Raw genomic sequence first — 115,343 nt, forward strand, 5'->3', positions numbered from 1 at the left:
ATGGATCCACAATCACTCAGGGCGTCAACCGTCCACGACCGTCGTGACCCCACTCGCGCCTCGCCACGGTCGGAGATGGCGTTCTTTCTGCCCCCCAGAACTGCGGGACTCGGATCGCCTACGGCATCCTCATCTGCCGCGATCCGCTCGGCGGCATGCCCGTCACGGTGTGAAGTGGGCCTGGTGTTGCTGTTTGTACAGCTGTCATCGGGCAGGCGTTGGCCGATCTCGGCTTCGCTTGGTCAGCTCGGCGATCAGTGTTGTCGCAACTGTGCGATGGCGGCTCGAAGGAAGTCGTCACGCCGACGTGCGGCGTGGGGGCCGTAGGACTCGGTGGGCGTGTTGAGAGCAGCCACGGCGTCCCAGTAGGGGAGGTTGTCGGCCCGCGTGCCGCTGGCCCGTTCCCAGCCCTGCAACACGTGCCTGGGGGCGGCATCGTCGTAGAAGATCGCGACTTGTTTGCGGAGCTCGCCGAGATCCACGCCAGGGTTGCCGACGCCGGCGGTCTTCCAGTCGATCAAGGCGCGGACCCGGCCGTCGGCAACCACCGTGTTGCCGGGCCACACATCGCCGTGCACGAAGACGCCCGGCAGGTCCGGAGCCTTGATCGCCTGAATTTGTTCGTCGGCCAGCTGGAGTAGTGCGGTGGTTGGCATCCGGCCGACTCGGCGGTCGTGGGCGAAGTCGTCAACCGCGATAGGGCGGGGCCGGAGTGGGAGCTGCGGTTGCGGGTCGAGGATGACGGTGTGGACCTGGGCGATTGCGGCGCCTGCCGCCAGAAGCAACTCGGTGGAAGGCGCAGCGGGCCATGTGCTCGTCCCGGGCACGACGGTCTCCAAACTTGCTGATGTCTCAGCCACGCGACCGTCGAGATCGGCCGCGAACAGGCGGGGAGCTGACAAGCCGTGCTTCTCGGCGACAGTGAGCGCCGCGGCGTTCGTCGCAATTTGATCCGGCGAGATACGGCTGCTCGGGAAGCGAAGGACCGCTGAGAATGTCGACCCGTCGGGCGCCATGAGATCGATCCACCACGGGCTTTCCCCGTCGTGCAGAGAACGAACGGCACCGACAACGATCCGACTGCTCAGCTGTGACTCAAGCCAAGCGAGCAGCGGCTCCGAAAGACCAGGACTGCGCTGGTTACCCTTCCCGCACTGGACGACTCTCATACAGGTAGGGCCACCTGTCAAGAGCCCCACCAAGCTGCAGATTCGCGCGCGGTACCGCCCATGAGAAGGCGTGACCTGGTGCGGGATCGGTTCACTCTCAAGTAGCCGCGATTCGCTCGCTGCCCGCCGCTGCACCCGGGACCATCGGCTGGATCCCGGCCATGCCGATGACAAACGCTGCGGAGGGCAGCCATGCCCATCCGCTGCTGGGCGCGCGGCGATGCGAGGATCACGACATGAGTGACCCGTTCATCAACGTGATCCGGCCACCCGAAGGCGGCCCGTATGCCTGCCCTTGCTGCGGGTTGTCACCCTGAGCCAGCGTGGCTACTACGAGATCTGCCCGGTGTGCTACTGGGAGGACGACGGACAGGACGATCATGACGCTGATCAGGTTCGCGGTGGCCCGAACCGCTCAATGAGCCTCTCTCAAGCGCGGCGGAACTTCGTGAGCTATGGCGCCTCAGAGGAACGACGCCTGGCCCACGTTGGTGCGCCACTGGACACAGAAAAGGCGGGAAGCGGGCAGCAGTAGCGGCAGACGCGGGCCATCGGCACCACCCGGCGCACCTGACCGCCGACGGGGCCCACAGCGTGTAGCTACCCCGTGGTGGAGAGGCGACGCAGCGCCGGCGGCGCGACGATCCGCAGGGCCGCGTTCTGGTCGGCGCACACGGCGAGCGCATCCCCCAGGGCTTCCCGGGTGGCCACGACCGCGTCGTCGTCGGCGATCGTTGCGGCCTCGTCGAATGCCAGGGTCAGGGTGGTGAGCGGTTTGTCGCGCAACTGGAACGCGCCGTTCACCAGCGGTAGCAGCCGGCGCATGTCTTCGGCCGACAGCGTTCCGACGATGTGGATGGTGTCCTGGTCGTCGGCAAACATTCTGCTCATCACAAGATCGTAGACGGCACGCGCACCGACGGCCCCTATGCGATGGCCTAGGCAGGCTCGAGAGAACCCTCTTACCAATGAGCCTTTTCCAAGCTGATCTTGCAGCTCAGGGCGGGGGCGGCGGGCCCGGTGATCGATGGAGGCGAGGCTCCAGGTAGGACAGCAAATCGACCAAACCCGATGCCCCGACCGGGAGCCTCGCCATCATGGCGTGCCAGGCTGGAACTGCTTAGGCCAGACCAGTCTGGCCTTAAGAGTTTCGGAGACGGTGCGGTCGTCCTCGTTTACCTTGGTCCTTTCCTGGCCGGTGCGGAACGCTGGTCCTGCTGGATCGCGCGGCCGCGGCGCGGCCGGTGGTCGAGGAGGCCATCGCCCTGCTGCGCCGCCCCGGCGAGACCGGCCGCTGCGCTCATCAGTCCGATTTGGCCAAAGCGCTGCTCAACCTCAGCACCGTCCTGGGCCGGCTCGGCCGGCATGCCGAGGCGGTGGCGTCGGCTCGGGAAGCCGTCGAGATCCAGCACGAGCCGGCCATGGACGATCCCGACCGGTACCTCCTGGATTACACCCACGCGACCACCAACTTCGCCCTGGTGCTGTCCCGGGCCGGCTGCCACGACGAGGCGACCACGGTGGCCCAGGAGGCCGTCATGCGGTATCGGCGGATGCTCGACTACGGGCCGGACGATGTCCAGCCGTGGTTGCCCGTTGCGCTGACCAACCTCGGCGTGGTGCTGACCGAGCAGAATCGCCACGAGGAGGCCGTGCCGTTCATGACCGAGGCAGTCGAGCGCTATCGAGACCTCGTCGGCACCGACGAGAGCTACCGGGCGAAGTTCGGCGAGTCGCTGTACAACCTCAGTATCGGCCTCGCCGCGATCGGCGACCGCGACTCGGCGCTCAAGGTCAACGAGGCGGCGATCCTCGAGTTCCGTCAGGCTGCGCATACGGATCCGGGTTATCTGCACATGGTTGCCACGGCGCTGGAAACTCGCAGCCTGCTGCTTTCGGAGATGGGCCGCCCGGACGATGCGGCCGGGTACGAAGCCGACGCCGCCGAACTGCGCGGGACGCTGCGTCTGCTGCTGTCCGAGGCGGACAACCCGGACGAGGTGGTTCCGCCCCGGACGTCCGGCTCCGGCTAGGCCCGTATTCCGCAGGTCGGCGATCGTCAGCACCATTCCAGCGGATTGACGTCGAGCAGGTCGAGGATTTCGAGTTGCAGGGGTGTGGGTTGAGGGATGGTGTGTGGGTTGCCGCTGGTCGCGGGGATCAGTCGTATGCCGGCGAGGGCTTGGAAGATGAGCCGGGTGGTCGGGATCGCGGGCCGGCCGGCGTAGAGGCCGGCGACGGTCGTGCGGTCCTGCGCGCGTAGGGCGGCTCTGGTCTGGCGTTCGATCAGGCTGAAGATGAGCAGGGCGAGGCAGACCACGGTGATCATGGCGGTGATCCGGCGGTTGTCCTTCAGGTAGATCGCGGCGACGGCCAGGGGGCCCTTGAACGTCGAGTAGCGGCGTTCGACGGCTTCCTGGCCCTTGTAGTGCAGCAGGACCTGCGCGGCGTCGGCGTCAGCCGGGTCCAGGTTGGTCAGCAGCGCGTACCAGCCGTCGGTGGATGTTTCGGCGTCGATCGTAGCCTGGTCGAAGTGCCAGGTCAGGGTGGGTTTGCTGGTCTCGGCGTCGGTGCCGGTCGTGGTGCGTAGGTAGCCGCCGACGCGGCGGGTCTTGCCGATCACCGTTAGGCGGGCCTCGACCGCGGCCGGGTCCGGGTAGTGCCGCGAGCCCAGGCCTCGGGTCAGCCGGTCCAGATCGCCGCGGGCCCGGTCGAGTTTCTGGGCCCGGGCGGCTGCTGCGGCACCGGCGCGGGCGCTGGAGTGCACGAAGACCCGGCGCAGACTCAGCACCGGGTCCTTCTTCCGCGGCCCGGCCAAGGACATCGTGTCCTCGACCACGTGCCACGCTCCCCGCTTGGCAGCGTCTTTTCCCTGGTCACGGGCAGCGACGTAGTCGACCCGGGTGGCCCGGTCCAGCTCCAGGCCAGCCAACTGTTCGGCTTTGACGTACACCTTCGACGCGGGAGCCACGAACGTCACCTCGTCGGCGTGCATCTTCGTCAGGTTGTCGTACGACACCAGTTTCGAGTCCCCGACGATCAACAACCGGCGCGTCGTGGCGATCTGCTGCAACGCCTTCATCATCGGCACGACCTGGGCGACCTCACCCGCGCCGCCGTCGTACGCCCGATGAAACACCGGCACCCCACCATCGGCGGTCACCGCGATCCCCGCCTGGACCTGTTTCAGATCCGGCCGCCGGTCCTTGGGATGCCCGAACTTCGGCGCCGCGTAGTCCTCATCGGCCTGCTCATACTCGCCATGCAGCGAGATCGACGTCATGTCCCAATGCATCCGGGACACGTCGATACCGAACACCTTGATCGCGGCTGCGCCGACCGACCCGGCGATCGAGTCCACCTGCGGCGCGATCGCGTCCAACGCCCGGCCGACCCGGTCATCGTTGAGCTGTTCCGGCCGGAGCCCGAAGACTTCCTCGACCGCGTATCCGGCCGCCCAGTCCCGCACCCGCACGAGGGGTTCTGGTGAGGTCAACCGGTTCGCGACCAGGGCTTCGATGACCTGCCCGTGGGTCAACTCCGACCGGTCGTCGACCGGGCACAACCCATCGATGACATCGCGAATCCGCAGCCGACCGGCGAACGCCGCGACCACCGGCAACGACCCCAACGCCTTCTCCACCGACGGCACCGCACCGTATCGCGCACGCTCTCTCACAACCCCGCCACGCTGCCACCGAACCTGCCCCCGGCCAACCCGCCGCGCCGAAACCCGCCCACGATCACCGACGTGCGGAATGCGGGGCTAGGCGCGCTCGACGATGCTCGCCAAGACCTCATGGGTACTCCTGCCGGTGCTTGACGGGTGGGGTCGGCGCCCGATCGCCGGACGGCGACCTCAGCGCCTCCGATATTGCCTTGATAACGCGGCGCCGATGCGGATACACAGGGCCGCATGTCCACCGTGCTTATCATCGCCGGGCCACCCGGAGCCGGGAAGTCGATTGTCAGCTCCATCGCTTCTTCGCGTCTCTCGCCTAGCGTCCTGATCCGCGGAGACGCCTTCTTCCGATTTCTGGACCAGGGTGCGCAGACGCCGTGGCTGCCAGGGGCGAAGGATCAGAACCAGACGGTCATCCGCGCCTCGGGTGCGGCAGCTGGGCAGTTCGCGCGGGGAGGATACGAGTCCGTCTTCGACGGAGTCATGGGGCCATGGTTCCTGCCGACCTTCTTCGAAGCTACAGGACTGAACGAGTTGCACTACGCCGTTCTGCTGCCCTCGGTAGAACGCTGCGTGCAGAACGTCACCACCCGTGAGGGCAACCGTGACGACGAGCCCGGTACGCGGCATATGCACAAACAGTTCGAGCAAGCCCGCATCGACGCCCGACACCTGGTCATCGACCCAAGAGGGACTCCGGAGGAAATGGCTACAAGCATCTTGTGTCGCTACCGTCAGGGCGCCTTTGCCTATAGTGCTCGAGACGTCACATAGCCCGGGCGACCCATCGTATTGGCGCTGCGCCTAATGCTCGGTCTACCGCGACCCGCGGGGGCGATGGTCTCGTTGTCTCAACTCCGACCCCGCAATTTCCTTGACTCAATACACCGGATATTCAGCAGTGACAGCCGCGCGAATGACTTGATGATCGCGGCCGATGCACTGATCTACCGCAGATATTGCGCGATACCCGCGCACCGCGGGCCCGCCTCCAAGCGGGGACGCCCGCCGGTGACGTCGGGCTCGGCGGAGTGAATCTTCAGCGGGGGAAACAGCCGGACTTCCACGGGAGCGCCTGGACGGTCAATCGCCTGCTGGACAACGGATACGTCAAACGCGGTTGAGTTGCCGATTGCCGCTACGGGCCAGGCCGTGGCGGCTGGTGTCCTCACTGCGGTGGTTGCTCCGGCCGTCGGTAGAGATCGAGTGGATGGCGGGCCGTCGACATGTCCCGCAATAGCCCGCGAGCCTGGCGCTGACTGCTACGCTTCTGCTCCCAACTCTCGCGCGCTCGCGTTCGTCTGCGACGCAGCCGCCGAACATACGCCAGAACTCCAGTTCACACCCGGTGAGCCTGTACAAGGTGTCGTCTCTTCCTGTATCCGATCCTTTATGACCCCCAAACAACTGGTCGCCACGCTAGTTCTCGTCGTTACGGCAATCGCCACCCTCGCAGGCGCCGCGTGACCCCATATGCGCTCGCCGCCGCCAGCGAGCTCATGCACCTTGATTGGAAGACCCTCGCCGATATAGGACAGACCTACGGTGGTGCCTCCGCCCTGATCTCCGCCGTAGCTCTCTCCGGTGTTGCAGCGTCCATCGCTTACCAGGTGCGAGCCGTCCGTCAGCAACGCCACCAGGCCGTCCGCGACCAGCAACGGGAACTACTCCTATTACTGGCTAGCGACCCGGAGACGTACGCTCACGCCTTCACGCGGGAACGCGCGGCGATGCACCCGTCGGAATTGCGGCGCGACGTTTATGCGCAGATGTGGCTGCAGTTTTTCTCTTTTGCCTACGAAACTGGACATTTCACCGAGTCGGATATTCGATCCCCGGAAGGCGAGAGCCTCTTCAGCACTGAAGCCTTGAGAAGCCACTGGGCCGGCCACCGAGACGGGTGGATGTCGAGTCCCAATTCAAAGGCTCGACGATTTGCTCATATTCTCGACGATGTGTATCACGAGGTACTTGCTGCTGACCCTCCACCGGATCCCGAGCCCTACTCGTCGAAAGGAAACGCCTCCGACCGCAGGCACGATGTTGGGCGTCTGGCTCGCCGGCCTGAGCCGAGGCCGCCGGACGCCGAGCCCTCGCGAAGGATGCTCCGTGGGGGCTCGGCGTGCGTGCGGGCGCGCAGGGGCCGGGCGTTCGCGTCGGCTGAGGGCGGGTTGCCGAGGCGGGCGAGCCGGCTGAGCACGGCGGGGAAGGCCGCGGCCGCACACAAAGATTAGGTGCGGTCGGCGCTCACCGGGGAGGCCGGTGACGGTGAGCGTCTCGGGACCGGTCAGCGCGGCCGTGGCGCCGCCGGCGGTGAGGGCGGCCATCGCTTCGGCCGTCCGCGTGGTGCGCAGCACGACCCGGTCGCCGGGCGCCCGGGCGAGCAGGCCGGCGATGCTGATGTCGGCGACGAGCCGGCCCCGGGCCACGACGATGAGGTGGTCGGCGGTGTCCTCCAGTTCGCTCATCAGGTGGCTGGAGACGAACACCGCCCGTCCCTGTCCGGCGAGCCCGCGCAGCAGCCCGCGGATCCAGTGGATGCCCTCGGGATCGAGACCGTTGACCGGCTCGTCGAACAGCAGCACCGGCGCGTCACCGAGCAACGCAGCCGCGATGCCCAGCCGTTGCTTCATGTCGAGGGAGAAGCCACCGGCCCGGCGCACGGCGGCACGCTGACCCTGTCCAGCCCGCCCGGCGGACCGACCGTCCTGCGACTCGAACTGCCATGCGCGTAGTCCTCGCCGACGACGCGGTCCTCCTGCGCGAGGGCCTCGTCGCGCTCCTCGTCCGGTTCCACCGCCAAGTCGTCGCCGTCGGTGACGCCGCCGCCCTCGCCGCCGCCGTCGACGCCGAACGCCCCGACGTGGTCGTCACCGATGTCCGCATGCCGCCCTCGTACACCGATGAAGGACTGCACGCGGCCGTCGTCCTGCGCGTGCGATACCCGGGCCTGCCAGTGCTCGTCCTCAGCCAGTACGTCGTCACCGCGTACGCCGCCAAACTCCTCGAATCCACCGACGCCGGCGGGGTCGGCTAACTGCTCAAGGACCGCATCCTCGACGTGGCCGAGTTCGTCGACGGCGTCCACCGGGTCGCTGCCGGCGGCTGCGTCATCGACCCCGAAGTGGTCCGGCAACTGCTCACACGCCGCCATGACCCGCTCCGCCGGCTCACCCCACGCGAACGCGAAGTCCTTGCCCTGATGGCCGAAAGCCGCTCCAACGCCGCCATCACTACGGCGCTGACCATCAGCGAGAAGGTCGTCGGCAAACACATCAACGCCATCTTCACCAAGCTCGACCTGCCCGCCGACAGCTCCGACGACCACCGCCGGGTCGCGCCGTCCTGACCTGTCTCCAGCGGAAGGAACCCTGAGCCTAGTCGTGGACGGCGCCGGCGCCTTCGTCGCGCGCTGGTCGCAGCATCTGGCGGCGCACGTGCGCCGGCCGGGTCCCGACCAGGAACGTCTCGGGCTCAGTGGGCCGGTTCCTGCCGTGCGCCGCCGGTAGAAACCGGGGGTGTCGACGAACTCGACCGCCGATGGCCCGTCCGGGTCGATCTCCACCACGAGCCCCTTGTCGAGCAGCCTGATGCTCGACGGCGTTACCGGCAGGGGGCCGGGCGTAGATCAGGTTCGTGACACCCTCACGGCCGTGCGGTCAGCCGCTTGGCTCTGCTCGTGAGTAACGGGTTCTGCCCCGTGAAGAGTGATCGATACTCGTCGTGATCGATCGTTGGGTGGATGGTGTGATGAGGTCATCGGCAGGCTGCTGCCGTATCCGCCAGAGACTAGAGGTCTTTTGAGCTGGGAGGGCGCCGCACTGGTGCTAGCTCTAGCATGGGAGTGGTGCTGGCAGGATCGATCCGCGCCGTCGGTGACGCATAGCGTCACGGATATGCCGAAAGTCAAGGGGATCGCGTCCGGGGTGGACACGCATCGGGTCAGGAGCCGATCGAGAGTTCGTGGCTTGCCGAGGTTGTTCGTGGGTCCGAAGCTGTTGTCGGCCCTGACCGCCGTCGGGTTGGTGCTGATCGCGTCGGGCGTGGTCGCGGCGCCGGCAGGGGCCGGTCCGCTGGCCCCACCTCCGCTCGCCGTGAAGGTCCTGGCCGCGCCGCAGCCGTTGCCCGCCACCGATTGGCGTGCGCATCTGGTGTACGAGATTCTGCTGCGCAACGAAACGGACCACGCGGTCCGGCTCGACCGGGTGGAGGTCCGTGCCGTCACCATCCTGGCTGTGCTGGATGGTGACGCGATCGAGCGGCGGCTGTTTCGCTTCACCGACGACGCATTCAGCCGGACGCTCCCGCCGGGTGGATCCGGCATGCTGCTGCTCGACGTCACGCTGGCACCAGGCGCGCGGGTACCGACCCGTCTGGATCACCGTTTCGGTGTGGCCACCGGCGACGGCGACGGCGTGACCACCTTCACCGGCGCCCGAACCACGGTCGAGCGGCGGGAGCCGCTTCGGGTGAGTGCGCCGCTGCGCGGTGGCAGCATCGCCGTGTTCGGCTGCTGCGGCCCGCCGTTCGGGCACCGGCGGGCACGAGTCGAACTCGACGGCCGCATCTACCTCGCGCAGCGTTACGCGGTCGACCTCGTCCGGATGGACGCCGCGCTGAACACGAATGCCGGTGATCCGACGCGTAATGAGAGCTACTACATCTTCGGCGCCGCGGTCATGGCCGCCGCGCCCGGCCGTGTGCTCGCGGTCCGTGACGGCGTGCCGGAGAACACCCCGCCGGCCTTTCCGCCCGATCTCGGGGACAACGACGTGCTCGGCAACTTCGTGCTTCAGGACCTCGGCGGTGGCCGCACCGCCGTGTACGCTCACCTGAGCACGGGCAGCGTGCGGGTCCGGCCCGGCGATCGGCTTGACCGCGGCCAGGTCCTCGGCCAGGTGGGTAACAACGGCAACTCGTTCCAGCCGCACCTGCACTTCCAGGTCACCGACGCCCCCGGTCTTCCCTTCGGCCTGACCGCCAACGGTGTGCCCTTCGTCTTCGACCGGTTCCGGCTCGACAGCCGCGTCGCCGGATTCGACACCTTCCCGCCGGCACCGGTCAGAATCCCCGTGCCGCCGCCGCACCGGCGCGCAGGAATGTACTCGCTGACCGGTGACATCGTCACGTTCGAACCATCCAGCGATCGGCGGTGAGCAACCGCACGGACGTCCCGGCCCTGCAATTGGATCCGCGTCGTTCAGGACGCCGCCACCGTGCCCATGCCCGCCACCACGCCTGCCGGGCGGCTGGCCAAGGCGCCCTGGCGAATGCTGTCGTGCAGGCCGATTCCAGGGGTAGCGTCGGACAGGCAGTTCGGATCCCCGACAGCGCGTTGGCCCGCCCCGCGAGCCGACGACGACCCGGTCGAGCAGGTAGAGGTGCTGGTCTACGGCGCCGAGCTCGCGATGGTGCTGCACGATCCAAAGACCGCAGCCGAGATGCTGGCCCGCGTCCAGTCCGCCGTGCTCACCGAAGGGGAAACTGGTCGAGCGGCATCCGCGTTCGACAACGCCGCCGAACTCGCAGCGGCCCTGCGGTGATTCACCATCGAACGCCTCCCTCATCTCGGCAGATCCGCGCTCGCAGCCGTATAGGCTCGCGATTGATTGCACAGTGGGTGCAGGCTCCGGATCTACCGATTGGCGCTACCGAAGTCAAGATCCACAAGTGGCGCTCTCGATGTTGACGAGCCTCACCGGATCCCGATGTGAGCGCCGGATCCGGTGATCGATGGGCAGAGCCGGGGGTGCGTTCCGGCAAGCGCCTACGGTCAGCCCTGGTTGCGGCCCTGCGGCCGCAACGCCGAGCTGGGATCGTCCTGCTGGGTGAGGACGAACAGGACCATGGGCAGCGTGATCAGATCGCTGTCCTCGATCAGATCCCACACCTCGTCACTCCCTCGACACCCAACGTAAGCGGCCATCCAGGGCACGCCCATGCCGTCCGTCCAATGGTGATGAAAATGTCAGTGCATGCGCAGTCTTGGCAACGAGATTCCTCAGATTGGGCCAGGCCCAGTCGGGATGAATTCCGCTCGATCCGTCATGAAGTAGAATTCGCCCTTCTCCGGTTGTATGATCGACAACCAATGTATTAATCCCAGTATCTGAGGCGAATGGCACCCAGTGGCGGTCCCACAAAGGGTCGGGGAACCGCGACCGGGAGAACATTTCTTCCGACGTCTCGAATAGGTAGTCGGTCCAGATATCGAGCCCATTTGAGTTCTGAGATCCGTCATGCCAGCTGAGGAGTGTCCGGAGGTCTGGGTTCAAGGGGAATCTGTAACGTAATTCGAGGTTCTGAAGTTGAGCCTCACTGAGGCCAGGCCGCAAAGTGGCTTGGCTGACGGGGTGCATAGCGCGCAAGCCATGCCTCGATGGCGGTCAGGCTCTCGGCCATGTCGGGCGTTGTCGGCATGGCCGAATGGTAGACATTGGCCGGTGCCCTCATCGCGGAAATCTCGATAAGGGCACCGGCGTCCGGTGGTCAGGCGACGGTCTTGAGCCCACCATCGGCGACGAAGAGGCGGGTGTTATCCGATGCGAAGCCGGCGACATTGCCGAAATTCGGCGTGAGCGTGACGCCAGCGCCGTTCGACTTGGCGACCCTGATCGTCTTCGTGTAATTGCTGGTACCGGAGGTGCGAACGTCAACGTACAGGTAACTGCCCGCCGATATGGCCGCAGTCGGCGCATATCCGTTGGTTGGTACCTGGCTGGAGATGGTGGTGGCTTGGCCGTTGGCCGGGTTGATCTTCAGCAGGGTGGTGCCGGTGATGATCCAGACGTTGGCGTCGTCCGCGGCAACCGCACCGGTGACGCTCGAGTTGATCACCGTGGCGGGGCCGGAGCCGAGGTCGATTTTGGCCAGGCCGCCATTGACGTTGTTGACCGCGTACAGGTAGCGGCCGGCGATTGCCACCGATGCCGTCGCCGGGGCGAACTGGCCGCCCGGCAGCAGCGATGTGACCGCGCCGGTGTTGGGGTCGATGCGGCGGATGCCGCAGTCGTCGGTGGCGTAGACGAACCGGCCGTCAGAGCCGACCACCCGCAACTTTGCGGCAGCAGTCTTGAACCTCGCTTCCGCACCGGCGATCGCGCTTTGACACGACGACACCGTGACAGTGCTTCCGGCCAGCAGAGACACCACGGTGCGTCGCCAACCGCACCATGCCCCGGCTGAACATTCCTCACCAGCGCACCGAGAACCCAGCCCCGATCAGCCAACACCGCCGGATCGGGCTCATCCGCCGCGCCATCACCGACGACGCCATCCCGCTGCGAGCCAGGGTCGTGACCCTGCTCATGCTGCTCTACGCCCAACCGATCAGCCGCATCATGCGCCTGACCACCGACGACGTCATCCGCGACGGCAACCAGGTGTAGCTGCGTCTCGGATCCCCGCCCTCGCCGGTTCCTGAGCCGTTCGTCGCCCTGCTGCTCAAGCACCTGACCAGCCGGGGGAACACCACCACCGCGACCAACCCGAACGGCACCTGGCTGTTCCCCGGCCGCCGCGCCGGCCAGCCCTTACACCCCGCCACCCTCGGCAAACTGCTCAGCGTCCTCGGGATCACCACCTTGCACGCTCGCACCGCCACGATCCGCCAGCTCGTCCTGCAGGCACCGCCATCGGTCGTCGCCGGGATGCTCGGCTACCACGTGGTGCACACCGAAGCCGTCGCCGCCCAAGCCGGAGGAACCTGGAAGAAATACGCCCCCCGGAGACCGCACCCGACCACAACCCAAGATCCCGGGACAGAGAACACCGACTACCTGATCACCAGTTTCTGCCAGCGCCGCACCCCCTCGCCTCGCACAGACCGCCCGCCATCGGTTTCCGGTTAGGGTCCTCGATCATGGAGCAGTCACTGGAGGACGCCGACCGGTTGGCCCGATACGTCACCGTCGGGACCACCCTGGCGCTACTCAGCGACCGGCGGCTCGGGGAACTGGTGGACAGTGCGGCGCCGATCGGTTCCGGAATCGGCGGCACGGCGGTGCTACTGCAGGTCGAGGGCACGCCGGTCTTCGCCAAGCGTGTCCCGCTCACCGACACGGAGCGCCAACCGGAGAACGTGATGTCCACTGCGAACCACTTTCGGCTCCCTCCCGGCTGCCAGTACGGCATCGGCGGGCCCGGCTTCGGCGCGTGGCGGGAGTTGGCCGCGAACGCCATGACCACCGGCTGGGTGCTGGAAGGGCGGTTCGGCAGTTTCCCGCTGATGTATCACTGGAGGGTGCTGCCCGGCGCGGTCGCGCCGCCCGAGGAACACGCGGACCTGGAACGTACGGTCGGGTACTGGGACGGCTCACCGGCGGTGCGCGCCCGGATCGAGGCGGTCGCCCAATCGTCGGCCGAGGTGGTCCTCTTCCTGGAATACGTCCCGCAGAACCTGCACGAGTGGTTGACCGCGCAGGTGGCCCTCGGCGACGGCGCCGTCGAGTTGGCGGCCGCCACGGTGGAGCGCGACCTCCGGACCGCCGTTGCGTTCATGAACGCCAACGGCCTGCTGCACTTCGACGCGCACTTCCGCAACGTCCTCACCGACGGCCGGCGGCTCTATCTCGCCGACCTCGGCCTGGCGACGTCGCCGCGCTTCGAACTCTCCGCCGCCGAGACGGAGTTCCTGCGCCGCAACGCTGGCCACGACGGGTGCTACGTGACTACCGAACTGGTCAACTGGCTGGTGGCCGCGCTCAGTGGCGCTGCCGACCCGGTCGCCTTCCATCGAAAGCATGGCGTCGAGGCGATCCGCCGGTACGCCGGGGGCGAGCAGCCGGCCAACGTCCCGCCGGCCGTCGCGTCGATCATCCGGCGGCATGCGCCGGTCGCCGCCGTGCTCAACGATTCTACCGCACGTTGTACGACGAAAGCCGGACCGCACCCTACCCGTTGAGTGAGATTGCCCGGGTAGGCGCCACGACCGGCCAGCCCTGATCGCGCGACCGCAGGCACGGCGGGAAGCCTGACTGGCGCCGCACCGACGGGGACTGACTAGTGACTTCAAGTTCAGAGACAAGCCCAACAACCGAAGACCACGCAGCGTAGGCGCATTCGAATCTTGGTCGGAGAATAGCGACTACTTGAATACCGGTCTCTGCCAGTATCGCACCCCACTACGCCGGTTCCGGCAACTCTCCGTGATGTAGCCGGAGCGCGTCGAGCCGCGAACGCACGCTCATGGCCGCCGATAGGACGCGAGATCTCGTCATGACGGCGACTTTCGGCGCAGGCAGTGACAGCCGGCCCGCAGGCGTGTGAGCTGTTGGTGCCCGGCGGCGTGGGCTTCGCCGTTACGGAAGGCTTTTGATGGGGAGCCGGATGGTGAAGGTGGTGCCGGGGCCCTGGTGAGGGGTGACGTGGATGGTGCCGTGGTGCCGTTCGATGATGGCGCGCGTGATCACCAGCCCGAGGCCGGTACCGGGGATACGCCGGTCCAGTGCGGTGGAGGCCCGGTAGAAGCGGCGGAACAGGCGGGGACGTTCGGTTTCGGGGATGCCGATGCCGGTGTCGGACACGGTCCACATGATGTGCTCATCCGTGTCGTTGGTGGCGGTGATGGTGATGGTGCCGCGGGCGGGGGTGTACTTGATGGCGTTGCCGAGCAGGTTGTCGGCGACCTGGCGTAGCCGGTGCGGGTCGGCGTGCAGGTGCAGCCCGCGCGGGGTGTGCACGGTGACGGTCAGGTCTTTGGCCGCAGCTGTGGTGTGAAAGGCCTGCACGCAGTGCTCGATGACGGCGCACAAGTCGGTGGGCTCCGGCTGCACGGCCAGGTGCCCGGACTCCAAGCGGGCGAGGTCGAGCAGGTCCTCGGCCATGACCGCCAGCCGTTGCGCGTTACGGCCGATGACCTGCAGGTAACGCCGTTGATCGTCCACAGTGAGGGCGTCGAGTTCCTCCTCGGCCAGCGCCGCGGTGCTGGTGATGACCGCGAGCGGGTTGCGCAGTTCGTGGGTGACCATGGCGACGAACTCGTCCTTGGTGCGGGCCAGCTCGACGGCGAGTTCTTCCGCGCGGCGGCGTTCCAGGTACTGCCCGACCTGCGCGGCGACGCCGGCCAGCAGCGCGATGAGGGTGTCTTCGGGATCTTCGGCCCGGTCGCCGTAGACGCACAACGCGCCGAGGGTGTGTCCGCCAGTGCAGATCGGCACCCCGACGGCAACGTGCAACCCGATACGGGCCGCGGCGCGGCTGCGCAGGAACGTGGCGTCCGCTGCCAGATCAGCGACCCACTGCGGCCGGGCCTGCTGGAAGACCCGGCCGGGCAGTCCGACGCCGGGATCAAGTTCATCCAGGGCGAACCGGCCGAGGCGCTGGCCGGGTGCGGCGTGCCGGGCGGCGCAACACAGCACCTGCCGGTCGTCGTCGCTGAGCCACAGCTCGACCACCGGCCAGTCCATCGTGACGCCGAGTGCCTCAGCTACCCGGGTGGCCGCGACAGTGCTGGACTGCGCTTCGGCCAACCCCCGCGCCACCGCGGCTTCCACCGCGGTGAACCGCCCGGCCCGGCGCACGACGGTGACGTCGTGCGCGAAGGCATGAAACACCCGGCCGGTCTGTTCCTGCGTGGCGGCCAGGACCAGCTCGATCGCGAACTCATGGCCATCACGGTGCAGCGCGCACAGCTGCAGCCGCTGACCCAGAACCCGCGCCGGTTCACCGGCGGCGAGGCGAGCCAGCCCCGCGTGGTGCGCCGCGCGGAACCGCTGCGGGAGGATCAGATCCTCGATCCGCCGGCCGCAGGCATCCTCCAGCGGATACCCGAACGTCGCCTCGGCGGCGGGATTCCAGCCGACAACGCGCCCTTCGGCATCGATCGCGATGTACGCCTCAGGGGAAGCGGCCAGCACCGACTGCGGCTCGTGGACCACCCCCTCGCCGCCGGTGACCTTCTGCTGCTCTGACTGAGTCATGGCTCCCCCCTGTCGCCGAACGACATCCGACGGCGACCAGGCCCTGGGGGATGGGCACGACGCTGCTAAGCGAGAGCGTAGCCGCATGTCCGTTCGACCAACCCTCAACGGACGCAACGGCTCTGCCGTCCGGGCGGTCCCGCCGGCCTGTTCAGACTGCGGCGCGGGCGGTGTTGACGCATTCGTCGACATCGAGCACCAGCAGCAGCCGATCCTCGGTCTTGTATGACCCGACGATCATCGCCCGGGTCGGCCCGGTCAGGGTGTCCGGTGGCAGCTCGAACGCCGCATCGTCCAGTTCGGCGACCGGTCCGATCCGGTCCACCAGCAGGCTCATCGGTTCACCGCCGGCCAGCACGACCACGTTGGTGATCGCACCCGACATTGACCTGGGTGGCAGCCCGAACCGGACCTGCATGTCCACCGTCCCGATGACCTCGCCGCGCAGGTTGAACAGTCCGCCGCACGCGTCCGGGGCGAGCGGCATCGGCGTGTACTTCTCGTTGAGCAGGACTTCCTGCACGATTTCTATGGGGACCCCGAAGAACTGGTTCGCTACGTCGAACGTCACGAACTGACGTCTGGGCATGGATGATCTCCAGGGGTCTGCTGGCCGCCAGGCTTCGCCGGGGCGTACCCGTTGCTGTATTCGGTTCGCCACCCTTCAACTCAAGGCAATCCCGGATCGGGGCACACCTTTTGTTCACATCGAGGCCGTAGCCCGGGGGAAACGCACCCGAAGACGCGATCGCCTCGACGGTGCCCTCCACGAGTACGAACATGCCGCCTGGCCTGCACGGATGAGGTTTCCGGCAGGCGCAGACCCAGTGGTGGCCAGAACGATCCAAGGTCTGTATTCAACGCCGCATCGAACGCCGGGCACGCACGCCCCATGCGGCCACCGACGGCGTGATCGTCAAGCTGAGTCGCGCTCGGATCGTGGTATGAGAGGGCGCCGCCACGCAACCAGGGGCTACCGTTTACTACTGCCACCGACCTGGCAAAGCGCGAGGTCACCTGGCGCGCGGACTACTCATATCTTGTCCGGCCAACTCCTCACGGCATCGCGAAGCCTCGTCACCGCTCCCTTCGGGGATGCGGCGGAACTCCGCCGTTCCCGCCCGCGCAGGCGCTTGTTTCGGAAGAATCGTCGGAGTGGCGGCACTACATACCACCCGGAAGCAGTCGCGGTGGCAGATAACCGGACTGGCGTTGCTCGGCGTTACCGGTTTAACTTGCCTCGGCATCGGTGCTTGGAAGGTATTTTTCGCCGACGGTGGACCCGGTCTCACCGCGCTGCTCATCGTCGGCGCAGCATTGTTTGTTCTCGCGTTTACTCCGCCACGCCTTGCGGCTATCGCGCTGACGCCAGACGGACTCGAATTTCGGCTCTCCCAGGAGATGGCCGACAAGGGCGCTGAGGCCACCGCTCGGATGGGGAACCGGTATGCGGAGATCCCGGCCGACCAACTGTTGGCAAGCTTTACAGTGCTGGCACCGGGCGGGTGCGGGCCGTGGTGACTAACCCGGGCCGGGCTCAGGCGGAGTTGGCGGCGATCGTGCGGTCGTCGCACGACGCGATCATGGGTAAGGCCCTCGACGGGCGTATCACCAGCTGGAATCCCGGTGCTGAACGGCTCTACGGCTACACCGCCGCGGAGATGGTGGGTCAACCCGCCGCCGTCTTGTTCCCGCCGGAGCAGCAAGGCGACGAAGCAGCAATTCTGCAGCGCATCAGCGCCGGGGAACGCGTCGAGCAGTACCAGACCCAACGCGTACGGAAAGACGGCAGCCGGGTCACCGTGTCACTGACCGTCTCCCCGATCACCGACGAACACGGCACCATCGTCGGCGCCGCCTCCGTCTCCCGGGGGATGGACCCTCAGCAGCAGGCCGAAGCCAGGTTCCGGGGCCTGCTCGACGCCGCCCCCGACAGCATCATCTGTGTCGACGTCTCCGGAGCGATCGTGCTGGTCAACGCACAGGCCGAACGCCTTCTCGGCTACCGCCGTAAGGAGTTGCTGGGCCAGCCGGTGGAGGTGATCATCACCGGAGGCGTGTCCAGCGAAGGGCTCCGGCCTGCCATGCAAGCCGGCAACGAACCGGCGGTGGTGTCGTTGCATCCCAGTGTCCGCCGTAAGGACGGCACCGAGTTCCCTGCGGACATCAGCCTCAGCGCCTTCGAGACCAGCGGCGGGATGGTGCTCTCGGTCGCGATCCGGGACGCGACGGAACGTTTACAGGTCCAGGCCGAACGCGAACGGCTTATGGCGCTGGCCGAACGGGAACGGCTGCAGCGGCAACTACAGCAGGCTCAGCGGCTGGAGAGTCTCGGGCAACTGGCCGGCGGGATCGCGCACGACTTCAACAACATGCTCGGCATCATCCTCAACTACATCGGCTTCATCCAGGAAGAGGTCACCGCCGCCGCTCACGGCGAGGATCAGCAGGACTGGGCGACGGTGCGCGCAGACACCGAACAGGTCAAACGGGCCGCCGAACGCGCCGCCGCGTTGACCCATCAACTGCTGTCCTTCGCCCGTCGCGAGGTCGTGCGTCCGCAGGTGCTCGACCTCAACACCGTTGTCGCCGACATCGAACAGATGCTGCACCGCACCCTCGGTGAAACATCCGGCTGGTCACCGGCCGGGCGGACGGGTTGTGGCCGATCCTGATCGATGAAGGCCAGATCGAGCAGGCGCTGGTGAACCTGGCGGTCAATGCCCGTGATGCGATGCCCGGCGGCGGCACGCTGACCGTCACGACAAGCAACCAGAACCTCGACGACCTCGCCGGCTACGATCCACCCGTGCCGCCCGGACGCTACGTATGCCTGCAGGTCGCCGACACCGGGACCGGCATACCGAAGGAGGTGCTCGAGCGCGTCTTCGAGCCGTTCTTCACTACCAAACCCAGCGGTGAAGGCACCGGCCTCGGCCTGGCCACGGTATACGGGGCCATCAGCCAGGCCGACGGGCACGTGCGCATCGCCAGTGAGGACAACGTCGGCACCGTGGTGACCGCGCTGCTGCCGGCCACCGACCAAACCCCGCAGCCCGCCGCAGCGGTACTGCCCTGCGACCGGACCAGCCAGCAAGGCACCATCCTGGTCGTGGAGGACGAAGACGGCATCCTTGAAGTCGCCCGACGGCTGCTGACCCGCAACGGATACCAGGTCATCACCGCCGCGACTGGCACCGAAGCACTGGAAAAGGCCCGCTGGCACGACGGACCCATCGACCTGCTCCTCGCCGACGTCGTCATGCCCCACATGCTGGGCACCGAAGTCGCCGCAACGGTACGCGCCCTGCGCCCCGACATCCACGTGCTGTACATGTCCGGCTACGCCCAGCCCGTCCTGTCCTCCCACGGCACCCTCGAGCCCGGCATACGCCTCATCGAAAAACCCTTCACCGAGCCCGACCTGCTCAACCCCATCCGAGAAATATTCGCTCCTGAACAGTCCGCTGGTGGCTTCCCTGACAGGCCCACCTAAATCCGCTTCAGTTCAGCCGTTGCAGCTACGCCCGGAACACGCGCAGCGCCTGCTCGACGACCCAATTGGCCACGAGCCGAGGCGTTCAGCCAGCGATGGGGCGTCGAATCCCATGAGGGCGGCAAACGCGTCTGGGTCATCCTGCGGCCCTATCCCGGCGCCGACAGCGATTGACCCCTGATCGACCACGACCGGGCGCTGTCGACAGCGCGGCTCCAGGGGCCGCGGACAATCCTCAGCCGGATTTCGGAGCCGGGGCGTTCCAGTGGTAGCAGTCATGTGCGGGGCGGAGCGGCCGATGGTACGAGAAAACCGTTCCATCGCTCGGCCGGGCGTGTGGTCGCCGGTACTACGACGCGGGTGGGCCGCGCGCTGCTGGCCGCGCGCTGCTGGCCGCGCGCTGCTGGCCGCGCGCTGCTGGCCGCGCGCTGCTGGCCGCGCGCTGCTGGCCGCGCGCTGCTGGCGTGCCAGCCGTCGCGGTGTTGCTGTTCCTGCCGGCCGACCACGAGTCGCGTTTCCGAACGTGCTTCGTGTTCTCGTCCTAGGCTGAGGCGAAATGTTCCGATGGCCGTGCGCTCTGCGGCGGGACCGGGGGCATCATGGCCGTTCTGGCCGTCACCGCGCTCTACATGATGATCTTCCTGTGGGTGTCGTGGTGCTATCTGCGCCGGCGTGATCCGCTGCTGCGTGACGTGATGTTGGTCTTCGCGGCGGTGGCGGTGCTGTTCGTTCTCGGCGTCGTGCGGGTGCTAATCGGCCCGCCGCCGCAGGTGGTGGCGGCGTCGGCGTCTGCGTTGTTGTTGGCGCAGCCGGTGCTGACGTTGCGGCTGGTCGGCCGGCTGCGGTCGGTGCCGCAGTGGTTGCAGGTGGCCGCCGTGGCCGGCTGGGTGTTAACCACGCTGCCGGTGGTGGTGTTACCGGCGCCGTTGCCACCGCCGGTGGTGTGGCCGGCGGTGGGCGTGTTCTGCGCCGTGGAGGCGGTCGCCGCGGGGCTGTTGGCCGCCGAGGCGCGCCGCCGTGCGGGTGCCGCCCGGGCCCGGCTGCAGTACGCCGCGGCAGGGACCGCACTGTTCGGCGTGACGTTGCTGATCGCCGGCGGCGGATCGGGGGTGGCCGTGTGGACACGCTCGTTGGCCGTTGTCTCCGGGCTGCTGTACGTCCTGGCGTTCGTGCCGCCACGCCGGCTGCGGCAGAGCTGGTCGCGGGAGGCCGCGAACACGGTGCTGCGTTACTTGCTCGCCATCCCTGCCGACGAACCAGCCGCGCGTACGTGGCAGCAGTACTGCCAAGGAGCCCGGCAGATGTTCGGCGCCGATGCGGTCGCGGTGGTGCTGCCCACCGCGGCCGGCACCGTGCGCGCGGTGACCTCATGTGGGCTGTCCCTGCCCGAGTACGAGTACGAGCAGCGTGACGTCGATGAGGTGTTGGTTGCCACGACCACGGTCGACGCCCTGGCTGGCGCATCTGGGTCGCCCCGGCTGGCGGTCGCCCTCGCTCAGGCCGGTCACTGCCGTTTCGTGACTGCGGCGCCGGTGCCGACCGCGGACGGTCGTGGCGCGGTGGTGCTGCTCAGCCGCTACCGCCGGCTGTTCGCCGATGACGACGTCTCGCTGCTGACCGAGCTCGGGGAGCAGGCCGCCGCCCTCGCGCAGCGCGCCACCGTCCTGGCGCAGCGGGCCACCGCCCTTGCCGAACAGCAGAGCTTGGCGAAGATCGTGGAGTCATCGCACGACGCGATCATCTCCAAAACCCTCGACGGGCTGATCACCAGCTGGAACGCCGGTGCTGAACGGCTTTACGGCTACGCCCGTGATGAGGTCCTCGGCCAGCCCTCTGCCATGCTGTTTCCTCCGGGTCACGAGCTGGCAGAAGCGCAGCTGATGCAAGACGTGGCCCGCGGCGAACGCATCGAGCAGCACGAGGTCCAGCGCCGCCGTAAAGACGGCACCGTACTCACGGTGGCGTTGACCCTGTCACCGATCACCGGCCCGGACGGCCACATCACCGGCGTGGCGGCGATCTCCCGCGACATCAGCGAACGGCATCGTGCCGAGGCGATGTTCCGCGGCCTGCTGGAAGCGGCCCCCGACGCGATCATCGGGGTCACCCGGGGCGGCACCATTACCCTGATCAACGCCCAGACCGAACGCATGTTCGGCTACCAGCGCGACGACCTGATCGGCCAGTCGATCGACGTCCTGGTCCCCGAGCGGGTACGCCCCCGCCACCCCCAGCTGCGCGACGCCTATTTCGCCGACCCCCGAGCGGGGCAGCTGGGGGTCGGCAAGGACCTGACCGCGGTGCGCAAAGACGGCAGCGAGTTCCCGGTCGAGATCAGCCTGTCCGCGCTGGAAACCGACCAAGGTGTGATCGTGTCGGCCGCTGTCCGCGACGTCACCGAACGGCTGCACGCCCAGAACGAACGCGAACGCCTCATCGCCCAGGCCGAACGTGACGCAGGCGAACGGCGCCTGCAACACGCTCGCCGGCTGGAAAGCCTCGGCCAGCTCGCCGGGGGTGTGGCACACGACTTCAACAACATCCTCGCCGTGATCACCAACTACAGCGAACTACTGCTCGACACCCTGGACACCACTGCCGTCAACGCCGATGATCTGGCCGGCGCCCGCAACGACATCGGGCAGATCAGCCGGGCCGCCGAACGCGCCACCCAGCTGACCAAACAACTCCTCGCCTTCGGCCGGCGTGACATCACCCAAGCCGAAGTCCTCAACCTCAACCACGTCATCGGTGACGTCGAGCAGATGCTGCGCCGCACCCTCGGTGAACACATCCACCTGATCACCCAACTCGACCGGCAGCTGCAACCCGTCTACGCCGATGCCAGCCAGATCGAGCAGATCCTGGTCAACCTCGCCGTCAACGCCCGCGACGCGATGCCCGACGGCGGCACCCTGTCCATCGACACCACCAACGCCGACCTCGACGACGAAGATGTCGCCTCCGGCCCCCTGGAACCGGGCCGGTACGTGCGCCTACGGGTCAGCGACACCGGCAGCGGCATGCCCCCCGACGTGATCGAACGTGCGTTCGAACCGTTCTACACCACCAAGCCCCACGGCTCGGGCACCGGCCTCGGGCTAGCCACCGTCTACGGCATCGCGACCGCCGCCGGCGGTGACGTGCGGCTCTACTCCGAGAACGGCATCGGCACCACCATCACCATCCTGCTACCCGCCGTCGACACCCCCGCCGCCCTCACCCCCGCCGATGCCGCCGCCGGACCCGAGGTGCAGGCAGCCGGACCGCGCCCGCACGAGACCATCCTGATGGTCGAAGACGAAGACGCCCTACGCCAGGTCACCGGACGGATCCTGACCCGAGCCGGCTACCACGTCCTGGCCGCCAACTGCGGCGCCCAGGCCATCCACCTCGCCCACACCCATGCGGCGCCGATCGACCTGCTGCTCACCGACGTGATCATGCCGAAAATGCTGGGCAACGAAGTCGCCGCCCGCATCCAAGCCATCCGCCCCGGCATCCCGGTGCTCTACATGTCCGGCTACGCCCAACCCGTCCTCACCGAAAACGGCACCCTCCCCGACGGCGTCACCATCGTCGAAAAACCATTCACCAGCCGCGAACTGCTCCACCACATCCACACCGACCTGCACCCACCCGGCACACATCAACCAGCCACAGCCGCCTCCGCCTCCGCGCGACCCAACGCCACACCCGAACCGATCGACATCGGGCCTGCTTAACCAGGCATGGAACCCGGGCCGCCCACGGCCGATGGGCAACCGCCGCCGGCCGGGCCCGATCAGTCCTGCTCCTCGCGATCACTCTGGTCCGGGTCCCGCAGCGGCCGCCAGGCGCCGCCGAGGTCAGGCAGCCGAAACGAATAGTGACCGTGAACGTTGATGTGCCGACGCGCATACGCCGACAGCCGAGCCACGTCAGCGTCGAGGACCGGGTAGCCCTGTGATCGCAGCTCGCCCAGCGCCCGGTCCAAATAGGCGGTATTCCAGAGCGTGACACAGTTCAGCATGCCACCCCGGCGTCCAAGTCGACGTCTGCCCACCGCAGCCCCGCGGCTTCACCACGGCGCAGGCCGCGCAGCGCGATCAGCCACCACATCACCACCAAGCGGTCCTGCGCAACGAAGGACAGGAAGGTCGCGGTTTGCTCGACCGTCCATACGGCTACTGACGGCCGTTGACCGGTCTGTTGCCGCGCCTCGACTCGCTGCGCGGTTCAGACCAGCGCGTGTGGTCGCCGCGGAGAGGGCACCAATTGAATGCGCAGCAGCGGCATGAGCGCACCTCCGCCCCCGGCCGTCGCCGAGCCCGACCTTGACCCGCCCGCAGCCGCCCGCCGCCGGCGCATCCGGTTCGCGGTGGTGCTCGCGCTGACCCTCGGCCGTCCCGCCGGCCCAACCGGCATGCACGGGCGGCACCGCGGCAACGGCCAGCGTTCCCGTGATCGCGTCGTGCGATCTCCACGTGGGTACCACGTACCGGAGCGGCAATCAGATCCGCGGCGACGGCTGGCGCAGCGGCAACTGCGGCGTTGGTACCAGCTACGTCGAGGTGCAGCGGAGCCGGTGGTACGGCTGGGAGACGATGCAGACGGCGAACGTCAATGCCAATGACGTGGACTACGGCGTCGGCTACGACTGTGGGGGCACCGGCCAGTACGAGTACCGGGTGATCCACGAGGGATACACGGCCGGCGGCGACTACCTGTTCGCCGAGTCGAACCACATCACCGCAGGCTGTTGACCGTCCGGTCGCCAGCAACCGAGCACCGGGGTGAGTGCCTTTCCACAAGGCACTCACCCCCGGTGTGTCAGCCCACGCGCATTTGCCGGTGACCTGCCACTCGCGGATGAACGGCATGATCTTCTTCTTGGCGGCGCCCCGGGCCGTCGCAACGGCGGGCTTCCCGCGCTGCGATGGTCTTTGCCGCTGCCTGAGTTGCCGGCACGGGACGACGGCGAGCCGACCGTTGGCCAGCTGAGGGCCGCCCTACCCCGCCCGGATGGGAGTCGCTCGACCACACACCCGTGCGGCGAGGAACCACAACACCCACCCAACCTGGGGAAGCGCGAGTGTTCACAGCACTAGCGGTAGTTGTCACCTTATGGTGGTAGGGGCCGGGTGGCGGCTTGCTGCTCCAAGCAGTCCAGTAGCGGTGGAGCAGCAGCCATGGGGTGAGCCAGGCACGGACAGCGCGTAGCGCTTTTGGCCAGCTGGGGTGTTCGGCCGGCGGCGGGGTTTGAGTGCCCCCTCTCTCCGGAGTTGTCGCTGAACGGCTCCGGAACAGTCGCGGCGGTGTCGTTCGTGGACGGCGGGTCGAACCAGATGTTCCAGCAGAACGAGAACGCGCAGTTCACCAGGGTTTGGTGGCGGCGGATCGCGGTGGCGGAGCGGACTTGGAAGTCGGCCCAGCCGAGTTCGTCTTTGACTTGTTTGTAGCTTTGCTCGATCCAGTGCCGGATCCCGTAGAGCCGGACGACTTCGGTCAGGTCTGCCGGTTCGTGGGCGGCATCGGGGGTGTCGTGTGGGCCGCCGGGGCGTGCCAGGTTGGTGGCCAGGTACCAGGTGGCCTTGTCGGGCAGGGTGGCCGGGTCGGTGGTGGCGATGACGAGGCGGGTGTGTCCGTCGGGCCCCCACCAGACGAGCTGGGCGTCGGTGGCCCACCAGGTTTCGGTGTGCCCGTCGCAGAACCGGCGTTGGACCGGGTGCCAGCCGCCGGGAGCCTCCGGGTCACCCCACGGCACGGCCCGGGCGGCGTCCTTCGGGGTGTGGGCCTGGGATCCGTACTGCCAGGTGCCGCGGGAGGGTTTGAGGGCCATGACGAACCCCAGTCCGCTTTGACTGAGCTGTCCGCGTAGCGGGTCGTGGTCGCCGTAGAAGCTGTCCGCCACGACCGCCCGGCAGACCACGCCGGCGGCGAGCGCTTTGTCGATCAGGTCGTCGGCGATCTGCAGTTTGGTCCGGAACTCGGGGTCGGCCTGCTTGCGGGGGAAGTGGGAGGCCGGGGTGTAGGCCTCGGCGTGCAGCGGATAGTAGACACGTTCGTCGGCCCAGACCGTGGTCACGGTGACGATGCCGTTGTCGGTCTTGCTGTAACGGCCCAGCCCCTGCCGTCCGACATGCGCCGTCGCGGTGCCGTCTTTGCGGTCGCCGGAGTCGTCGATGGCGATCACCCCACGCGTGTGCGGCGCGGTCGCCGGAGCGTTGACCAGCAGCTCCAGGCGCCGCCGGTTGACCTCATCAGCGTCCCAGGTGGACTGCGACAGGAAGTACTGCAACCGTTGCACCGCAGCATGTTGCGCTCCCTTGACCGGCTCGGACCCAGCAAGGGCGGTCAACGTCTTATTCCGATCCCGCGGCGCCAGCAGGCCGGTCAGATACTCACGGAAACCCCGCCGCTGCGCCAACCGGGAGAACAACTCATCGAAACACACCGCGTAGTCCTCCAACGGACCCGCGGCCGGCGGACACACCGCACGAACCACCAGCACTCCAAGCACTCGACCCGACACCAGCCGGTGCAACGCAGCAGAACGCAAGAAGGTCCGGCAACCGCGCAGTTCTGCAGGAGGTCGTACGGGTCGTTGTAATACACACGTGAGTCTGCGGCGAGAGCGGCCTTCGCGACGCGGGACCACTCGTCGGCAAGCACTTCCCAGTCGCCAGCCTCGAGCCGTCCAGTCCCGCCTTCACGATCACCGCGGGATCAGTCTTCGGAACGGCGGTCAGCGTGGTCCGGCTGGGGATCGCCCGCCGTCCGGCCAGGTCGATGCCCTCAACCACCTCACCGGCGGACGAATGAAAACCAACCGGAGTCTCGGTCAAGGTGTTGCCGCTGCTCGCGACCACCGAACCAGCGTATCGCGTCAATGGGGTCGGCGACGATCTCGCCATTGGCCCCAGGCCCAGCAGTGCCTTGAGCGTCCGTTGGCCTCGCGGTTTCACAATACTTTCATATCGCTGTCGCGACATCTACGTCTCTTGATGTGGCCGTATTGCCCGCCTACTCTGACCAAAGGAGCGCCGAACTCTCATCCGAGAATTCAATCCCTTACCGCGGGCTCTCTCTCCACTCACCTGCTCCTGAATTCCACCGCGGCGTAAAGGCAGGACTCGAACGCATCGGGGTGGCCTTCTGCACCGATGCTTCTCTACGGAGGTCACGTTGGACACGCAACGGCAAGCCTTTCTGGCCACTCTCGAAGCTGAACTGGTCGATCTTTCGCCGAGCCGGACAGCGGCGGATTCGATTTTTGATCGCCCGAGCCGGGGCGCAGGAATTGCGGTGAAGCGGGGTGTCTTCTGCACGCTTCTCGCAGGTGCTTCAATGTTGGCGTTGGGAGCCGCCCCGGCGGAGGCGGCCAGCGCCCCGTCCGCGGCTACGTCAGGTCCTGTCATCCAGAGCGATTGCTTCACGCCTGACTTTGTACGAAGGGACCACACGAAAACATGCGGCAACCCCCAGGCATTCGTGAATTACTACTTCGTCGATGAGGATTGGATAACCTCTTACTACGTCTGCTACATCTTCGAAGGCTCTTGGTACGGCTGCGGCGGATCGACGCCACTGCCCGATTCGTCGGCCTGCGGTCGCCCGTAGATCGTCAGTGTACGGAGGCCGGCCAATCGACGGGCGAGGGGTGACTACTGTGCACGACCGGAAAGACCTGACCCTGCCGACGACATGGATAACCGGCTCGCCGACCCGGTTGGCATCCGTGAAGGTTGCCGAGGACGAGCAGTCGAGCCCGGTGAGCATCGTCATTCTCGCCAAGGACGAGGAACGCTGCATCGCCCGCTGTCTGGACAGCGTAATCGGTCAAGATTTCGACGACATTATTGTCCTCGACACGGGATCCACGGACAATACCGCGTATATTGTCGGAGATTACATCGCCCATGGCGTCCGGTTGCTCCGGACGCCATGGGCTAATTCATTCGCACACGCAAGAAATCGGGGAATCGACGCCGTCGGGAGGGGATGGATAGTCTTCCTCGATGCCGACGAGTGGTTGACCGAGGAAGCGGCACGACGGCTGCGACCCTGCCTTATGTCCCTGTCTCGGCTGGAGAACGTGTCTCGTCTGACGTTCGCGCCCGAGATAGTTCACGTGGACCGCGGCGAATACACACACGACCTGCCGCGCATCTTCAAGGCAGACAGCGCGATTCGCTTCCGCGGCCAGGTGCACGAGTACCCGGTGATTGCTCAGGGCTCGCCCACACCAGTAGAAGTCATCACCATCGACATCCAGATGAACCACGACGGCTACAGCCCGGCGGTTGTCATGGACAAGAACAAAAGGAAACGAAACCTCGACCTGCTGGCGGCGGCCCGACTGGACGACCCCGACAACCCTCGATGGTGGTACTTCACCGTCCGCGACGGACTGGCAGTGCACGACCATTCAGAACTGCTGAGTCTGTGCGAGAGGCTCAAAGAACTGGCGGGCAGGCCGACCGACACTGGCGACCGCCGTAGCGCCCGTGACTATTACCGCCTCGCGCTCGGCTCGGCGTGTCAGCGCCTTTCCGCCGTGGGCGACTGGCTGACTGTCTACCGAAACTGCGAGGACCTGCCCGAGGCCGACGCCTTCTATTTCCGGACGATTCGCGAGCTACTCGGCGGCATGGTGACCGGGGCCGGACTCATCGAGGCTATAAGACGACGCAGCGACGAGGAGTTGACAACGGAAAGCGTCGTCGACCCGTCCGGGCGACATCTCGACGCAGTCATCGTCGCGTTGCTCGAGCAACTGAATCAAGGCACGAAATCCAAAAAATATCGTGAGCTCTGCGCGCCCTGGACCGACTCATTCTTTGAGGAATCCCGTCTGCGACCGCACTACCGGCAACGTTCGCTTTGATTGTCGGAGAACCAGATCGTGGTGTCCGTGATGAACCGCAGGATGTCGTTCGCCTCGCGGGTGAAACCGTTGACCAGCGCCATGCCCGGTGAGTTGTGGCCGGGCCGCACGGGCCGAACTGTTCGAGGGGCACGCCCGGTCCGGTGACGTCCGCGCGTAACAAGTACGCGGGCGCGCCGCTGCCCGGGCGGGTCACCTCGCGATATCGGCGCGACAGCGAGACGACAGCGGCAGGCTCTAGAGTTCGCGGCCGAATGGGACTGCGTGGTCCTGATCCAACTGTGCAACCGAGTGTGGGGAATGTGATGCGGACAGGACGTCGAACCGCCTTCGGAATCAGCGTGTTGGGGTTGTTGGTGCTTTCCACTGGGGTCGCCGCCGCCCAGACCGTGAGCGGCTCCGCCGGGTCGGGACCGGCACAGATCGTGCAGGCCGCCCCTGCACCGTTGCCGAGGATCGCGGCGCCGCGCACCAAGGGACGGGGCACCCTGGTCGAGAGCTCCACCGGCAAGGCATTTCGTCCTCGCGGTTTCAATTACGCACGGCTCGCCGAATCCTCCTCGGGGTGGTTCCACTCCACCTTTGAGCCCGGTCTGTACGACGCGGCTCGGGCGGAACGGACTCTGGGACAGCTCCAGCACGACGGCTACACCCTGGTCCGGGTCTTCATCGATTCCGGCAGCATCCCGGACGCGAAGGCCGGACATGCGCACGGGCTCGGCCGCGGCGTGGGCGATCGGAGCGTCGGTTACGGCCCCTACCTGGACAACGTCGCCGACTTCATGCGCCGAGCGGCGATCCATCGCGTCTACGTGTTGCCAGTGCTCGGTATCTTCCCGCAGAACGAGTACTACTACGGTCTGGTCGGCAGTGTTGACAGTGCTCAACTCAATATCGAATCCGTCAACCTGATGTACATGCACGAAGGCCATGTCAAGGCCAAAGAAACGTATGTCCGGGAGTTCGTCACGGCGATCCGTGATCGCCTGGGGAGCGGGCTCATGAGCACCCTGCTCGGGCTGCAGTTCGATAACGAGGCTACGTGGCGGACCGACCTCCGCCCGTTCTCCCGGCACACCGGCACGGTCAGGCCGGCGAACGGGATCGTTTACGACATGTCCAAGCCCGCCGATCGCCAGCAGGCAGCCGATGCCAGTATCGTCGAGTACGCCAACCGGATGACCGCCGCGGCCCGCGCCGTGGATCCCCAGCTGCTGACGACCATCGGCATGTTCACTCATCGGGCCGTCGATCGCGATGGGCCGGACGGAATGCAGCACTCCTGCTCGGCCGACTGCGGCCACCCTGACCTGTGGCGATACCCGGTGCGCCCGGCTGTGCTGACGGCCTATTCACGGCTGGACTTCCTCGATCTGCACGTGTATCCGCGGTTGCCGTACGGCAAGACGTACTCGCTTCTGGATGATCTGGCATCCAGCGAGTGGGACGACGTGCAAGGCATCGTGCTGATGGGTGAGACGGGCGCCTATCGCGATTCGTTCGACGGCAGCGTGACACAGGCCGCGAACGCGATGCGGGAACATCAGGTGGACAGTTGCCGGCAAGGCTTCTCCGGTTGGTTGTTCTGGACCTGGGACACCAGCGAGAACGATGACCAGCGCCGCTTCTTCTCCGCGAGTGAGTCCGGCGGTGCCATCAACGGCCAGTTGGCGCCCATTGTCCGTCCCGATCCCTGCCGTCAATAGCCTTACCTGGCAATGACGTCGGTGTCGCCGGCAGCCTTTCATGCTACGGGTGGTCCACCCATTGTGCGTACGTATGTGAATCGATGTGCTCGCAGTCCCGGGCTTGCCAGAACCCGAGTGATGTCTGCCTGGGCGATTCTTTCTTCGCGCTGTCGCGCTGCTTGCGCGCACGTCGATTGGGCGTTGCGGGGCTTGAGGACCGTCAGCGCGTAGGAAATGCTCGGATATCGATCATTCTCCGTAGGTAGGCCAAACCGGAAGTCGGGTCGTATGTCCACGGTGTTCGGCGGGAGTCCCTTCCCTTCCGGGCCGGGCGGTCTACACCTCCGCCTGCTGGGTCCGGTCGGCGCCCGCCGTGCCGGCCGTGACCTCGACCTCGGCGGCCTCAAACCTCGCACGCTGCTCGCCGAGCTTCTGCTGGCGCAGGGCGAGGCGGTCTCCATCGATCGGCTCGTAGACACGCTGTGGGGCGACAAGGCACCCGCGCGGGCCACCTCACTGCTGCACACGTACGTGTCGACCCTGCGGACGGCGCTGCGTGACCGGCACGGTCCTGTCATCACCCGCCGGTTGCCCGGATACGCCTGGGAGGTGCGCTCCGGCCGGCTCGATCTGACCGAGTTCGAACGGTTGCGCGACCGCGGCCGGCGGGCGGTGGCCGCCGGTGACCACGCTACGGGCGCGGCCATGCTGTCCCGGGCGCTGTCGTTCTGGCGCGGCACACCCTTGGAGGGTCTGCGCGGCGTCGCCGTCGAGCGGCACGCGGAGCGTTTGGCCGAGCTGCATCGGGCGTGCGCGGTCGAGCGCATGTCGGCTGCGCTGACGACTGGGTCCAGCGGTGATCTGATCGCCGAGTTGGTCGCCCTGGTCGCACGATACCCGCTTGACGAACGGCTTCGGGGCCAGCTCGTCACCGCCCTGCATCGCGCCGGTCGCATCGCCGACGCGCTGGCCGCTTACGAGACCGGTTGTGAGGTCCTGGCCACCCAGGTGGGCGCGCCGCCCGGCGACCACCTGCACCGGGCCTATGCGGAGATCCATGGGGGAGGCGCGCACGTCGAGCCCGGCTCAGGTTCGGCCATTCTGTCGCCTGCCGCGCGCCAGACGGTGTCCGCGCTGACGTCGTTGAGCCTGACCGACGTCGCGGGCTGGCTGGTAGACGCGCTCGTGCCGCGCCCGGCGGCGGATCACACGCCGTCGGCGAGCCGGCAGCTCGTCACCGCCGGCCTGCTGGTGCCCACGAGTCGGGATCCAGCCGGGCAGACACGCTACAGCGTGGTCGCCGGGGCTCCGGCGCTCGGCCGGGAGCCCGCCGGCAGGGACTCCGATCCGGCCACCCGGCGGATGCACGCCGCTCGGGCGGCCCGGGCGGCGCTGATGATGGTCGACGAGCATCCGGCACTTCCGATTCCCGGCCTTACGTACCCGTCGGCGCCGGCCACCTGGAGCGTCCCGGCGCCGCGCAGGCGGCGCCGCGCAGGCGTCCAGAGCCAGTTGCAGGCCGAGCTGGGCACCTTGGTCTCCATTGTGGAAAGGGCTGGTGCGACCGGCGCCGTGGACGAGTGTTGCGCGTTGGCGGCGGCGCTGGTGCGAGCCACCTTCGCTCATCGTAACCAGTTCACCGAGTGGCACCGCACGCATGAGGCGGCCCTGGCCGCCGCCCGCCACGTCGGTGACCGCGCCACGGAGGCGGCCATTCTTCACAGCCTCGGCCGGATGTGCTTCGAGCAGGGCCGGTTCGAGGCGTCCGCCGACTATCACCAGCGGGCGCTGGCCATGCTCGGGCCGACTGCCGCCGGCGGCCACGCGGCGGCGGTGATCACCGCAGGGCTGGGCCGGGTGCTGGTCGGGCAAGGCCGGTTCGACGTCGGCCTGCGGCACCTGGGAGGCGCTCTCGGTCCCATCGATGCGGCCGGCGACCAACTTACGTCGGGGTTCCTGTACAACGCGATCGGCGCTGCCCACCTGGAGCAGGGGCGGCTCGATACCGCCACCGAATGCTACCTGCGGGCGCGTATCGCCTACCGCGCCGAAGCCCATGGCACGGGGGAGGCGACCGCCTTGCGGGGCGCAGGGCTGGTGTCCCGCGCTCGGGGCGCCCTGGAGGAGGCCGCCGCCCACTTCCGTGACGCGAGGTCGCTCTTCGCGCGTGCGGAGGACCGGCTCGGCACCGCCTACGCCGACCAGTCACTGGCGAAGGTGGAGCTTCGCCAGGGGCGGCCGGCCGAGGCGATCCGCCGGCTGCAGCCGATCCTGTGGACCTGCCGGGGGCTGCATGACACGTTCGGCGAGGCGCTCGTGCTGCGGACGCTGGGTGAGGCGTGGCTGGTGGCGGGCAGCTTGACCAACGCCGAGGACAACCTGCGCCAGGCGCTGCACCGCTGGAAGGAGTTGCGGCTTCCCCTGTGGCAGGCTCGCACTCTTCGTGACATGGCATGGCTGCACGAGTCGGCGGGCCTCAGCCACAGCGCCCGGCAGGCCTCCGGCGCCGCGCAGGTCATCTTCCGCCGGCACAGCAGCCGGGAGCTGACCGAGACGGTCGGCGAATCCCGCTCTCCGCGCCCGATGTCCCGACCGGTCCGGGCGTGACCCGAACCGATCGGGGGTCGAAAATCGGTCACCCGGCCCATGTTTCGGCGTGAAGGGACTGATCGGAGTCGTCCCAGTAGCGGTTCTCCAGGCGTCCGTCGGGCCGCCGGAAGAAGACCTGTTGCTGGTCGTCGATGGCGAAACCGGCCGGATCAGACGCGGTCGCGACAGTTCCCGTCGGGGACCACTCGTCGGTGGCCGGCCAGTTGCCCGGGATGGACGGGTACCAGACCCAGTGGACGATCCCGCCGGTGGCAGTGCGTCCGAAGAGGTGCTGCCTGTCACCGACCGTGTACGCGAGCAGGGAGCCGACCACGTCCGGCCCGGCCCAGCCGACGGCCGTGATCCGCCCGTCCGAGGCGTCACGGTAGTAGTGCTGCACACCGCCGCCGCCCGACCGCACGAAGACGTGTACCTGATCGTCGTATCCGAAGCCCACCGGATCCGAACTCAGCGCAGCGGGTCCGGTGCCGAAGTCGTCCACGGCGGGCAGGTTGTTCGCGATGCCGTCGTACCAGACCCAGTGCACGAGCCGGTTGTCCACGGCGCGAGCGAAGATGTGCTGCTCGCCGTTGTGCACCAGGGCGGCCGGATTGCCGGTGATCGCCGGCCCCGCCCAGGTGTCTTTGGTGGACTTCCCGGAGTCGTCCCACGAGCGGTGTTCCAGGCTCCCGTTCGTCGCGTAGAAGACGTGACGCCGGCTGCCGAAGGAGAAGCCGGTAGGGTCGGATCTCACGTGGTTGAAGGTGTCCACGTACTCGCCCCTCGGCTGGGCGCCCGCCTTCAAGACCCAGTGCATGAGGTTGTTGTTCGGTGTGCGAGCGAAGACGTGCTGTTCGTCGTTGTGGACGTACGCGATCGGCTTGCCGGTGACCGGTCGGCCGGCCCAGATCTCGGACCGGGACGTCGCGGGCGCCGGGGCCGACCATGAGTGCGCGAGCCGGCCGGCGGGGTCGATCTCGAAAAGGTGCCGCTCGCCGCCGTAGACGAACGCCTGGTTCGTGGAGCCGCTCGACGACGGGCTTGCGGCCGTCGCGGATGTGGCTGTGCCGACCAGCGCGGTGGCGAGCACCGCCGTGGTGGTGAACACCGCCGTGACGGCGCGGACCGCTGTCAGCACCGTGTGTCGGGGTCGGGACTCCAGGGATGGAGTTGTCGACATGTGACCTCCTTGAAGTGAGTTGTTGCCTGATCAGCCGGCGTATCGGCCGTTCCAGTTCTCGGTGTGGACGCGTTGGTCGGAGGCGTCCCAGTAGCGGGTTTCGAGGGTGCCGTCCGGGGCGCGGAAGAAGACGTGTTGCTGGTCGCCGGTGGCGAAGCCGGCGGGGTCGCTGCTGACGGTGCCGGGGTTGGACCATTGGTCGAGTACCGGGCGGTTGTTGGTGACGCCTGGGTACCAGACCCAGTGTTTGAGACTGTTGTCTGTGCCGCGTGCGAAGAGGTGTTGTTCTCTGCCGTGTCCGTAGGCGAGTGGTCTGCCGGTGGTGGTGGCGCCGGCCCAGTCGTTGTCGGTGACGATTCTTCGTTCGGAGGCGTCCCAGAAGCGGTGGGCGATGGTGCCGTCGAGTGCGCGGTAGAAGATGTGTTGCTGGTCGCCGTAGGAGAAGCCGGCGGGGTCGGAGGTGACTTGGCCGTTGGTGGTGCCCCAGTCGTCGGCGGCCGGGAGGTTGCCGGCGATTTCGGGGTACCAGACCCAGTGGGCCAGTTTGCCGTCGGGTGTGCGCGCGAAGACGTGTTGTTCGGTGCCGAAGGTGTAGGCGACGGGGTTGCCGGTGATGGTCGGGCCGTGCCAGGTGTCGTTGGAGATCCGCCATTCGGAGGCGTCCCACCAGCGGTGTTCCAGGCTGCCGTCGGGTGCCCGGTAGAAGACGTGTTGCTGGTCGCCGTAGGAGAAGCCGGCGAGGTCCGAGGTGACTCGGCCGTTCGGGGCCCAGCTGTCGAGCACCGGCTTGTTGTTCGGGGCGCCCGGGTACCACACCCAGTGCGCCAGGCTGTCCTGTGGTGTGCGGGCGAAGACGTGTTGCTCGTTACCGTGGGTGAACGCGACCGGCTTTCCGGCTATCGCGGATCCCGCCCACACGTCCGATTCGGGGTGCCCGACCGCGGGGTTCAGCCACGAGTGGGCGAGGTCGCCGTTCTCGCCGCGGCCGAAGAAATGCCGCTCGCCGAGGTACCCGAAGGCCTGGTTGGGTGTCTGGCCGCCGCCGCCCAGCCGGCTCGCGACGTCCGACCTCAGCTGCGCGAGCATGGGGTAGAAGACGTCGCCAGGACACGCGGTGGCGAAGAAGTCCCGATGACCGTAGATCTGCGTGGTCGGGATGCCGTACTGCTGGCAGATGAAGACGCACAGGTCGACGAGGCGATCGTAGAGCGCGGCCGGCGGGCCGACATTGGTGAAGGTGCCCTCGTTCTCGATGCCGATCGCCTTGTCGTTCTGGTCCGGACAGTGGACGCCGACCACCATGCCCCGGCCCGCCGCCAGCGTCTCCAGGCTGCGGTGGCGTCCCTCCAGGAGGTATCCGCCCCGGGACACGGTGAAGTGCTGGCCGGTGTCGCCCCAGCCATTCGTGTCCATGTGGTCGTTCTGGATCGATCGCGCCATCGCCGTCGCGTTCGCCAGCGCGGTCCCGTTTTCGTTGCCGCTGGCGGTGTGGTGGATCAGGATCTTGTCGGGGTTGCGGCCGATCACTGTGAGGTTCTGGTCCGGCTGCCGGGCTCCCCACGAGTCGCAGGGGATGATGTCGGCGGCCGAGATCGCGGCGCCGGCGGGTCGCGGGCCGGATCCGAACTGGAATCCGCCGAGTGCGATGCCGGCGCCGACGGCTGTGGCGCCGCCGAGCAGCGAACGGCGGGAAACCGCACGAGGTGACATGTCTACTCCGGATCTCTTGTCCGCTCCGGACGGCCAGATGGCCGCCGGCAACGCCCGGCCGACTGATCAAAGCCACGCCGGGCTGTGCGCCGACACCGTGACACGACGCCCTTCAAGAAACCTTCAGCCGTCCCGCCCCGGCCTTGCCCCGCAGGTCAACGCGATCGGTTGGAGCCGCGCCATCCGTACGAGAGCGATATGTCATAGACCGGTGGTGTGATCGGCAAAACGCCTGATCCGACGGGCGTTCAGACGGCGTGGGAGCCGGCGGAGCACCGCCGTGGTGTCCACGTGAGACCGGAAGGGACGACATGCGAAGCAGGACAAGAACCATGGCGACCGCCGTGATGGCCCTCGCCCTGGGCCAACTGGCGTTCGCCACCCAGGCCGAGGCCGCTGACGCGGATCGGGTCGCCGTGCGGGCAGACAGCCTGATCACGGCGGCAACCGCCGACGCGGCGGGCGACGCTGCGTTGACCGTCGATGTGTACCTGGCCGGGCGCGAGACCGTCGCGCTGGAGAAGTTCGTCAAAGCGGCCAGCGATCCCCGCAGCGACGGCTACGGCAAGTACCTCTCCGCCCAGGAGTTCCGTCAACGGTACGCGACCACCGACGAGGACCTGGCGCACGTCACCGACTGGTTGACCGGCAGTGGCCTGACGGTTACCGCCGTGCCCTCGAACCGGCGTTACGTGCGGGCCACCGGCCGAGTCGCCGCGGCCGAGCGGGCCTTCGGCACCGACCTGCGGACGTCCGCGGAGCACGGCCGGGCGCCAGCGACGGCGGTCACCGTTCCCGGGGCGTTGCGGTCCGTGGTCGCGGGGGTGTCCGGGCTGGCGGAGCGCCGTATCCTGACCCGCTCCTTCCATGGCGACGGCATGCCGGCCGGAGCGTCGGCGAAGGGTCAGCCCAACGCCGCCGCGCCGCCGGGGGCGGTCCGTGCCGGTCGTCCCTGCTCCGACTACTTCGGACAGAAGGTGGACCCCACCAAGCCGCCGGCGTACGGCAACAACTGGCCTTACGCGGTGTGCGGGTACACCCCGAGCCAGATCCAGAGCGCGTACGGTGTCCGGCAGGCGCACGCGTCCGGTGTGGATGGTCGCGGCGTGAAGGTTGCCGTCGTCGCGTCCTATCTGTCGCCGTCGGTGCTCGCCGACCTCAACACCTACAGCGGACGCTACGGCCTGCCGGCCATGAAGCCCGGCCAGTTCACGCAGGTCGAGCCCGCAGGCGGCTACCGCTGGGGGGAGGAGTGCGGAGAGCCGTCGTGGTACACCGAGGAGGCGATCGACGTCGAGGCGGTGCACACGATCGCCCCGGGCGCGGACATCACCCTGGTCACCGCCGCGAGCTGCGATGACCGCGACCAGTACGAGGCGGTCAACAAGGTCGTCGACGGCCACCTCGCCGACATCGTCACCAACTCGTGGGGCGTCAATGACGAGCGGGTCAACTCGGCGCTCTTCGACGCCTACCACGCGACGATGCTCCAGGCGGGCGCGACCGGGATCGGCGTCTACTTCGCCACCGGTGACACCGGGGACAACTCCCGGATCACGGCCGACGGCAAGCCGGTGACCGCGCACCCGGCCTCCGAGCCGCTCGTCACCGCCGTCGGCGGCACGTCGCTGGGCATCGGCCGCAACGGCGAGTACCTTTTCGAGACCGGGTGGGTAACCGCCCGTTCCGACCTGCGGGACGGTGCCTGGACCCCGGCCCCGCCCGGCAACTTCTCCTCCGGCACCGGCGGCGGCACCAGCCAGGTGTTCGCGCAGCCGTCTTACCAGGTCGGGGTCGTGCCCGACGCGATCGCCACGCGGCACGGCGGGCGCGGGCGCGCGGTCCCGGACATCGCCATGGTCGCGGACCCGGCCACCGGGATGGTCATCGGCTATGCCCAGACGTTCCCCGACGGCGTCCGTTACAACGAGTCCCGCTCGGGGGGCACCAGCCTCGCGTCGCCGCTTCTCGCCGGCATGATGGCAGTCGCCGACCAGCAGGCCCATATGCACCACGGCTTCGTCAACCCGCTGCTGTACCACTACGCCAACCGCGGTGACCTCCAGGATGTCGCGGACACCACCACCCGTGCACAGGTGCGCGCGGACTACGTCAACCGGATCGACGACACGGGCGGCGTCACGTACTCGCTGCGGAGCATGCAGTTTCCGCAGACGATCGCCACCGGGCGGGGTTACGACGACATGACCGGTGTCGGATCCCCGCGCACCGCCTACTTCCTGGCCCCCGACCCGGACCCGGAAAGGACGACGGCCCGGTAGCTCACGCGTCTCCGGTGCGGTGACCGGTCACCGCACCGGAGACGTGGGTCCGGGGCGCCCAGGAGAAGAGGGGGTTGGTGCGCGTTCCGCCGCGCGCAGCCACTGCGTTCCGGCGGCGGGTCTTCCGTGCCGGCGGCCGGTGGGGCGGCCGGGATCGGACCGATGAGGATTCCGATCGTCGCCACGATCGTTCGTCTGTTCATCGGTCTCTCGTTAAGACACACCCCGGGGCGTCAGGCCGGCCCCGGGGTGTTCCACGAATGGACGCGGGTCATCCGTTCCACGGTTCGGTGTGGATGGCCGCGTCGGAGGCGTCCCAGTAGCGATTCTCCAGCCGGCCGTCGGGTCGGCGGTAAAGGACGTTCTGCCGGTCGCCGGCGACGAACCCGGCCGGATCGGTGGTCACCGTGCCGGCGGGGGACCACTCGTCGAGGACCGGGAGTCCGCCGGCCGCCGTCGGATACCACGCCCAGTGCGCGAGCGCGCCGGTGTCGGTACGGGCGAAGAGGTGTTGCTCGTCGCCGTAGGTGTACGCCAGGAGCGTGCCGACGGTGGTCGCGCCCGGCCAGGTGTCGGCGGTGACCCGCTGCTCGGAGGCGTCCCGGTAGCGGTGCTGGACGCCACCGGCCGCGGATCGGTAGAAGACGTGCGTCTGGTCGCCGTACCCGAAGCCGACCGGGTCCGAGGTCACCTCCCCGGCGGTGGTGCCGAAGGCGTCCGCCGCCGGCAGGTTGTTCGCGATGCCCTCGAACCACACCCAGTGGGCCAGCTTGTTGTCGGTGGTACGCGCAAGGATGTGCTGCTCGCCGCCGTACGCCACGCCGACCGGATTGCCGGCGATGGCCGGGCCGGTCCACACGTCGGTGGAGATCCGCCACTCGGAGGTGTCCCACCAACGGTGTTCCAGTTTGCCGTCCGAGGTCCGGTAGAAGACGTGCTGCTGATCGCCGAAGGAGAAGCCGGTGGGGTCGGAGGCGACACGGCCGGTGGCGTTCCAGCCGTCCAGCACCGGCAGGTTGTTCGGCGCGCCCGGATACCACACCCAGTGGGCCAGATTGCTGTCCGGCGTGCGGGCGAAGACGTGCTGCTCGTTGCCGTGGACGAAGGCGGCCGGCTTTCCGGTGACCGCGCTGCCGGTCCAGATGTCGGACTGCGGGCCGGGTGCGCCCGGGTTCGACCACGAGTGCACGAGCTGTCCGGCGGCGTTCACCTCGAAGTGGTGCCGCTCGTTCCCGTACACGAAGGCCCGGTTCGTGGAGCCGTTCGAGGAGACGCCACAGTTGCGGCCGGTGTGGGTGTAGGTGCCGCCGTCGTAGCGCATCGCGGTGTCGTCGATGACGATCGGCTGGCGCACACCGTCCGCGATCTGCTCGAAATGCAGGTGCGGGCCGCTGGAGTTGCCGGTCGAGCCGACCTTGCCGAGTTCCTGGCCCTGCGCCACGTTCGCGCCGAGCCCGACGGAGAACGCGGACAGGTGCGCCACCCGGGTCGACCATCCACCGCCGTGGTCAACCACGACCTCATTCCCGTAACCGCCGTTGACCTGGGCCGAGACGACGGTGCCGGGCGCGGATGCGAGCACCGGTGTGCCCAGCCCACTCGATCCGATCACGTTGTAGTCGATCGCGTTGACGACCTCGGTGGAGTGGTGGAAGTAGAGCCGGGGCTCATCGCAGGGCCACGGCGCCTTGAAGTCGGGCCGCGCCCCCGCCGCGGCGGCCGGCGCGCCGGGAAGCACGGCCGTGATCAGGGCGATCGTGGCGAGCACGGCGGCCAGGGTGGTGCGCCGTCGGCCCAGCGGTGACGGGCGGTCAGCCGGCATATTGGCCGCTCCAGTTCTCGGCGTAGACGCGCCGGTCCGAGGCGTCCCAGAAGCGGGTTGCCAGGGTGCCGTCCGCGCTGCGGAAGAAGACGTGCTGCTGGTCGCCGGTGGCGAAGCCGGCCGGGTCACCGGCGACCGTGCCCGCGGCGGACCACTCGTCGAGCACCGGCCGGTTGTTCGCGACCCCCGGGTACCACACCCAGTGCTTGAGGCTGTTGTCCGTGCCGCGCGCGAAGACGTGGTACTCCTTGCCGTGCCCATAGGCGACCGGGTTGCCGGTGACCGTGGCGCCGGCCCAGTCACCGTCGTTCACGATCCGCCGTTCGGAGGCGTCCCAGTAACGGTGGGCGATGGTGCCGGCGGCGGTCCGGAAGAAGATGTGCTGCTGGTCGCCGTAGGAGAAACCGGCGAGGTCGGAGACGACCTGACCGGCGGTGGTGCCCCAGTCGTCGGCGATCGGCAGGTCGTTCGGAATGCCCGGGTACCAGACCCAGTGGGCCAGCTTGCCCTCCGGCGTACGGGCGAACACATGCTGCTCGGTGCCGAACGTGTATGCGACCGGGTTACCGGTGATGGTCGGGCCAGGCCAGGTGTCATGGGATACCTGCCACTCGGAGGCGTCCCACCAGCGATGCTCGAGGCTGCCGTCGGGCGCCCGGTAGAACACGTGCTGCTGGTCGCCGTAGGAGAAGCCGGCTGGATCGGAGGTGACCCGGCCGGTGGCGCCCCAGCCGTCCAGCACCGGCATGTTGTTCGGCACGCCGGGATACCAGACCCAGTGCGCCAGATCGTTCTGCGGCGTACGGGCGAACACGTGCTGCTCGACGCCGTGCGTGAAGGTGACCGGATCGCCGGTGACCGCGGAGCCCGCCCAGACATCGGCCTCCGGGTGCCCGACCGCGGGGTTGGTCCAGGAGTGGGCGAGGTTGCCGCTGATGTTCCGCCCGAAGTAGTGCCGCTCGCCGTTGCCGTAGGCAAACGCCGGGTTCGGCGACGGCCCACGAACGCCGGTCACCAGAGCCAGCAACTCGCGGGCCTTGCCCTCGTTCTCGTCGTAGCGGGTCGGGTGCCCCGACCTCTGCACGCGCTGGGCAATGCCGCCCGCGGAGTCGTTCGGATACTGCAGATCCATGGCGATCGCGAGATCGTAGAACTTGTTCGAGGAGTAGACCGGGTCCATGATCTGTGCCGGCGTGCCCCAGCCTTGCGACGACCGCTGCTGGAAGACGCCGAGGGAGTCCTTGTCGCCGCAGGCGAGGTTGTTCATGTGCGACTCGACCCAGCCGGTCTCGAACGCGGCGAGCAGAACCTTGTCGGTGACGCTGCGGCTCACCCCGACGTCGTAGACGGTCTGGATGATCGCCGGATCGTGCTGGGACGGGACCGACGGGCATTCCGCCGCGGCGGGTGAGGGGATAGCGATCGCGCTGATGGCGAGGACGACGCCGGCGAGTATTCGCGCGCCTGTGATGGGGCGTGGAGCCATGACTGATCTCCGTATCTGGTTCGATCCGCCGGGCCGTACCGGATGCCGGCGGGTGACGAGGGTCGTGGCCGCGATTCCGTCCGGCCGAACAACCGTCGATCTACAGGAGTCAATATCGACCGTCGGCCATTCGGCGTTCTGTCGTCCGGCTTTCGCGGCCGCGAATCACCCTGCCCACCGATCGAAGAGCCGTTTCGCACTCAGCTCGCGGTTCAGCCCCCGCGCCGTGACACCGGGACGCAGAACTGGAACGCCGAACGCGAGTGCGGTGTCCCGGACCGAGGTGCGGGCATGTTCGGCAAGGCGCTCGAACGCGGCCCGGGTCAGGTCCGCGTCCTCTCGGCCCGCCAGTTCCCGGGCGAAGAGGGCGGTGAGGTCGTGCGGGCGGTAACGGGCCTCGCCGGTGGGGTCGGCGCCGACCGATTCGAGCAGTCCGGAGGCGACCAGGTGCTCGGCGAGACGTTCCCCGTCGCTGCCGTCGCAGAGCACACCGAGAGTCCACGCCGCGAACGCGCCGGGTGGCATCAGTCCGATCCGGCGCAATGCCACCTGGACGTGCGGGGCGAGGCCCGCGTAGGCCAGCTCCAGCCTCGAGCGGACTCCGAGGCGGCCGATCGACAGCTCGTCCAGGCGGCGGGTGTTGTCGCGGAGCCGGTCGGCCAATGCGCTCAATGGCAGTGTCGGCTGCGGCTGGAGCCGCGCGCCGGCGATACGTACGGCCAGCGGCAGACGTCCGCACAGGTCGACGATCTCCTCCGCCACCCGTCGCTCGGCGGCGATCCGTCGCCCACCGATGATCCGGCCGAGGAGCCCTACGCCCTCCTCGACCGCGAACGGCTGCAATCGCCGCTGGTGAGCGCCGGGCAGTTCGGACAGGGCGCCCCGGCTCGTGACGAGCACCGCCGTCCCGGGCGTGCCGGGTAGCAGCGGTGTCACCTGCTCCGCGTCCACGGCGTCGTCGAGCAGGATCAGGACCCGCCGGTCGGCCACCCGTGAGCGGAACGCCGCCGCCCTCGCCTCGAGTCCCTGCGGGAGCACGGATCGCTCGCCTCCGAGGGCATCCAGGAACTCGCCGAGAACCTCCGCGGGATCCCGGGGCGCTGGACCGGCGCCCTCCAGGTTGACGTAGAGCTGGCCGTCCGAAAACTGCGGTCGTAGGCGATGGGCCACGCGTACCGCGAGCGTCGACTTGCCCACTCCCGCCACACCGCTGACGACCACGATCGGCACCGCGTCCGCACGCGTGAGCCGGCCCTCCAGATGCGCGGCCTCGTCAACCCTGCCGACGAAGTCCGAGAGGGATGGCGGAAGCTGGCACAGCACCGCGTAGGACCCCGGATCGGGCTCCGCGGGTCCGTCCCTGCCGTGCAGGATCTCCTGCTGAACGGAGCGCAGTTCGAATCCCGGGTCCAACCCGAGCTCGGCCTGTAGCACCGCGCGAGTGTCGCGGTAGACCTGCAGCGCCTCGGCCTGCCGGCCGGAGCGATAGAGCGCCCGCATCAGCTGTGCGCGCATTCCTTCCCGGATGGGATGCGCACCGGTGAGCGCGCGTAATTCCTCCAGGATGATCCGATGGTTTCCCAACGCGAGCTCGAGCTCGAACCGCCGCTCCGAGGCCTCCATGCACCTCTCGAGCAAGCCTGGTACGGCTTCGCGGTGCAGCGTGGCCGATTCCACGTTGAACAGGATGGGCCCGTGCCACAGACGGGCGGCCTCGCGTAACGCCTCCAGGCCGGACTGACGGTCTCCTCGTGTGATGGCCGAGCGGGCCGTCGCCAGCAGTGTGTCGAACTCCTGGATGTCCGACGAGCCGGGTGGCAGCTCGATCGCGTAACCGCCGGCGCGTGTGCGTACCAGCCCGTCGCCGCCCAGGATGCCGCGCAGGCGCGCGGTGTAGGTCTGCAGCGCGGCACGAGCGCGCAGTGGTGGGGTGGTGTCCCACAGGCGGTCGATCAGGGTCTCCACCGGCACGGCCTCACCCGGCTGGAGCAGCAGCGAGGCGAGGATGGTCCTCAGCTTGGGTGCTGAGATGTCGACGGTCCGGCCGTTCATGCGAACCTCGAGGGGGCCCAGGATCCGGAAGTAGACGGCGGTTGCCGAACCCTCGTTCGATGGCGGCGGTTGCGCGGTAGCGGGACGCAAGCAACTCTCCCTAATCTGTGGTCGGCCAGGCTGAGATCAAGGGCGGCTCGCCGGCGACGACGCGGTGGTAAGGGGTGGCGGCTGGGCGCTGAGCCAGTCGCAGGGCGCCGGTCAGGGCGTCCGCCCGGGACCCGACGAGGCGCAGCCCGTGGTGGTCAAGCGCCCGCCGTAGGGGTGCGAGCAGCGCCTCGCCGGCGAGGAACAGCCGGCCGGCGACGCTGACCGGGGTGCTGCTGGGCGACAGGCCGCAGCGGCGCCCGGCGGCCGCGGCAGTGCGGGCCAGGTCGTCGGCCGCGGCCGCGAGAATCGCACCGGCGACCGGATCGCACCGTCCGGCGGCGGTGACCACGGCCGGTGCGAAGGCCGAGATCCGGACCGTCGGAGCGGCGGAACCCATCAGCCGCTGGACCGCGGGCAGGTCCATGCCGCCGAGATGGTCGGCGGCCGGTTCGGCGAGCGCCGTCGGTGGCCCGGTGCCGTCCGTCGCGGCCAGCGCGGCCGCAAGCCCCGCGCGGCCGATCGCGTAGCCGCTGCCACGGTCGCCGAGCAGCGGCCCCCACCCGTCCGCCCGGGACCAACGGCCGTCGTCGGCGACCCCTATGGCGACGGTCCCGGTGCCCGCGCAGATCAGCACACCCGGTCCGTCGAGCGCGCCGGCATGCGCAGGCACGCCGTCGTCCACGATGGTGACCGGGGCGCCGCCGAAGACGGCGGAGAGGGCATCGGTCAGCCGGCAGCGACCCGCCTGTTCGGCGGTGGCGCCGGTGAGGCCACCGCAGACCCGGTCGACCGTGCCGCGGTGACCGGACGCCTTGTGGGCCTGCCGAACGGCCGCGACGATCATGGCCACGTCGTCCGCGCCGGGTTCGTAGGTGAACCCGGCGCCGGCGCCGTCGTAGCGTCCGTCCGGACCGTCGATGCGGAGCCGCAGACCGGACTTTCCACCGTCCAGCAGCGCGAACGTGCCCGTCCGATCATTCATCGGGTAGCCTCCCGGGCCGAGGTCAGGAGCCGTGCCGCGGCGTCCACCATGGCGTCTCCGGCCTCGGGCGAGAAGAGGCTGAGCATCGCCTCGTAGGTGCCGGCACGGTGAGCCTCCCGGTCGACGAGGTAACTCAGGTAGCCGTCGGTACAGCCGATCACCCGGGTGTCCCGGAACGGGCTCGCGGCGGCGATCCGCAGCCCGATCGCGGAGTACGGCTCGACCGGCAGATGCAGCCAGGCGATATCGCCCAGAGCCGCCGCGGTCAACGGCGCGTCGTACCTGTCGGGCAGGTCGAGCGCGCACATCCGCTCCTGGAAGCGGGCGCCCTCCAGGCCGGCGAGCGCGGACCGGGCCGCCGCGCTGTCCGCCGGTTCGGCGACCGACCGCCGGCGCGCCTCGGCGTCCGTCACGGTACGCCGGACGACGTCCGCCTTCGGCAGTCGCCGCCCTGGCAGGTGCACGCGTCCGTGCCGGACGGCCAACCGGCAGTCGCCGTCGACCGGGTCGCTCCGGTCCTGAAGGCCACGCAGTACGGCGCCGGCGAGCAGGGTGCCGAGCCGAGCCGCCTCGGCGAAACCACGACCGCGCCGCACCGCGCGCGGGCTGACGTCGCCGGCGGCCCCTTGGAGGAACGCGATCACCGGCGGCCGGCCGGTGCCGCCGCCGAACCGGGCCACCTCGCTGAGCGCGGCGGTCAGCACGGCGCGGGCGGCGCCGGGCCAGTCCGCCGACCACGCCAGGTTCTCCGGCCCGAGGGCGGTCGGATGGCCGGCGTGGTCGAGTAGGAGAGCCCGCACCTCCGAGCCGTCCAACGACCGCAGCGCCAGGACTCCCGCACGCTCGTCGTGAGGGCCGTCCGTGCTGTTCCGGTTCGCTCCCGTGCCCGGCGCCCAGACCACGCTCCAGTGGGGCTGGACGGGCTCCGGCGTCTGGGCGGCGCGCCTGGCGAGGGCGCGTACCCGGTCGGCGAGATGTTTCACCAAGCTGTCGTCGCGGCGCTCCGGGTCGGAGGGGTGGATGCCGCCGGTCCAGCCGGACGGGCCGGAGTGGGTGTGCGAGGCGCAGACCAGGACGTCGCCGCCGATGGGGTCCATGCCCTCGGCCACGGCCTCCCGCAGTGCGGCGGCCAGCTCGGTGGTCACGGCCACCGCGTCGAGGCTCAGCCACGTGGCGGTCGTACCGGCGTCGTCGGTGAGCGAGACGAGGCCGGCGGTCAGCGGGTCGTGCACGCCGGTCGCGACCCGGCCGGCCCGGGCGGCGTACCCACCGAGCGGGTGACCGGCGGGTGGCGTGACGTCCGCCATGGCGGCGCGCAGGGTAAGGATGCTCACGGCTCGATCACGCGGACGCGGCCGCCGTACGCGCGGGTCAGGCCTGCGTTGCGTTCGTCCCCGTCGGGCAGGTTCATCGAGGTGTAGATCGGCGGTGTGGTGCCGTCCGCGAGCAGGCGCCGGCTGACTTCCTCGGTGAGCAGCTGGGCGATCAGCACCCCGGCCAGTGAGGAGACCGCGCCGACGCGGGTGCCGTCCGCGAGCTCGACCGCCGCGTCGCCCGGTGGAGCCCCGGTGTCGACGACCACGTCGGCCAGGTCGGCGAGCCGCTTGCCGGAATGGTGCCGGGACGGCACGGAGTTGGTGTGGGCCAGCGAGGTGATCGCGATCAGGGGGTGGCCCCTGCCGGTTACCAGGCTCGCCATCTCGACGATCGAGCCGTTGATGCCGCAGTTCGAGGCGAGCAGGAAGACATCGCCCGGACCAGGCCCGGCGAGGGTGTAGATGCGGCCGGCCAGCGTCGGATCGCGCTCCAGGGTGGGGTCCATGATGTCGCCGGGCGGCGTGCCGCCGAACATCACCAGGTCTTTGATCGAGAGCATGTTGACCGGGACGAGTCCGCCGGCCCGCCCGGCCATCTCATGGGCGATGATCCGGGCGTGCCCGGTCCCGAATGTCTGGAGGATGCCGTCATCCCGGTAGCAACCGACGATCAGGGCGGCCGCCGCGTTGATCGCCGGGGTCTGGGCAGACAGGACGTGGGTGAGCGTGCGCTGGGCGACCTGGGCGTAGGTGGTCATGAAACTCCTCACACTGACGGGTGGGCGACGGCGTTACCTGCCGATGCCGGCGGTGAGACCCGCGACTACCTGCCGGCTCGCCATGACGAACACGACGACGAGTGGCAGCACGGCCAGGACGAGGCCGGCGTAGAGGGCGCCTCGGTCGGTGGAGAACTCACCGAAGAAGCGGGACAGTCCGACCGGGATGGTGTATTTCTCGCTGGAGCGCAGCAGGATCAGCGGGAAGAAGAAGTCGTTCCAGGTGGGGGCGAGCTGGAAGACGGCGACGGTGGCGATCGCCGGTCTGGACAACGGTGTCACGATCGACCGGAAGAGCCGCAGCTCGCCCACGCCGTCGATGCGGGCCGCTTCCTCGATGTCGGTGGGCAGACCCCGAAGGAACGCCATCAGGATGAACACCGAGAACGGGATGCCGCCGGCCGCGTACAGCAGGGTCAGGCCGATTCGGCTGTCGACCAGGCCCATGCTCTGGAACATGTAGAAGATCGGCAGGACGCCGAGCTTGATGGGCAGCATCAAGCCGGCGAGGAAGTAGGCGGCCAGCAGCGCGCGGCCGGTGAAGCGCCAGCGCGCGAGCGGGTACGCCGCCATCAGCGAGATCACGGTACACAACGTCACCGCGGCAACGGTGATCACCACCGAGTTGAGCAGGTAGGTGGACAGTGACGCGTTGGCCCAGGCCCGTCCGAAGTTCTCGAAGGTCGGGCTGGTTGGCAGCCCGAGCGGCTCCCGCATGATCTCCCGGTTGCCGCGCAACGAGCCGAGCAGCACCAGGAGCAACGGTCCGAAGGCCACTCCGGCGTACGCCCACAGCAGCACCTGGACGCCGACGGCGCGTCCGATCCGTGGCGCGGTGCTCACCACGGCACCTCCCGGCGGCGGAGCGACCTGTCGACAACGAGCGCGACACCGAAGACAACGACGAACATCACCATCGCGAGTGCCGAGGACAGCCCGATCGCGTTGACGCCGCCCTGGAAGGCGATGCGATAGAAGAGCAGGCCGAGCACGTCCATCGACTGACCGGGACCACCGGATGAGCCGCCGAGCGCGAAGACCAGATCGAAGACGTTGAAACAGCCGACGAACGTCAGCAACGTCACCGCGCCCACCGCGGGCATGATGAGCGGGAAGCGGACCTGCCAGAACGCCTTCCACGCGGACGCGCCGTCGATGACCGCTGCCTCTTCCATCTCGGCCGGCACCGCTGCCAACGCGGCGCCGAAGATGAGCATCGGGCAGCCGATCCACTGCCACGCGTTGACCAGCACCACCACCGGCAGCGCGATGGCCGGGTCACCGAGCCACGGCCGGGTGAGCCCGTCCAGGCCGACCGCCTGGAGGCCCGCGTTGACCGGGCCGAACGCGGGCGAGAGCATCATCGACCACAGGTAGCCGACGACCAGGGGGCTGATCAGGTAGGGCAGTGAGTAGAGCGTCTGGAACATCCGCTTGCCGCGCGGGTTGCGGTGCAGCAGGACGGCCAGCCCGAGACCGACGGTGTTCTGCACCAGCATCGTGCCGGCGAAGAACACCACGTTGTGCCAGAACGCCTTGAGAACCTGCTCCTGGTAGGGGTAATCGCCGAGCACGGCGGCGTAGTTGGCCATCCCGGCCGGTGCGCCCCGGGTGGTGCCCTGCCAGCCGTAGAAGCTGTACCAGAGCGCGGTGGCAAGAGGTACGACGACGAAGACCGTGTAGAGGACGGCGGCCGGGCCGCAGAAGAACGCTACCCAGCCGAGCCGCCGACCGGAGCGGAACGCCACGATCAGCCCCTCGGTTTGAACCACGTGTCGACGCTGCGCTGCAGTTCCTTCGCGGCGTCGGTGGCGTTCCCGGTCCCGAGCAGGACGGCGGAGACGTTGGTGCGCAGCACTTCGGCGCCGGGTGGCGTGCCGTAGCTGAAGTCGGCGTACATGAGGTAGGGGCTCGGATTTGCTGTGTACGCGTCGAAGGCCTGCTTGAGCAGCGGGTCGGTCGGCGCCGTGCCAGGGACGGCGGAGATCTGGATGAGCTGGTCCGAGAACGCCTGGCCGAACTCGGGAGTAGCCATCCACCGGGCGAGCTCGACGGCCTCGTCCTTGCTCCTGGTGCGCGTGGCCACTCCGAACGACCCGTCCACGAAGCCGGGAGTGACGGCCTTGTCGAGCACGGCGCCGGGCGACGGAGGCACGCTGAAGATGCCCAGCTCGATATCGGGCGCGCTCTTCCTGAAACCGGCCAGTTCCCAGACGCCGCCCGGGAACATCGCCGCCTTGCCGGATACGAACAACGCCTTGGCGTCCTCATAGCCGACGCCGGAGAACTGTGGTTGCCAGTACTTGCTGGTCCCGGCATAGGTCTCGATCGATGCAACGTAGTCCGGGTCGGTGAACTTGGCCTCGCCGGCGAGGACGCGCTTCTCGAACGCTGCTCCGCCGTAGCGGGTGGCGCCGAAGATCTCGTGTTCGATCGGGATCATCCAGTCGTCCCTGACGTTCACCGCGAACGGGATGATCTTCTTACGCTGGAGGGTGGCCGCGCCGTCCAGCATCTGTTGCCACGTCTGTGGAGGGGCCACGCCGTTGTCGGCGAAGAGCTTCTTGTTGTAGACGACGTGCATCGTCTGGATCGCGAAAGGCACTCCGTAGATCCTTCCGTCGGCCCGGCCCCGTGCGCCGTCGAGCGTGGCGGCGGGGAACGATGCGAGCCTCGGCACCGCGGCGTCGAGTGCGAGCAGGCCGCCGGAGGCGATCGCCGGTTGCAACTCACCGTAGGCGCGGAGCTGGGCGAGATCCGGACCGGAGTCGCCGGACAGGCCGGTCTGCAGGATCGTGTTGTACTCGGTGTTCTTGTAGGCCCGGTATTCCACGTCGATGCCGGGATGAGTCCCCTCGAACTTCTCGAAGATCTTGTTGTAGACGGTCACGTCCTCGGTTCGCCAGCCCCAGACCGAGAGCTTGACATCCCCGTCCGCGGCCCCGGCGCCCGGCGAACACGCCGCGACCCCGCCCGCGATGACCATGGACAGCACACCAGCGATGAACCTTCGCACGATCTTTGCCTCCCCCGAGAGCTCAGATCCGTAAGCCTATACTGGTACGCACCTGTGTCAAGATGGGTTGGCGTGCCGGACGCGAACGGGCCCGACCTGGCGCGATGCGGCAACGGACACGGCAAGATGGTCGCGTGCCCCGACCTAAGCACCAGCCGACCACCGACGCGCCCCTCCCTCTGCGGCTCCCTCCGGGCATCTCGAAGGCGGATGCGCTCTACCAGGTACTCGTCCAGCTCGCGGGGCAGATCGGCGCGGGCGGGCTGATACCGTCCGAGCGGGTGCTCGCGGAGCACTTCGGGATGGCCAGGACCACCGTGCGCCAGTCCGTCCAGCAATTGCTCACCGATGGTGTGCTGTTCCGGCGGCACGGGCACGGCACGTTCGTCGCCGCCCAGCGCCCGGGATACATCGACATGCTCACGTCGTTCAGTCGCGACATGCGGGCCCGCGGGCTGACACCCGGCGCGCGGGTGCTGACCGCCGAGGTCGAGCCGGCGAGCCGGGTGGTCGCGGCCCGCCTGCAGGTCGCGGCCGGTTCTCCGGTGCTCAGGCTGGAACGCCTGCGCACCGCCGACGGACGGCCGATGGCCCTGGAACGGATCACCGTGCCGGCCGAGCGGTTCCCGGGCATCGCCGACCTGGACTGGGCCGATCGCTCGTTCTACGAGGAGTTGGAACGCGGCTGGGGCGTCCAGGTCGGCGGCAGCGACAGCCAGGTGGCGGCGGTGCTGCCCGATCCGGCCGACGCCGAGCTGCTCGACATCGACCCCATTCAGCCTTGCCTGCTGGTCGATGCGATCGTGCACGACACGCGGGGCGTCGTGTTCGAGGCGGGCCGGGCCTGGTACCGGGGCGATCAGTACGAGGCGGTGGTCCGGGCGCGACGCCCGGCGAGCTGACACCGGCGCCCGGCGGCGGGATGGTCACCGGCGGGCCCCCGGTGACCACCCCGCCGGCGGAGGCTCAGGCGACCTCCAGGTAGTCGATCTCGGCGAACTGGTCGACGTGCCGCAACCGGATCGTGTTCGTACCGGCCCGCAGCCGCACCGTGGCGCCGGTCTGCCGCCAGTTGTCCCAGCCGGTCACCGGGTAGGTCACGGCCGACGCGGCACCCCCGTTGACCGTCAACTCCTGCCGGGCCGGCCCGGAGGAGCCGTTCGCGTACCCGATGTGGACCGTGTAATCCCCGGCCACCGGCGCGAAGACGTCCACCTCGGTCCAGCTGTCGTCGAAATCGAGCCCGCCGACGACACCCTCGCCGGACGAGCCGGCCGCGCCGGTGCGAACGGTCGCGTGGTTGATCCGGCCGCGTTCGGCCTCGTAGCGCACCCGGCTTCCGCGGGCCACCGGATACCCGCCACTCCAGCCGATCTCGGCGGTGTACATGCCGCGCCCGCCGGTCGGCAGCCAGCCGTGGAACATGAAGCGGTCACCGGGTTGCGATGCGGTGCCCCGCAACAGGACACCACCGCCCGGCCCGCGTACGGCCCCGTCCAGCGAATCCGTGGTCAGCAACGGACGGAACGCCTTGACGTACGGGCCGGTCACCGACGACGCGGTCGCGTAACTGGTGCTGTACAGCGGGCTGCCGTAGGGACCGGTCGAGTAGAACAACACGTAGCGGCCGTCCTGCTTGACCAGATTCGGTGATTCGATGACCCCGTGCTCGTCGGGCCGATCGACCTGGAGGAGCCGGGTCGCCGAACCCTGGAGTGAGAGGCCGTCGGCCGCGGTGCGCTGGATGTACAGGCCGGGATTCGCGCCCACCCTGTTCTCATCCGTCTTCCAGAGCAGGTACCGCGCGCCGTCGCTGTCCACGAACGCCGACGCGTCGATCGCCCCGGAACGGTCGGTCGGGCAGACCAGTGGCTGGGAGCCGACCGGGGTGAACGGCCCGCGCGGTGACGTCGCCGTGGCCGCGCCGACGCACTGGAGTCCGGAGGCGTTGTGTTTGGCGGTCAGGTAGAGCAGATAGGTGCCGTCCGCCCGGCGGGTGACGTCCGGAGCCCAGGTGTTGCCCGGCCCGGCCCACGACGGCAGCGACGGCAGCCCGTCCGCGCTCTGGAACGTCCAAGGACCGTCGGGGGAAGGGGCGGACGCCACCGGCATGTTCTTCTCGTTGTTGTTCGTCGCGTACGCGTAGTACGTGCCGTCGACGGCCAGGACCGACGGATCAGGGAAGTCCTGCCCGATCACGGCCCGGTTGGCTTGCGTACCGGTGGTGTTCCGGCCGAGCGCGCCGCGCACGAAGTGGTCGTCGATCTGCTGCGCGGACAGCGCGGACGGGTAGACGGCCACCTCGTCGACCGAGCCGGCGAGCCGTTGGCCGGCGTCGTCACCTCGGGCACCGATCTTGAGGGTGCTGTTACCGCCCGTCGCCGCGCGGGTGCTGGCGATCGACGCGTCCAAGGCCCCGTCCAGGTAGACGGAGAGCCGTGAACCGGTGAAGGTCGCCGCCACGTGGTGCCAGCTGCCCGGCTGGACGGTGGTTTTGCCCACGGTCTCGACGGGGTCGTCCCCGCCGTCCAACGCCACCAGCCGGAGCTTGTTGCCCGGCCTCAGCCGCAGGAGGTACCCGTTGTTGGCCGGCGCGTCGTACTTCTCGATAAGCGCCTGCTCCGTCGACGTGGTCACCTTGATCCACGACTCCAGCGTGAATGGGCCGGTGAAGTTCATCGCCGGGTTGTTCGGCACCTCGACGAACCCGTTGTCGAGCTGCAGCGCGGTGTCGGTGTCGTCGGCGATCGCGCCGGCCACCTCGTGGGTCTGGAATTCGCGGTAGGCGCCGTCGTTGCCCCGGCCGGACGAGTCGGCCGCGACCGGGTTGCCGTTCAGCTCGCCGAGCCGCCAGTAGCCGGCCGGCAGGGCACTACGGACCAGGTCCGGATAGCTGGTGGCGGACGGCTGGGCGACCCGGACCGTGACCTTGCGGGTAGTGGGCGGCCCGTCCGCCGGATCGGCGACGAAGTCCAGTGTGTACTGGCCGGGCGCGGTCGGCATGGTGACCTCCACACCGACCTTCTGCCAGGCGAGGCGCCGGTTGCTGGTGACCGAGAACGACGTGTCCGCGGACGCCGGCAGACCACTGCCGGAGATGGTGAGCGTCCCGGGCACGGTGCTCTCGCCGAGCGCCTCGATCGTGGTGTCGAATCGGACCTTCTGGCCCGGCGCGAAGAGCTTGCGCCCCGGCTTGACGACGGTGGCCTCGGCCTGGTCGGCGTGCGCCGGGGTGTTCCGGGTGTAGGTGACCACGATGTTCGCGGTCGCGGTCGGCTGGCCAAGGTCGATGGTCTCGGTCGTGGCGTCAAAGGCGTGCGACGCGCCGTTCACCGTCGCCGAGGCCATCCGGTAGCCGTCCGGTACGCGTAGCCGCAGCGTGACAGCGTCGGCGCGGACCCGGCCCGTGGAGGTTACCGGCGGCGTGACGCTGGCACGGACGGTGTTGTTCGCGAGGTCCGACTCGATCGAGTAGCTGACCGGCCCGAACGCGGTGGGCATGTCGGCAATGTTGATCCTCTTGCCAGAGGCCAGCCAGCCGCGCGGTGTGGCCGACGCGAGGTTCAGCGAGCCGGGCATGCCGTTCGTCTTGTTCTGCTCGCGGACCAGCATCAGGCGCAAGGCCTTGAGGTACATCGCGTTGTTGCCGGACAGCGGCGGCCACCACTGCGTGCGGTTGTATTCACCCTGCTCCGGGCAGGGCGCTACCGTCGCGCCCTCACCGCCGATGAACGTGTAGGGCGTGAGATCCTGCGCGAGTTTGCCGTAGAAGCTGAGCGCAAGTCGGTCGGCCTGGTCGTTGTCGGCCAGGAACTTCTGCAGTGAGTAGCCGTACTGCTGGTCCACGCCGGAGGACTTGTAGCCGGCGGCGCCCCCGGCGAATTGGAGCACCTGCCCGCTCTCGCAGACACCGGGGTCGACGCCGGTGGCGTTGAACCGGGTCAGGCCGAGCATCAGCGCGCCGTGTTTGTTGAGGTACTTGTGGATGCCGGCGGCGCGCGCGCTGCCCGGCTCGATCAGCCCGGTGGCCATGACGAACGGCATGGTGAGGTTCCAGTAGCTGCCGAGGGTGTCCTTGGTGATCTGGTCGTACGGCGCCGGCGCGTTCGGGTCGAGCAGCGAGATGGGCAGGAAGATGGAACCGTCTGGCAGCACCTTCTCGGACGCCGTCACGGCGTTCAGCAGCGCGGTACGCAGGCCGTTCGCCTGGGTGGCGAACTGGTCGGCGATCGCCGTCTCGCCCATCTGCCGCAGCGCGTTGCCCATGTCACGGATGCCGCGCCAGGCCTCCGCCTGATGGTGAACACCGTAGACGTCCGAGTCGATGTCGGTGCCGTACTGCTGCTTTTCCAGCAGGCCGTTGGGGTCGGCGGCCCGCTGGCGCGCGTACTCCGTCAGGAAGCTGCGGAAGGTGGTCAGGTTGTTCCGGATGAACGACGCGTCGTTGCTCTGGAAGTAGTGGTAGGCCGCGTTCTGGAGTTTGATCCCGCGTTCCCAGTTGAGAAACGTGTCCGGGCCCTGACCGCGTTTGACCAGGACGTCCATGTTGGTGCGATAGTCGGAGGCGAAGCCGAAGTCGCCGAGCACCTCGATCGATGGCCCGACCTCGGGCACGAACGCGAACGTGTCGTCGTGCGCCTCGTAGGCGTTGCCGATGCTCTGCTGCCAGCCCATCACAAGGTTCTGCATGAGAAGGTTGCGCATCGCGTCGGCGGCGTACTTCTCCGGCACCTCGACCTTCGCGCCGCCGTTGACCACGTTCTGCCAGTAGGTGCTGATCGTGTTCTTGGCCGACGTCCAGGTGCTGCTGTTGGCCTGCAACGACGTGGCCGCGGCGTTCTCGTTGAGGATCGCGAGGTAGACCTCGGCCTTGCCGGACGACAGCGGCGGGCGCAGCGTCAGGTAGGAGTCCTGCCAGGTGGCGGTGCCGCTGTACGCGAGGAACGTGCGTCCGTTCTTGACCAGCCGGTTGCCGCTGAGGGTGGCACCGGCGAGGTCCGGCCCGACGATCCGAATCCTGATCGTGGGCGCAGTGCCGGAGGACTGGATGTCGAACTTGACGTGGCTCACCAATGCGTTGGTCTGCGAGTCGCGTGCGGTGAACGACTCCCGGTCGTAGCGCACCCCCTGCGCGTCGGTGTAGCTCAGCGCGAGGATCGGCAGGTAGTCGCCGGTCAGCTTCGGCTCGGCCAGCCGGGTGCGGTCGCTGCCGTAGATCTCGGTGCCGCCGGAGCCGACCCCGAACGTGAGGCACTGCGGGATGTCACCCTGCTGGCCGGCCGGGCACTCGTCGAAGTTGTGCTCGTAGCCGCCGAACTTCTGCTCCCATTGGGAGACGATCTGACTGCCGTCCGCGACGTGCAGCGAATATTGGCGGTTGGTGACGGCGGTCCGCGGGTCCGGTTTCGGGTACGTGAACGGAAGGTAGTAGAAATGCGAGGCGGTGAGCTGGCCGTCCGAGCCGTTGGCCGGCATCAGCAGAGGTTTGATGTTCTCGTAGGTGGGACCGTCCGGGCCGGCGATCAGCTTCTCGCCCCATCGGTCGGTCTTGTCGTTGAGCATGTCGTTGACGCGGTCCGCGTAGTCCGCGGGCAGGGTCCGTTCGGTCGCCGTCGTGTGCGGCGGATCGGCCCGCGCCGGGCCTGGCCCGGCGACGGCACTCATGGCAAGAGGGACAGCGAGGGCAGCCGCCAGGATGGGGCGTCCATGCATTCGCATCATTTGAGCTCCCGTCAACATCTGGTGTGTACCAGTAACGGGGCGGGCTGCGACATTGTCAAGGGTCGATGCGATGCGCCCGTTGCCCGCCCGGTCCTGCGGAAACGCCGTCAGGGTGCGGCTTTGCGGTTGTGCTCACAGTGCCGTCGCGCTCGACCCACTACAAAGGACGCGGCCTTCCAGGGCATCAGCCGTCGCGAGACGGCGCAGCGTGAGCGCCCCGCCGTACCGGTCGATCAGTATGGCGACAGCCACCGGACTCTTACCGGACAAGCCTCGGGTTGTCTGCGCGAGAGCGCCGCGAAAGCCAGACGCCAGCGAGCCGAAAGACGGGCCGCCGATGATGGTGCGCGTTGGACCCGGATGCCGTTGCAGTAGAGCCGCGGTCCGTCGCCGCGTTCCGGCGGGCTCCTTGCTGCTCATGATGCATACGCCACGGCTTTCTGTGATGTTAAGTATCGTTACGCCAACATGAGAGGACCGCTGTGATCTTGGTGGCCGGTGCCACGGGGCACGTGGGCGGAGCGATCGCCCGGATCCTCGCCGAAGCGGGCGAGCCGGTCCGGGCGCTCGTCAGAGATGCCGGACGGCAGGGCCTGGACTCGCGGGTCACTTGGGTGCCGGCCGACCTCAACAAGCCGTCAACCGTCGCCGCCGCCCTGCCCGGTGTGACGGCGATGTTCATGATGGCCGGCTATCCCGGCCTGTCGGAGGTCCTCGATGCGGCCCGCGGCGCCGGTGTGCGCCGCATCGTGCTGCTCTCGTCGCTGTCGGCCGCTGACGGCGACACCAGCAACGTCATCGCGCGGTACCACATCGAATCCGAGGAGACGATCCGCGCCAGCGACCTGCCGTACTCCTTCCTGCGCCCGCCCACATTCATGACCAACACGCTGCAGTGGGCGTCGACGATCCGCGATGGCGGCGTCGTGCGGGCCACGTTCCCCGACGTGCCGATGGCCGTCATCGACCCGCAGGACATCGCTGCCGTTGCGGCCGTCGAGCTGCGGGAAGCCAGTGGGGACAGCCACGTCCACGAACTGAGCGGTCCGCAGGCGATGACTCCGAAGGACCGCATCGACGTGCTGAGCGACGTGCTCGGCCACCGGATTGGCTTCGAAGGGCTCACCGACGAGCAGTCGGCGAAGGTCCTGCACGAGCAGATGCCCGCCGCGTACGCCGAGGCGATTCTGAAATTCTTCGCCGAGGGCACGACGGACGAGTCGCCGGTGCGTCCGACGGTCGAACAGCTCACCGGCCGTCCGCCGGCGACGTTCCGCCAGTGGGCCGAGGCCAACGTGGGGGAGTTCCGGTGAAGAAGCTCCTCAAGATCGCCGTCGCCGTCGCCGCTGTTGTGGCCCTGAGCGCCGTGCCGGCCGACGCTCACCCGACCCGGCTGCAGGTGCACCGGTTCGCCTCTGCCAATCCGGGCTCGGTCAACTCCTACACAGTCCGAGGCCCGTACGGTTCCGTGGTCATCGACACGCTGCGGACGCTCTCCGACGCCCATGCGGCCGTCGCGCGGACCCACGGGGTGCAGGCCATCGTCCTCACCCACGCGCACCCCGACCACGTCGGAGGTGGTGAGGTCTTCCGCGCCGCCTACCCGAACGCGCCGTACCACGCCACAACGTCCGCGATCACGACGATCCGCACCGACCCGCTGGGCTTCTACGCGCTCACCCACCAGCAGCTCGGTGACGACTACCCGGCCCGGCCGCTGGTACCCGATCGCGCTGTCCACGGCGGTCGGCCGCTCACCGTCGCCGGGCTGACGTTCCAGACAGCCGAGTTCGCTGCGGCTGAGACCAGTGACCAGATCGTTTACTACCACCCGTCCAGCCAAAGCATCTTCGTCGGTGACCTGGTCGATAACGCCATGACACCAGCCCTGTTGGAAGGTCACACGTGCGGCTGGCTCAAGGCGCTGGACCAGTTGCGGCAACGCTTCCCCGAGGCGCACACCGCCTATCCGGGCCACGGTGCCCCGGCCGACCTGCAGACCCTCATTCGTGATCAGCGCACGTACCTATTGCGCTTCCGGGGACTGGTCGGCCTTGCAGTGCGCACGCAATCGCCAGGCGGCAGCACGGTCACCGCAGGCGAGGAAGGCCGCATCGTCGATCAAGTCAACACCTGGTACCCCGGCTACCAGCCGGTCGCATCCATCCCGACCCTCATGCACGTCAACGTCACCGCGGTTGCTGGAGAGTTGCTGTCGGAGAAGCACGGCTGCCGCTGATTGATGTCCATTGAAGTTTGCGGGGTCGTCCGTCGTAGGTCTACCGGTAGGGCTTGGCGGTGCGATTGTAGGCGATGGTGAATTCTCGATCTTGTGTGCGAGGTCCTGGCGGGAACTGAATTCGCTGCGGCGCAGCAGCCTGCGGGCGCGCCCGTGGGGCACGCCAGTGGGGCGGTGCCACGCAAACGATTCGCCACACATCGGGGGAGCCTCTCCTGCACCCCATCGCTGTCAGACCCAGTCGATTCGTGTTCTGGACCGGGCATCCTCGTTTGACGCGTTCGCTGGTATTGGTGGCTTCGCCGCTCGGCTTCTCGGCGCGAGCCGAGTCTCGGCCGCAGCTGCGGGGAAAGCTGCGGCCGAGACGGCCCTTCGGCAAGGTGTGACCGGACTCGAGCGATCCTTTTGACCCTCTCGAGCAGATCTCACCCGCTCGGTGAATCCTGGCAAACGCCGCTTTCATTCCCCTGACGGCACGCTGTCACGGTATCGCCCGTCGCAGCACAAGGTATGCGGCGTACCGCCGGCGAGTAAGCCGGTCATCGACGTCCCGTCGATCACCGCCAACGCCATATCGCCAGTCCATGCCCGCATCACGCCTCCGCTCGATCGGTTGCCATCTGAGGTGACGGTAGGAGCCGGTGCGATAGAAATTCCCTGTCGAACGGTGCGGGCCGGCCCGCTTGGTGGACCGGCCCGCTCGGCGTCACGATGGCAACGGGGATGACGTCGCGACGCCGGCTCAGGCGACCCGTTCTTCCACTCCGGCGCACACCGTGGCCGGCGCTGGTGTACCGACCGGTGGCTTGGAGGGCCACCAGCTGCGGGGGCCCAGCAGTGTCAGCACCGACGGCAGGATCAGGATGCGGATCACCACCGCGTCCAGGATCACCGCGGCTGCCAGACCGAAGCCGATCTGTTTCAGTTCGGTCAGGCTGACGAACATGAAGCTGACGAATACGGACACCATCACGACGGCGGCGCTGGTTACTACGCTGGCCGAGCGGGTGATGCCGTCCGCGACGGCTTCGCGGGTCGGCTGCCCGGCAAGCATCCTTTCGCGGATTCTGCTCACCACGAAGACCTGATAGTCCATCGAGAGTCCGAACAGGATCACGAAGAGGATGAGCGGAATCCGGGAAGTGATGAATCCGCCGGAGGTGAAACCGAGCAGTCTCTGCGCCCAGGTGCCTTGGAAGACCGCGACCAGGGCGCCGAACGCGGCGGCGGCGGACAGTACGTTCAGGAGGACCCCGACCAGCCCGATGACTATCGATCGGAACGCGAAGCTCATCATCACGAATGTCACGAGCAGCACGAACGCGATCACGAGCGGCGTCCGGCTGGCCTGGTGGTCGACGTAGTCGATGGAACGGGCTACCTGCCCGGACACGGCGTAGTCGAGGCCGGGGATCGCGCCCAGGGTCTGCGGGACCAGCGTGTCACGCACGATCTTCAGCGATGTGATCGAGGCGGGCGCGTTGGTGCCGGTCGGAACCGGAATCTCGAGGGTGCTGACCGTGCCGTCGGCCGACGTGCTGATCCGGGGGTGGTCGGTGCGCGCGAAGTGTGGGTCGGCCTGTGCCCGGTCGCTCAACTGAACGAGCGCGGCATTGACCGTGGCTTTCTCGGCTGCGGGCGCTTTGACGGCGACGAAATGCGCGATTCCCTCGGCCGGGAACAACCGCGCCATACGGTCGTAGGCGGCGATCGCCGGGATGCTGCGGGGGAAGGTGTCGTTGCCCTCCACCCGCAGCTTGATACCGAGCGCGGGCAACGCCAGCAGCAGCATCAGCCCGGCGGCGACGACCAAGGTGACCAGCGGGTGCTGGGTGGCCGGTCGCAGCAGGCTCTGCCACACCCGGCTGGGCATCTCGCTGGTCGGCAGCACGCCGCGGCGGCGGACACTGCGGCGGTCTACCCGCTTGCCGAGCTTTGACAGCAGCGCCGGCAGCGCGGTCAGCGAGCCGGCCATCGCCACCAGCACCACGATGATCGAGCCGGTGGCGATCGACGAGAAGATGACGTCGTCTACGAAGTAGAGGCCGACCAGCGAGAATATGACCGCCATCCCGGAGACCATGATGGTGTGCCCGGAGGTGACAGCGGCCAGTTCGACCGCCTGGGTGTGGCTGAGCCGCCCACCGGAACGCGCGCGTTCCTCCCGGATCCGTTTGAGGTAGAACAGCGAATAGTCGACACCGACCGCCATGCCCATGAGCAGGACGACGTTGGCGACCGCCCCTCCGGCGTCCGGGAAGACGAACGACGCCAGCCCGTACAGGCCGAGCGCGGTGCCGACCGACGAGATCGCCAGGATCAGGGGCACCGCGGCGGCCATCAGGGCACCGAACACGATGAATAGGATGACCAACGTCACGGGGAAGGTGATCATCTCGGCCCGGGCCAGGTCGGAGCCGAGTTGCTTACCGTTGCCCTTCGACGTCGAGGCCGAACCGGTCTGCGCCAGCACCACCCCCGGATGGGCCGCCTGTGCCGCGGTGACCTGCGCGTCGACGTCCGGCAATGCGGCCGTGGCAGCCTTTGCGTCGCCCTTCATGGTGAACGTCACCAGCACCGCGGTCTGATCCGCCGCTCGCGCGGGAGCCTGGACGGCGGCCACCGACGGCAGCCTGGACAGCTTTTCCGCGACATCGGTCGCGGCCTGGTCTGCCTCCGACCCGACTGGCGCGTTGCCTTGCGCGGTGATCAGCACTCGCTCCGTCGGCGGCTGGGTCAGGTTGCCGTCCGTGGCGATGGACTCGGCCCGGCCGGCCTCGCCGACCCAGAAGTCATTGCCGGACGCCTCGTTGGTGCCGACGCCCGCGCCGACGCCGATGGACAGGATCACGAACACAACCCAGCCGAGGATCGCCTTCCACGGATGGGTCGCGCTCCACCGGGCAACTCGCACCGTGATGCCGCGCCGTGCCGGCGAGGTCCTGATCATTGCATCTCCTGAACTTTGATCTTACGCATGTAAGAATATACTTACAGGTGTAGGAATGCGTGTCAATGTGTGCCTGAACGGGGCGGTAATGCCTGGTCAGCGACCCGCGATAAGGCGCGCCAGCTCGGGCCCGCCGGCCGGATCGGCCGTCAGCCAGGCCCGAAACGCGGAACATCCGCACGTACTCGAGGTAGTCGCGCGCAGCGCGCGGACCTGTCCTTCGAGTGACTGCCGGCCGATGGCGCGCCGACGCAGACCAGCGCGACGTCGCAGCGGTCGGAGTGGCGCGGGGGAGCGAAGCTCGCTTCGGCCCGCCACACACCTTCCGTCAGGTGCTGCCAGGTACTACGGAGCGGCGTTTCGGGTCGGCCGGGGTGATTCCAGCGTCATCAAAGCGCTGCTCGAGCGCCTCCAGACCGTGCTCGTGGCGAAACGCCGCCTCGGCCGCGGTGATCGGCAGTAGCCACAGCACCCGGATGTGGCCCTGAGCCCAGTCGCACTGCTCCAGTTCCGGGCCCCACGGGTAGGGCCTGCTCACCAGCAGGTGATCGCATTCAGAGTTTTGTAGCCACGGGCGGCCGATCGCGACCGTGTGGCCCAGGTCGAGCGCGTGCTCGCCGCCGGTGGCGTGATAGTGCCCGACCATCGTGACGGTCTCGACGTGAACGTCGGACCTGTGCGCAGCGAGCAGAACGAACTCCAGGCCGTGCCCGCGGCCGGCCAGCCCAGAGGTCGCGTAGAGCCAGCCGCCCCCGGCAGGCTCTAACCGCAGGACATGGAAGCCCGAGACCCTCTCGTGGATCGGCCCGAGCACCGGTGGCAGCACCTCGACGGGACGGCCCGGAAAGCGCGCCCGCAGGTGGCTGAGGAGAGCGGCCGCGGACGGCGGCAAGTCATGCTCCACGGCGTCGTGGTGGCACACCTGCCCAGCGACATTTGTTCACACCGGCTGTGGCGATCATGACCACCGTCCGTTCAGCCGACACTCCGCAGGATCTGCTCGACCGCCGCAATCCGTTCGGTCAACTCGTCGATCCGGGCGTGCACCTGTTCCTGTTGCCGCACCGCCTGCTCGGCGACCTTGCGGTTCTTCGCCATCTCCGTCCCCAGGACATCGGTACGGTGCCGCTCGAACCGGAAATAGAAGGCGACGCACAACGTGATGCCACCAACCAGTGTCAGGATGGCCACGATGGGAATCACAATGGAACCGATATCAGTCACTGCGGGTTCTCCTGCATTTTGCTGGGTCCTTCCCCCTGGTCCATCTGCAGCGCCGCGAGGACCGTATCGACCGTCAGGGTGAGCTCGAACGGCGCCAGTTCGAGATACTTCATCGCCTTGCCGTCGGGCGACAGCTCCAGATGCCCTTCGATGAGCCCGGCCTTCTCCAGCCGCTCCAGATGCATGTAGAGCAGCGGGCGGGAAACTCCGAGCCGGCGCGCCAGCTCGCTGACGTGCACACGTCCTGCGGCGAGTTCCCCGATGACCCGCAGCCGGAGCGGATGACCGACGGCCGCGAGTACGGCCAGCAACTCTTCACTGGTCAGCAGTTCGCTCCCATACTGTCTCGGCTTTCACGTGTCAGTTCAACCTATCGGGTGGAGCTTGTGGATACAAATGTCGGGTGGACGCAGGGAGTGGCCGAGCTCGACGACCGGATGGATTTGCGCCGCGGGCGGGCTCAGCGGCCAACGTGCTCCGAGGCCGATGAAGCGGCCCATCACGTGGCGCAGTTGCGGCAGCGTCCCGGAGCGCGGTGAAGATTGACGGCGCGTGCCGCGCGGTGCCGTTCGTGAGCTCCGGTACGGGTCTCGAAGGATGCTCGTCTGGAAAGCTTGGGTGATCCGGGTCGGCGCTCGAGCGGTGTGAGACCAGCGCCAGCTCGTGCTGGTATGCCGTCCGTCGGCACCGTCTCGGTAGAACTCGGGTGTGTCGGCCGACAATTCTGATGCCCGCCGTCCACACCGCGGTGTGGACGGCGGGCCCTCAAGCCCGATCAGATGTAGTCCACGTAGAGACTCCACCATTCCGGGAAAAGGTGTTCGCAATCGTACGCGCGCCATTCGCCACGGTCGATTCCCCTTTGACCTTCCGCCTTGCAAAACGGCAAAGAGGCCGACTTGAAGTCAAGCACGTATCCCCAGGATTGCGTCCCGATCTCCCCGTCGGCCTCGGCGGCCTGCTCGACCTGGACGCGTGCCGGCGCCGCGCTGGCCGGTGCCGCCGCCAGGATGGCGCCCAAGGTCATGGCCACGCCCACACAAACGTTTGCGGTCCTCTTCAAGACTCACCTCATTCGACTCGCGATGCAGTGAAGTGCTAACCGTGACAAGCCAAGCGTGTCGATATGTCGTCCCGACCTCGTCACGCTGTCGCGGTTCATTCGTGGCCCGCGCCAGGGGATGCGATGTGTTCCACATGGGGCATTTGACCCCGGGGGAGTCGGCGAGCGCGGCTGGGTCATCGAAGCCGCAGTGGAACTGGGCGTTGTACTTACGCCCTGATGGATCCCGTTTCGAGGTCCGCCACGCCGAGACGGAACCGTGTCGAACTCCGTCTTTCTCCGGCTCCCGGGCTCGGCTCCGGGGCTATTCTCCTGGCCGGTCGGGACGGCACCGGATTCGGTGAACCGTTCGCGGCGCCGGATCCGATGAAGGGGTGTGACCAGTACGCCACCTGCCACTCCCGCCGACGCTGAGTTGCTCGCCCGCGTCACGACCGGCGACCGCGCTGCCTTCGAGGCGTTCTACCAGCGGCATGCGACCTGGTTGGTGCTCCGGCTGCGCTATCGCTGCGCCGACACCGAGTTGGTCGACGACGTGGTGCAGGAGACCTTCCTGGCGGTCTGGCGCGGTACGGCGAGATATCGCACGGAGCACGGTGGCGACGTCTCGGGCTGGCTGTGGCGGATCGGCACCCGCCGCCTGATCGATTCACTGCGGGGGCACGGGGCCCGGCAGCGGCTGGCCGGCCTGCTGGCGCGTCGGCAGCAAACCGACGAGCCGTCGGCGGAGGAGCAGGTGCTGATCGGCGTGGAGCACGGCGATTTCGCCGGTGCACTCGCCCGGCTTTCGCCGGAGTTGCGAGCCGTCGTGCAGGCGACCGTGCTCGACGGCCTGAGCACCGCGGAGGCGGCGGTGCTCCTCGGCATTCCGTCCGGCACGGTCAAGACCCGGGCCATGCGTGCCCGGCGGCAACTGCGTCAGGAGCTGGCGTGAGCAGCGAGGGGGAGGGGTCATGACAGCGGCCGAGTGGCATCTGCCGGACGGGGAGCTTCGGCGGTACGGGGAGGGAACACTCGTCCCGCCCGAGCTCTGGTCCACCGAGGCGCATCTGGCGGCGTGCGCGTACTGCCGGGAACGGCTCGCCGCGGCGGCCGAGCCGCAGATGACCGCGGCGGGCTGGGTCAGGCTCGATGCGGAGCTGGACGCGCCCGTCCCGGGGCCGGTGGAGCGCCTCCTGGTCCGGGCCGGCGTGGCCGAGCACACCGCCCGGTTGCTCGCGGCCACTCCGGTGCTGCGCCTGTCCTGGCTGGTCGCCGTGGCGTCGACGCTGGCGCTCGCCGCGCTGCTGGCCAACCTGGCCGACCCGGTGGTGTTCCTGGCCGTCGCGCCGCTGTTGCCGGTGGGCGGGGTGGCGCTCTCCTTCGGACACCGGGTCGACCCGACGTACGAGATCACCGTGGTCGCTCCGATCCACACCTTCCGGCTGCTCCTGTTGCGCTGCGTGGCCGTGCTTTCCACCACCACAGTGCTGAGCGCCGCGGCGACCCTGGCACTGCCCGACCTGGGGTTGACCGCCCTGGGCTGGTTTCTGCCGGCGTTGGCGCTCACGTTGCTCACCCTGGCCTTCATGGCCCGGCTCGGCCCGGTCCTCGCCGCGGTCCTGGTCGGCCTCGGCTGGGTCGTGCTGGTGACGTCGACGCTGGGCGCCGGCTCCGGCGGCTCGTCACCCTTCGTCCCGGTCGGACAGCTTGCGCTGGCGCTCGCCGGCGCCCTGGGCGCCCTCGTCCTCGCCCGGATGCACCGGGCGTTCGAAACTCCAAGGAGGTTCCGGTGACCGTCGTCAGCGCATCCGGCCTGTCCATGCGATACGGCCGCACGCTCGCCCTGGCCGACGTGGCGTTCACGCTGGCCGACGGCGTGACCGGCCTGCTCGGTCCCAACGGCGCGGGCAAGACGACGCTGCTGCGGATCGTCGCCACGGCGCTCGTGCCGGATCGCGGGGAGCTCACGGTGCTGGGCGTCGATCCCCGGAGCGAGTCGGGCCGGCTCGCCGTCCGGCGCCGCCTCGGCTATCTGCCGCAGGATCCCGGCTTCCATCCGGGGTTCACCGCGTTCGAGTTCGTCGACTACGTGGCGATCCTCAAGGAGCAGACCGATCGCCGGGCCCGGCATGAAGAGGTCCGGCGGGTGCTGGCCGCGGTCGGGCTGGCGAACCAGCGCGGACAGAAAATCAGGGCGCTGTCCGGCGGGATGCGGCAGCGGGTGGCATTGGCCGCCGCGCTGGTGGGCGACCCGGACCTGCTGATTCTCGACGAGCCAACCGTGGGTCTCGACCCGGAGCAGCGGCTGCGGTTCCGCGAGGTCGTCGCGGAGCTGGGCGAGGGGCGTTCCGTGCTGCTGTCCACGCACCAGACGGAGGAGGCGATGGCGCTCTGCCAGCGGGTGATCGTGCTGGACCGGGGCACGGTCCGGTTCGAGGGCGCGCCGGCCGACCTCGCCGCGCTGGCCCGCGGCCGGGTGTGGACGACTGAATCTCGCGTGGTCGGGGCGCTCGCCTCCTGGCGCGACGGGACCGGCCGGTATCGCCACGTCGGCGCTCCGCCGCCTGGCGCCGAGCTGCTCGAGCCGACCGTGGAGGACGGCTACCTCCTGCTCGTCGATGCGACCGCACACCAGGGGGTGCTCGCGTGACCGCGGCCGTGGTGACGGAGACCCGGGCCGGCGTGAGGCCGGGCGATCCGCGCCGGGCCATGGTCGCGCTGGCCAAGGCGGAGGCGGTCCGCCTCCTGCGCCACCCGGTCACGATCGCCGGCATCCTGCTGTTCGTCGGGACGCAGCTGTACGGGTGGCTGAGCGCCGGTTCGGACAACTATCCAGTCCTTCAGTACGAGGACTGGTCCAAGCAGTTCACCGCCCTGCTGACGCTGGGTGGCGCCGCTCTCGTCGCCGTCAACCTGGCGGCGCTGCGGGCACACCGGCACGGCACGACCGCCGTGTTCGACACGCTCGTCCTGCCCGCTCCGTGGCGCGCCGGCGCCTTTCTGCTGTCCGTGCTGCCGTACAGCGCGGTCGTCGCGGTGTTGACCGGCGGGCGGATCGGCCTGCTCGCCGCCGTGCCCGGCGCGGCCGGCCGGCCTAACCCGTTCGAGCTGGCGCTCTATCCCGCGGCCGTCCTGCTGCTGGGTGCCGTCGGAGTCCTGCTCGCCCGGTGGCTCCGCGCCGCGATCGTCGCGCCGCTGCTACTGATGGGTCTGACCGCCGTCACCTTCGCGGGCGCCCTACCGTCCACCCCTGGCGCGACGTGGCTGCGCTGGTTGCTGCCGGTCGCGCTGGAGGAACCACCGATGCCGCTTCCGGTGGACCTGATGGCCCGCCCGGCCGGGCGACACCTGGTTTACGTATTGGGTCTGGTCGCCCTTGTCGCCGTCGCGGTGCTGGCGGTGACCGGCGCCCGCGGCCGTCGGCTGACGGCGGCCGGTGCGGCCGGCCTGTCGGTCGCCGTCCTGGCCGGCTCGGCGCAGTTCCTTCCGATGAGCGACGCGGTACGGGCCGCCCGGTCCACCGCGGCCGAGCGCCCCGCCGAGGTCCAGACCTGCCGCCGGATCGACCAGGTCACCTACTGCGCGTTCGACGGCTTTTCCTCCTGGATCGGCGGGTGGGACGGCGTGGTCCGTGGCGTCCTGCGCGGGGCGCCCGACGACCGTGCCCGGCAGCCACTCGTCGTGCGGCAGCGGATGTCCACCGTGGACCTCTACGCCGACGGCGAGAGCTCGAGGAGTGCAGAGCAAGCGGCGGCCGCCGCAGCCGCGTGGCGGCGGGTGGACGCCCGCGCCGGCACGCCGGACGCGGTCACGGTCGGCACCCGGTGGGGCGACGGCAGATCGGCGATCACATTCGCCGGCCTGGTGGCATACCAGGTCGTGGTGGGTCGCGGCGGCCCGGACGGCAGTCAGCTCTGCGGCGCGCGGGGAGTGCTGGTCGCCTGGCTGGCCGGCCAGGCGACCCCGACAGCGGCCGCCGGCCTGCATGAAGCAGACGCCACGAGTTGGGGTGCGTTGCCGTTCGGCGATCCGCAGTTTCCTATCGGTCTGTCGGTGCCGGACCGGGAGGCCGCGGTGGCGCTGGCGCTGCTGAACCGCCCGGCCGCCGACGTTGCGCAGGTGGTCCGGCGCTCGTGGGCCGAGTTGGCCGCCGCGAAGACATCCGCCGAGCGGGCCGGCGAGCTGTTCGGCGTACCGGTGGCCCCACTGCCGCCGGAGGAGGAACGGACCGTATGCGGCGCGTGAGCGCTCGGGTCCTCGTGCTGCTGTTGGCGCCGACCGTGCGAGCCACGCGGTGGGGGGCGTTCCTGGCCGCGGCCGGTGTCGGGCTGGCGATCGTCGTCGTGCCCGCGGCCACGACGACGATGCTGACCGCCGAGGATCTCGTGGCACTGCTGCGCGTCGCGGCGGTCTGCGGTGCGCTGGGTGCCGGGTTCCTGCTCGACGACCCAGCTGCGCGCAGCACCGCGCCGATGCCCACGCCGCGTCCGGTCCGGCACGCTGCCCGCGCCGGCGTGATTCTGCCGGCGGTCGCGGTGTGGTGGGCGCTCGTGCTGGGCGTCACCGTGGCCGGCGCCGAAGAGGGCATCGGCGCGACGCTCCCCATCGGTGGCGTGACGGCCGAGGCGGCCGCGCTGGGTGCCGTCGCCCTCATGGTGGCCGCCGTCCGCCTGCGTGGCAGCCGGGCGGCCGGCGTGCGGGCAGACGGCGGCGTCGCCGCCTTCCCCGCCCTGCTGGTGCTGGTCATGGCCGCGACCGTGCTGCCGCGCGGGCTGGCGCTTTTCGTTTCGCCGGACAGTCCGGAGTGGACGGGGGCGCACGGCCGGTGGGTCGTGCTGCTGGCGGTCGCCCTCGCCGGATCGTTCTGGGCGAGCGTGGAGCCGACCAGGCCACTGCGCACGCCGTTCCGTTGACGGCTTCCGGCCGGCGGGCGCCAGCAACCGGGTGGCCAATATCGTCCGAGACGCGCCCACCGGCCGCACTTCATCCATCGCGTTCCGAGGCCGCATCACCGACGGACGACGCCTCACCCGCCTGGCCGCCACCCGGCCCGGAACTTCCGGCGACCGACGTCGTCACCACATGAGTCATCTGATCGCATCACCCGTTGTCCCTCCGGCCTGCGACTCAGACAGCATGACGAAGATCACCCAGCCGGCCGACGCGGACGGCGAACCAGTGTCCTGAATTCCGTCGTATGGGCGTGGAGTTGACTCGATGATGGGCCGGCGCGTGCTGGCGATCGCGGCAGTGGCCGGGCTGATGATCGCCGGGCCGGTCGGCTGCTCGACCGGCAAACCGGCTGGTCATGCCACTTTTCACGATGACCATGAGGCCTCGATGGACATGCCCGGTATGCACGCCTCGGTCCCGCCCAGCGTTGGTGCGGCCACTCTTCCGGGCCCGCTCCTGCCTGGCATGCCGCCGCCGTTGCGCGCCGACGACCTCTACGCCGCCGACCGGCCGAACGCGCTGTCGGATGCGGTCAAGGACGACCCGGTTCGCGTCTACGTGCCGAACTTCGACGACGGTACGGTGTCCGTGATCGATCCGGCGACGTACCAGGTGATCAAGACCGTCCGGGTCGGCAAGGGTCCGCAGCACGTCGTGCCGTCATGGGATCTGCGCACTCTGTGGATCAACAACAACGAGGGAAATTCGCTGGTGCCCCTCGACCCTGCCACCGGCGTCTTCGGCAAACCGGTGCCGGTCGACGATCCGTACAACCTGTATTTCACGCCGGACGGCAAGGCTGCGATCGTGATGGCCGAGGAGCAGGAACAGATGGTTTTCCGCGACCCGCACACCATGGCCGTGCGCAAGACGCTTCCGGTGCACTGCAAAGGGGTCAACCACGCCGACTTCTCCGCCGACGGCCGCTATCTGATCGTCAGCTGCGAGTTCTCCGGTGACCTGATCAAGGTCGACGTTGCCAAGCGGTCGATCCTGGGGCGGATCCGGCTCCCCGGCCACCATCCGATGCCCCAGGACATCAAGATCGCTCCGGACGGCCGCACCTGGTACGTCGCCGACATGAACAACTCGGGCGTGTGGGTCGTCGACGGCGACCGTCTCGCGGTGCGAAAGTTCATGCGAACCGGCGACGGCGCCCACGGACTCTACGTCAGCCGCGATTCCCGGAGCCTCTACATCGCCAACCGTGGTGAGGGCTCGATCTCACTACTGAACTTCGCCACCGGCAAGCTGGTCGCCAAGTGGCGCATCCCCGGCGGCGGCAGCCCGGACATGGGCAACGTGTCCGCCGACGGCAACGTGCTGTGGCTCTCGGGCCGGTACGACAACGTGGTCTACGCCATCGACACTACGGACGGCCATCTCGTCAAGAAGATCAAGGTCGGCCGTGAGCCACACGGTCTCACGGTCTGGCCTCAACCCGGTCGCTATTCCCTCGGCCACACCGGCATTCTCAGGTAGGGGGACGACCGGGCCGGAAAGTCGAGCAGACGCAGAATGATGCGCGCGTATATGGCGTCAGGTCTTCGGCCAGCCGCGCGAGGAGCTTCCCACGACGCTGCCGTCGATCTGGGGCGTGAGCTTCTGCTGCGCCTCTCGGCTGGCCGGTTTGAACGGTCCGTTGTGCTGCGCGTCCCCGGTTGTCATGTGCGTCTCGTGGGCTGGGGTGCGGCGATCTGAATGAGCGGCGCGGGCTCGTGTCGGATGATCTTGTGCATGACGTGTTTGACGCGGGTGTATTCCTCGAGCGCGTACGTCGACAGGTCTTTGCCGTAGCCCGAACGTTTGAACCCGCCGTGTGGCATCTCCGTGGGGAACATGAGATGGGTGTTGACCCACACGCATCCGAAGTCGAGGTCGGCGCTCAGCCGCATCGCGGTCGAGTGGTCGGTCGTCCACACCGACGATGCGAGGCCCTGCACCACGGAATTGGCCAGTTTCACCGCCTCCGCCTCATCGGTGAAGCGTTGCACGGTGATCACCGGTCCGAAGATCTCCTCGGTGCTGACGCGGTCGTCACCGAGGACGTCGGCGATGATGGTGGGCGCGAAGAAGTAGCCGGCCGTGCCGACCCGATGGCCGCCGGTGACCACGCGTGCGTGATCCGGCAGGGTGTTGACGAAGCGGCTGACCCGTTCGAGTTGAGCGGCGTTGTTCAGCGGTCCGTACATCGCGGTCTCGTCGTCGGGGCCGCCGGTGTGCACCGCGCCCACCGCGGTTTCCAGCGCCGCCAGGAACTCGTCGTGGATCTCCGCGGCGACCAGCACGCGGGAGGCCGCGGTGCAGTCCTGTCCGGCGTTGCTCAGCGCGCCGGTCACGATGCCGGTGACCGCCGCGTCCAGGTCGGCGTCGGCGCACACCACGACCGGTGTCTTGCCGCCCAGTTCCGCCTGCACACGTTTCAGGGTCGCCGCCGCGGAGGTCGCCACGTCGATGCCGGTGGCGATCGATCCGGTCAGCCCGACCGCGGCGGGAGCCGGGTGTGCGACCAGCAGCCGGCCGGTCTCCGGGCCGCCGCAGACGACGTTCAGCACGCCGGGCGGAAGGATCTCGGCCGCGATCTCGGCGAACAGCAGAGCCGTCGCCGGGGTGGTCTCGGCCGGTTTGAGGACCACCGTGTTGCCCGCCGCGAGGGCCGGCGCCGACTTGAGCGCCGCCATCATCATCGGATAGTTCCACGGAGCGAGCAGGACACAGACGCCCAGCGGCTCACGCCGGACGTAGGACGTGTGGTCGGCGACGTACTCGCCGGCGCCCAGGCCCGGCAGCAGGCGCGCCGCGCCGGCGAAGAAGCGCAGCTGGTCACCGGCGAGCGGGATCTCGTTGGCGGCGGCGCGGCTGCCGGTCTGCCGGAGTTCCGCCTCGGTCAGCTCGGGCAGGCGGGCCTGCAGGGCATCGGCCAGCCGGAGCAACAAGGCCTGGCGCTCGGCCGGCGTGGTGGCCCGCCAGCCGTCGAAGGCCCTGGCCGCACTGCGCATGGCCGCGTCGACCTCGGCGCCGTTCGACGCGGGCGCGGTCGCCCAAACCTTGCCGGTGACCGGATCGAGCAGCTCGGCGCGCTCACTGTTGTCCGCCGTGGACGGCTTGCCGTCGATGAAGTTGGCCAGGCGTCTCATGAGGTCACCCGCAGACTTTGGAAGCCGTGGAAGCCGAGATTGTTGTTCCAGTCCAACGTCTGCGGCGCGACGCGCAGATGCGGAAAGCGCTGATACAGGTTGACCATCGCGATCCGGGTGGTCTGGCGCACCAGGGGATCGCCGAAGCACAGGTGCCGGCCCGCCCCGAACGTCAGGTGCCGGTTCGGCGCGGGCCGGCGCAGCCGCAACAGGTCGGGCTCGGTGAACACCGTGTCGTCGCGGTTCGCCGAGGCGACGTAGAGCAGCAGCGGCCGGTCGGCCTTGATGTGGCAGGTGACTCCGTGGCTGTCGACGTGATCGAAGTCTTCGCGGGCGACCCGGCCGACGAACTGCACCGGCGTGCAGAAGCGCAGCAGTTCCTCGACCGCGTCGTCGACCGTGTCCGTTCTCAGCAGCAGCTCTCGCTCTTGCTCGGGCCGCTGGTCCAGGGCATGCGTGCTGTTGCCGATCAGGTAACGGATGGAGGCCGTCCCGGCGAAGAGCAGGAGGGTGGCCTGGGCGACGACGTCGGCGTCGCCGAAGCGGTGACCGTGCACCTCAGTGGTACGCAGGGTGTGCAGCAGGCCGCCGGAGCGCACCGATCCGGCCACGATCGGCGGTGACGACAGGAACTCGACCAATTCCTTTGTGCTCTGTCGAGTGCGGAGCACATGCTCAGCCGTGACGTGGGTCGAGCCGAACAGGTGCGCGATGTCATCGGTCCACCGGGTGAGCGCGGGATGAGCATCGACCGGCACCCCGAGGACGTCGGCGATCACCATGGCCGACAGCGGGAAGGCGAAGTCGCTCATCAGGTCGAACCCGCTCGGGTCGACCGCGTCCAGCAGCCGGTCGACGATCGCCTGGATACGCGGCTCGAGCACGTCGTCACCGAAGGGCAGATAGCTGCGGTTGGCCTGCCGGCGCAGTGTGGTGTGGCTGGCGCCGTCGTGGAAGGCCAGCCACCGTTCGAAGACGCTCACCATGTCACCGGCGGCGTCGCGCTGGTCCGCCGGCAGGAACCGCAGCGGCACCGCGGCTCTCGCGTTCGACAGCCGTTCGTCGGTCATCAGCGCGATTGTGTCGGCGTAGCTGAAGAACAGCCATGCTCCGCCGAAGATCCTCCCTGAGTGGAACGAGGGGGACTCGGCCCGCATCCGCGCGTAGAACGGGAAGGGGTCAGGGATGTACCTGGCCTCGTTGTGCGTGAACTCGTCGGCGTTCAGCAGATCGGATCCCACCATTCACTCCCTCATGAACAGCGCCGTCGCCGGCTCACGGACAGACGTGGCGAGGTGGGGCGGCCCGCGACAAGCAGCTGGCGGGAGCACATCAAGCGAGATGGCCGCTGAATCGGCGGACACGCTGCCACCTAGCAGGGTGCCTGCCAATCAGAGGTCGGCTCCATGACAGTATGTAACCAGAGAATAGCCGAGAGTCAATCCAAACAGGATGAACAGCAGTTCACGTGGGAAGCCGACCAGGCGTGTGCCGCACGGGCAGCAGACCGGGAGGCCTGCGCTTCGCGCGGACCTCCCGTGCTTGAAGCACGCAGCGACGATCAGCCGACGCCCTGCTCGGCGTTGCGCAGAACCGTGACCCCCTCGGCGAACTTGGCCCACTGCGCGTCGGTCCAGCCGAGCGACGCCGGCCCCTGAGCGACGACGTGGTGGCCCTTCGAGTCGGGGAACGACACGCTCACGGTCGACGTGCGGTCGACCTTCGTCGGCCGTGAGATCGACCCATCTTGACCGTTGACGGTGACCTTGCTGCTCGTCCGGGCGAGGTCAGAGCCTTCCATGCCCCAGGCCTTGAGGTCTTCCTCGGTGATCGGGCGGTCGTCGGGCGCCGCGTCCTTGGATTCCAGCATGACCGCGATCTTGCCGACCCATTCGTTGACGTCCTGGTTCTTGAAGCCCTTGGGCGCGAGCGTCAACACGGTGTTGCTGCCGCCTTGAATCTCCCAGCCTTCGGGCACCGACTTCACCGTGTAGCCGGGTACCTGCTTGCCCGTGTAGGCGACCAGCTCGATGGCCGGCAGCTGACTCCGTGGGGAGGCGCCCTTGGGCGTGGAGGCGGGGGCGGTCGCGGCCCGCGGGGGAGCCGGTTCGGTCGATCCGTTCGTGACCACGACACCAGTCGCGGCGGCGACCACGGCCAGCCCGGCGGCGCCCGCCCAGGCGCGGGTCATCCGCCGCTTGTGCAGGCGGCGGCGTCCCCGAGAAAGGTCCGCGGCCGGGTCGACCGCCTCGTTCTCGATCGGCACCGCGCTGTCCAGGAGCACCTTGATCTCATTCATGGGTTCGTCCTCTCGATCCGTTGGCCGCCCGTCGCGTGTGACGGCGCGGGAAGGAGGAGGCGCAGCTTCGCCATCCCCTTGGCCGCCTGACTCTTGACCGTGCCCTGGCTGCAGCCGAGCATCCGGGCGGTTTCCTCGATGCTGAGATCCAGCCAGTAGCGCAGGACCACGACGGCCCGCATCTGTTTGGGCAACGCCGCCAAGGCTGTCCGCACCTGTTGCCCGACCGGGCCGAATCGACCGTGGTCCAAGCCCGCGATCCCGTCCGGGCCCTCGTGGGCGGGCATTTCCGGAAGATCGGGCGTCGACCGTTCTCGGCGCCACCACGGGCGTCGAGATTCGTCGATGTGGCTGTTCAGAACCGTGCGTCTGGTGTACGCCAGGACCGTTTCCGGCCGGTCCAGTTTCGGCCAAGCCACGTACAGCTTGGACAGGGCGGTCTGCACCAGGTCCTCGGCCCGGTGGTGGTCCCCTGCCGTCAGCAGGCCGGCGAACTTGAGCAGCGACGTTCGATTGACACGGACGAACGTCACGAACTCGTCGTCACGAGTGGGACGCGGCATGTAGGTACCTCCTTCACCTCCTCTACGAGCCGGCCATCCTCCGGGGTTGCCGCCGAGCCTTCCGCAGGCGGGTGATGTCGGCCATGAACAACCTGATCGATGCCGTACGGCCGCGGTGCCGGTTCGCCCGGCTCAGTTCTGGCTGTCGAACGGAACGTCGGCCCAGACGATCTTGCCGTCGGGGCTGGTGCGGCTGCCCCACTCGCGGCTGATCGCGGCGACCATCAGCAGCCCCCGGCCGCGGACCCGGCGGGCGTCGGGGCCGTGGATCCGCGGTGTCTCGGTGCTGCGGTCGGCGACCTCGATGCGCAGGGCGCCGTCGTTGCGGCGCATGGTCAGCTCGCCGCCGTCGCCGGTGTGCTGCACGACGTTCTGGACCAGCTCGGTGATGACCAGCAGGACGTCGTCGACCAGCTCGGGGCTCTGGTGCGGGCCGAGGGCCTGCCGGGCCTGGTGGCGCAGGGCCGCGCAATCCGCGCCGTGGGAGAACGACAAGCGGAGCGGGTCCATGAAGGGATGTTTACCCTTTCGGGCACCCCGTACGCCACTCCGTACCCGAGCGGAACTCACGTTAGCCAGATCCGGGCCGTGCCAGGCTGGACGTGCCGTTCAGGGGACTGGGCTGCGACACCTCATCCTTTCGGCTGGCGGCAGGTGGGCTGAACGGTTAACTTGGGCACAGGCAATGGTTGTCGTCTGGCAAAGGAGTGACCCGGGGTGCGAGGTTCGGTTGTCTCCGAGACCGCGGTCGATCTGATCGACGAGTTCTCGCGCACGGCGGTCGATGATCCGGCCCGGCGGGGCCGGCGTGAGCGGGCGATCGAGGCGTGGCTGCCGCTGGCCCAACATCTGGCCCGCCGCTACCACGGCCGGGGTGAGCCGCTGGGCGATCTCGTCCAGGTCGCCACGGTGGGGTTGATCAAGGCGGTCGATCGGTTCGAGCCGGAACGCGGCATGGATTTCGGCGCGTTCGCCGTGCCTACCGTGCTCGGCGAGATCAAACGGCACTTCCGCGACCGTACGTGGATGATCCGGGTCCCGCGGCGGCTCCAGGAGCTGCGGCTCGACATCACGGCGGCGACCAACGAACTCACCCACACGCTGGACCGGTCACCCACGGTCGCCGACATCGCCGCGCATCTGAAGGTCACCGAGGACGAGGTGATCGAGGGTCTGGAAGGCGCGCGGGCCTACGCCGCCACCAGCCTGTCGGCGCCGGCCGGTGAGGACGGCAGCGCCGAGCTCGCCGACACCCTGGGCGCGGTCGACGACGGTTTCGAGCTGGCCGAGCTGCGGGTCGCGCTCGGCCCGGCGATGACCATTCTCGACGATCGGGAGCGGCGCATCCTGGCCATGCGCTTCTACGGCAACCAGACCCAGCAGGAGATCGCCGGCCAGATCGGCATCTCGCAGATGCACGTGTCCCGTCTGATCAGCCGGGCCCTGGCCAAACTGCGCACCCAGCTGGAGTCCTGATCGATCCCGACGAACTGCACCACATCGACGTCGCCGTCCACGGCCGGACCGCCGCCGTCACCCTGACCGGCGAGTTCGACCTGTCGAACTGCGCCACCCTGCGCGACGCACTGACCGACGCCCTGCTGTCCCCGGACACCCGCAAGGTCGTCATCGACATGGCCGGCGTCGCGTTCGTCGACTCCACCACGCTGTCCGCGCTGGTCGAGGCCTACCGGATAGCGCAAGCACAGGGCAAGGCGGTCGCCATCACCACGGCGAGCCCCCGGGCCGACCGCATCCTGCGCATGACCGGCCTGCTCGACCTGTTCACCGAGCAGCCCGACACCCGCAGCGTGATCTGAACGGGTCCGGGGTCACTCCCACCGGACTTCGCCCAGCATGGACCGGGCCGTCTCCAGCGGCAGCGGCTCGGGCATGGGGTGCCGTTCGCCGACGGCGCGCAGCGCGGACCGGAACCGGAAGAAGGTCATCGGGTCGTTCGGGTACCGCTCCGGTGCGACTCCGGCGAACGAGCCCGACTGACGGGCCCGGCCGAGGACCTTGCGCCACTGGTCGATGCCGGCCATGCCGGCCGAGGTGACGCCGTGGCAGAACAGGCCCAGGTGCAGATGGTCGTACGGCTCGGCCCGGTCCAGGTAGGCGTTGAGCAGGTCCAGGGACGGCTCGACGGGGAAGACGCTCCAGTACGGGACGGCGCCGGTCCGCAGCGTCCACCACGGGTCGAGCAGCATGAACGAGTCGATCACCAGCCGGTCCGCGGGCATCCGCCGCTGCCGGTACCACCGGCGGTAGAGCTCGGCGACCGGCGCGCTGAGGTCCTCGGGGCCGTCGAAGGTCAGCCGCTCGACGCGGTAGCCGTGGCGGGCCGCGAAGGCCGTGACGTCGTCGCGCAGCGCCGGCTCGAATCCCCACTCCGCCTCGGGCGCCTCCTCGTCGGCCTCGGGCGCCGCCCAGCCGTCGGCCGCAACGCCGTGGCTGTGCAGGTAGCGGGCGACCCGGTCGCTGCCGGTGCGGTACTCGCCGGCCGGGATGCCACCGGTCGCGCCGAACTGGAACAGGTGCCGTTCGCCGATCCGGGTGACCGGCCACCGCTGGTGACACTCGTCGACGACGATCGTGCCGCCGGGTTCGAGATGCTCGGTGAGGAACCGTTCGTAGGCGGCGCCCAGCCGGGTGCGCTTGACCCGGAAGTACGCCATCCGGCGCAGCGTCAGCCGGTCCTGGTTCGGGTCGTGCATGTGATGCAGCACCAGGTCGGGGTTGCGGTCGAGCAGCGCCCGGGCGGTGCGGTCGAAGGCGTGTGCCGCGCGTCGCGGTTCGTCCGGCGAGATCGCTCTCTGGCGTACGGGAATGAGCAAGGTCTGTGGCAACCACGGCACACCCATGGCCGCGCAGAGATGCACCAGCGCCCCGCCCGACGAGCCGATCACCACCGCCGGATAGCGCCGCCGCGGGTAGAGCGCGGTGAGGCCTGCGCTGACCTGGTCGAAGTCGAGTGCGGCGATCTCTTCCTCGGGCCGGCCCTCGGAGCCGGAGAACACGCTGTAGATGTTCTGCCGGGCGCGGCGGGGCAGCCGCGCGACCACCGCGGCGACCGGGCGCAGCGCGGCCATCGCCGGGTTTCCCAGCGGCGGCACGTCGCGGCCGTGCAGGAATCGGGCCAGCGCCACGACCATGCCGGACGCCGAGTCGAAGCCGGCTATCTCACGGGGCAGTTTCATGGCACCTCCACCGAGGTTCATGCCCGCAGCGCGAGGGTACGAACCACCCGTGATCACCTCGTATCACGACAGCCCCCTGGGGCTGATGCGCAGCCGGTCGGCCGGTGAGGCCCGCGCCGACATCCCCGAGATCGTCGTCGTGCAGGGCATGGCGGTGGCCGGCTACCTGCTCCCCGGCGTCCGCGCCCTCGGCGAGTGGACCCGCGCCCACCTGCTCGAACTACCCGGCCTGGCCGGCAGCGGCGAACCACCGCACGAACTGTCCATCCCCGAGTACGGGCAGGCGGTCGCGGCCTGGCTCACCGCCACCCGCACCCGGCCGGTCCTGCTGGCCGGGCACTCCAGCGGCACGCAGGTCGCCGCCGAGGCCGCCCCCGGCCACCCGCTCGTCGCCGGTCTGATGCTGGCCAGCCCCACGGTCGACCCCGCCGTACGCCCGTTACCCCGGTTGGCCCTGCGCTTCGTGCAGGAAGGCCGCCTGGAGCCGCCCGGGATGACCCGCTCGCACCTGCCGGAGTGGCGGCGCGCCGGGATCCGCCGGCTGGCCCATCTGGTCCGCGCCAGCCTGCGCAACGACATCGAGGCCAGCCTGCGCCGGCTCACCGTCCCGCTGCTCGTGCTGCGCGGCGCCGACGACCTGCTCAGTACCCCGCAGTGGGCGCGCCGCCTGGTCGCCACCGCCCCCGAGGGCCGGTACGCCGAACTACCCGGCGCCCACGGTTTCCCCTTCCTCGACCCGCACGCCTGGTCGAAGCCGGCCCAGCAGTTCGCCCGCACCCTCTGACGCCGCAGGCCGGCGCCCGAACCATCGACCAAGGTTGGCGCCCCGTCGACCGATGGCTCTCGGATGTGACGAAAGTGACGCGGAGACTGAGCCGATGGGCATCACGAGAGCACGATTCCTGACCGCGGCCGGCGCGGTGGTGGCCGCGCCCCTGGTGGGTGCGGCGCCCGCGGCCGCGAGGCCACGAAAGATCCACCCCGGCGTCTGTTACTCCGTCGGCGACGGGTGGGACGCCCGCCGGATGCGCGCCGACGTCCGGGCCATCGCCCGTGACCTGCACGCCGACTCCATCTCGGTCTACGGCACCGGCCCGGAGCGGCTGGCCGCCACCGCGGAGGAGGCGGCCGAGCGGGGACTCCGCGTCTGGGTGCAGCCGCGGATGGCCGACGTGCCGCCCGGCGAGATCCTCGACCACATCGTCGAGACGGGCCGGGCGGCCGAACGGCTGCGCCGCCGGCACCCGGCCACGATCTTCAGCGTGGGCTGCGAGTTCGTGCTGTTCGTCCCCGGCATCGTGCCGGGCGCGGACCCGGTCGAGCGGGTCCGCAACCTGCTCGCCGGGAACTTCGACCCGGTGGTGATGACGCGGCGGCTGACCGCGTTCACCGCGCGGGCCGCCCGGGCCGGCCGGTCGGTGTTCCGGGGCACGCTGACCTACGGCGCGGCGTACGACGAAGACGTGGACTGGTCGTTGTTCGACCTGGTCAGCGCCAACTACTACGGCGACCGGCCGGCCCGCGACCTGGCGCCGCTGCAGCAGCTCGGCAAGCCGGTGGCGGTCACCGAATTCGGCTGCTGCACGTATGTGGGGGCGGAAGCCGACGGCGGCCTGGGCTGGGACGTGGTCGACTACACGAAGGATCCGCCGGAGATCAAGGGCGGCCTGGTCCGCAGCGAACGCACCCAGGCCCGGTACATCGTCGAGCGGTTCCGGGACTTCGCCGCGATGGGCCTGCACTCGGCGATCGTCTACGAGTTCGTCTCGCCGGACGCGCCGCACCACCCGGATCCGCTCTACGACCTGGACATCGCCAGCTACAGCATCACCAGGACGGTCGGCGACCGGTGGGAGCCGAAGCTGGCGTTCCGGGCGATGTCGTCGTGGATCAGGGCGTAGGGCGGGCCTCGACACCGCTCATCCGGCCCACCAGGATGGACCGGAGGCGCTATGCGTATCGCCGCGTACAACGTGGAGAACCTGTTCAACCGGGCCCGCGCCCTCGACCAGGGCACCTGGGCGGCCGGGCGGCCGGTGCTGGAGGCGTACCAGAAGATCTGCGTCCTGCTCGAGGAACCCGCCTACACCGACCCGATCAAGCACGAGATCCTGCGTGAGCTGCGCAAGCTGGGGCTTCTTCGCGGCGACACGGCGAAGTTCGCGCGGCTGCGGCAGAACCGTGGGCGGCTGCTGCGCCGGTCCCGGGACGGCAAGATCATGGTGATCGCCGAGGGCCGCGCGTCGTGGATCGGCTGGGTGGAGCTGACCACCGATCGGGTCGACGAACTCGCCCTGGCCAACACCGCGCGGGTGCTGGCCGACGTCGGTGGCGACATCGTCGGGGTGATCGAGGCGGAGAGCCGCATCGCCCTCAAGCGCTTCGCCGACGCCGGGCTGCTCGACCAGGGCAAGGCGCGCTACCCGCACGTCATGGTCGTGGACGGCAACGACGAGCGCGGCATCGACGTCGGTGTGCTGTCCGGCCCCGGCTACCCGCTGATCCGGCAGGTCAGCCACGTCGACGACACCGACGAGCGCGGCCGGGTGTTCAGCCGCGACTGCGCCGAGTTCCTCTTCCGGACCCCGCGGGACGTGCCCGTGGCCATCCTGGTCAACCACTTCAAGAGCAAGGGGTACGGCGGGAAGCTCGCCTCCGACGCGATCCGCCGCCGCCAGGCCACCCGGGTCGCCGAGATCTACCGCGACCTGGTCGCCGACGGCATCGAGCACGTGGCCGTGGTCGGCGACCTGAACGACACCCCCGACAGCGAGCCGCTCGCACCCCTGCTCACCGGCACCGACCTGCGCGACATCAGCACCCACCCGCGCTTCGACGACAACGGCCGCCCCGGCACGTACGGCTACTGCACGGCCCGCAACAAACTCGACTACGTCCTGCTCAGCCCGCCGATGTTCGGCGCCGCCACCGGTGGCGGCATCTTCCGCCGCGGCGTCTGGGGCGGCCGGCGCGGCACCCTGTGGCCGATCTACGACACGATGACGGCCGCCGTCCACGCCGGTTCCGACCACGCCGCCATCTACGCCGACATCGCGCTCTGATCAGGTGGCACGTTTCCGGGATTCGCGCTGATCACGGTTCGGCCACGCTGTTGGCATGTCTTACGCATACCCCCAGCCCGTGTTCATGCAGCCGGAGCCCCCGATGCGCCGCAGTGCCCCGGTGAGCGTCCACTTCATCGCGATCCTGTACTACCTGGGCGGCACGATCTATCTGCTCGCCGCGGCCGGCGCCGGCCTGGTGGCCTACACCGGGACCTGGGACGACCGGATCCGGATCAACCCGGACGACCGGCTCTACGCGACCATCGCCGCGGTGGCCGTGCTGGCCGTCATCGGCCTGATCACCATGTGGTTCGGCCGCCGGCTCCAGCTCGGCCGCAACTGGGCCCGCATCCTGCTGAACATGTTCCTGCTGCTGAGCGTGGCCGCGATCGGTTACGCCACCTGGGTGGCGCAGGACCCGACGGCGCTGATCGCCCTGATCCAGCCGGCCTTCTTCCTGCTGCTGCTGAACACCCGCGCGGCCCGGTCCTGGTTCAAGCACCACACCTGGTGATCACGTTTCCGAAAAGCGATCTGCCAATACAAACAACGGCAACACCTTGACCGTCATCAATGCGTACGCCGACCATCGCAGGCATGGCAGTCACCCGGAAAATCACCGTTGTCGTGGTCGCCCTGGTCGTTCTCATCACCACCGGCGGCGCGGCTTATCCGAATCCCGGACGCGTCACCGGCGACGTCGGGGTGCACGACCCGACCGCCGTCAAACGACCCGACGGCGTCTACCTGGTGGCGCACACCGGCGACAACATCGCCCTCAAGACCTCGACCGACCGCACCGCCTTCCGCACCGCCGGCCAGGCCTTCCCGAACGGCGCGCCGTGGACGACGAGCTACACCGGCGGCAGCCGCAACCTGTGGGCGCCCGACCTGTCCTACCAGGGCGGCCGATACCTGATGTACTACTCGGCCTCGACCTTCGGCTCCAACCGGTCCGCCATCTTCCTGGCCACCAGCAGCACCGGCGCGGCCGGCTCCTGGACCGACCAGGGCCTGGTCATCGAGTCCCGGACCAGCGACAACTTCAACGCGATCGACCCGAACCTGGTCGTCGACGCCAACGGGCGCTGGTGGCTGAGCTTCGGCTCGTTCTGGTCGGGCATCAAGCTGATCGCGCTCGATCCGGCCACCGGCAAGCGGTCGGACAGCACCGTCCGGGCCATCGCCGGCCGCAACGGAGGCGCGATCGAGGCGCCGGTCATCGTCCGGCGGGGCGGCTACTACTACCTCTGGGTGTCGTTCGACCTGTGCTGCCGCGGCGCCTCCAGCACGTACCGGGTCATGGTCGGGCGCTCGGCGAGCATCACCGGGCCGTACGTCGACCGCAACGGCGTCGCGATGACCTCGGGCGGCGGCACCGAGATGTTGGCCGGTCACGGGAGCATCCACGGGCCCGGGCATCAGGCGCTGCTGGCCGACTCGGACGCCGACGCGCTGTTCTACCACTACTACGCCGACAATGGGACTTCCTTGCTCGGCATCAATCTCGTCGGATATGAGAACGGGTGGCCGTTCGTTTATTAGATCGTTCATCAAATCAAGATCAAGTTCAGGTCGTAGCCGGGTGGGTGGTGCTGACCGTCGCTCCCGCCGAGGGTCGCTGCGCTCCACGTGCGTAGTGAGTGGTCACCCTTTTCACATTCAATTCTCCGGCGGTCCCGGCCGTAGTCCTCATCGGACGCCGGCCACATCGGGAGTCCTATGTGAACAGAGGTTCGCGACGGCGGGGTCGGGCGACGGCCCGGGTGCCGCTGCCGGGCGTCACGGTCACCTGGCGGAGCTGCTGGGACTCGGGCCGGGGGTCGGGTGCGGCCAGGTCGGTGGAGGCGGCGACCCGGGAGATGACCGTACGCATGGTCAGCATCGCCAGCCGGGCCCCGACGCAATAGCGGGCGCCGTGCCCGAACGGCAGCCAGGCGCGCATGGCGGGGCCGGCCTCGTCGCCCAGGAACCGGTCCGGGCGGAAGGCGGCCGGGTCCGGGAAGACCGCCGGGTCCTGGTGGATGAGCCGGATCATCGGGAGGACGGAACAGCCGGCCGGGATCTCGTACCCCAGGATCTCCATCGGCGCGACCAGCCGGCGGTGACCGGTGAGCGCAACCGGCCGGATCCTCAGGGTCTCGCGGACCACCGCCTGCAGGAACTCCTCGTCCTCGGGCTCGTCGCGCAGCCGTTCCCAGACCCGCGGCGTGCGCAGCAGCCGCTCGAACGCCCAGGCCAGCCCCGCCGCGGTGGTCTCGTGGCCGGCGAGCAGCAAGGTGACCATCTCGTCGCGAACCGCCTGGTCGTCCTCCTCTTCACCGACCAGGCGCGACAGCATGTCCCCGTCCCCGTCCCCGTCCCCGTCCCCGTCCCCGTCCCCGTCGCCGCTCCCGCTTCCTCTCTTGCTTCCGTGCTGCCGGCGCCCGTTTCCGCTCTCGCTTCCGTGCTGCCCGCGCGCGCCGCCGCTCTTGCTTCCGTGCTGCCGGCGTCGGTCGGTGATCTCGGCGAACAGCACCTCGTCCAGCCGTTCGCGGAGGTCGGTGAAGCCGTTCGCGGTGAGCACCCGATCGCGTACCCGCGGGGGCATCACCAGCGCCGCCAGCGACAGCCGGTCGAGCATCCGTGGCGCCAGCACGCGCAACCGGCCCCGCCGTTCGGGCAGGCGGGCGCCCCACACCAGCCGGACGATCACCTCGAGCGCGATCCGCCGCATCGCCCGGTGCAGCGGGAACGCCCGATGCGCGGGCCACCCGGCGATCTCCCGGTCGGTGATCTCGGCGATGGTGTCCCGCCACGCCTCGATCGCCCGCCCCTGCAAGGCCGGCGCGAGAAGCCGGTGGTGCCGTTCCCACGCCGGCCCGTCCATGGTGAACAGCGAATGCTCGCCGACGACCGACTCGAAGAGGCGCTTCCGCGGGCATCCGACCAGCCCCGCGCCGGTCGGGTCGGCGAACACCTGCCGCGCCGCCGCCACGTCGGCCACCACAACCTGCGGCGCCTCCGAGATCAGCCGGCGGGTGAAGATCGGGCCGTGGGCCCGGCGCAGCCTACGCACCGAACCGAGCGGGTCGCGGGCGGCGTGGACGCTCTGGACCAGGGCGGGCAGCCGGGATCCCGGTGGAAGCTGCGACATGGCGGCCCTCCCAGGTTCGGTTCCCCGAACTACGAGGTGCCCCCGATCGGGCCGGGCAAACGGGCCGGGGTCAGCCCGTCCGATGTTCCCCAGGCGCCTGAGCTGCCCGCTCGTCCGCTGCCGCCGCTCGCCCTGACTGTCGGGCGACGCAGTAACAGGGACGCGACCGTTGTCCCCGTCTGGCCCTACCACCGTCGCGCGCCTGGCAACCCACCTCTGCCCCATGAACAGCGTGAGAGCGGGCACTCAGCGAGAGCACGCCGACGCGGGGGCAGAACCCAACCGGGTACGCACCGACGGCAACGCACCCCTACCGCGGTGGGACGGGTGGGTGTGCGGCCGAACGGCCGAGGTGGGCGCTGGTCGTCCGGACTAATCCGGCCGGCCGAGGCCGGGCACTTTGTCCGGGGCGGGGGCTCGGCGGACCCTACGGTCCCCTTGTGCCCAGTTTTAGACGCATTCGCGAGGTCCTATCGCGGTATCTTGCGGCCGAGGTGGCTGGGACCGCGGCGGCCTTCGGCGCGATCTGGGCCGCCTATCGGTGGGGTGCCTCCCACTTCATCGCTGGGCAGTGCGGCAGCGTTGCGGAGACCTTCGGCTTCTACGGGGTCATTCTGGGTCTCGAGTGGCGCCGAGCCGGGCGGCCTACCCTCCGCTCGTTGCGGAGTCTTCTGGTCGAGTTCGGTCCGGCCGAGCTGATCGACACCTTCGTGACTCGTCCCTTACTCCTGGCTGCCGGGCCGGCCCTGTTCGACGACGTCTCCACGGGCGTGGTGGTCGGCAAGGTCGCCGCCGACGTGCTCTTCTACGCCTTTGTCATGCCCAGCCGGCGGCTCCACGACCGCCTCACCGGTCGGCCTGGCCCCGTTTCCTTGAGTGACCGTCCCGAGCCGGAAAGTGGCGAGACGGAGGTAGGTCATCTCGGTTCCGGCGCTCGATGAACGATGGGGAGATGAACGAAGGGGAGATGAACGCCGAGGCAGGTCGGACGACCCGCCCTTCGACTGCCCAGGAACCGGTCACGCGGCGTGGCGGTGGCGGGCTGCGGTGTAGGAGATGTAGAGCATGGCGGTGATGGCGCCGATGGCCAGGGTCAAGGAGCCGGCCTTGCCGCCGGCCGAGCAGTAGACGTCGCCGATCAGGAGGGCCGTGCCCGCGACGGCCGCGGGGACGGAGCGGTTGCGACGGGCCAGGACGTAGCAGGCGGCGATCAGGGCGGTGAAGGTGATCGTGCCGGCGACCATGTGGCCGATGCTGTGCCAGGTCATCGTGGTCGGGATGGCGGTGACGCCGGCGGGGAAGCCGTTGCCGGGGTCCATCACCAGGAGGCCGGCGGCGATCATGCCGAGGCCGCTGGTGGCCACCAGGCGTGGGGTCCAGGGGCCGGCGGCGGTGCGGCGGAGGCCGGCGGCTCCGGCCAGCAGGAGGATGCCCGCCACGACGAAGTTGGTGATCTGCGGCCAGCCCAAGGTGCCGGTGCTCAGCAGGCTCAGCGGGTGTTTGGTCAGGTCGAAGCCGTCGCGGGTGAAGGCCTGGGTCAGGGACACCCCGGCCCACAGCGGGGCGGCTACGGCGCCGGCGGTCAGGAGCGTGCGAGTGGCGACGGCGGGACGGGCGGTGGTGGCGATGGTAGTCATGAGTGGGCGCCTCTCTGCGAAGAAGGTTGCTGTCATCAGGTCGTCGGCCCGAAGATGTGACAGGGAATGGCGTAATTCCCTGTCACATGGGCCGGTCGACGTAGGGGCACAGGACCCGAGCGAGAAGGAGAAGCGATATGCGCTTCCTGATGACGTCCATGGCGGCCGATGACCAGCCGGACGAGCAGCTGTACGCGGAGATGGCCAAGTTCATCGAGGAGATGACCGCCAAGGGTGTGCTGCTGGCCACCGGCGGCCTCGCCCCGGAAGGGGTGGTGCTCACGTCGGTGGGTGATGAGCTGACGGTGACCGATGGGCCGTTCGCCGAGTCGCGGGAGGCGGTCGGCGGGTTCGCGCTGGTCGAGGTCGGCTCCAAGGCCGAGGCGATCGAGCTGGGCCGGCGCTTCCGGCGGATCGTGGGTGACGGCAAGAGCGTGATCCAGCAGGTCTACGGGCCGTGACAAGACGGTGAACGACGACGTCAGGGCCACCGTCGACGCGGTCTGGCGGCTGGAGTCGGCCCGGATCGTGGCCGCCCTCATGCGGCTGCTGCACGATGTCGGGCTGGCCGAGGAGATCGCCCAGGACGCGCTTCTCGCCGCGCTCGAACAGTGGCCCGATAACGGCATCCCTGACAATCCCGGCGCTTGGCTGACCACGATCGCCAAGCGCCGGGCGGTCGACCACATCCGCCGCGCGCGCCGGTTCGAGGAGCTGGCGCCGCGGCTGGCCGTGGACGCGCTGGAGGAGCAGCCGGACGACGTCCTGCGTCTGATGTTCATCGCGTGCCATCCGGCGCTCGCGCCGCGCACCCGGGCGGCGCTGACCCTGCGGATGGTGGCCGGCCTGAGCCCGGCCGAGATCGCGCGCGCCTTCCTCACCACGGAACCGGTGATCCAGCAGAGCATCGCGGCGGCGAAGAGCACGCTGGCCGAGGTTCACGCGAGGTTCGAGTTACCGCCGCCGGACGAGCTGGCGGGGCGGCTCTCCTCCGTACTCGAAGTGCTGTATCTGATCTTCAACGAAGGTTATGCGGCCACGGCCGGTGACGACCTGTTGCGGCCCGAGCTGACCCGGGAGGCGTTGCGGCTGGCGCGCGTTCTGGCCGAGCTCGCGCCGCACGAGGCCGAGGCGCATGGTCTGGTCGCGCTGATGGAGATCCAGGCGTCGCGGTCGGCCGCGCGCACCGGCCCGGACGGCGCTCCGGTGCGGCTGCACGAGCAGAACCGCGGGCTGTGGGATCAGTTGCTCATCCGGCGCGGCTTCACCGCGATGCTTCGGGCCCGAGAGCTGGGGGGTACGCCTGGAGCGTACGTGTTGCAGGCCGCGATCGCCGTCTGTCACGCCCAGGCCCGCACCGCCGAGGACACCGACTGGGCGCAGATCGCCACCCTCTACGAACTGCTCGAACGCCTGTTGCCGACCCCGGTGGTCCGGCTCAACCGGGCCGTGGCGGTGAGTTTCGCCCGCGATCCGGCCGAGGCGCTGGAGCTGGTCGAGCCGCTGCTCGCCGACCCGGCGCTGCGTGACTTCCACCTGTTGCCGAGCGTCCGCGCCGACCTGCTGCTGCGCCTCGGCCGCATCGCGGAGGCACGGCTGGAGTTCGGCCGGGCCGCCGACCTGGCCGCCAATGCCGCCGAACGCGCCTTCCTGATGAAAAAGGCCGGGGAAGCAGGGCCGGGCGAGCCGACGCTGGGCGAGGTGGCCGAGGCGTTCCTGGCCCGGGACGATCTCGGGGCGGCGACGCTCCGGTCGTACCGGCAGACGATGGTTCGTTTGCGTCGCAGCCTGGGTGACCGGCTGCCGCTCGGCGAGCTGACCGCCGACCGGGTGGCGCGGGCGTTCGCGGTGGCGTGGGGCGACGCCGCGCCGGCGACCTGGAACCGGCACGTGGCGGCGGCCCGCACCTTCGCCGCGTGGATCGGCCGGAGCGAGGCGGCCAGCGGATTGTCCAGAAAGGACGTCACGCGAGCAGAGAAGGCCGCGCGAGAAGTGGTGTGGCACAGCGAATCCGTGCCGCTGCGTGAACGTACATTGTGGACCTTGATCGAAGAGTCGGGCGCGCCGATCCAGGCCGTGCTGTCCCTCGGCGTCGAAGATCTCGATCTGGCCGATCGGCGGGCCCGGGCCGGTCGCCGCTGGGTCACCTGGCGCTCCGGCACCGCCCGGCTGCTCCCACAGCTGCTCGCCGAGCGTACCCGGGGACCGGTGTTCCTGGCCGACCGCCGGCCGGTGCCGTCGCGCCCCCTGGCCGAGGCCGACCGATGCCCCGAGACCGGGCGGCGCAGGCTGTCCTACGAGCGCGCCGAATACCTCTGCAAGCGGATCACCGGGCACACCCTCCGCCGGCTCAAGGATCCTCCGAACGGCCAGCACTGAACACCGATCTTCGGCGTAGCGTGTCGATAAAGCCCCCCTGGGCGATTCAGAGCGGCGAGGGAGCCAGCGATGAAGAAACTCATCAACGACCCGGCGAACGTGGTGTCCGACGCGCTCCGTGGCATCGCCGCGGCCCATCCCGAGCTGCGGGTGGATCATGAGAATCGCCTGATCATCCGGGGTGACGCCCCGGTGCGGGGGAAGGTCGGGCTGATCTCCGGCGGCGGGTCGGGCCACGAGCCGCTGCATGGCGGGTTCGTCGGGCCGGGCATGCTCGACGCGGCCTGTGCGGGCGAGGTCTTCACCTCTCCGGTGCCCGATCAGATGCTCGCCGCCACCAAGGCGGTCGACGGCGGCGCGGGCGTGCTGCACATCGTCAAGAACTACACCGGCGACGTGATGAACTTCGAGATGGCGGCCGAGCTGGCCGAGGCCGAGACCGGCGTACAGGTGGTTTCGGTGGTCACCAACGATGACGTCGCCGTGCAGGACAGCCTCTACACCGCGGGCCGGCGGGGCGTCGGCGTGACCGTCCTCGTGGAGAAGATCGCCGGGGCCGCCGCCGATCAGGGCCGCTCGCTCAGCGAGGTCGCCGACCTGGCCCGGAAGGTCAACGACAGCGGGCGCAGCATGGGCCTGGCGCTGACCTCGTGCACGGTCCCGGCCGCCGGCAAGCCCACCTTCGACCTGCCCGACGACCAGATGGAGATCGGCATCGGCATCCACGGCGAGCCGGGCCGCCGCCGGGTGCCGCTCGCGCCCGCCTCCGAGGTCGCCGAGATGCTGGTCAGCCCGATTCTGGCCGACCTCGACTTCACCGGCGGCGACGGCGTGATCGCCTTCGTCAACAGCATGGGCGCGACCCCGCTGATCGAGCTCTACGTGCTGTACAGCGAGATCGCCTCGATCCTCTCCAAGGCGGGTGTCACGGTCGCGCGGTCGCTGGTCGGGCCGTACATCACCAGCCTGGACATGGCCGGCGCCTCGGTCACCCTGCTCAAGGCCGACGACGAGATTCTGCGACTGTGGGACGCGCCGGTGAACACGCCCGGTCTGCGGTGGGGAGCGTGAGCGTGGATCCGGCTTCCCTGACCGCCTGGCTGACCGAGTTCGCGCGGCTCGTCGAGACCCATCGCGAGATGCTCACCGAGCTCGACTCGGCGATCGGCGACGCCGACCACGGGTCGAACCTCGACCGCGGCATGAAGGCGGTGGTGGCGATGCTCGGCAAGGAGAGCCCGGCCACCCCCGCGGCGGTGCTCAAACGCACCGGGATGACGCTGGTCAGCACGGTCGGCGGGGCGAGCGGGCCGCTCTTCGGCACGGCGTTCCTGCGGATGGCCGCGGCGGCCGGCGACGACGAGACGCTGGACGCGGCGGGCTTCGCCAAGGCGCTGCGCGCGGCGCTCGACGGGGTGGTGGCGCGGGGCAAGGCGGTGGCGGGCGACAAGACGATGTACGACGCGCTGGCGCCGGCCGTCGACGCGCTGGACGCCGCGATCGCCGACGGCCAGCCGTTCGCCGAGGCGATGGATGCGGCCGTACGCGCGGCCGAGGCGGGCCGCGAGGCGACGATCCCGATGGTCGCCCGGAAGGGCCGGGCCAGCTACCTCGGCGAACGCAGCGCCGGCCATCAGGACCCGGGCGCGACCTCGATGACCCTCCTGCTCGCGGCCGCGGCCGCCACCCTGCCCGGGTGATGACCGGGCTGGTCGTGGTCAGCCACAGCCGGGCGCTGGCCGACGCCGCGGTGGCCCTGGCCGTCGAGATGGTCCAGGGCAAAGACCTCACGCTGGCGGTGGCCGCCGGCCTCGACGCCGACACCTTCGGCACCGACGCGGTGGCCATCGCCGAGGCCATCGCGACCGCCGACCGCGGCGACGGCGTGGTCGTCCTGATGGACCTGGGCAGCGCCGTCCTCTCCGCCGACCTGGCCCTGGACCTGCTGGAAGACCCCGACCAGCGCGATCGAGTCGTGCTCTGCCCCGCCCCCTTGGTCGAGGGCCTGGTCGCGGCCGCGGTGGCCGCCGCCAACGGCGCCGACCGGACCGAGGTGGCCGCCGAGGCCGTGGCCGGCCTGGCCGGCAAGGAATCCCAGCTGGGAACCTCAACCTTGATGGAACATGAGGTTCCCGAGCCCGGAATCCCGGACGCCACCGCCACTTTCACCGTGACCAACCCGCACGGCCTGCACGCCCGCCCCGCCGCCCGCCTGGTGACCGAGGCCCGCGAGTCCGGCGCCGCCGTGCAGATCCGCAACCGCACCACGAATTCTGCCTGGGTGCCCGCGTCCAGCCTCTCCCGAGTAGCCACCCTCGGCGCACATCAGAACCACGAACTCGATGTACGCGCATCCGGCCCCCAGGCCCGGCCGGCGATCGACCGCATCCTCGCCCTGGCCGCACGAGCCTTCGACGAAGACACGGCCCCGGCCCCCGCGCCACCGAGCCCCGGACCGGGCACGCAACCGGCATCTCCGGGCATCGGAACAGGACCGGCCTGGCTGCCGCGACAGTCCACACCGGACCTTCCCGACGTGCCATCCCTGGGCGCGGATCGCGAGCGCCAACGCCTGGACCAAGCCCTGAACGCGGTGCGAGCCGAGATTCACCACCTGCGCAGCACCACACCCACCGCCGAGGCCGGCATCTTCGACGCCCACCTGCTGCTCCTGGACGACGCCGACCTCCTGGACGACGCCCGCGGCCGCATCGCCGACGACACCGCCGCCCCCCAGGCCTGGTCGGCCGCCACCGCCCGGGTGGCCGACGAGTTCGCCGCGCTCGACGACTCCTACCTCCAGGCCCGCGCGGCCGACGTCCGAGCCGTCGCCGACCAGGTCCTGCGCGCCCTGATCGGTGCAACCGCAACCCCTCCGACGGGTACGGGCGTCCTGATCGCCCCGGACCTGACCCCGGCCGAGGCGGCTGCCCTCGACCCCGCCACGGTCAACGGAATCGTGCTCGCCGCCGGCAGCCCCACCGCTCACGGCGCCATCCTGGCCCGGGCCAAGGGAATCCCCGCGGTGGTAGGCGTGGGGCCGGCCGCGCTGGACGTCGCCCCCGGCACCACAGTCGCCCTGGACGGCCGTACCGGAGAAGTGGTCTTCGACCCTGGCCCCGAAGTCCTGGCCGACTTCCGCAAGCGCGCGACCGACCAGACCGCCCAACGCCGGCGCGCCCTGTCAACCGCCGCCCGCCCGGCAACCACCCCATCCGGCGTCACCATCCGCGTCGGCGCCAACCTCGGCTCCACCGCGGACGCCCAGGCGGCCGCCGCCAACGGCGCCGACCACGCGGGTCTGGTCCGCACCGAGTTCCTGTTCCTGAACCGGCCGTCCGCCCCCGACGTCGACGAACAGGAAGCCACCTACCGGGCCATAGCCCAGGCCCTCGACGGCCGCCGCATCACCCTGCGCACCCTCGACGTGGGCGGCGACAAGCCCCTGCCCTACATCCCCACCCCACCCGAGCAGAACCCTTTCCTGGGCCGCCGCGGCATCCGCCACTCCCTGGCCAACCCCACCCTGCTGTCCGACCAACTGACCGCCATGGTCCGAACCGCCCGCGACACCCCGGTCAGCGTCATGTTCCCCATGATCAGCACCCTGACCGAGCTGACGGCGGCCCGCACGGCCCTGGACGAGGCCATCGCCCGAACCGGCATCGGACGGCCCGCAGGCCTGGAGGTCGGCATCATGATCGAGGTCCCGGCCGCGGCCCTGAAGGCGTCGACCTTCGCCGCCCACATCGACTTCGCCAGCATCGGCACCAACGACCTGACCCAGTACGCCATGGCCGCCGAACGCGGAAACCCTTCAGTGGCAACACTTTCCGACGCCCTGGACCCGGGCGTCCTCCGCCTGATAGCCGCCACCTGCCAGGCAGCCGGCAACAAATTTACGGTCGCTGTATGCGGCGAACTGGCCGCCGACGAGGCAGCAGTCCCGCTCCTGATCGCCCTGGGCGTCCGCGAACTCTCCGTCTCGCCACCGTCGATCCCAGGCGTCAAGGAGGCCGTCCGCTCCGCCCCCGCTTCCAACCCTGACGTGCTGGACCTTCCGGACGCGGACGCGGTCCGCGCAGCATTGCTTCAGTGATCAAAGTCAAAGCCGGGCGGAAGGCACCCTCAGCCCCCGATGAAGATCGGATTGGTCAACGCCACCATCGACGTATCGGCTCGACGAACCTCAGCCCGGACATACCGGGAGTTCTGCGAGTTCGTCGGCCACGCGACCGTCCCCGTCCCCTCAGCGGACAGCGGCGCCGTAACCCGAACGCCCTGATCCGAGATCAGCCGCGCCGTACCTCCCGGCGCGCCGGACACCGAAAGCGTCACCTGAACCGGGTCGTCCGCCGCGGCCGGGAGCCGATCACCGATCTCCGCCCGCCCCCGCGGCGTGGCCGCCGTGAACGACAGCGAAACCGCCGCGGATTCGGCGATCCACGACCGCCCCGCCCGCACAGCCGCGAGGACCGAGCGACGGTCGAGGTTGTCGGCCCGGACCACGGTCTGCGGGAGTCCGATCACCTGGGGCTCGCTGTGTGCGTCACTGGCGCCGACCGCCGGGAGCCACTGGCGCCCCCGGTTGCTGACCAGCAGGTTGTCCCACGCCGCCAGGACGGCGTCGTCGTCCGGGGTCCACGGTCCGTTCCACACCTCGACCGCGTCCAGCCCCGCGTACCCGAACCGCCATCCGCAGGCCACGCACTGAGCGTTCGGGTGCGCCGCCACCGCGAGACCGCCCGCCCGGTGGATGCGGTCCACGAAGCGTTGCAGCCCGCCGTCCGCCGCCCGGTAGCGCCAGTCGATCCAGGTGCCCGCGGGCAGCCCGAGGGCGGTGTAGTGCCCGTTGCGAGTGGTGATCTCCTCGCCGTTGATGATCAGCAGGTCCGGCCCCGCGTACTCGCCCCAGACGCCGTGCGCGCTGGTCGTGTTGTGTTCCGTCGAGACGAAGAAGTCGAGCTTCGCCGCCCGGGCGCCCGACGCCAGCTCGGCCGGGGTGCGGCGCCCGTCCGAGTGGACGGTGTGCAGATGCAGGTCGCCGCGGTACCACGCCTTGCCCCGGCCGGTCGCCTGGAGCGGCGCCGGGCGTGGCTGGAACGGCGCCGGCTGTGCCCCGTAGCTCAGCGTGACGGTCAAGGTCCAGGTCAAACCCTGGGGGTGCACCGTGTACGGACCGAAGATCACGTGCCAGGTCCCCGGCCGGATCGGGCCGGGGAGGTAGCCCGGGGTCGCCTCGGCCGCGCTGATCGCGAACTCCGTGCGGAACCCGCCCGACCAGCCCCGGAACCCGCGCGCGTCGCCGAGGTCGTGGCCGCTCTCGTCGAAGATGCCGATGTCCAGCGCGTTACCGGCCTGTCCCGGGGGCGGCGCCGGCCGGTCGTACGCGTAGCTGACCTCGATCTTGTTGACGCCCGTCGGGATCTCCAGCGGCACGTACACCCAGTCGGGCGCGCCGTAGGGGATCGTGCCGGTCAGGGTCCGGGTCTCCGTGCCACCGGGGGCCGCGACGGCGAACGACACCGGGTCGAGCGTGACGGCCGCGCTTCCGGCGGCCGCGCTGATCAGCAGGTTGCGTCGGCTAGGCATGGGCCCACCCTCCCGGCGCGCCGTGGCCTCGGGCTGACCGCCCGGCGACGCCCATGTGACGGGGTTGCGGCCAGTTCGGCCGCGACCCCCTCCGTCCTACCCCATGGATCGGCGCGGGTCCAGCGCCGTCCGCGCGACGGCGTTACCGTCATAGCGGCCGCCTCGCGCGTGATCGTGGGGTGGCCTACCGTCCACGGTGGAACGGATTTGGTCATACGGGGAGGCCAGGACCGATGACGACGCGGTTGATCGCGCGGGTGATGAGCGCCGTGCGGGACGAGGAGCTGGACGTTCTGGAGGCCGGGTTCGCGGGGAACGGGGACGGCGCCGGGTTCGCGTTCATCGTGATGCGGTCGGCCGACGAGCCGGACGCCGCCGACATGCGGATGGGCTGGGACAGCTACTGCCTGACCACGGCCGAGGGGCTGACCTTCTACGGCGGGCTGGAGTCGGTGGCGCTGAACAGTGACCGGCTGGTGCTGCGGCTGAGCTCGGAGGCCGCGGACACCCTCGAACTGGACCGTGACGTCGAGGTCGAGTTGCAGGTGGACGCGGACGAGCGGCGTGAGTTCCGCGACCTCTTCCCGGGCATCGTGCTGTGGGGGCGCCCGTCGGCGCGGCCCACGCTGACCGGCTTCTGAGAAAGTCGGTCGCCCGGACATCGATGGCTTTCGTAGGGTTCCGGGCATGCCGATCGTGGAAGCGCGTGACCTCACCAAAGTCTTCCGCCGACCGGAGAAGGACCCGGGGCTGGCCGGCTCGGTGAAACACCTGTTCCGGCGGCGGTTCACCGACAAGGTCGCGGTCGATCACGTCGACCTGTCGATCGAGGCGGGCGAGGCCGTCGCGTACGTCGGGCCGAACGGCGCCGGCAAGTCGACCACGGTCAAGCTGCTCAGCGGCATCCTGGTGCCGACCTCGGGCGACGTACGCATCGACGGTCTGCATCCGCGGCGTGACCGAACCGCCATCGCGCACCGTATCGGTGTCCTCTTCGGTCAGCGCACCCAGCTCTGGTGGGACCTTCCGGTCCGTGAGTCGTTCGCGGTGCTGCGCGACATCTACGGCCTCGACGACGCCACCTACCGCAAGCGCCTGGCCCGCTTCGACGAGGTGCTCGACCTCGGCGAGATCCTGCCGACGCTGGGCCGCAAGCTGTCGCTCGGCCAGCGGATGCGCGCCGACCTGGCCGCCGCCATGTTGCACGGCCCGCGGGTGGTCTATCTCGACGAGCCCACCATCGGCCTCGATCTGGCGGTCAAGGACAGGGTCCGGGAATTCTTCCGTACGCTGCGCGATGAAGGCACCACGGTCATGCTGACCAGCCACGACCTGGCCGACATCGAAGGGTTCTGCCGCCGGCTGGTCATCATCGACGAGGGCCGGATCATCTTCGACGGCGACCTCGGCGCGGTGAAGGACCGGTATGCCCGCGAGCGCATCCTGCACGTCGAGACCGAACAGCCGGCCGCGATCGAGGCGGTGCGGGTCGCCTTGCCCGGTGCGGTGATCACCGAGGGTGAAACGCCACGGCATCTCTCCGTACGCTTCGACCGGTTCGTCCTTACTGCCGGTCAGGCCGTCACCGCGCTGGCCGGCCTGGCCACCCTGGTCGACTTCCGGGTCGACGAGCCGAGCATCGAAGATGTCATCCGCCGCGTCTACTCCGGCGAGCTCCAGCTGGACCGCTCGTGATGCGCGCCTACACCGCTCAGGCGCGGGCGATCGCGTTGAGCGCGCTCGAATACCGGCTCAACGTGCTGCTCGGCATGGTGGCCTACCTGGTTCAGCTGGTCGCGTTGCTGGCGGTCTGGCGGGTGCTGCTGGCCCAGTCGCCGGTGGAGGGTTTCACCTGGCCCCAGATGCAGGCGTACCTGCTGGTGGCGTTCGCGTCCGGCGCCCTGGTGTCGATCAACGGGGATTTCCGGATGGCGTTCCGGATCCTGCAGGGCACGGTCGCCCTCGACCTGGTCAAGCCGGTCGACTACCAGCGGTCGCGGTTCGCCGAGGCGCTCGGCGGGCTCTGGATCGAGGTGCTGATCGTGATCGTCGCGTGCGCCGGGGTCGGGTTCGCGCTCGGCGGGATCTCGGTGCCGGCCGGGCCGGCGCTGGCGCTGTTCGCGATCAGCATGCTGCTCCTCGTACCCCTCAAGTTCTTGATCCTCTATCTGACCTCGCTGGTGTGTTTCTGGACGCAGAACTACATGGGCGTGCAGTGGGCGCGGATCGCCGTGGTGAACCTGCTGTCCGGCGCGCTGATCCCGCTCGTCTACCTGCCGGACTGGCTGGGCACGCTGGCCAAGTGGTCGCCGTTCGCGGGGCTGACCTCGACGCCGGCGCTGATCTACATCGGGCGGGTCGACCTGGGCGAGGGAGCGCTGCTGGTCGCGGTGCAGCTCGGCTGGGTGGTCGTGCTGTGGTTCGGCGCGCGGCTGCTGTGGCGGTCGGCGGTCCGGCAACTGACGGTCAACGGGGGTTGAGGATGCGGCTCTATCTGCGGTTGCTCGGGGCCCATCTGCGCGCCCTGCTGGAGTACGAGGCCGACTTCTGGACGCTGGCCGTCGCCACGGTGCTGATGCAGGTGGTGAACATCGTCTTCCTGGCCGCCCTGTTCGTCAAGGTTCCGTCACTGAACGGTTGGACGTTCTGGGCCGTGCTGCTGATGTTCGGGGTGGTGGCGCTGGCCGAGGGCGTCGGGTCGCTCTTCTTCGAGGGCATGTGGCAGCTGGCCTGGCAGATCAACCTGGGTGAGCTCGACTACTTCCTGGTGCGGCCATACCCCGTGGTGCTGCAGTCGTCCAGTTCGGTGCTCGGCATCAACGGCCTGAGCAACATCCTGGTCGGCGGGGCGATGGTCGGCACCGCGCTGGCGCACAGCACCGTCGCCTGGACCCCGTGGCGGGTGCTGATCGGCGTGGTGCTGCTGATCAGCGCGATCGTCATCAAGCTGTCGATCAACCTGGCCACCAACGCGGTGTCGTTCTGGCTGTCCAGCCCCAGCCCGCTGTTCGCCTTCGCCGTGCATCAGGTCGGTGAGCTGGCCCGGTTCCCGCTGTCGATCTATCCGCTGGCGCTGAAGGCCGCGCTGGGCTTCGTGCTGCCGTTCGCGTTCGTCAGCTTCTTCCCGGCCGCATACCTGCTCAACGAGGGGTCGAACCGGTGGATCGGCCTGCTCACGCCGCTGGTCGCGGTCTACTGCGCGGTGGTCGCGCTGACGATCTTCAAGCGCGGCCTGCGCCGGTACGAGTCCGCCGGCAACTGAACACTGTGGATCGTGTGCCGCCGTCCTACGCTGCTTCTCATGAGGATGCTTCGCGTCTGGCTCGGGCAAGTGGTGCGGTCACGGACGCTGCCGGTAGTCGTGGTCTTCGCGGCGGTGTCGGTCTTCCTGCTGTGGCTCGCGCGGGGCGGCGAAGCGTACGGATCGAATCTGGCCCTGAATCTTGGTTCCGAGTTCGTCGGCACGCTCGTGGTGATCTTCGCGCTGACGCCGATCATCCGGCGGGCCGAGCGCGGGCGGGTCCGTGAGCACCGGCACCTCGACTTTCCCTGGTACATCGGGCGGGTCAGGGCGGCCGCCTCCAGCGTCCGGATCCTGCACACCTTCTCCCGGCTGCTGCTGCCCCCGCACGACCAGCGTTTTCTCGCCGCGGCGACCGACCTGCTCCGGCGCGGCGGCACGGTCCGGATCATGCTCATGCACCCCGACTCGGTGGCCGCCGCCCAGCGCACCGTCGAGCTGGGCGGCCGTGGCGACGTGGCCACCGAGTCGCGGCGAAACCTACAGACACTGAACGAATTCCACCTCGGGCTCGACCAGGCGCTCCGGCATCGATGCGAGGTGCGGTTGTACTCGACCTCGGCCTCCCTCCAGGTCTACTGCTGGGACGACCGCCTGCTCGCCTCGTTCCTGCCACTGGGCCGGCTGTCCGGGGACCATTCGCAGCTGGAGGTGTCCGAGGACTCGCCGCTGGGCGGGTTCGTGACCGAGCGGTTCGAGGAGCTGTGGGACCGGAGCATGCCGGTGGACGACTACTGGCGTACCCGGGTGACCATCGCCGACCCGGGCGAGGAACGCTCGTACACGGCGAGGTTTCTCCTGGTCGGTGACCGTTTCTATCTGGCCGACCCGGAGGTGGTCGCGCACATCGCACGGGCCGGGGCGTCGACGGTACGGGCGGTGCTGCACCACGCGCCCGAGCGGTCGTTCCAGGTCACGGTGCTGCCGGACGGTGACGACGAGGCGGCCGAGGTTCAGTCACGGTACGTGGAGAAGTACGACCATCCGGAGACGGTCTTCGTCCGGCTGGTCTGAGGCTGCGCTAGCGTTCTCGACATGCGGATTGCGGTTCTGGGCGCCGGGGTCATGGGCGTCGGCGTGGTTCATTCGTTGTTGCGGGCCGGGCACGAGGTGGCGGTGTGGAACCGGACCCCGGCCAAGGCGTCGGCGTTGTCGGCTGACGGCGCCGTCGCCGCCGGCAGTGTCGAGGAGGCGGTCACCGGGGCCGACGCGGTGATCACCATGCTCTTCGACGCGGCCGCGGTGCTGGCCGCGAAGCCGGCGATCGTCAGCGCGCTCGGTCCAACGGCCGTGTGGATCCAGTGCGCCACGGTCGGCGTCGCCGGAATCGCCGAGATCGCCGACGGGGTCGACGCGCTCGTCGACGCGCCGGTGCTGGGCACGAAGAAGCCGGCCGAGGACGGCGCGCTGATCGTGCTGGCCTCCGGAGATTCCGAGCTGATCGACCGGTGCGGGCCGGTGTTCGACGCGATCGCCTCGCGGGTGGTGGTGGCCGGGCCGTCGATCGGGGCGGCGACCAGGCTCAAGCTCGTGTGCAACGCCTGGGTGTCGCTGCTGATGGCCGGCATCGGCCAGTCGGTGCAGTTCGCCCGCGCCCTGGACATCGACCCGGCCCTGTTCCTGGAGGCCATCGACGGCGGCCCGACCGGGGCGCCGTACGCCCAGCTCAAGGGCAAAGCCATCCTGGCCGGCGACTACACGACGTCGTTCGCTGTTGATGGTGTGGTCAAGGATGTCGGGCTGATGGTCGAGGCGGCGGCGGAATCCGGGTTTCCGCCGGAGCTGCTTGACGCGGTGCTGCGGTTGTATTCGCGGGCGGCCGAGGCGGGGCATGGCGGTAGCGACATGGCGGCGGTGGCGGAGGCCTTTACCGGGAAGTAGCGGCTTTACCTGGCCGTTCGTCTTTGGCCTGGTGTGCGTTTTTGGCCTGGTCTTCGCCTCGGGCTGGTTTCGGCTGTTCAGGCCGGCTTTCCGGGGCGCCTGTTTCGTTCTTCTTCCCGCGACGTCTTCGTTCTTCTTCCCGCGACGTCGCTTGTTCGGATGGCCGTCAGGGTTCCCGGCGTTCGTTTTTTGGCCCGTGACGTCTTCCGTTCGGGTGGCGGTCAGGGTTCCGGCAGCCGTCATGCGCCGGTCTTCCTTCCGGGCGATCTGTCATCGGGTGAAGGTCGCGAACAGCGGAGCGATGGCGTCGGCGGCTCGCCGGACGTCGGCGATCACCGTTTTGCGGAGGCGGGCCGGGTTGCGGATGTCGGTGAGGTGGCGGTTGAGGCTGGCCGCGTGGACCTGCCAGAGGCCGACCAGGGCGATCGCGGCGATCTGAGGCTCGGGGGAGTCGGCCGGTCGGCCGGCCCGGTGGGCGAGGTTCTCCGTCACCGCGGCGGTCAGTTTGTCGATCATCTCGTGCCGGTAGCCACGCAGGCTCGCCGTGCTGGTGCTCAACTCGCGGAACCGCCGCAGCGACTCGGCCGCCGAAGCCGGGTCGTCCTGCTCGGCAACCCAGGTGACGAGCCCATTCAACTCGCCGCCCAGCACGCCCAGCGCGGCATCGACCGGTGACGTCTCCAGGTCGGCCAGCGCCCCGCGCACTGCGGCCAGCGTGTCCTCGAAGCGATCCAGCAACAGCGCTTCCTTGGCCGGGAAGTAGTTGAACACCGTCTTCTCGGACACCCCACAGGCCGCGGCGATCTCGGCCACCCGGACCGCGTCGAATCCCCGTTCCAGAAACATCTCGGTCGCTGTGGCCGACAACTGCGCGCGCATCAGCTTCTTCTTGCGCTCCCGCAGCCCGGCCCCGTCTTCCGTGGTCACCACGCCAGCATAGTGCTGCTACAGTAAATTTCTAGTCACTGAACTTTTGTGGAAGAGGTGTTGGGCAATGGCTGTGCTGGAAGCGGTAAGTCTCGTGCTGGCCGGCTTGCTGGCGGGCGCCGAGTTGATCGTCCGCTGGGGCGTGCAGCCGGCGTTGCGCAACCTCGACGACCGCGCGCACATCGCGGCGCGGGTGGCGCTGGTGCGTTCCCTGCGGGTCGTCGTGCCGATCCTCATGCTGCCAACGGTGGTCGCCGCGGTCGCGGTCCTCATCGCCGACGCGACGCCCTTCCGCTGGGCCGGCGTGGCCTTGCTGCTCGCGTTCCTGCTGTTCGCCTTCCTGGGCACCGTCCCGATCAACATGAAGGTCAGCGACTGGCGCGCCGACGCCCCACCCACCGACTGGCGCGCCACCGTCGTCCGCTGGGAGCGCATCGACGTCTTCCGCTCCTCGGCCGCGATCCTGGCCTTCGTCTGCTTCGCCTTCGCCGCCACCACTTAGGCACTGGCTCCGCCCGTACGGTGGGCTGATCTGCTGGCCTGCTGGTCTGCCTGCGCCGGGCCGCCGCCTACACGCTCAGCTCGTGCCACCTGCCGTGCCCGCTCAGGGTGCGCCGCTCGCCCTGCTTGCCCCTGCCCGCGCTGCCCGCCCCGCTCGTGCTGCCCGCCTCGCTTGCGCCGCCTGCTCTGCTTGCGTTGCCCGAGCGTCGCCTGCCTTGCGCGCGCTGCCCGCCGTCCGCTCTGGTTCGCCGCCTTGCCACCCTGCCGCCCTGCTTGCGCTGGCTTGCTGTTCGGGTGGCGGGAGTGGGGCGTTGAGGGGGAGGAGCGTGGCCGTTCGGTGTGGATGGTGTCGGTTGATCGGCTCGGGTTGGTGCCAAGGGTCGGGTGGGTGACAAGAGCGCAGGTCGGGAAGGGGTTGGCTGGTGGCGGGGACGGTCTCCGTCGAGGAGTGAAGATGCTGCGGGTCGCTACGTTCAACGTCAACAATCTCTTCTCGCGGTGGAGCTTCGCGGCGGATCTGCCTCGTACCGTTGCTGACGCCGCGCTGCCGGAGTTGCATGCCGACAGCAAAGAGGCGGCCGCCGGCGCGGTCACCATGGACGGGCAGTCGGCCGGCGGGGACGTCGTGCGGATCGTGCTGCCCGACGGGCAGGAGCTGACCGGGATCCTGCGCACCTTCGCGGGCCGGCTGGTCAGCGGCAAGGACCCGAAGGCCCGGGCCTGGGTGGCACGGCGGATCGCCGCTCTCGACGCCGACGTGCTCTGCCTGCAGGAGGTCGAGGACCAGGACACGCTCGACACCTTCTGCCGCGAGGACCTGGCTGCTCTCGGCGTCGACTATCCGTATCGCGTCGTGATCGAGGGCAACGACCCGCGCCGGATCGACGTGGCCGTCTGCTCGCGGGCGCCGATCGAGCGGATCAGCTCGTGGCGCTACTTCGGCGGCCGCGTGTTCAGCCGGGACCTGCTCCAGGTGGCGGTCGAGGCGCCGGACGGTAAGCCAGTGAACGTTTTCGTCAACCACCTGAAGAGCAACTTCGTCACGGACGAGTTCGCGCTCAGCCCGGCCGAGGTGGAGGAGGCGCACGCTGCGATCCAGGCGAAGCGTACGCGGCAGACCGAGGCCATCGCGGCAATCCTGCGCAAGCAGCGGATCACCAAGCGAGCAGTCGTGCTCGGCGACCTGAATGACGATCCGGCCGGCCTCGCGCTGTCCGCCCTGACCCGGCACGGCATGGTCGAGCACATCACCGCCGCAACCACGATCCCCGGCCCGACCCGGACCGGCGCGCTGGTCGAGGACAGGTTCGCCGCCGAGTCCCCGACCATGTGGACCCACCGCCACCGAGCGAACAGGAAGAACAGCTACAGCTGCTTCGACCAGATCTGGACCACCACCGACCTTCCGATTGCCGCCGCCCACGTCATGCGCCGCACCCAGATCACCGGCGACGGCAGCGACCACGACCCGGCCTGCATCGACCTCGACCTGTAGCAGGCCGAAAGCATCGTCCGAGGCCGAAAGCATCGTCCGAGACCATCGGCCGCGCGTACCGGCGGAGCGCGTTCGGCCGTGGGGCATCGGCTGGGGGCATCGGTCGTGGTCGAGCGTCTCTCGGGAAGCGCGGGCATCGTGAAGTGGGCCGCGGCGGCTGGGCGCACGAGATGGATGGGCGCCTCGTGCACCCGGGGCGTGAAGTGTTCCAACATGGTGATCATCGGCCGGAGTAGGGCCGCACCCAGCCCGGCCAGGGACGCACGTCCTCGTCCAAGGTCACGCCGAGCAGCGCCAGCGCGCCCTCGGTGGTCGGCCGGCGCGCCGGGTCAGGCTCGCACAGCCGCGCGATCACCTCACCCAGCCCGTCCTTCGGCAGGGCCCCGTGCAGCGAGCCGGTCAGCGCCTCGCGCAACGTCATGCCCAGGGCGTACACGTCCATCCCGGGGGTGATCGGCTCGCACGCCTCCATCTCGGGAGGCGCATATCCCTGCGTACCCACGGGCCGGCCGGTTGGTTGTCTGGCGCCTATCTCGCGCGCCGAGCCGAAGTCGATGAGGATCGGGCGGCCGTCGCGGAGCACGATGTTCTCCGGCTTCACGTCGACATGCGCAACCCCGTGCTGGTGGAGCGTACGCAGCCCGGCGAGCACCTGGATGCCGAGCAGCGCGACGTCTTCGGCGCCCAGCGGACCCGTCTCGTCGATCTCGTCGGCCAGGGTCGGCCCGTCGACGTATTCGGTTGCCACGTAGGGGATCTCCTCGCCGATGCCGTCCTCGTAGAGCCGCGGCAGCACGGGATGGGGGTTGTCGCTCAGCGCGGCCACCTCGCGGGCCAGCGAGCGCGTCGACCGAGGGTTGCCCACCTGGTGGGGCCGGGGCAGCTTGAGCACCGCGGGCCCCCACAGCCGCGGCGACCAGACCAGCCAGGTCTCGCAGCGGATGCCGACGCCGAGCCGTTCCCACGCGCGGAAGCTGCCGGGCATCGAGGCGCCCTCGGCGAACGACCAGATCGGCTCGCCGTCCTCGTCGTCGAGGGCCGGAGCCGGCACAACTTCGTCGATCATGACCAGTCCAGTCTGAAGAATGTGGTCGGAGACCCGCCCGGGTGTTCGGTGATGCACCCGGGCGGATCTCCGCTTCGGCACCGACGGGCGCCGGAAAACACCCGTCGGAGAGGACCGGATCAGCCGCGCGTGCGGGTGCGGGTCCGCGTGCGAGTGCGGGTCCGCGTACGACCGCCGCGGTGCTGCAACGGCGACTGGATGCGACGACCAGCCATGGTGATCACCTCCTTTCGATGAGGTTGAAAGCGCTAGCTCAGCCCCGCGTACGGGTGCGCGTGCGCGTCCGGGTGCGGGTGTGCTTGCGTCCACCGCGCCCGCGGTGCTGCAGCGGCGACTGGATGCGACGACCGGCCATGAGGATCACCTCCTTCCGGCGAAGCGGAACGGCCGAGGGTGACGACCCGGTCGGCGATGGCCGCCAGGTCGAGATCGTGGGTGACGAGGAGCACGGTGCGTTCGGCGGTCGCGTAGCGGATGGCCCGCATGATCTCCGCGGCGGACGCCGGGTCGAGCGACGCGGTCGGCTCGTCCAGCAGGACCAGGGGCGCGTTGGAGACGGCGGCGCGGGCGATCGCCACCCGGCGGCGTTGACCGCCGGACAGGCGTACCCCGCCTTCGCCCAAAGGGGTGTCGTAGCCGAATGGCAACGTCTGCGCGAACTCGTCCACCAGCGCGGCGCGGCCGGCGGCGAGCACGTCGGCGCGCGTGGCGGTGGCCGACCCGAACGCGATGTTCTCGGCCAGCGTGCCGTCCAGCAGCCACGGGTCCTGCGGCACGAACGCGATGCGCTCGCGCAGGCTCAGCTGCCGGATCTCGCGGACGTCCACGTTGTCGACCAGCACCGCGCCGGCCTCCACGTCGTAGAGCCGGAGCAGCAGGTGAAGGACCGTGCTCTTGCCGGCGCCGCTCGGCCCGATCAGCGCGACCGTCTCGCCGGCGCCGACCCGCAGGTTGAAGTCGTGCAGGACGGGCTGCTCGCGGTCGTAGCCGAAGCCCACGTGGTCGAAGCGGACCTCGTGACGGAGCAGGGGCGCGGGGCCGGCGCCGGGAGTTTCGGGCACGGCCTCGGTGCTGTCGAGCACCTCGGCCACCCGGGCCGCGCTCGCCCCGGCCTTGGCCAGAGTGGTGGACAGCCGGGTCAGGGCGCGCACCGGGGAGTAGAGGTCTTTGAGGTATGCCACCACGACCAGCAGCTCGCCGGTGCTCAGCCGGCCGGCCAGCACCTCGCGGCCGCCGACCAGCAGGACCAGGCCGGCGCCGACGGCGAGCACCACGTCGGCCAGCGGCGTCCACCGGGCGGCGGTGTCGATGGCGCGCAGCTCGGCGTCGAGCAGGGCACGGTTGCGGGCGTTGAACGATCGGGAGGCGCGGTCGGTGCGGCCGAACGCCTGCACCGCTCGTACGTTGCGAAGCAGATCTGTCGTAGTGGCCGCCAGCCTGCCCGACTGGGCCCGGGCCTCCGCCTGCTGCGTCCGCACCTTGCGTCGCTGTCGCACGGCGAGCACCGCCAGCACCGGCAGCACCGCCAGCCCCACCAGGGCGAGACCCGGGTCGAAGAGCACCAGGATGACCAGCACCGCGACCAGCATGACCAGGTCGGGCACGAGCGTCTCGGCCAGCGCCACGACGGCGTCCAGCATCCGCCCCACGTCGGTGGTGAGCCGGGACAGCAGCTCGCCACTGCGCAACCGGTCGTGCCAGCGCAGGGAACGCGTGACCGCGTGGTCGAAGACCTGCGTACGCATCCGGGCGCCGATCCGCTCGGCGGCCCGCTCGACCGTCATCACGCCGGCCATGTCGATCAGGCCGGCCACCCCGCTCAGGACGATCGTGGCGACCGCGGCGAGGACGAGGAGGAGCGGACGCGGGTGTTCCGCGGCGATCACGTGATCGATCGCGAAGGCGAGCGGCCAGGGGCGGGCCAGCGTGACCCCCACCTGGAGCACGTTCAGCCCGGCCCCGGCCGCCAACGGCAGCGCCTCGGCCCGGACGGCGGGCCTGGCGACGGAGATGGCGAGCGGTGCTGGCATGCCGACCACTTTGGGGCGAACGTGGTCGCGGCCGCTATTGCCCTTTGGTCCTATGACCGTGGTCTGACGCGGAATCGCGAATTGCTCCCTATCTTCGAACCATGACCTCAACCGTCGGGCTCGTCGCCCGGTTCACCGCGGTCGGCGTGGCCGTGCTGGCCGGGCTGGCGGCGCTGCTCGCCGTCGCCGCGCGGCAGGCCGGCATCGAGCAGGCCACCGACTCGGCCAGCGAGGTCGCCTTCGTGACCGCCAAGGGCGTGGTCGAGCCGCGCCTGGACCAGGCGGTGATCGACGGCGACCCGGCCGCGCGAGCCGCGTTCGACCGGGCCATGCATCAATACGTGCTGGCCGGCTCGCTGGTCCGGGTGAAGCTGTGGGACGAGTCCGGCAAGATCATCTATTCCGACCAGCCCGGCCTCGACGGCACCAGGTGGGAGCTCGAGGAGGAAGAGCTGGAAGCGCTGCGCGAGCAGCGGATCGACTCCGAGGTGAGCGACCTGTCCCGGCCCGAGAACCGGTTCGAGGTCCGCTACGGCAAACTCCTCGAGGTGTACGTCGGGGTGCGCGCGCCCACCGGCCAGCCCCTGCTCTTCGAGGTCTACTTCCGGTACGACGCGGTCGACCAGGCCGGCCAGGCGGCGTGGCACAAGTTCGCCCCGATCGCCCTGGGTGCCCTGGTCGCCCTCCAGCTCGTGCAGATCCCGCTGGCCTGGTCGCTGGCCCGGCGGGTGCAGCGTCAGCGCGCCGAGCGCGAACGGCTGCTGCGCCACGCGGTCGACGCCTCCGACGCGGAGCGCCGCCGGATCGCGGGCGAGCTGCATGACGGGGTGGTGCAGCAGCTCACCGGCATCACCTACGCACTCGACGCGGCCCGGCTCGGCAGACCGGACGAGACCCAGCGGGCCGAGGTGATCAGCCAGGCGGCGTCCGATCTGCGTACGGGCATCGGCCAGCTCCGGTCGCTGCTGGTCGACATCTACCCACCGAATCTCGACGAGGAAGGCCTCGGATCGGCACTCGCCGAGCTGGCGGTCGGCCTCGAACGCACCGGGGTCAACGTCACCCTCGACGTCGCGGACACCGAGCACCTCACGCCGGTCACGGCGGGGCTGCTCTTCCGTACGGCCCAGGAAGCCCTGCGCAACGTCACCGCACACAGCGGGGCCTCGCAGGTCGACATCAAGGTCACCGAAGAAGGAGGAATGGTCCGGCTCGTGATAGATGATGACGGACGAGGGTTCGACGGCGACCTGGTCGCCGAACGGGCCGAAGGCGGACATTTCGGGTTGCGTGCGTTGAGCGACCTGATCTCCGGCGCGGGCGGCAGACTGGTGATCCGGTCCGCCCCGGCGGCCGGGACCAGGGTGGAAGCGGAGGTGCCGGTCCATGATCCGGGTGCTGATCGTCGACGATCACGCGGTCGTCCGGCGGGGGTTGGTGCAGCTTCTGGAGACGACCGATGACATCCGGTTGGCAGGGGAGGCGGCCAACGGCGAAGAGGCCATCACGCTCGCCGCGTCACTCAACCCCGACGTGGTGCTGATGGATCTCTCCATGCCGAAGACAGACGGCGTCCAGGCGATCGGCGTGATCGTCACCGCCAACCCCGACGCTCACGTGCTCGTCCTAACCTCGTTCAGCGACCAGCAGCGGATCCTCGACGCGCTCCAGGCCGGCGCCGAGGGTTACCTGCTGAAACACGCCGAACCCGAGACGATCCTGTCCGGTATCCGCGAGGTGGTGGCCGGCGGCTCGCCGCTCGACCCGAAGGCGGCCCGGGTGCTGCTCACCAGTCGCCGGGCGCCTCGCAAGGCATTGACGTTGACCGACCGGGAGCAGGAGGTGCTGCGGCTGGTCGGTCAGGGGCTGCCCAACAAGTCCATCGCGCGCAGGCTGGGCATCAGCGAGCGGACCGTCAAAGCCCACCTGACCAGCGTCTATCAGCAGCTGGGGGTCACCGACCGCACCCAGGCCGCGCTGTGGGCGCAGCGTCAGTCCGAGGTACTAGGACCAACGGACAATGGCGCGTTCGGCGACGAAGGTTGAAGATCGGACTGTGGAGAATGTCCGACTCGCGTCGCCCGACGCGCGCAACCGGCCGGTGTTGCTCGACACCGGCCCGCTGAACACGCGCGACCGGCGTCGCCGGGGCCGGGCGGCGCGCGGGGTGCTCGGGGTGGCGATCGCCGCGGTGCTGGCCGCCGGAGCGATCGCCGCCGGCGGCTGGAGCATCATGACCGCGGCCAGCGGCAGTCCGCGGGCTGACGGGGCGTCGCCGCTCTGGTACACGCCGCCGGCCGACGTCGAGCTGCCCGCGCAGCCCGTGGCACCCACCCGGACGCTCACGCCGACGTCGCCCGGGCTCGCCGATCCGGTGCCGCTGATCAAGCCGAAGGCGGTGGCGTCGACGGGACCGTCCCATCGGCCGACGCCGGTCCGGTCGGCGTCCGGCGGTCGGAGGACGTCGCCGAACAAGGGCAAAGGCTCGCCGACCAGCAAGCCGACGACGACCAAGACCTCGGGTGGCGGCCACAAGGGCAGCGGTGGCGACGACGCGCCGGGCGATGACCACAGCGGTTCGGGAAACTCCGGTGGCTCCGGCAAGTCCGGCAAGGACGACAAGAAATCCGAGAACAGCAAGGAAGACAGCAAGAAATCCGAGGGATCCGACGACGACTAGAGGCGACTAGACCCCGGTCTTCGGACGCAAACCGAGCAGCGCCGGGGGAGACCGGCGCGCAGCCTGTGGTTCGGCGCGGGACCAACGCGACGCGCGGGGCGAGATGGCCGCAGGACCGGGAATCGGCGCGGCGATCGGCCAACGGCAGGCGGGGTCCGGAGGCGCAGGTCGAAATGGCTGCGGGATCGCTACCGCGCGCCGACCGTGGGCCCGCGGCAGGCGACGGTCGGCGCGCTGGACGCGGCCTCTACCCGCGGGCGGTGGCAGCCAGCGCCCGGAAGATAATGGCCGGACGGGAGAGTTCGGTCGGATGCGCCAACATTGTCGTGACACGGCCGACGGTGTGGTTGACCGTACGGTCGCGGGTTGAGGCTTTGAAGACCAGGCCGCTTGCCCATTGGATGAACTTGTAGCCACGTGGGTAGGGGCCGTCGACGTGGGGCAGGGCCAGGTCGGACAGTGTTGACACCTGCCAGGCGGCGTCCACGACCACTCGGACGTCGGCGAAGTAGGACAGCGCCGGCTTGGCGAGGTCGGGGTTGCCGCGCAGGTACTCCGACAGGCAGCTGGCGTGCATCATGGCCGAGGTCATGCCCTGGCCGTAGACCGGGTTGAACGACGCGACGGCGTCGCCGGTGGCGATCAGGCGGGCCGGGAACCGGTCGAGGCGGTGGTAGTCGCGGCGGCGGCTGTCGGCCTGGTGGTAGGTGACCACGTCGCTGGTGCGTTCGGCGGTGGTGGCGACGTCGCCGAACTCGGACGGGAAGTCGTTGGTGCAGCGGCGCTGGTAGTCGTCCGGGTCGCGGCTGGGGCGGTCGTCGTTGTAACCGGCCACCAACATCGTCCAGCGGTCGCCTTCGACCGGGGTGAAGCCGGCGATCCGCGCGACCTTGCCGGGCCCGGGGTTGGCGATCGAGATCGTCGTCCACACCTTGGCGTCGGCCGGGCGGCGGAAGAACGCGGTCGCGTAGTTGAGCTTGATGTTCATCCGCTGCATCGGCGGGCGCGGGAACCCGTACCCCTCGATCCAGTCACCGAGCCGGCTGGAGCGGCCCGTCGCGTCGGCCACGAACCCGGCCGGCTCCTCGACCACCTCGTCCGACCCGGCCGGCGCGTAGCGCACCCCGGTCACCGCGCCGTCCACAATCGTCAGGCCGTCGACCCGGCCGTGCAGCGTGCGGACGTTCGGCAGGGCGAGCACCCGGTGTCGCAGCAGCGCCTCGAGGAACGGCCGGCTCGAGATGATGCCGATCATGCCCTGTCCGGTCGGCGGGTCGAGCCGCAGCTCACCGTCGATGTAGAAGCGTCCCGCGTCCGGCGGCGGATTGACCGCCCCGGCCGCCAGCGCCGCGTCGACGAAGCCCGGAAACCACCGCTCGAGCTGAATCTGCCCCGACGGCAGCAGCGCGTGCACCTGGCTGCCCTGCGGCACACCCGGCCGCGGGCTCACCGCCGCCGCCGGATCACGCGCGATGTCAGCATCGGACACATCCAGCGCGGCCAGATCATCCCGCTCAATGATCAACACCTCGTCGGCGTGATCACTGAGCACCCGCGCCGCCATCAGCCCCGCAACACTCCCGCCGAGCACAATCGCCCGCGCAAACTGAACGCGCTGCCCCGTCGGCCGCACAGCCGAGGTGATCACCCTGAACCGGTCCGCTGCCGACATTCCCCGCCCCGCAAACATGAAGGTTTCTTAGCCGTCCCAACGATAGCCATGGATCAATCGATCCGCTGCCTGCGGCTTCGCAAAATCAAGCAGAGGTACGGACGACCACCGCACCGTGGCGCCCACGCCGGGCCGTCGCCGGTCACCCTCCCTGCCCCACCACCGGGTTGTCCCGCGGGGCAAACCCCCGACCGCCGCCGGCATCGCAGGCCCCGATCCACGCCACCCCGACGGCTGAGTTTCCGGCTTGATCTCGACTTTCCACAGTTCCCTGACACGGTCGTCGTGCCGTCGTGCCGTCGTGCCGTCGTGCCGTCGAGCCACGGCTGTGGCTGACCGGCGGCGAGGTCGACATGGCCGCGATGGCGACGGCGCTTCGGCCGATCTGATGGCACCGAACCGGATCCGCTTCGTTACGTCGCCTGGGTGTCCGTCGCTCCTGAACGTTTGGATGCCGGCGCCGCCGAGCTGGACGCGTTGAACGGGAGTGCGCCTCAGCATGCGACTACCGATGCGAGTGGTCGCGGTGAGGTTCTCGCGGCTGTCGCGCTCGACCGGGAACGGCTTGATGAGCTGACGGAGGCGTGGATCCCGGTTGTCGTGGGGGAACGGCGCGGGGTGCTCGTGTTCACGAACTGTGATTGACCACCCGGGACGACCCGGCGGTGGGGCAGGGAGGGTGACCGGCGACGGACCCGGCGTGTGCGCCACGCCGGGTTTACGTCGGGCGTATCCAAAAGGGTCTCGTTCTTTCGACCCGGCTTGGATGACGCCTGAGCACGGTCCCCGAGCCTCTCGTTTGCTGACCGCCACCGCTAGGCGTCTCGCTTTCTCAGCGCCCAGATGGCGCCGAGCACCGCGGCCGCCGCCCAGCCCACGCCGACCAGACCCCACAGGACCTCGCCGTGCATGAAGCGGTCGCCGGCCGTGTTGGGCAGGTAGTCGGCGACCGTGTTGAAGACGTCGGCGTGAAGGACGTCGGCGAGCAGGCCCAGCAGTTCGGGCACGATGAAGAGCAGGACGAACAGGATGGTCAGGGCGCCGGCCGTGCGGCGGACCAGGACGCCCAGACCCAGTGACAGCACCGCGGTCAGGGCCAGCTGGGCGCCGATCGCGATGATCTGGCCGGTCAACTGCGCGGCGTCGACATCGGCGAACTCGCGTAGCAGGGGAGCGCTGGACGCGACGCCGATCGCGGCGATGACCGTGCCGGCGGCGAAGACCGCGAGCAGGACCACCGCCGTCTTGGCCAGCATCAGGCGGCTGCGGCTCGGGACGCAGGCCAGCGTGACCATGACGCTGCGGGTGGCGTACTCGCTGGTCGCCACCAGCAGGCCCAGCGCGCCGCAGATGACCAGCAGCCAGCCCGCGGCGGTGATCGCCTCGGACGCCGCATCCACCGAGCCGTGTGGCGCGCCTGAGGCCCGCAGCGCGCCACGGTCGCTGTCCGCGTTGGACGCCGCCACCAGGACCATCGTGACCAGGGCGCCGCCGGTGAACCACCAGGTGGAGCGGACCGTGCGCAGCTTCACCCACTCGGCCCGGACGGCGCTCATGCGCGGACCCCGAACTCGGTGCTGTCGGCGGTCAACCGCATGTAGGACTCCTCCAGGGACGACTCGACCGGTTTCAGGCCGTACAACAGCAGGCCTTTCTCGTGCGCCTGCCGGCCGACCTCTTCCGGGGTCGTGCCGGGGATGGTGAGTTCGCCGGGGCCGGACCACTGCGCGGCCGGGTAGGCCGACGCCAGCGGCTGCAGAGCGGGGCCCGAGACGACCGTGCCGCCGCCGGTCAGCAGGTTCGCCATCGGCTCGTCGGCGATCAGGCGGCCCCGGCCGATCACGACCAGGCGGTCGGCGGTCAGCTCCATCTCGCTCATCAGGTGTGACGAGACGAAGATGGTTCGACCCTCGGCGGCCAGTGTGCGGAGCAGCGTGCGGATCCAGCGCACCCCGTCGGGGTCGAGGCCGTTCACCGGCTCGTCGAGCATCAGCACGCGCGGGTCGCCGAGCAGCGCCCCGGCGATGCCCAGCCGCTGGCTCATGCCCAGCGAGTAGGTGCCGGCCCGCCGCCGGGCGGCGTCGCTCATGCCGGTCATCTCCAGAACCTCCTCGACCCGCGAGTACGGGAGGTCCTGGCTGCACGCCATCGCCCGCAGGTGGTCGCGGCCGCTGCGGTTGGGGTGCACCGCCTTCGCGTCGAGCAGGGCGCCGACGGTCCGCAGTGGATGTTCCAGCTCGACATAGCGGCGCCCGTCGACCAGCGCGACCCCGGCGGTGGGCGCGTCCAGCCCCAGGATCATGCGCATGGTGGTGGACTTGCCGGCGCCGTTCGGGCCGAGGAACCCGGTCACCAGCCCGGGCGTGATCTCCAGGGTCAGGTCGTCGACCGCGGTCGTGGCGCCGAACCGTTTGGTCAGTCCGCGAAGGCTAATCATGGCCGGAAAGTTAGCCGCCTTCACGGCCCTCTGTTTACTGTCTTTCGTCGGGTGTCGACACGACTTTCGTCGTCGTACTGTGTGGTCCATGCCCCGCTGGTGGAACTGGTCAGACCTGCTTCTCTGGCTGACCATGAGCGCGGTCCTGTTCATCTCCGACGACCCGCTGCCGTGGTGGCAGAAGGCGATCATCGTGGTGCTGCTGGCGCCCGTGGTCGCGGCGAGTCACCGCTGGCCGGTCCCGGCCGCCGCCGTCCCGGTGGTGCTGGCGCTGGCCACGACCGGCGGCCTGTTCTCCGACGCGCTGATGGTGCCGCAGGTTGCCCTGGCGCTGCTGCTCGGCCGCAACACGGCGCGCCTGCGAGCCGGGCTGATCTTCCTGGCCGTCCTGCTCGTGGCCGCGGCGGTGCTCGACGCGCTGCCCGACGCCGCCACCGCGCTGACCACGGTCATGCTGCCCTGGCTGGTCGGCCGGCTGGTGCGGCGCCACGACGAGCTGGTCCGCGACGGCTGGCAGCTCGCCGAACGCCTCGAACGCGAGCAGGAGCTGACCCGCCTGGTCGAACGCGCCCGCATCGCCGGCGACATGCACGACTCGCTGGGTCACGAGCTCAGCCTGCTCGCCCTGCGGGCGGCCGCCCTCCAGGTCGATCCCACCCTGGACGACACGGCCCGGAAGGCGGCCGGCGAACTGCGCGAGTCGGCGTCCCGCACCACCGAACGCCTGCACGAGATCATCGGCGTGCTGCGCGAGGACGGCCCGCTGACCAACACCTCCGTGACCGGCGTCGTCGAACGGGCCCGCGCCTCCGGCCTGACGATCACCGTGGAAGGCGAGCTGACCGGCCTGCCACCGATGAGCGACCGCGCGGCCTACCGTGTCGTGCAGGAGGGTCTCACCAACGCGGCCAAGCACGCGCCCGGCTCACCGGTGACCGTCCTGCTGTCGACCGACGAGACGACGGCGGTCGTGACCGTCCGGACATCGTCACCGGCCGCGATCACCCCCGGCGGCTTCGGGCTGGTCGGCCTCGACGAGCGGGTCCGCATGGCCGGCGGACGCCTGACCGCGGGCCCCGTGGCGGAAGGCGGTTTCGAGGTGACGGCCCGGCTGCCGCTGATCCCCGGTGCGGCGCCGGCCCAGCCCGACGCCCGCATCGAGCTGGCGCGGGCGAAGCGACGGGTCCGCCGGAGCGCGCTCGACGTCCTGGTGGTCCCCGCCGTCGCGGCCGCCGTCCTCCTGCTGGTGACGGTCGGCTACGAGGCCATCACGGGCAGCCGCAACGTCCTGCCCGCCGACGACTACGCCCACCTCCGCGTCGGCCAGGACGCCGCCTCCGCCGAATCCCTGCTGCCCGCCTACTCCCCGTCCCGCGACCGCCCCGCCGCCACACCACCCGACCCGCCGGCCGCCGACGAGTGCCGCGTCTACCGCGTTCACGCGACGGCCCGCTCACCCGCCTACCGCATCTGCTTCACCGCCGGCCGCGTGTCCTACATGGACCGCCTGACCATCCCGGGCCAGTAAGCGGGCCAGTAAGAATGAAGATCAAGAGCCTGATGTCGTGGCTGGGTGGGTGGTGCCGACCGTCGCTCCCGCCGAGGCCGGGCCCACGGCTCCTGGCCGCTGGCGCGTCCAGAACGGAGCCGCGAACCCTTCATTCTGTGTGAGTGGTAACCCGCCGGCGCTGCGCGCCGATTCCCGGATCCCGCCCAGCCCGAGCCGCGCCACCTGCCGTGCGACGGTCGCATCGAGCCCGGCGAGATCCCGCGCCCGTGCGACCAGGTCCCCGAGCCGGCCATCGCTGGCCGTCGTCATCAGGTGGTCGCCAAATAGCCGTCCCCACCCCCACCCCGGTCGAGCGGGATGCCTTGAACCACCGGCCCGAACCAGCCGCGGCGGCCGCCACACGTCAAACCCCGGAACCGCCCGAGCCAGGCCACAGTGATCCGCCGCGCATCCACTCCCGCCCCGAGAGGGCTTCCGGGTGGAGGTCTGGTGTATCGCTCGCGCTGGTCATGGGTGGAGCTTCAGGCGCACCAGGCACCCCACGTGCCCGCTCGCCCTCCCTGGCGCCGCTCGCTCTCCCCGCCAAGCGGCGCAGTAGAGGGGCCGCGGTCGGTGTGCCGTGTTGCTCTACCACCGTCACGACCAGCGGTAGAGCAACACGGCATCGCGGCCCCAAATGCCGTCAGGGCCTACCGCTGTCACGGGCGGTGGTGGGGTAGCACGGCTTTACGGTGCTGGATGCCGTCAGGGCCTACCGCTGTCACGAGCGGCGCTGGAGCAGTACGGGATTACGGCCCTGGATGCGGTCGGGGCCTGCCACTGTCACGGGCGGTGGTGGGGCAGCACGGTGTCGCCCGCCCGGACGCCGTCAGGGCCTACCACCGGTGCGGGGCGGCCAGGACGAGGGGCGGCAGCGAGGGTGAGGGGCAGCCCGGGCGCCTGGCAACCCGGCTCAGCCCATGACCAGTGCGAGGGCGGGGATTCAGCGAGGGCGGGCGCCGGTGCGAGGGCCGGCATTCAGCGAGGGCGGGCGCCAGTGCGAGGGCCGGCGTCCAGCGAGGGCGGGCACCAGGGCAGGCCGGCTGGCGCGGATGGGCCGGGCCTTCACTCGGAAGGCTGTCTAGTCATTCACCCGGTCGCCGGCCGCCTGGCAATCTGAGCTCTGGTGCACCGAGGACAAATTGTCCTTCGAGAGCAGCGTGACAACGCTCTGCCCGTTCACGATCGGGGACACGGAGGAGTTCCAGCTCGCCTTGCGAAGGTTCCACTGCCGTCCATTGTCGCCATGCCGCCGGCAGGATGGGCGCAGCCGCCCAGGACTCGCAGGAACCGTTGTTGTCTCGGCCATGTGCAGGCGCCGGAGTGACCACCATGTGCAGGTGACGGGGTGACCACCATGGCGCATACACGGGACTGCCACCGGAGCGTGGCGGCCATGGCTCGGCTGGGTGGGGGTGACCCGTGGCGGGGCGGGAGGGTGACCGGCGGGGGTCTGGCCACGCGGGACAACCCGGCGGTGGGGCAGGGAGGGTGACCAGCGACGGCCCGGCGTGTGTGTCACGGCGGGTTGGGTCGGGCGTACCTCAGCAGGGTTTGACGTTGAGGAACGAAGATGGTCGAGGCGGTGACGGGGGTTCGGAATCGTTGCGTCGCCACGCTGGGAGGGTGGGGGAAGCCCGTCGCCCGCGGGAGAACTGGTGATTGGTCATGGCGGCCGGAGCAGCGGTAGCGTCGCGCTCGGCTCGGGGGCGCGACGTGCACGCGGCGGCCATGGGGGTGGATGTGCGGATCGACGCCGGGGCGACCACTCTGAGTGTCGTGGTTACTGGCGGCGGCCTTGTGCCGGCGTCAGCGTCATGGGTGCTGGTGCGGCTGGCCTACCTTGGCGGGCGGAACGGGCGGGCCGGGACGTAAAAGGACCGGCGTCCACGGGGGAAGACGCCGGTCCTGGTGATGGACGTTACTCCACTGGCAGATGACTTGTCGATACGGGATTACGGGTTTCCACAGATGATTCGCGTGCTGCTGGCCGACGATGAGGCGATGGTCCGGGCGGGGGTCCGCGCGATCCTCGACAAGACCGGCGACATCGAGGTGATCGCCGAGGCGGGCGACGGGCACGAGGCGGTCGAGTTGTGCCGCGCGCACCGGCCCGATGTCGCGCTGCTGGATATTCGGATGCCCCGGCTCGACGGGCTGGGGGCCGCGGCCGAGCTGCGGCAGGTCGCGCCGGACGTGTCGGTGGTGATGCTGACGACCTTCTCCGAGGACGAGTACATCACCGCCGCGCTGGACGGCGGGGCCAGCGGGTTTCTGCTCAAGTCCGGTGATCCGTACGAGTTGATGGCCGCGATCCGGGCCGCCGAGCAAGGGGCCGCCTTCCTGTCCCCGCGGATCGCGCACCGGGTGATCCAGCGGCTCAGCGGCGGCCCGGCCGCCCGGCAGAAGGTGGCCCGGGAACGGGTCACCCTGCTGTCGCCGCGGGAGCGGGAAGTGCTCGGGCTGATCGGGGCCGGCCTGTCCAACGCCGAGATCGCGGCGCGGATGTTCCTCGTCGAGGGCACCGTCAAGGCGTACGTGAGCAACGCTCTGACCCGCCTGGAACTGAAGAACCGGGTGCAGGCGGCCGTCTTGGCGTACGAGGCGGGTCTTGTTCCCTAGAGCGTCGTTGTGATGGGGGACGGACGACCCTCGGGAGATGCAGCGGTGAGTGAGAACCTGATCGACGAACGCGTGAAGCGCCTGCTGGCGGCGGTGTCCGCGGACGGCAAGACCTCGGAGCACCCGGTGGTCTCGGCGGGGGTGAAACCGAACCAGGCGCTCCAGGTGCTGACCATGGCGCAGCGCACCGCCGAGCAGCACGTCGCCGACGCCAACCGGGACGCCGCCAAGATCCGGGAGGCGGCGCAGCAGGCCGCCGAGAAGGTCGGCCGGGAGGCCCAGGAGCACGCCGACAAGGTGCGCCGGGACGCCGAGAAGGCGACGGCCGAGGCGCGGACGGCGACCGACGCGGCCAACCTGGACGCGCAGAAGACCGTGGACGACGCGCGCCGGCAGGCCGAGCGGATCGTCCAGGAGGCGCGGACCAAGGCCACCGCGATCACCAGCGACGCGCGCGGCGAGGCCCAGCAGCTCGGGGCGCGGGCGCAGCAGCGGTACGACGACTTCGTCGGCGGGCTCAGCGCCAAGCGGGAGGCCCTGCAGCAGCAGATCGAGGCCCTCGAAACCTTCGACCGCGAGTACCGGGCCCGGCTGATGTCGTTCATGCAGGCCCAGCTGCGGGCCCTGTGGGTGGACGAGCCGCAGGTCGAGGAGGCGCCGGCCGAGAAGCCCGAGGTCATCGAGGCGGCCGAGGAGAAGGCCGAGCAGAAGGAGGACGCTCCCGAGGAGCGTTGACAGCACGCCTAGCGTGATGGTCATGGAGAACGGCGGCACGCGCGATCACGCCGTCGAGCAGACGCCGGCCGCCGACCCGCCGAGCCGTTCTCCCAAGGCCATCGCGCCGAACCTGCTCGGGGCGGGCAACCGGGCCGTCGCCGCGCTGATGCGCCGGGCCGGGGACGGGGACGGCGACGA

The 115,343-nt window shown here is 69.5% G+C and carries 98 protein-coding genes and 3 pseudogenes (1 of these 101 running past the window's edge); 57 read left to right on the top strand and 44 right to left on the bottom strand.

Going from position 1 to position 115,343, the window contains the following annotated elements; all coding sequences use genetic code 11:
• Positions 1–254 precede the first annotated feature (254 nt).
• Positions 255–1,169: an aminoglycoside phosphotransferase family protein gene (locus AB0O15_RS39900; RefSeq protein WP_364330539.1), complete on the bottom strand. Its 915-nt coding sequence runs from the start codon at positions 1,167–1,169 to the stop codon at positions 255–257.
• A gap of 295 nt (positions 1,170–1,464) precedes the next feature.
• On the opposite strand from AB0O15_RS39900, the gene AB0O15_RS39905 reads away from it, so the two are divergent.
• The gene (locus tag AB0O15_RS39905; RefSeq protein WP_364330542.1) at positions 1,465–1,704 is read left to right on the top strand and encodes a CPCC family cysteine-rich protein; all 240 of its coding nucleotides are present in this window, start codon (positions 1,465–1,467) and stop codon (positions 1,702–1,704) included.
• 65 nt (positions 1,705–1,769) lie between these two features.
• Here the strand turns inward: AB0O15_RS39905 and AB0O15_RS39910 are convergent, their stop codons facing one another.
• A complete protein-coding gene (locus tag AB0O15_RS39910; RefSeq protein WP_364330545.1) occupies positions 1,770–2,051 on the bottom strand; it encodes a hypothetical protein in 282 nt (93 codons plus the stop codon).
• 362 nt (positions 2,052–2,413) lie between these two features.
• Here AB0O15_RS39910 and AB0O15_RS39915 point away from each other — a divergent pair, with 362 nt between their 5' ends.
• On the top strand, positions 2,414–3,202 hold the full coding sequence (locus tag AB0O15_RS39915) for a tetratricopeptide repeat protein (RefSeq protein ID WP_364330548.1): 789 nt from the start codon (positions 2,414–2,416) through the stop codon (positions 3,200–3,202).
• Positions 3,203–3,228: 26 nt separating this feature from the next.
• Here AB0O15_RS39915 and AB0O15_RS39920 read toward each other — a convergent pair whose 3' ends face one another.
• The gene (locus AB0O15_RS39920; protein ID WP_364330551.1) at positions 3,229–4,812 is read right to left on the bottom strand and encodes an IS1634 family transposase; all 1,584 of its coding nucleotides are present in this window, start codon (positions 4,810–4,812) and stop codon (positions 3,229–3,231) included.
• A 273-nt stretch (positions 4,813–5,085) separates the two neighbouring features.
• Between AB0O15_RS39920 and AB0O15_RS39925 the strand changes: the two genes are divergently transcribed.
• A complete protein-coding gene (locus AB0O15_RS39925) occupies positions 5,086–5,625 on the top strand; it encodes a hypothetical protein (RefSeq protein WP_364330554.1) in 540 nt (179 codons plus the stop codon).
• A 725-nt stretch (positions 5,626–6,350) separates the two neighbouring features.
• Positions 6,351–7,085, top strand: a complete 735-nt coding sequence (locus tag AB0O15_RS39930; RefSeq protein WP_364330864.1) for a DUF6082 family protein — start codon at positions 6,351–6,353, stop codon at positions 7,083–7,085.
• A 63-nt stretch (positions 7,086–7,148) separates the two neighbouring features.
• Here the strand turns inward: AB0O15_RS39930 and AB0O15_RS39935 are convergent.
• A pseudogene (locus AB0O15_RS39935) lies at positions 7,149–7,517 on the bottom strand (AAA family ATPase); the annotation flags it as partial.
• A 59-nt stretch (positions 7,518–7,576) separates the two neighbouring features.
• Between AB0O15_RS39935 and AB0O15_RS39940 the strand changes: the two are divergent.
• The 3 genes and pseudogenes from AB0O15_RS39940 to AB0O15_RS39950 form a co-directional block, all read left to right on the top strand.
• Positions 7,577–8,200: pseudogene (locus AB0O15_RS39940) on the top strand (response regulator transcription factor).
• A gap of 451 nt (positions 8,201–8,651) precedes the next feature.
• Entirely contained in the window at positions 8,652–10,007 is a 1,356-nt protein-coding gene (locus tag AB0O15_RS39945; RefSeq protein WP_364330557.1) for a M23 family metallopeptidase, read from the top strand.
• 27 nt (positions 10,008–10,034) lie between these two features.
• A pseudogene (locus AB0O15_RS39950) lies at positions 10,035–10,394 on the top strand (VOC family protein); the annotation flags it as partial.
• Positions 10,395–10,745: 351 nt separating this feature from the next.
• Here AB0O15_RS39950 and AB0O15_RS39955 read toward each other — a convergent pair.
• Positions 10,746–11,210 (bottom strand): SMI1/KNR4 family protein, encoded by a 465-nt coding sequence (locus AB0O15_RS39955; RefSeq protein WP_364330560.1) that lies wholly within the window; start codon positions 11,208–11,210, stop codon positions 10,746–10,748.
• Positions 11,211–11,340: 130 nt separating this feature from the next.
• Entirely contained in the window at positions 11,341–12,003 is a 663-nt protein-coding gene (locus AB0O15_RS39960; RefSeq protein WP_364330562.1) for a DUF5074 domain-containing protein, read from the bottom strand.
• Positions 12,004–12,023: 20 nt separating this feature from the next.
• On the opposite strand from AB0O15_RS39960, the gene AB0O15_RS39965 reads away from it, so the two are divergent.
• Both AB0O15_RS39965 and AB0O15_RS39970 read left to right on the top strand, forming a co-directional pair.
• Entirely contained in the window at positions 12,024–12,239 is a 216-nt protein-coding gene (locus AB0O15_RS39965; RefSeq protein WP_364330565.1) for a hypothetical protein, read from the top strand.
• A gap of 473 nt (positions 12,240–12,712) precedes the next feature.
• The gene (locus tag AB0O15_RS39970) at positions 12,713–13,753 is read left to right on the top strand and encodes a serine/threonine protein phosphatase (protein ID WP_364330567.1); all 1,041 of its coding nucleotides are present in this window, start codon (positions 12,713–12,715) and stop codon (positions 13,751–13,753) included.
• A gap of 397 nt (positions 13,754–14,150) precedes the next feature.
• Here AB0O15_RS39970 and AB0O15_RS39975 read toward each other — a convergent pair whose 3' ends face one another.
• Together AB0O15_RS39975 and AB0O15_RS39980 are read right to left on the bottom strand one after the other, a co-directional pair.
• On the bottom strand, positions 14,151–15,962 hold the full coding sequence (locus AB0O15_RS39975; protein WP_364330570.1) for an ATP-binding protein: 1,812 nt from the start codon (positions 15,960–15,962) through the stop codon (positions 14,151–14,153).
• Entirely contained in the window at positions 15,922–16,359 is a 438-nt protein-coding gene (locus tag AB0O15_RS39980; protein WP_364330573.1) for a chemotaxis protein CheW, read from the bottom strand. The genes AB0O15_RS39975 and AB0O15_RS39980 overlap by 41 nt, the downstream gene beginning before the upstream one ends.
• A 566-nt stretch (positions 16,360–16,925) precedes the next feature.
• Between AB0O15_RS39980 and AB0O15_RS39985 the strand changes: the two genes are divergently transcribed.
• The 4 genes from AB0O15_RS39985 to AB0O15_RS40000 all read left to right on the top strand — a co-directional run bounded on the left by AB0O15_RS39985 (position 16,926) and on the right by AB0O15_RS40000 (position 22,991).
• The gene (locus AB0O15_RS39985) at positions 16,926–17,291 is read left to right on the top strand and encodes a hypothetical protein (RefSeq protein WP_364330576.1); all 366 of its coding nucleotides are present in this window, start codon (positions 16,926–16,928) and stop codon (positions 17,289–17,291) included.
• On the top strand, positions 17,285–18,445 hold the full coding sequence (locus AB0O15_RS39990; RefSeq protein ID WP_364330579.1) for a PAS domain S-box protein: 1,161 nt from the start codon (positions 17,285–17,287) through the stop codon (positions 18,443–18,445). Before AB0O15_RS39985 ends, AB0O15_RS39990 begins: the two co-directional genes overlap by 7 nt.
• Complete coding sequence (locus AB0O15_RS39995; protein ID WP_364330582.1) at positions 18,430–19,266, top strand: ATP-binding protein; 837 nt, start codon at positions 18,430–18,432, stop codon at positions 19,264–19,266. Before AB0O15_RS39990 ends, AB0O15_RS39995 begins: the two co-directional genes overlap by 16 nt.
• A gap of 599 nt (positions 19,267–19,865) precedes the next feature.
• The gene (locus tag AB0O15_RS40000) at positions 19,866–22,991 is read left to right on the top strand and encodes a PAS domain S-box protein (protein ID WP_364330585.1); all 3,126 of its coding nucleotides are present in this window, start codon (positions 19,866–19,868) and stop codon (positions 22,989–22,991) included.
• A 59-nt stretch (positions 22,992–23,050) separates the two neighbouring features.
• Here AB0O15_RS40000 and AB0O15_RS40005 read toward each other — a convergent pair whose 3' ends face one another.
• Positions 23,051–23,278, bottom strand: a complete 228-nt coding sequence (locus AB0O15_RS40005) for a Tn3 family transposase (protein ID WP_364330588.1) — start codon at positions 23,276–23,278, stop codon at positions 23,051–23,053.
• A gap of 454 nt (positions 23,279–23,732) precedes the next feature.
• Here AB0O15_RS40005 and AB0O15_RS40010 point away from each other — a divergent pair, with 454 nt between their 5' ends.
• Positions 23,733–24,011 (top strand): hypothetical protein, encoded by a 279-nt coding sequence (locus AB0O15_RS40010; RefSeq protein ID WP_364330591.1) that lies wholly within the window; start codon positions 23,733–23,735, stop codon positions 24,009–24,011.
• A gap of 359 nt (positions 24,012–24,370) precedes the next feature.
• Here the strand turns inward: AB0O15_RS40010 and AB0O15_RS40015 are convergent, their stop codons facing one another.
• Positions 24,371–25,906 carry an IS701 family transposase gene (locus AB0O15_RS40015; RefSeq protein WP_364330594.1) on the bottom strand — a complete coding sequence of 512 codons (1,536 nt, stop codon included), beginning with the start codon at positions 25,904–25,906 and terminating at the stop codon, positions 24,371–24,373.
• Positions 25,907–26,433: 527 nt separating this feature from the next.
• Here AB0O15_RS40015 and AB0O15_RS40020 point away from each other — a divergent pair.
• Together AB0O15_RS40020 and AB0O15_RS40025 are read left to right on the top strand one after the other, a co-directional pair.
• The gene (locus AB0O15_RS40020) at positions 26,434–26,868 is read left to right on the top strand and encodes a hypothetical protein (protein ID WP_364330597.1); all 435 of its coding nucleotides are present in this window, start codon (positions 26,434–26,436) and stop codon (positions 26,866–26,868) included.
• 49 nt (positions 26,869–26,917) lie between these two features.
• On the top strand, positions 26,918–28,135 hold the full coding sequence (locus tag AB0O15_RS40025) for a glycosyltransferase (protein WP_364330599.1): 1,218 nt from the start codon (positions 26,918–26,920) through the stop codon (positions 28,133–28,135).
• Here the strand turns inward: AB0O15_RS40025 and AB0O15_RS40030 are convergent.
• Complete coding sequence (locus AB0O15_RS40030) at positions 28,114–28,245, bottom strand: hypothetical protein (RefSeq protein ID WP_364330602.1); 132 nt, start codon at positions 28,243–28,245, stop codon at positions 28,114–28,116. The genes AB0O15_RS40025 and AB0O15_RS40030 overlap by 22 nt on opposite strands.
• Before the next feature lie 240 nt (positions 28,246–28,485).
• Here AB0O15_RS40030 and AB0O15_RS40035 point away from each other — a divergent pair, with 240 nt between their 5' ends.
• Both AB0O15_RS40035 and AB0O15_RS40040 read left to right on the top strand, forming a co-directional pair.
• Complete coding sequence (locus AB0O15_RS40035; RefSeq protein WP_364330604.1) at positions 28,486–29,841, top strand: hypothetical protein; 1,356 nt, start codon at positions 28,486–28,488, stop codon at positions 29,839–29,841.
• A 270-nt stretch (positions 29,842–30,111) separates the two neighbouring features.
• Entirely contained in the window at positions 30,112–32,430 is a 2,319-nt protein-coding gene (locus tag AB0O15_RS40040; RefSeq protein ID WP_364330607.1) for a BTAD domain-containing putative transcriptional regulator, read from the top strand.
• 28 nt (positions 32,431–32,458) lie between these two features.
• Here the strand turns inward: AB0O15_RS40040 and AB0O15_RS40045 are convergent, their stop codons facing one another.
• Positions 32,459–33,592 carry a hypothetical protein gene (locus AB0O15_RS40045; protein WP_364330610.1) on the bottom strand — a complete coding sequence of 378 codons (1,134 nt, stop codon included), beginning with the start codon at positions 33,590–33,592 and terminating at the stop codon, positions 32,459–32,461.
• Between the two features lie 30 nt (positions 33,593–33,622).
• Entirely contained in the window at positions 33,623–35,302 is a 1,680-nt protein-coding gene (locus AB0O15_RS40050) for an N-acetylmuramoyl-L-alanine amidase (RefSeq protein ID WP_364330613.1), read from the bottom strand.
• A gap of 332 nt (positions 35,303–35,634) precedes the next feature.
• Between AB0O15_RS40050 and AB0O15_RS40055 the strand changes: the two genes are divergently transcribed.
• Positions 35,635–37,584, top strand: a complete 1,950-nt coding sequence (locus tag AB0O15_RS40055) for a S53 family peptidase (RefSeq protein WP_364330616.1) — start codon at positions 35,635–35,637, stop codon at positions 37,582–37,584.
• A gap of 271 nt (positions 37,585–37,855) precedes the next feature.
• Here the strand turns inward: AB0O15_RS40055 and AB0O15_RS40060 are convergent, their stop codons facing one another.
• From AB0O15_RS40060 to AB0O15_RS40100, 9 genes are all read right to left on the bottom strand, one after another.
• Complete coding sequence (locus tag AB0O15_RS40060; RefSeq protein ID WP_364330619.1) at positions 37,856–39,406, bottom strand: peptidoglycan DD-metalloendopeptidase family protein; 1,551 nt, start codon at positions 39,404–39,406, stop codon at positions 37,856–37,858.
• On the bottom strand, positions 39,396–40,892 hold the full coding sequence (locus tag AB0O15_RS40065) for a hypothetical protein (protein WP_364330622.1): 1,497 nt from the start codon (positions 40,890–40,892) through the stop codon (positions 39,396–39,398). Before AB0O15_RS40065 ends, AB0O15_RS40060 begins: the two co-directional genes overlap by 11 nt.
• A gap of 165 nt (positions 40,893–41,057) precedes the next feature.
• Positions 41,058–43,034: a BTAD domain-containing putative transcriptional regulator gene (locus AB0O15_RS40070; RefSeq protein WP_364330625.1), complete on the bottom strand. Its 1,977-nt coding sequence runs from the start codon at positions 43,032–43,034 to the stop codon at positions 41,058–41,060.
• Between the two features lie 10 nt (positions 43,035–43,044).
• Entirely contained in the window at positions 43,045–44,016 is a 972-nt protein-coding gene (locus AB0O15_RS40075) for a BadF/BadG/BcrA/BcrD ATPase family protein (protein WP_364330628.1), read from the bottom strand.
• Entirely contained in the window at positions 44,013–45,350 is a 1,338-nt protein-coding gene (locus tag AB0O15_RS40080; RefSeq protein ID WP_364330631.1) for a hypothetical protein, read from the bottom strand. Before AB0O15_RS40080 ends, AB0O15_RS40075 begins: the two co-directional genes overlap by 4 nt.
• Positions 45,347–46,090 (bottom strand): SIS domain-containing protein, encoded by a 744-nt coding sequence (locus AB0O15_RS40085; protein ID WP_364330634.1) that lies wholly within the window; start codon positions 46,088–46,090, stop codon positions 45,347–45,349. Before AB0O15_RS40085 ends, AB0O15_RS40080 begins: the two co-directional genes overlap by 4 nt.
• A gap of 33 nt (positions 46,091–46,123) precedes the next feature.
• The gene (locus AB0O15_RS40090; protein ID WP_364330637.1) at positions 46,124–46,954 is read right to left on the bottom strand and encodes a carbohydrate ABC transporter permease; all 831 of its coding nucleotides are present in this window, start codon (positions 46,952–46,954) and stop codon (positions 46,124–46,126) included.
• Positions 46,951–47,883, bottom strand: a complete 933-nt coding sequence (locus AB0O15_RS40095) for a sugar ABC transporter permease (protein ID WP_364330640.1) — start codon at positions 47,881–47,883, stop codon at positions 46,951–46,953. Before AB0O15_RS40095 ends, AB0O15_RS40090 begins: the two co-directional genes overlap by 4 nt.
• Positions 47,862–49,127 carry an extracellular solute-binding protein gene (locus AB0O15_RS40100; protein WP_364330643.1) on the bottom strand — a complete coding sequence of 422 codons (1,266 nt, stop codon included), beginning with the start codon at positions 49,125–49,127 and terminating at the stop codon, positions 47,862–47,864. The genes AB0O15_RS40095 and AB0O15_RS40100 overlap by 22 nt, the downstream gene beginning before the upstream one ends.
• A gap of 134 nt (positions 49,128–49,261) precedes the next feature.
• On the opposite strand from AB0O15_RS40100, the gene AB0O15_RS40105 reads away from it, so the two are divergent.
• Complete coding sequence (locus AB0O15_RS40105; RefSeq protein ID WP_364330646.1) at positions 49,262–50,029, top strand: GntR family transcriptional regulator; 768 nt, start codon at positions 49,262–49,264, stop codon at positions 50,027–50,029.
• Between the two features lie 64 nt (positions 50,030–50,093).
• On the opposite strand, the gene AB0O15_RS40110 is transcribed toward AB0O15_RS40105, so the two are convergent.
• The gene (locus AB0O15_RS40110) at positions 50,094–54,791 is read right to left on the bottom strand and encodes a family 43 glycosylhydrolase (protein ID WP_364330648.1); all 4,698 of its coding nucleotides are present in this window, start codon (positions 54,789–54,791) and stop codon (positions 50,094–50,096) included.
• Positions 54,792–55,339: 548 nt separating this feature from the next.
• Here AB0O15_RS40110 and AB0O15_RS40115 point away from each other — a divergent pair.
• Together AB0O15_RS40115 and AB0O15_RS40120 are read left to right on the top strand one after the other, a co-directional pair.
• Entirely contained in the window at positions 55,340–56,161 is an 822-nt protein-coding gene (locus AB0O15_RS40115; RefSeq protein WP_364330651.1) for an NAD(P)H-binding protein, read from the top strand.
• Positions 56,158–57,087, top strand: a complete 930-nt coding sequence (locus AB0O15_RS40120) for an MBL fold metallo-hydrolase (protein ID WP_364330654.1) — start codon at positions 56,158–56,160, stop codon at positions 57,085–57,087. The genes AB0O15_RS40115 and AB0O15_RS40120 overlap by 4 nt, the downstream gene beginning before the upstream one ends.
• Positions 57,088–57,829: 742 nt before the next feature.
• Here the strand turns inward: AB0O15_RS40120 and AB0O15_RS40125 are convergent.
• From AB0O15_RS40125 to AB0O15_RS40145, 5 genes are all read right to left on the bottom strand, one after another.
• Entirely contained in the window at positions 57,830–59,803 is a 1,974-nt protein-coding gene (locus AB0O15_RS40125; RefSeq protein WP_364330657.1) for an MMPL family transporter, read from the bottom strand.
• 562 nt (positions 59,804–60,365) lie between these two features.
• Positions 60,366–60,929 (bottom strand): suppressor of fused domain protein, encoded by a 564-nt coding sequence (locus AB0O15_RS40130; protein ID WP_364330659.1) that lies wholly within the window; start codon positions 60,927–60,929, stop codon positions 60,366–60,368.
• Positions 60,930–61,012: 83 nt separating this feature from the next.
• Positions 61,013–61,261 (bottom strand): hypothetical protein, encoded by a 249-nt coding sequence (locus AB0O15_RS40135; RefSeq protein WP_364330662.1) that lies wholly within the window; start codon positions 61,259–61,261, stop codon positions 61,013–61,015.
• Positions 61,258–61,572, bottom strand: coding sequence for a winged helix-turn-helix domain-containing protein (locus AB0O15_RS40140; RefSeq protein ID WP_364330664.1), 315 nt, complete (start codon positions 61,570–61,572; stop codon positions 61,258–61,260). The genes AB0O15_RS40135 and AB0O15_RS40140 overlap by 4 nt, the downstream gene beginning before the upstream one ends.
• Positions 61,573–62,036: 464 nt before the next feature.
• The gene (locus AB0O15_RS40145; RefSeq protein ID WP_364330667.1) at positions 62,037–62,294 is read right to left on the bottom strand and encodes a hypothetical protein; all 258 of its coding nucleotides are present in this window, start codon (positions 62,292–62,294) and stop codon (positions 62,037–62,039) included.
• 406 nt (positions 62,295–62,700) lie between these two features.
• Here AB0O15_RS40145 and AB0O15_RS40150 point away from each other — a divergent pair, with 406 nt between their 5' ends.
• From AB0O15_RS40150 to AB0O15_RS40175, 6 genes are all read left to right on the top strand, one after another.
• Positions 62,701–63,258 (top strand): RNA polymerase sigma factor, encoded by a 558-nt coding sequence (locus AB0O15_RS40150; protein ID WP_364330670.1) that lies wholly within the window; start codon positions 62,701–62,703, stop codon positions 63,256–63,258.
• Between the two features lie 19 nt (positions 63,259–63,277).
• The gene (locus AB0O15_RS40155) at positions 63,278–64,099 is read left to right on the top strand and encodes a hypothetical protein (RefSeq protein ID WP_364330673.1); all 822 of its coding nucleotides are present in this window, start codon (positions 63,278–63,280) and stop codon (positions 64,097–64,099) included.
• On the top strand, positions 64,096–64,956 hold the full coding sequence (locus tag AB0O15_RS40160; RefSeq protein ID WP_364330676.1) for an ATP-binding cassette domain-containing protein: 861 nt from the start codon (positions 64,096–64,098) through the stop codon (positions 64,954–64,956). Before AB0O15_RS40155 ends, AB0O15_RS40160 begins: the two co-directional genes overlap by 4 nt.
• Entirely contained in the window at positions 64,953–66,551 is a 1,599-nt protein-coding gene (locus AB0O15_RS40165; protein WP_364330679.1) for a hypothetical protein, read from the top strand. Before AB0O15_RS40160 ends, AB0O15_RS40165 begins: the two co-directional genes overlap by 4 nt.
• Positions 66,548–67,219, top strand: a complete 672-nt coding sequence (locus tag AB0O15_RS40170; RefSeq protein WP_364330682.1) for a hypothetical protein — start codon at positions 66,548–66,550, stop codon at positions 67,217–67,219. The genes AB0O15_RS40165 and AB0O15_RS40170 overlap by 4 nt, the downstream gene beginning before the upstream one ends.
• Positions 67,220–67,523: 304 nt before the next feature.
• The gene (locus AB0O15_RS40175; protein WP_364330685.1) at positions 67,524–68,741 is read left to right on the top strand and encodes a YncE family protein; all 1,218 of its coding nucleotides are present in this window, start codon (positions 67,524–67,526) and stop codon (positions 68,739–68,741) included.
• A gap of 57 nt (positions 68,742–68,798) precedes the next feature.
• Here the strand turns inward: AB0O15_RS40175 and AB0O15_RS40180 are convergent, their stop codons facing one another.
• From AB0O15_RS40180 to AB0O15_RS40205, 6 genes are all read right to left on the bottom strand, one after another.
• Positions 68,799–68,927 carry a hypothetical protein gene (locus AB0O15_RS40180; protein WP_364330687.1) on the bottom strand — a complete coding sequence of 43 codons (129 nt, stop codon included), beginning with the start codon at positions 68,925–68,927 and terminating at the stop codon, positions 68,799–68,801.
• Complete coding sequence (locus AB0O15_RS40185; protein WP_364330689.1) at positions 68,924–70,396, bottom strand: aminobutyraldehyde dehydrogenase; 1,473 nt, start codon at positions 70,394–70,396, stop codon at positions 68,924–68,926. The genes AB0O15_RS40180 and AB0O15_RS40185 overlap by 4 nt, the downstream gene beginning before the upstream one ends.
• A complete protein-coding gene (locus AB0O15_RS40190; RefSeq protein ID WP_364330692.1) occupies positions 70,393–71,637 on the bottom strand; it encodes a cytochrome P450 in 1,245 nt (414 codons plus the stop codon). The genes AB0O15_RS40185 and AB0O15_RS40190 overlap by 4 nt, the downstream gene beginning before the upstream one ends.
• 320 nt (positions 71,638–71,957) lie before the next feature.
• Positions 71,958–72,695 carry a hypothetical protein gene (locus AB0O15_RS40195; RefSeq protein ID WP_364330695.1) on the bottom strand — a complete coding sequence of 246 codons (738 nt, stop codon included), beginning with the start codon at positions 72,693–72,695 and terminating at the stop codon, positions 71,958–71,960.
• Complete coding sequence (locus tag AB0O15_RS40200) at positions 72,692–73,258, bottom strand: SigE family RNA polymerase sigma factor (RefSeq protein ID WP_364330698.1); 567 nt, start codon at positions 73,256–73,258, stop codon at positions 72,692–72,694. Before AB0O15_RS40200 ends, AB0O15_RS40195 begins: the two co-directional genes overlap by 4 nt.
• Positions 73,259–73,390: 132 nt before the next feature.
• Positions 73,391–73,768, bottom strand: coding sequence for an ATP-binding protein (locus AB0O15_RS40205; protein WP_364330701.1), 378 nt, complete (start codon positions 73,766–73,768; stop codon positions 73,391–73,393).
• Between the two features lie 243 nt (positions 73,769–74,011).
• Between AB0O15_RS40205 and AB0O15_RS40210 the strand changes: the two genes are divergently transcribed.
• Both AB0O15_RS40210 and AB0O15_RS40215 read left to right on the top strand, forming a co-directional pair.
• Positions 74,012–74,734 (top strand): SigB/SigF/SigG family RNA polymerase sigma factor, encoded by a 723-nt coding sequence (locus AB0O15_RS40210; protein WP_364330867.1) that lies wholly within the window; start codon positions 74,012–74,014, stop codon positions 74,732–74,734.
• A 23-nt stretch (positions 74,735–74,757) separates the two neighbouring features.
• On the top strand, positions 74,758–75,078 hold the full coding sequence (locus tag AB0O15_RS40215) for an STAS domain-containing protein (protein ID WP_364330870.1): 321 nt from the start codon (positions 74,758–74,760) through the stop codon (positions 75,076–75,078).
• 12 nt (positions 75,079–75,090) lie between these two features.
• Here the strand turns inward: AB0O15_RS40215 and AB0O15_RS40220 are convergent, their stop codons facing one another.
• Entirely contained in the window at positions 75,091–76,458 is a 1,368-nt protein-coding gene (locus AB0O15_RS40220; RefSeq protein ID WP_364330703.1) for a hypothetical protein, read from the bottom strand.
• Positions 76,459–76,507: 49 nt separating this feature from the next.
• Between AB0O15_RS40220 and AB0O15_RS40225 the strand changes: the two genes are divergently transcribed.
• From AB0O15_RS40225 to AB0O15_RS40245, 5 genes are all read left to right on the top strand, one after another.
• Entirely contained in the window at positions 76,508–77,242 is a 735-nt protein-coding gene (locus tag AB0O15_RS40225; protein WP_364330706.1) for an alpha/beta fold hydrolase, read from the top strand.
• A gap of 94 nt (positions 77,243–77,336) precedes the next feature.
• Positions 77,337–78,359: a hypothetical protein gene (locus AB0O15_RS40230; protein WP_364330708.1), complete on the top strand. Its 1,023-nt coding sequence runs from the start codon at positions 77,337–77,339 to the stop codon at positions 78,357–78,359.
• A gap of 51 nt (positions 78,360–78,410) precedes the next feature.
• Positions 78,411–79,520 (top strand): endonuclease/exonuclease/phosphatase family protein, encoded by a 1,110-nt coding sequence (locus tag AB0O15_RS40235; protein ID WP_364330710.1) that lies wholly within the window; start codon positions 78,411–78,413, stop codon positions 79,518–79,520.
• A 55-nt stretch (positions 79,521–79,575) separates the two neighbouring features.
• Positions 79,576–80,037, top strand: coding sequence for a hypothetical protein (locus AB0O15_RS40240; protein ID WP_364330713.1), 462 nt, complete (start codon positions 79,576–79,578; stop codon positions 80,035–80,037).
• Positions 80,038–80,120: 83 nt separating this feature from the next.
• Positions 80,121–81,068 (top strand): arabinan endo-1,5-alpha-L-arabinosidase, encoded by a 948-nt coding sequence (locus AB0O15_RS40245; RefSeq protein ID WP_364330716.1) that lies wholly within the window; start codon positions 80,121–80,123, stop codon positions 81,066–81,068.
• A 175-nt stretch (positions 81,069–81,243) separates the two neighbouring features.
• Here the strand turns inward: AB0O15_RS40245 and AB0O15_RS40250 are convergent, their stop codons facing one another.
• Positions 81,244–82,659 carry a cytochrome P450 gene (locus AB0O15_RS40250; protein WP_364330719.1) on the bottom strand — a complete coding sequence of 472 codons (1,416 nt, stop codon included), beginning with the start codon at positions 82,657–82,659 and terminating at the stop codon, positions 81,244–81,246.
• 494 nt (positions 82,660–83,153) lie between these two features.
• On the opposite strand from AB0O15_RS40250, the gene AB0O15_RS40255 reads away from it, so the two are divergent.
• The gene (locus tag AB0O15_RS40255) at positions 83,154–83,600 is read left to right on the top strand and encodes a hypothetical protein (protein ID WP_364330721.1); all 447 of its coding nucleotides are present in this window, start codon (positions 83,154–83,156) and stop codon (positions 83,598–83,600) included.
• 78 nt (positions 83,601–83,678) lie between these two features.
• On the opposite strand, the gene AB0O15_RS40260 is transcribed toward AB0O15_RS40255, so the two are convergent.
• Positions 83,679–84,296: a DUF998 domain-containing protein gene (locus AB0O15_RS40260; protein ID WP_364330724.1), complete on the bottom strand. Its 618-nt coding sequence runs from the start codon at positions 84,294–84,296 to the stop codon at positions 83,679–83,681.
• Between the two features lie 137 nt (positions 84,297–84,433).
• Here AB0O15_RS40260 and AB0O15_RS40265 point away from each other — a divergent pair, with 137 nt between their 5' ends.
• The 5 genes from AB0O15_RS40265 to ptsP all read left to right on the top strand — a co-directional run bounded on the left by AB0O15_RS40265 (position 84,434) and on the right by ptsP (position 90,774).
• Positions 84,434–84,757, top strand: coding sequence for a YciI family protein (locus AB0O15_RS40265; RefSeq protein WP_364330727.1), 324 nt, complete (start codon positions 84,434–84,436; stop codon positions 84,755–84,757).
• A 7-nt stretch (positions 84,758–84,764) separates the two neighbouring features.
• Positions 84,765–86,675 (top strand): RNA polymerase sigma factor, encoded by a 1,911-nt coding sequence (locus AB0O15_RS40270; RefSeq protein WP_364330729.1) that lies wholly within the window; start codon positions 84,765–84,767, stop codon positions 86,673–86,675.
• Between the two features lie 69 nt (positions 86,676–86,744).
• Positions 86,745–87,746, top strand: a complete 1,002-nt coding sequence (dhaK, locus tag AB0O15_RS40275) for a dihydroxyacetone kinase subunit DhaK (protein ID WP_364330732.1) — start codon at positions 86,745–86,747, stop codon at positions 87,744–87,746.
• Between the two features lie 2 nt (positions 87,747–87,748).
• Positions 87,749–88,375, top strand: coding sequence for a dihydroxyacetone kinase subunit DhaL (dhaL, locus tag AB0O15_RS40280; RefSeq protein ID WP_364330734.1), 627 nt, complete (start codon positions 87,749–87,751; stop codon positions 88,373–88,375).
• Complete coding sequence (gene ptsP / locus AB0O15_RS40285; RefSeq protein WP_364330737.1) at positions 88,375–90,774, top strand: phosphoenolpyruvate--protein phosphotransferase; 2,400 nt, start codon at positions 88,375–88,377, stop codon at positions 90,772–90,774. The genes dhaL and ptsP overlap by 1 nt, the downstream gene beginning before the upstream one ends.
• 29 nt (positions 90,775–90,803) lie before the next feature.
• Here ptsP and AB0O15_RS40290 read toward each other — a convergent pair whose 3' ends face one another.
• On the bottom strand, positions 90,804–92,267 hold the full coding sequence (locus AB0O15_RS40290; RefSeq protein ID WP_364330740.1) for a CehA/McbA family metallohydrolase: 1,464 nt from the start codon (positions 92,265–92,267) through the stop codon (positions 90,804–90,806).
• Between the two features lie 233 nt (positions 92,268–92,500).
• Here AB0O15_RS40290 and AB0O15_RS40295 point away from each other — a divergent pair, with 233 nt between their 5' ends.
• Genes AB0O15_RS40295 through AB0O15_RS40320 form a run of 6 tightly spaced genes read left to right on the top strand, consistent with a single transcriptional unit; the run spans position 92,501 to position 97,449 of the window.
• Positions 92,501–92,908 carry an Imm10 family immunity protein gene (locus AB0O15_RS40295; RefSeq protein WP_364330743.1) on the top strand — a complete coding sequence of 136 codons (408 nt, stop codon included), beginning with the start codon at positions 92,501–92,503 and terminating at the stop codon, positions 92,906–92,908.
• Between the two features lie 46 nt (positions 92,909–92,954).
• On the top strand, positions 92,955–93,962 hold the full coding sequence (locus AB0O15_RS40300; RefSeq protein ID WP_364330746.1) for an ATP-binding cassette domain-containing protein: 1,008 nt from the start codon (positions 92,955–92,957) through the stop codon (positions 93,960–93,962).
• Positions 93,962–94,747 (top strand): ABC-2 family transporter protein, encoded by a 786-nt coding sequence (locus AB0O15_RS40305; protein ID WP_364330749.1) that lies wholly within the window; start codon positions 93,962–93,964, stop codon positions 94,745–94,747. Before AB0O15_RS40300 ends, AB0O15_RS40305 begins: the two co-directional genes overlap by 1 nt.
• Before the next feature lie 2 nt (positions 94,748–94,749).
• A complete protein-coding gene (locus tag AB0O15_RS40310) occupies positions 94,750–95,529 on the top strand; it encodes an ABC-2 family transporter protein (protein ID WP_364330751.1) in 780 nt (259 codons plus the stop codon).
• A 39-nt stretch (positions 95,530–95,568) separates the two neighbouring features.
• Entirely contained in the window at positions 95,569–96,582 is a 1,014-nt protein-coding gene (locus tag AB0O15_RS40315; RefSeq protein ID WP_364330754.1) for a hypothetical protein, read from the top strand.
• A 21-nt stretch (positions 96,583–96,603) separates the two neighbouring features.
• Positions 96,604–97,449, top strand: coding sequence for an NAD(P)-dependent oxidoreductase (locus tag AB0O15_RS40320; RefSeq protein WP_364330757.1), 846 nt, complete (start codon positions 96,604–96,606; stop codon positions 97,447–97,449).
• A 270-nt stretch (positions 97,450–97,719) separates the two neighbouring features.
• Here AB0O15_RS40320 and AB0O15_RS40325 read toward each other — a convergent pair whose 3' ends face one another.
• Positions 97,720–98,376, bottom strand: a complete 657-nt coding sequence (locus tag AB0O15_RS40325) for a TetR family transcriptional regulator (RefSeq protein WP_364330760.1) — start codon at positions 98,374–98,376, stop codon at positions 97,720–97,722.
• Positions 98,377–98,443: 67 nt separating this feature from the next.
• Here AB0O15_RS40325 and AB0O15_RS40330 point away from each other — a divergent pair, with 67 nt between their 5' ends.
• Both AB0O15_RS40330 and AB0O15_RS40335 read left to right on the top strand, forming a co-directional pair.
• The gene (locus tag AB0O15_RS40330) at positions 98,444–98,878 is read left to right on the top strand and encodes an anthrone oxygenase family protein (RefSeq protein WP_364330763.1); all 435 of its coding nucleotides are present in this window, start codon (positions 98,444–98,446) and stop codon (positions 98,876–98,878) included.
• Between the two features lie 453 nt (positions 98,879–99,331).
• Positions 99,332–100,372, top strand: a complete 1,041-nt coding sequence (locus AB0O15_RS40335) for an endonuclease/exonuclease/phosphatase family protein (protein ID WP_364330766.1) — start codon at positions 99,332–99,334, stop codon at positions 100,370–100,372.
• A 220-nt stretch (positions 100,373–100,592) separates the two neighbouring features.
• Here AB0O15_RS40335 and AB0O15_RS40340 read toward each other — a convergent pair whose 3' ends face one another.
• Positions 100,593–101,438 carry a serine/threonine-protein kinase gene (locus AB0O15_RS40340; RefSeq protein ID WP_364330768.1) on the bottom strand — a complete coding sequence of 282 codons (846 nt, stop codon included), beginning with the start codon at positions 101,436–101,438 and terminating at the stop codon, positions 100,593–100,595.
• A 248-nt stretch (positions 101,439–101,686) separates the two neighbouring features.
• On the bottom strand, positions 101,687–103,468 hold the full coding sequence (locus AB0O15_RS40345; protein ID WP_364330771.1) for an ABC transporter ATP-binding protein: 1,782 nt from the start codon (positions 103,466–103,468) through the stop codon (positions 101,687–101,689).
• 101 nt (positions 103,469–103,569) lie between these two features.
• On the opposite strand from AB0O15_RS40345, the gene AB0O15_RS40350 reads away from it, so the two are divergent.
• Genes AB0O15_RS40350 through AB0O15_RS40360 form a run of 3 tightly spaced genes read left to right on the top strand, consistent with a single transcriptional unit; the run spans position 103,570 to position 106,148 of the window.
• Entirely contained in the window at positions 103,570–104,931 is a 1,362-nt protein-coding gene (locus AB0O15_RS40350) for a histidine kinase (protein WP_364330774.1), read from the top strand.
• Entirely contained in the window at positions 104,855–105,514 is a 660-nt protein-coding gene (locus tag AB0O15_RS40355) for a response regulator transcription factor (protein WP_364330777.1), read from the top strand. The genes AB0O15_RS40350 and AB0O15_RS40355 overlap by 77 nt, the downstream gene beginning before the upstream one ends.
• A 10-nt stretch (positions 105,515–105,524) precedes the next feature.
• A complete protein-coding gene (locus tag AB0O15_RS40360) occupies positions 105,525–106,148 on the top strand; it encodes a hypothetical protein (protein ID WP_364330780.1) in 624 nt (207 codons plus the stop codon).
• A 247-nt stretch (positions 106,149–106,395) separates the two neighbouring features.
• On the opposite strand, the gene AB0O15_RS40365 is transcribed toward AB0O15_RS40360, so the two are convergent.
• On the bottom strand, positions 106,396–107,700 hold the full coding sequence (locus tag AB0O15_RS40365) for an FAD-dependent monooxygenase (protein ID WP_364330783.1): 1,305 nt from the start codon (positions 107,698–107,700) through the stop codon (positions 106,396–106,398).
• A gap of 546 nt (positions 107,701–108,246) precedes the next feature.
• Between AB0O15_RS40365 and AB0O15_RS40370 the strand changes: the two genes are divergently transcribed.
• Complete coding sequence (locus AB0O15_RS40370) at positions 108,247–108,465, top strand: DUF6210 family protein (protein WP_364330786.1); 219 nt, start codon at positions 108,247–108,249, stop codon at positions 108,463–108,465.
• A gap of 170 nt (positions 108,466–108,635) precedes the next feature.
• Here AB0O15_RS40370 and AB0O15_RS40375 read toward each other — a convergent pair whose 3' ends face one another.
• Positions 108,636–109,376, bottom strand: coding sequence for an ABC transporter permease (locus AB0O15_RS40375; RefSeq protein WP_364330788.1), 741 nt, complete (start codon positions 109,374–109,376; stop codon positions 108,636–108,638).
• Entirely contained in the window at positions 109,373–110,257 is an 885-nt protein-coding gene (locus AB0O15_RS40380; protein ID WP_364330791.1) for an ABC transporter ATP-binding protein, read from the bottom strand. The genes AB0O15_RS40375 and AB0O15_RS40380 overlap by 4 nt, the downstream gene beginning before the upstream one ends.
• An 88-nt stretch (positions 110,258–110,345) precedes the next feature.
• Here AB0O15_RS40380 and AB0O15_RS40385 point away from each other — a divergent pair, with 88 nt between their 5' ends.
• The 4 genes from AB0O15_RS40385 to AB0O15_RS40400 form a co-directional block, all read left to right on the top strand.
• Complete coding sequence (locus tag AB0O15_RS40385) at positions 110,346–111,785, top strand: histidine kinase (protein WP_364330793.1); 1,440 nt, start codon at positions 110,346–110,348, stop codon at positions 111,783–111,785.
• A 1,992-nt stretch (positions 111,786–113,777) separates the two neighbouring features.
• Positions 113,778–114,428 carry a response regulator transcription factor gene (locus AB0O15_RS40390; RefSeq protein WP_364330796.1) on the top strand — a complete coding sequence of 217 codons (651 nt, stop codon included), beginning with the start codon at positions 113,778–113,780 and terminating at the stop codon, positions 114,426–114,428.
• Positions 114,429–114,473: 45 nt separating this feature from the next.
• The gene (locus AB0O15_RS40395; RefSeq protein WP_364330799.1) at positions 114,474–115,163 is read left to right on the top strand and encodes a hypothetical protein; all 690 of its coding nucleotides are present in this window, start codon (positions 114,474–114,476) and stop codon (positions 115,161–115,163) included.
• Positions 115,164–115,185: 22 nt separating this feature from the next.
• A protein-coding gene (locus tag AB0O15_RS40400; RefSeq protein WP_364330802.1) for a DUF4157 domain-containing protein crosses the window boundary here: on the top strand, positions 115,186–115,343 show its 5' end (the start). Its footprint extends 3,091 nt past the window's final position; 158 of the gene's 3,249 nt are visible here — the first part of the coding sequence; the start codon lies at positions 115,186–115,188; the stop codon falls past the right edge of the window.

It is taken from the genome of Actinoplanes sp. NPDC089786, from assembly GCF_040684855.1.
In the GTDB taxonomy this organism is placed as follows: domain Bacteria; phylum Actinomycetota; class Actinomycetes; order Mycobacteriales; family Micromonosporaceae; genus Actinoplanes.

Coding starts and splice junctions, on each gene's coding strand:
- AB0O15_RS39955 (WP_364330560.1), bottom strand. CDS start 11,210: ATGCACCCCGTCAGCCAAGCCACTTTGCGGCCTGGCCTCAGTGAGGCT.
- AB0O15_RS40350 (WP_364330774.1), top strand. CDS start 103,570: ATGACCTCAACCGTCGGGCTCGTCGCCCGGTTCACCGCGGTCGGCGTG.
- AB0O15_RS40000 (WP_364330585.1), top strand. CDS start 19,866: ATGGCCGTTCTGGCCGTCACCGCGCTCTACATGATGATCTTCCTGTGG.
- AB0O15_RS40185 (WP_364330689.1), bottom strand. CDS start 70,396: ATGAGACGCCTGGCCAACTTCATCGACGGCAAGCCGTCCACGGCGGAC.
- AB0O15_RS40300 (WP_364330746.1), top strand. CDS start 92,955: ATGCCGATCGTGGAAGCGCGTGACCTCACCAAAGTCTTCCGCCGACCG.
- AB0O15_RS39970 (WP_364330567.1), top strand. CDS start 12,713: ATGGAGCAGTCACTGGAGGACGCCGACCGGTTGGCCCGATACGTCACC.
- AB0O15_RS40315 (WP_364330754.1), top strand. CDS start 95,569: ATGAGGATGCTTCGCGTCTGGCTCGGGCAAGTGGTGCGGTCACGGACG.
- AB0O15_RS40295 (WP_364330743.1), top strand. CDS start 92,501: ATGACGACGCGGTTGATCGCGCGGGTGATGAGCGCCGTGCGGGACGAG.
- AB0O15_RS40235 (WP_364330710.1), top strand. CDS start 78,411: ATGCGTATCGCCGCGTACAACGTGGAGAACCTGTTCAACCGGGCCCGC.
- AB0O15_RS40050 (WP_364330613.1), bottom strand. CDS start 35,302: ATGTCACCTCGTGCGGTTTCCCGCCGTTCGCTGCTCGGCGGCGCCACA.
- AB0O15_RS40155 (WP_364330673.1), top strand. CDS start 63,278: ATGACAGCGGCCGAGTGGCATCTGCCGGACGGGGAGCTTCGGCGGTAC.
- AB0O15_RS39980 (WP_364330573.1), bottom strand. CDS start 16,359: ATGCCCAGACGTCAGTTCGTGACGTTCGACGTAGCGAACCAGTTCTTC.
- AB0O15_RS40260 (WP_364330724.1), bottom strand. CDS start 84,296: ATGACTACCATCGCCACCACCGCCCGTCCCGCCGTCGCCACTCGCACG.
- AB0O15_RS40195 (WP_364330695.1), bottom strand. CDS start 72,695: ATGAATGAGATCAAGGTGCTCCTGGACAGCGCGGTGCCGATCGAGAAC.
- AB0O15_RS40085 (WP_364330634.1), bottom strand. CDS start 46,090: ATGACCACCTACGCCCAGGTCGCCCAGCGCACGCTCACCCACGTCCTG.
- AB0O15_RS40250 (WP_364330719.1), bottom strand. CDS start 82,659: ATGTCGCAGCTTCCACCGGGATCCCGGCTGCCCGCCCTGGTCCAGAGC.
- AB0O15_RS39900 (WP_364330539.1), bottom strand. CDS start 1,169: ATGAGAGTCGTCCAGTGCGGGAAGGGTAACCAGCGCAGTCCTGGTCTT.
- AB0O15_RS40355 (WP_364330777.1), top strand. CDS start 104,855: ATGATCCGGGTGCTGATCGTCGACGATCACGCGGTCGTCCGGCGGGGG.
- AB0O15_RS40045 (WP_364330610.1), bottom strand. CDS start 33,592: ATGTCGACAACTCCATCCCTGGAGTCCCGACCCCGACACACGGTGCTG.
- AB0O15_RS40305 (WP_364330749.1), top strand. CDS start 93,962: ATGCGCGCCTACACCGCTCAGGCGCGGGCGATCGCGTTGAGCGCGCTC.
- AB0O15_RS40075 (WP_364330628.1), bottom strand. CDS start 44,016: ATGAATGATCGGACGGGCACGTTCGCGCTGCTGGACGGTGGAAAGTCC.
- AB0O15_RS40040 (WP_364330607.1), top strand. CDS start 30,112: ATGTCCACGGTGTTCGGCGGGAGTCCCTTCCCTTCCGGGCCGGGCGGT.
- AB0O15_RS39910 (WP_364330545.1), bottom strand. CDS start 2,051: ATGTTTGCCGACGACCAGGACACCATCCACATCGTCGGAACGCTGTCG.
- AB0O15_RS39925 (WP_364330554.1), top strand. CDS start 5,086: ATGTCCACCGTGCTTATCATCGCCGGGCCACCCGGAGCCGGGAAGTCG.
- AB0O15_RS40180 (WP_364330687.1), bottom strand. CDS start 68,927: ATGACAACCGGGGACGCGCAGCACAACGGACCGTTCAAACCGGCCAGC.
- AB0O15_RS40060 (WP_364330619.1), bottom strand. CDS start 39,406: ATGCCGGCTGACCGCCCGTCACCGCTGGGCCGACGGCGCACCACCCTG.
- AB0O15_RS40230 (WP_364330708.1), top strand. CDS start 77,337: ATGGGCATCACGAGAGCACGATTCCTGACCGCGGCCGGCGCGGTGGTG.
- AB0O15_RS39930 (WP_364330864.1), top strand. CDS start 6,351: ATGCACCTTGATTGGAAGACCCTCGCCGATATAGGACAGACCTACGGT.
- AB0O15_RS40390 (WP_364330796.1), top strand. CDS start 113,778: ATGATTCGCGTGCTGCTGGCCGACGATGAGGCGATGGTCCGGGCGGGG.
- AB0O15_RS40005 (WP_364330588.1), bottom strand. CDS start 23,278: ATGCTGAACTGTGTCACGCTCTGGAATACCGCCTATTTGGACCGGGCG.
- AB0O15_RS40375 (WP_364330788.1), bottom strand. CDS start 109,376: ATGAGCGCCGTCCGGGCCGAGTGGGTGAAGCTGCGCACGGTCCGCTCC.
- AB0O15_RS40055 (WP_364330616.1), top strand. CDS start 35,635: ATGGCGACCGCCGTGATGGCCCTCGCCCTGGGCCAACTGGCGTTCGCC.
- AB0O15_RS39965 (WP_364330565.1), top strand. CDS start 12,024: ATGCCCCGGCTGAACATTCCTCACCAGCGCACCGAGAACCCAGCCCCG.
- AB0O15_RS40200 (WP_364330698.1), bottom strand. CDS start 73,258: ATGCCGCGTCCCACTCGTGACGACGAGTTCGTGACGTTCGTCCGTGTC.
- AB0O15_RS40290 (WP_364330740.1), bottom strand. CDS start 92,267: ATGCCTAGCCGACGCAACCTGCTGATCAGCGCGGCCGCCGGAAGCGCG.
- AB0O15_RS40245 (WP_364330716.1), top strand. CDS start 80,121: ATGGCAGTCACCCGGAAAATCACCGTTGTCGTGGTCGCCCTGGTCGTT.
- ptsP (WP_364330737.1), top strand. CDS start 88,375: ATGACCGGGCTGGTCGTGGTCAGCCACAGCCGGGCGCTGGCCGACGCC.
- AB0O15_RS40380 (WP_364330791.1), bottom strand. CDS start 110,257: ATGATTAGCCTTCGCGGACTGACCAAACGGTTCGGCGCCACGACCGCG.
- AB0O15_RS39975 (WP_364330570.1), bottom strand. CDS start 15,962: ATGTCGACGAATGCGTCAACACCGCCCGCGCCGCAGTCTGAACAGGCC.
- AB0O15_RS40265 (WP_364330727.1), top strand. CDS start 84,434: ATGCGCTTCCTGATGACGTCCATGGCGGCCGATGACCAGCCGGACGAG.
- AB0O15_RS40065 (WP_364330622.1), bottom strand. CDS start 40,892: ATGGCTCCACGCCCCATCACAGGCGCGCGAATACTCGCCGGCGTCGTC.
- AB0O15_RS40330 (WP_364330763.1), top strand. CDS start 98,444: ATGGCTGTGCTGGAAGCGGTAAGTCTCGTGCTGGCCGGCTTGCTGGCG.
- AB0O15_RS40340 (WP_364330768.1), bottom strand. CDS start 101,438: ATGATCGACGAAGTTGTGCCGGCTCCGGCCCTCGACGACGAGGACGGC.
- AB0O15_RS40240 (WP_364330713.1), top strand. CDS start 79,576: ATGTCTTACGCATACCCCCAGCCCGTGTTCATGCAGCCGGAGCCCCCG.
- dhaK (WP_364330732.1), top strand. CDS start 86,745: ATGAAGAAACTCATCAACGACCCGGCGAACGTGGTGTCCGACGCGCTC.
- AB0O15_RS40345 (WP_364330771.1), bottom strand. CDS start 103,468: ATGCCAGCACCGCTCGCCATCTCCGTCGCCAGGCCCGCCGTCCGGGCC.
- AB0O15_RS40175 (WP_364330685.1), top strand. CDS start 67,524: ATGATGGGCCGGCGCGTGCTGGCGATCGCGGCAGTGGCCGGGCTGATG.
- AB0O15_RS40385 (WP_364330793.1), top strand. CDS start 110,346: ATGCCCCGCTGGTGGAACTGGTCAGACCTGCTTCTCTGGCTGACCATG.
- AB0O15_RS40205 (WP_364330701.1), bottom strand. CDS start 73,768: ATGGACCCGCTCCGCTTGTCGTTCTCCCACGGCGCGGATTGCGCGGCC.
- AB0O15_RS40220 (WP_364330703.1), bottom strand. CDS start 76,458: ATGAAACTGCCCCGTGAGATAGCCGGCTTCGACTCGGCGTCCGGCATG.
- AB0O15_RS40110 (WP_364330648.1), bottom strand. CDS start 54,791: ATGAGTGCCGTCGCCGGGCCAGGCCCGGCGCGGGCCGATCCGCCGCAC.
- AB0O15_RS40310 (WP_364330751.1), top strand. CDS start 94,750: ATGCGGCTCTATCTGCGGTTGCTCGGGGCCCATCTGCGCGCCCTGCTG.
- AB0O15_RS40335 (WP_364330766.1), top strand. CDS start 99,332: ATGCTGCGGGTCGCTACGTTCAACGTCAACAATCTCTTCTCGCGGTGG.
- AB0O15_RS40320 (WP_364330757.1), top strand. CDS start 96,604: ATGCGGATTGCGGTTCTGGGCGCCGGGGTCATGGGCGTCGGCGTGGTT.